Origin of the sequence: Aestuariivirga sp. (genome assembly GCF_020252395.1) — a bacterium.
Lineage (GTDB): Bacteria > Pseudomonadota > Alphaproteobacteria > Rhizobiales > Aestuariivirgaceae > Aestuariivirga.
The window spans coordinates 1-92,873 of record NZ_JADCDB010000019.1; the positions used below are offsets into that span (position 1 = coordinate 1).

Sequence of the window (92,873 nt, forward strand, 5' to 3'; positions counted from 1 at the left end):
CTTAAATCCGCTCAGCCGCAACACCTGTGGAAATGTGGACAAGGCTCCGCCTTGCCCACAGTCCCACAGGAGAACAAAAGACAAGAAGCGGACATTTGATGTGCTACCAAAACCGGACAAGTTAATTAGCTATCGACACCTCGCTTGCCGCGTTTCCGCCGAACATCATAACTCGGCGTGGGACGATTCCCTTACGTAAGAATCTACTTGATTGGAGATTAATGTATGCTAAGGTTGCTTCTTACGTAAAGTAAATTTCTATCGGGAACTCCAACGGATCATTCCGACAAAGGCTACCCATTGCCTCCGAAGCGTGATCTGGAGGTCCCTCACTTTCTCGGCCGGCATGTCCTTGCGGAGTTCTGGGAGTGCAGCAACGTCGACAATCCCGCCACCGTCCAGACTGCGATGGTCGCGGCCGCGAAGGTGGCGGGAGCGACTGTTCTGAACGCCAATCTCCACCACTTCGGCGAGGGAATGGGCGTTACCGGAGTGCTGATCCTGGCAGAGTCGCATATGAGCATCCATTCCTGGCCCGAGTACGGCTACGCCGCGATTGATGTCTTTGTCTGCGGCAAGGCCGACCCGCACAAGGCGATCGATTCGTTGAGGCATGCTTTCAGCCCCAAGCGGGAGGTCATCACCGAACATACGCGCGGCGATCAGTTCCATGGATGAAGTCGCGGGGAAGGCTATGCGCACTGTCTCGGTCCTCCGGGAACGTCGCAGCCGTGAAAGACGGGTCATCCTTCTTCCGGAGCATGTGGCTGAGTTCATTGCGCGCGGTTATCAGGTGCTGGTCGAGACGGACGCAGGAACGCTCGCCGGGTTCGGGGATGCGGCTTACATGGCTGCTGGAGCCAGGATCGTGGATTGTGAAGAGGCCTGGTCGGGTTGCAGCCTGGTCCTCAAATACAAGGCGCCGGGCCCGGAGGAGTACCGGTTCTTCAGGCCCGGACTCCATCTGGCGAGTTTCATGCATGCGGAGGGCAACGCTGCCTTGGTCGAAGCCATGCGGGCCAGCGGCATGAGCGCCTACGCGCTGGAGTTCTTCCGCACCGTTCGAGATGAATTCCCGGTGCCCGTTTCGGACAACGAGATCTCGGGAAAGCTTGGCGTTCTTCTCGGTGCCTATCATCTGCAAGCCCACATGGGTGGAAGCGGCGTATTGCTGTCCGATGTTCCGGGTGCGCCGCGCCCGAAGGTGGTGGTGATCGGATACGGCAATGCGGGCGGTGCAGCGGCCCGGCTCGCCGCGGCGATGGGAGCCGACGTCACCGTGTTCGGCACACGCTGGGAAGGGCTGCGCCGCTTCATGGCCGGCATGCCGGCCAATGTCCGTTTCATGCTCAACGAGCCTGCTGCATTCGAGGCCGCAGTTCTCGAAGCGGACCTGGTCGTGGGCGCCATTCTGATCTCCACCTACGACACGCCGGAAATGCTCAGCGAGCACCTGGTGCGGCGCATGAAGCCCGGCTCCGTGATCGTCGACGTGACCTGTGGGTATGGCCGCGGTTACATGCCAAGCTTCGACCAGCTAACGACCTATGATGCGCCCTTCTATGAGCGGCACGGCGTGCTGCACTGCAAGATCGATGCAATGCCGGCCTCGGTACCGCTGACAGCCGCACGCGCGACCAGCGCCAATGTCTGGCGGTATCTCTTTGGCCTTGCCCGCTCTGTGTGCGAAGGTGTGGACGATCCCGTATCCCGCAATGGATGTGTCGTTTCGGGAGGCGCCGTCTTGCACCCTGAAGTCCTTCGGCATCTTGCCATGGAGCAAGCAGGCCTCGCCCATGCCTTATAGCCTGCGCGCATCAATCTATGAGCTTGAATACACTGAGACGCGAGATATGGTTTTCATCCGTTCTCTGATCGGGACCAGCCGGCCGAGGGTGCTGGAGATCCCGTGTGGTGCCGGCAGGTTGTCGCGCGGGATTGTGGACCTTGCCGGCTGCCTTACCGTCGTGGATCTCGAACCGGCGATGGCAAAAAAAGCTGCCGCTGCCGCGGTTTCCATACCCGGCGCTGGAGAAGTGACAGCAATTGCAGGCGACATGCGCACGCTCAGCCTGCCCGCAAGGTTCGAGTTCGCCATCATTCCCCGCGAAGCACTGCAACTGCTTCCTCCCCCTGAAGGGGCATTGGCCCTCGCCGCGGTTGCGCGGCATGTGGCACCGGGTGGCACGATGCTGGTGGATCTCTCATGCTTTCCCCGTATCCATCAGGAACCGCCCGAGCCTGACTATTACGATCCGTCCCGTGAGGACGGCACATGGCGCCTGGACTGGACGCGGGCAGCCGGGGATTCCGCGCGTCTTCACCGCTGGTCCGCGCAGATGCATGAGCCGGATGGATCCGCCATCTCATTCGAGTTCCGCTATGAACTCGACACCCCCTCTCTCAAGAAGGAGCGCTGGCTTTCGGGCATGACCCTCCACCGCTATTCTCGCAGGTGGATTGATGAACACGTCCCTCCGGGATGGCGGCTCGAGACGGTATTCGGCGACTACCTCGGTGCGCCCTGGTCACCCGCTTCCTCCCGCATGGTCGCCGTGTTCCGGAGAACGGATGTTGGCTTTCACTAGGACGAGAACGTGACAGCACAGAGCGGCCGGAGCGTCGAGGCGGTACTGTTGTTCACCGGTTTCATCGCCTCCACCTATGGGTTCGGGCTCTACCTGTTCCCGGCGATGGTCGAGGCGATCCGCAGCGACATTCCATTCTCATATGGTGTCATGGGCGTGATGTCTGGTGCCGTTCAGGCAGGCTTCATGGTCGCTGCATTGATGGCGGGATTCCTGACGGTCCGCCTCGGGGCGCTGCCGATGATTCTCGGCTCGATCGCAATTTGCGTTACCGGACTTGGCGCCCTTGCGGCCGCGCAGAGCGTGCTGATGATCGCTATCCTGCTCACCCTTCTCGGCGGCTGTGCCGCTGCGATCTGGGTGCCAATGGTCGAAGTGTCGAAGGAAATCGTCCCGAAGCAGCACCAGGGCAAGGCTCTGGGCCTCATGTCTTCCGGCACGAGCTATGGCATTTTCGTCAATAGCTTCCTGCTCACGCTCCTGCTGCCTGCCTTCGGCTGGCGTTCGCTCTGGATTGCGACGTGCCTGATCGTCGGGGCCCTTGCGATTCTCGGCTTCCTGAGGCTGCGTCGCCTTGGGAAGCGTGAAGCCCCCTCTGATCTGCCGGCGGCCCCCGGACCGCGCACCTCCCTGGCGGCGCGCCTTGCAGCGCTGCCGAAGGGACTGACCGCCACCATCATCTTCATGATGTTCCTGAATGGCCTGTCCTGCATGCCTTATCAGACCTATCTCTCGGCCTATCTGCAGGGCGAAGCGGGTTACACAGCCGACACCTCCGCCTATGTCTGGCGGTTCATTGGCATCGTGGGCATGTTCAGCGGATTTGCCATCGGCGCCCTGGCAGACCGCATCACCGTCCGCTGGGGCATGTTTATCACATACCTGGTGCTTGCGGTGTCCTGCTGCCTCGTCGTGATTGCGAAGCAAGGCGCCGGCCAGCTGCCGGTCTATCTCGCCGCGGTGACGTTCGGCATTTCCTTCTACGCGATCTTCGGGCTGGTGCCTGCTTACATCAGCCACATGTTCGGGCTCGGAAGTGCGGCGCTCGTCTTCGCGTTCGGAAACATCGCCCTGGGCTTTGGCGGCATCGTAGGCAACATGCTGGGCGGTGTGATGAAGGAGTCGACCGGCTCGTTCCAGCCGGTTTACCTCATGATGCTCGGTGCCGCCCTGCTTTCAGCCATCATCAGCTGGCTCATGCCGAGCGAAAGGACGGAAAATGGCGCAATGCAGGCCGCCGATGTCTAGACCGGTCACCGATGCCATCGGCGGATGGCTGCGTGAGGCGGATGGCGATTTGCGCCGGGACCACCGCCTGCTGGAGCAGATCGCCCCATCCGAACTCAGTGCCACGCACCTTGCCTATTTCGAGGATTATCGACAGCGCTATTTCAATGATCGCCTCATTCCCGGCCAGGGCGTTGAGGAGATCCAGTCGATGCTGCTCCAGCATGGCGGCAGTCCACGGAACTGGGCCGATCTCGGAGCAGGTGTCACGACGCTTTACTGGTCGATCGGCGTGTCTCCGACGGGTTCGATCTGCGCCTGCGACCTCGTGCCTGAAGCGCTGCATGTGCTGGCCGGCTTCAAGGAAAGCGCCGAGCTTCCGCCGTGCTATGGCGAGACTCTGGGCTTGCTAGGGAAAACGCCGGCCGATATCGAAGCGGTGCGGCGGCTGAGCTGGAGCTATCATGTCATGGACTGCCTCGCCCCTTGGACCATTCCGGGCAGGGAAGCAGGTTTCGATCTTGTCACTGCGGTGGGGTGTTTCGGGCTGGCGGCGGATGCTGGCGCCTATCGCGTTGCATTCCAGGCTGCCTGTGATGCTCTCGCTCCCGCGGGGCGCCTGGCTGGGGCGGACTGGATCAGAAGTGCGCGCTTCATCGACATGGAAGGACATGACAATCGCTACCTGTCTGCCAGCCTTGCGTCCCACTGCGCCCGCGAAGCAGGTCTGACGCCGCTGAGGGTCCAGGAGGTCACCATTTCAGACGATCCCTACTATGATGCTGTCATCGTCTGGGCCTTCGGCTCAAGTGGTTGACAGCTCCGCCGTTCCTGAGAATTGGGCCGGCCTCCCGCCGCCCAACGGGAATGTGGCGGACGATGAGCTGCTGGTGCTCATTGAGCAAGGTGCGGACAGGATTCTTGCCGAAACGGGCGTCCGCTTCGAGGGTGACCCTGAAACACTGGACATGTGGCGGCAGCACGGTGCCCGCGTGGTGGAGGACCGGGTGTACCTAGATGGCGAAGCGCTGCGCGCCATCATCCGCAGCAGCGCTCCTCCCCGCGTAACCCTGCGCGGCCGGAACCCGCAGCGTGACGTGACCATCGGCGATGGCGAGCGGCCCGTGTTCGCCCCGGTCTATGGTCCGCCGAACGTTCTCCTCCGCGACGGCCAGCGCCAGCCCGGCAGCCTGGCGCACTACACCGAGCTCGTCCGTCTGGCGCATGAAGCGTCAGCGCTGACCTGCACCGGGCACATGCTATGCGTGATGAATGACGTGCCCGAGGCGGCGCGGCCCCTGGAAATGGCCTGGGCCCACCTCGCGCATTCGGACAAGCCCTTCATGGGCACCGTCGCCTCGCCAACGGCAGCCCGGGATGTCATCTCGCTGGTGAGCAAGGCGGTAGGGCGGGCGGCACAGGCAGGTTCGTGCAATCTGCTGCATCTCATCAACTCCACGCCACCCCTCACCTTCAAGGAAAACCCGCTGAAGTGCCTGCGGACCATCGCCCGCTGTGGCGAGGGCGCCATGGTGACGTCCTACATGATGATGGGGGCGACCTCGCCGGTGACAGTGTCAGGCGCCCTCATGCAGGGCTACGCGGAGGTGATGGCGGGGCTTGCGCTTGCGCAGCTCTGGTCGCCCGGTGCGCCTGTGGTGATGGGGATATATGCACTGCCGTTCTCGATGCGAAGCATGTTGCCCGTTTTCGGCGATCCGGTTGCGCACATGGTACAGATGTTCTCTGTCAGGCTGGCGAGAAGGCTCGGGGTTCCGGCGCGCGGAGACGGCGGGGTGACGTCCGCAAAGGTCGATGATGGCCAGGCCGGCTATGAAGGCGCCAGCGCGAACGCGGCAGCCATCTTGTCTGGCGCCGATTTCGTCCTGCACAGTGCGGGCTGGCTGGAACTGGGACGATGCACGTCCTTCAGCAAGTTCGAGCGCGACGCAGCGATGATCGGGGCGATGCTCGGCCTGGGAGCCGCCGTCCAGGCCTCTCCACTCATGCTCGATCCCGCATTGCAACGCGAGTTCCAGGCCCTGCTGCCGCCGTAGCGTGTGCCAAGGCTGAGAGGGCGTCTCGGACGGCATTGCCGCCGCCAACTAATATGTTAGCATGCAGGCATGAGCCCCATCAGGGAGGCTCGAGAAACGTCCTGGGAGGACCCCCACATGCTCAAGAAGACACTCGCCTGCACTATCGCCATTGCCGCCCTGATGGCGGCCGGGCCGGCCATGGCCGATACCAAGGACAAGAAGATCGCGCTGTCCAACAACTACGCCGGCAATTCCTGGCGTCAGGCCATGCTGAAGAGCTGGGACAAGGTGACCAAGCAGGCGGTGGCCGACGGCGTCGTCGCCGCCGCCGACCCCTTCACCACCTCCGAGAACCAGGTGACGGAACAGGCTGCCCAGATCCAGAACCTGATCCTGCAGGGCTATAACGCCATCGTCGTCAATGCCGCCTCGCCGGATGCGCTGAACGGCGTCATCAAGCAGGCTTGCGACGCAGGCATTGTGGTCGTCTCCTTCGACGGCATCGTGACCGAGCCCTGCGCCTGGCGGATCGCCGTCGATTTCGAGAAGATGGGCGCTTCGGAAGTCGAATATCTCGCCAAGAAGATGCCGGAAGGCGGCAACCTGCTCGAAATCCGCGGCCTCGCGGGCGTCTTCGTGGATGATGCCATCTCCAAGGGCATCAACGAGGAGGTGAAGAAGAACCCGCAGTTCAAGATCGTCGGCTCCGTCCATGGCGACTGGGCGCAGGAAGTGGCGCAGAAGGCCGTGGCCGGCATCCTGCCCTCGCTGCCCGAGATCAAGGCCGTGGTGACGCAGGGTGGTGACGGCTATGGCGCCGCCCAGGCCTTCGCTGCCGCCGGGCGCCCCACTCCCACCATCATCATGGGCAACCGCCAGGACGAGCTGCAGTGGTGGAAGGAGCAGAAGGACAAGAACGGCTATGAGACCATGTCCGTCTCGATCGCGCCGGGCGTCTCCACCCTCGCCTTCTGGGTGGCCCAGCAAATCCTCGATGGCAAGGATGTGCCGAAGGACCTGACCGTGCCCTTCCTGCGCATCGACCAGGACACGCTGGAACAGAACCTCGCCACCACCGAGAAGGGCGGCGTTGCCAATGTGGAATACAGCCAGGCCGACGCCCAGAAGGTGATCGCGGGCAAGTAAGGACTTGGCCTCCGAAGCCATCAGACTGGACGGCGTCGAAAAATCCTTCGGCGCCGTCCGTGCATTGGCGGGCGTAGACCTGACGGTTGCCGCCGGCGAATGCCTTGGGCTTGTCGGCCATAATGGGGCAGGCAAGTCCACCCTCATGCATGTGCTAAGCGGCAACCTCACACCCTCGGCCGGAACGCTCGCCATCGCCGGCAAGCCCTATGACCGCCAGTGGACGGCCGCTGCCGCGCAGGCGGAAGGCGTACGCTGCGTGTTCCAGGAACTCTCCCTCTGCCCCAACCTGACGGTGGCGGAGAATGTGCGCATCGTGCACCGGCCGCTGAAAGGATTGGGCTGGAAGGGCCGCGCCCGCGCGCTGATCCGCCAGAAGCTCGACGAGATCTTTCCCAACCACGGCATATCGCCTGATGACGAGATTGCCGACCTCGCCATCGGCCAGCGCCAGATGGCGGAGATCGCCCGCGCTTTCACGGTGACGGACGGGAAGCTGCGTCTCGTTATCCTTGACGAGCCCACTTCATCGCTCGATGCGGTCAGCGCGCAGCAGCTCCTCGCCTATGTGAAAAGGGAGACGGCGCGCGGCGCCGCGGTCATCCTGATCTCGCATCTCCTCGGCGAAATCCTGTCGACTGCCGACCGCATCGTGGTGATGAAGGATGGGAAGACCGTGGCGGACCGCAAGGCTTCCGGCTTCACCCGCAACTCGCTGGTTGCCGCCATGGGCTCTGAAGCGCGCGAGCACAAGCGCGGCGCTGCGCGAATGGCGGGCGCGGAGGTGATGGTCAGTGCCCAGCCGCGCAGCGGCGGCACCGCGGCACTGGAGGCGCGCAAAGGCGAGATCGTCGGCCTCACCGGACTCGCGGGCCATGGCCAGACGCGCATGCTGCTGCAGATCTATGAGCACCGCCAGGCGTCGATGAAGGGCGCGCTCGCCTTCATCGCCGGCGACAGGCAGTCGGACGGCGTGTTCAATCTCTGGTCCATCGGCCGCAACATCACCACGCGCTCGCTGGCGGCACTCCGCAAGGGCGGCTTGATCGACCTGGCGGCCGAGGCAAGGCTCGCCGGGGAATGGAAGCAGCGGATGGCCATCCGCACGCCGGACGTCAACAATAACATCCTCACCCTGTCGGGCGGAAACCAGCAGAAGGCGCTATTCGCCCGCGCACTCGCCTCTGACGCCGCGATCATCCTGATGGACGACCCGATGCGTGGCGTCGACATCGGCACCAAGCAGGAGGTCTATGCGATGATCCGGGCGGAGGCCGAAAAGGGACGCACTTTCGTCTGGTACACGACCGAAATCGAGGAGCTGACTCACTGCGACCGCGCCTACGTGTTCCGCGACGGCGCAATCGCCGCCTCGCTGGGGGTCGATGAACTCACCGAAGAAAAGATGCTGCAAGCGAGTTTTGCGGAGCACACGGCATGAACCGCCGCTTCCTGCGCCAGGCCCTGCCCTTCCTCACCCTCGCCGTGGTGCTGGCCGCAACCTTCTACGTGCAGCCGCGGACCATGAGCTATTTCGGGCTCAATCTGATGCTGCAATATGCGGTGCCGATTGCGCTCGCCACCATCGCGCAGATGTTCGTCATCACGGTGAACGACCTCGACCTCTCCATCGGTCCCTTCGTAGGCCTCGTGAGCTGCATCGGCGCCACGCTGCTGTTTGACAATCCAGCCCTCGGCGTCCTCGCCTTGCTGGCAATGATTGCCGCCTATGGCGCAGTGGGTGCGCTGATCCACATCCGCAATCTGCCCTCGATTGTCGTGACGCTGGGCCTATCCTTCGTGTGGCTTGGCATCGCAGTGCTGATCCTGCCGTCACCCGGCGGCAAATCGCCCGAGTGGCTCAAGGCCATCATGAATGTGCACGTGCCTTACGCGCCTTTTCCCATCATCGCCGCCATCGTCATCGGCGTGGTGGTGCACCTGGCCCTCATGCTGTCCTCCTATGGCGTCATCGCGCGCGGGGCGGGCGGCAACCCCAAGGCGCTGAGCCGCGCCGGCTGGTCGATGCTGAAGACCAAGGTCATCATGTACATGCTCGCCGGTTTCTTCGGCGTGCTCGCGGGGCTGGCCCTCCTCGGCCTCACCACCTCGGGCGACGCGCATGTGGCCGACCGCTACACGCTCTATTCCATTGCCGGCGTCATCCTCGGCGGCGGCGAATTCATCGGCGGGCGTGTCTCGCCATTGGGTGCGGTAGTCGGCGCGCTGACGCTGGCGCTGGCGGGCTCCTTCCTCATCTTCCTGAAGATCTCGCCTGACTGGCAAATCGGCGCGCAAGGGGCGATCCTGATCATCGTGCTGGCGCTCAGGGCGCTCGTATCTTATGGGGAGCAGAAACGATGAGGGCCAAGTTGTTGCGCCAGCCCTGGGTCTACTCCTTCGGCGCCGCACTCGCCGTGTGGCTCGCCACCATCGCCTATACACATGGCCAGGGCGCGGGCGCCATCCTGACGGCGGCGCTGTCATTCGCCACATTCACCATCATCGTCGGTCTCGGCCAGATGATGGTCATCACCACGGGGCCCGGCAACGTCGACCTCTCGATCCCCGCCACCATCACCCTCTCCGGCGCCGTCGCCATGAAGGTGATGGACGAGGACACGGGCCGCATGGCGATCGGCATCGTGGCTGCGCTGGGGGCGGCCACCCTTGTCGGCATTTTCAACTATGGCCTCATCCGCATCCTGCGCATTCCGCCCATCATCGCCACGCTGTCATCGAGCTTCCTCGTTCTGTCGGCCGCCATATCCTATGGCCGCGGCATCCGCATCAAGCCGCCGGAGCCGCTGGCGCAATTCGCCGAGGCCCAGGTGCTCGGCATTCCCATCATGGCTATCGCGGTGCTGGCGCTCTCTGTTGCGATGGCGGTGGTGCTGAGCCGCACCGTCTATGGCCGCAGCGTGCTGGCGGTGGGCCAGAACAGCCGTGCGGCGTGGCTTGCCGGGCTGAATGTTGGCCGCACCCGCTTCCTGACCTATGTGCTGAGCGCCTTCCTCGCGGGCGTCTGCGGTATCCTGCTGTCGGGTTTTTCGCGCGGCGCGGCGCTGAATATGGGCGAGGAATTTCTTTTGGCTTCCATCGCCACGGTGGTGATCGGCGGCACGTCGGTTGCGGGTGGCCGGGCGAACGTGCCGGGCATCTGGGGTGCGGCGCTGTTCATGTATCTGCTGGTGACGATGCTCAACACCTTCGGCGCGAGCGCCGGGATCAGGCTGATCCTGACGGGGCTGATGATCATCGGCGTAATCGTGGCGGCAGGCGGCGAGGAGCAGCGGTAGGCTTTCTACACGTTTCTTGGACCCGTCACACCGGCGAAAGCCGGTGTGACGGCAAGACGAAAGGATAACCACAAACGCCTACAGCTTCCCAATCGCATTCACGAAGAAGCCCTGGTCGTTGGCGGAGAGGTCCGCGAGGTCATCCGAATAGCGCCCGAAGTTGTAACCCACGCCCACGTCGAAATTGTCGTTGATCTGCCGATACAATGCGGCCACCGCGCCCCAGTTGGCTGATTGGCTGGCATTTTCCCAGAGGCAGCGGCCCTCAAGCATGACGTCCCACTTTTTCACGACGTGGAGATCGGCGCGGATGACGCCGAGCTGGGCGGTCGAGTTCTCCCAGCCGCTGCCATCCTCCTGCTTCCACTCGCCGATGCGGAGGCCGTACTTGCCGCCGATCGAGACCATCTGCGTCAGGTCATAGGTGGCGTCGACGCTGAAGATGTGACTCTGCTGCGAGGGGCCGCCGGTCTGCCCGTCGATATTCACCTGGTCCGGCCCCGGCACGTCGTAAACATAGACATATTTCGCCAGTGCATTGAGCCGGTCGTTCAACACCGGTCGATAGGCGTAGCCGACGGAGGCCTGCACGTAATTGCCGCCGATAGAGGAGTCTGTCGCATCCGACACCACGGCATCGAGTGCCGCCAGCACCCGCCAGTTTTCGCTCAGCGCGTTCGAATAGCGCGCCGCAAGATAGTAGGCCGTCTGATCGCCGCCATCGGCACTGTTGCCGTCGTCGAAACGCACCTCGCCCTTGACCGAGGCCGTCATCTTGTCGTTCGGATTATAAACGGCGGTGGCGGACACCGCGTTGCGGTTGAAGTTGTTGTTGTCGAAGCCCAGGTCCGCCGTGTTCCCCCACACCTTGCCGGATTCGATGGCGCCGCCCAGCTTCCATTCAGGCGTGGGGGTATAGGTGACGCCATAGACTTGGGTGAGGCTCGGCTGGTCCGACCAGAAATTATACTTGTTCTCGGCATAGACTGAGAGCCGCTCGCTGAAGCCGTGCCTGACGCCCGCGACGATGCCGCCGAGATCGTCATTCTGCTTGCCTGACAGGAGATCGTTGGCGACGTAATTGCCGGGGTCCAGCGCATAACCGATATAGTAGCGGTCCGACGCGACGGGCTGGTAGCTGAGCAGCGCCCTGCCGCCGATGCCGCCATCGCCATAGGAAATTTCGGCCGAACCGTCGATCGTGTCGGTGAATTGCCGCGTGCCGCCCACGCCGCCGCGGTTGTTGAGGTCGACATTGCCCGTGCGCGCCAGGGTGGCCTGGCCGAAGACATAGACGGATGAGGTGTCGCTCAAGATGCGGGTGAGCTTCAGCGCCGTGTCGGTGCGGGTTCCATCAACGTCGTTCTCGGGGTTGTTGACGTCAAGCTGCTGGACGCCCAGCGACACCGACAGGTCTTCTTTCATCATATAGGTGAGGTCCGCGCCACCCTGGTTCTGAGTGACGTCGCCGCCGCTCTCCAGCCGGTCGCCGTAGAAATTGAACGTCAGGCGCTTCGAGAGTTCGAGATCGCCCTTGATGCCATATTCGTAGCGGTCCTCCGTCACCTGCTCGTCCAGCGTCGAGAAGCCGGACTGCTTGTAGGCAAAGCTCGCCTGGAGATCGCCCTTGGCGCCGGGAATGACCTCGCCCGGGTCGAGGCGGCCCAGCACGCGATAGGCCATGGCTGTATCGCCCGCGCTGCCGGCGATGCCTGGTTCGGTGACAGTGAGGCCGCCATTAAGCGACTCCGAGAAGCCGAAGCCGGGGCCTTCCGACACCGCCACTTCGCCTTCGAGGAAGGTCTGCTCGGACTTGTAGAACTGGATGTCGGCGCCGCCCAGCTTCTGGTCCGCGGCGCCCGTGTTCTCCAATGCACCGGTGACGCCCAGCCGGACATGGTCGCCTACCCATTGCTGGGCCCGGCCGCCATAGACATAGCCGTCGACGTCGCCCGCCGTGGGCACATATTCATAGGCCGCGACGAGATATTGCTGGTTGCCTCCGATCGCACCGTCGCGCACCAGATTGCCGTTGTCGGTGCTGGAGGACAGCGGCTCGTTGAGCAGGACGACGCCCTGCACATAGTTGATCGAATAGTCGCGGCCGAAAACCAGCGTCTTGCGGTCGACCACGCGGCCCGTCACCGGATTGCGCACTTCAATATAAAGCGTTTCCGACCCCGTGGTGATATCCTGGTGGGTGAGGAAATAGGCCGAGCCGCCGGTGCCGCGGAACACGTCGCGCTGCGGCAGCGTGCCCGGCTGTGCGGCATAGCCGTGGAGTTCGCCGGAACGCTCGCCCGAGGGCGCCATCCTATCGGTCTTCAGCACGACATTCGCGCCATAGAGCGCGCGGTCGTTGCGCAGGAACTCGGTGCCGCGGATATCGGTCTTGAAGTTGCCCCACACCACCCGGCTGTCGCCGCGCTCGACGCGGACGTAGAACTTGCCGCTCGTCGGCGCATCCTCGATCGCCACCGATTCGTCGCCATAGACCGGATAATAGTCCTCGGGGTTGATGCGCTTGAGGAAGCTCTGGGGGTTCCTCTCGTCCAGGCCCGTCAGCATGTTCTCGACGCTGCCGTCGCCCGTGTCGGCCGCGGCCGTCAGGAGCCATGAGCCCTTGATCTTGCCCTTCAGGTAGAAGGCGGCGCGGCCCTTGTCATAGACGCCGTCATATTCGCCCGGCGCCACGTCTTCGATGTGTTTCGAGCCGGTCTTGGAGCCGAGCGTCAGATCGGCGAGGCCGACATAGAACCACTCGCTCGAGGGGATGTTAATGCTGCGGTCGAAGGTGAGGCTGCCGTCTTTCTCGCCCTTCAGCGCCACGTCGACATCGTGCTCGCCAACCGGCAGGATACGCTGCACCACGAAGCGGCCATCGCCGTCGACCGGGATCTGCTCGCCCAGCACATCCACCGTGGCGCCCGCAGGCACGTTGCGGCCCGCGACAGTGACGGCCCCGCCATCGACGCGGATGTTGCGGAAGGAGGTGTTGTCGCCGCTGAAGCCGGGCGCCGCCGGCCCCTCCTCCGCCGGTGCGGTATCCAGCGAGGAGCGCCGCACCAGGGTCAGCGGGCGCGTCTCGTCGAAACGGCCCTTGGCGTCATAGACGCGCAACACATAGACGAAATCGTCGAAGCCCTGCGTGGCGGGGGCCTCCGGCATGGTCCAGCGCGCGACGTTGTCTTTGCCCACCTTGACGACCGCGATGGGGGCTGCCGGCGCATGCTTGCCGGTGGCGAAAATGCGGATTTCCTGGCGCGCGATATAGGCCGGATAGTTGCTCGACGCGAGAATTTCGACCTCCTCGCCCACCGCGAAAGAGCGGCGCGACGAGGTGGTTGCGGCATTGAGCATGGGCTTGGCGTTGAGACCGTCATATTTCACCTGGATGTCGGCCTGTTCCAGCGCCAAGTCGGTCTTGCGGTTGTTGTCCGGCGTGCCCGGCGTTCCGGCCACGTGCTGGCCGTCGACGCTGATCGAGAACAGCGCGTCCCCCGCCTCGCCGGCGCGCGCCAGCGCCGTGCCGCACAGCAGCAGCGCCGAGACCAGTGCCAGCCGCCCCGCCCTCACGGCGCCCCCCCGGAGACGATGCGCGTGTCGATCGCAAGGTCATAGTGATCGGGAACCACCTGCCAGCGCCGGGCGATCTCGTTCTTCACCGCACGCAGCCGCGCCTTGGCCAGCGCGCCATCGCTGCCGCGATAGGTGATTTCGAGCACCGAGGTCTCCGCCTGCAGCGCCGAGATAAGCTTGTCGAGCCCCCCTTCCCACTTGGGCAGCAGCGCGGCGGAGCCCTGCTCGAAGACCTTGCCGTTGAGCTCGAGCTTTACCAGCCGGGAAATCGAGGCGCCGAAATTGAGCTTCACCACCTTACCGCGGGTGAGGCGCACGCGCCGCGGGTTCTCGGTCGTCACGCGGTAGCCGGTGGGCAGCGTGCGGGTGTCGAGCTTCACGATGAAATTGGAGCCGATGTCGGCATCCGGAATATCGGCGCAGGGGATGTTGAAGCGGCCATTGGAGTCGGTGGTGATCAGCAGCCCGCCCACGGTGGCGACGCGCACCGCAGGCAGCCCCGGCTCGCCCTCGTCCTGGTAGCCGTTGCGGTTCTGGTCATCGAACACCTTGCCGATGATGTCGCCGCAGTCGAACACGGCCTCGGCCAGAATGGTGACGCGCGCCCTGGCGGTGGCAACCACCTGTCCGGAGCGCGGGTCGACCAGCTGCGCCTGGTTCACCGCCACGCCCGGGTTGACGGCGGCGGTGGCGACCAGCGTGAGCTCCAGCTTGATCTTACCCGTATTGTCCGGGACCAGCCCGTCGAAGGTGAGATTCCGGCCTTCGACCGAGGGCTCCACCTTCTTGCCATTGGCAACGCCACTGCCTCCCACATAGTTGAAGGCCGGCGGCATCACGTCCACGATCCGCGCAGGGTTGAACGGCACCTTCTCCGCCACGATCACATAGGGCACCTTCTCGCCGCGCGTGACGGTGCTGACGAGGGCCGTCTTGGTCAGCGTGTTCTTGTCCACCACGGCAACGACGGGCGTGGTGACGGTTGCCGTGATGGGATTGGTTTCGTCGCTGTCGGCCGTCGCGGTGTTGACAACAGCGCCCGCCTGCACGTCGGCGAGGGTGACGGTGTAGGCGCCGGTCAGAACGCAGATCTCGCCCGGCTGCAGCACCGGGCAGGCGTTGCTGTCCGGCGAGATGCGGTTGTCGGAGACCACCACATTGGTCAGCGGCAAGCTGCCGGTGTTGGTGGCGGTGATTTTGAACGACAGAACATCATCCTGCGTGATGGAGCGGCTGCCGTCCTTGTCCTGGTAACCCGTCAGCACCTTGCTGATGGTCATCTGGCTGAGGTCTGGCGACAGCGGCACGAGCTGCGACGCGGAGGAGACAGCTTCACCCGTGCCACCGCCCTGCCCGGCAACGCTCGCCTGGTTAAAATAGCGAGCACCGTTCTGCAGCGGCGGCAGCGGAATGGAGGGCATGACCCTGATGCTGAAGTCCACCGTGCAGCTGGCGCTGGAATCAAGCGTGAAGCCATTGGCCACGGCCTTGTCGCTGCTGCCGTTGAAGGCGGCATTGAGGCCGCCGCAGCTGCCGGAGGGAGCCGCCAGAATGCCATAGGTGCCGGGTTGCGTGGGGCTCGCGGCAAAGCTGCCGAACAGCGGCGGCCCTCCTGCCAACTGGTCCGTCACCACCAGGCTGACGAGCGACTGGATGCTGGGGTTGTTGATCGTGAGCCGGAAGGTCGCATCGAAGCTGCCGTCCGGATTGACCGTCGGCCCGGCAAGCAGCGCCTTGCTGATCGATATGTTGGCGGCAGGCACCAGCGTGAAATCGTAGCCCGTGGCGGTGCCGGCGGAGAGCGAGACCCCGTTGATCGCGACGGCGCTTACGGCACTGCCGCCCGCACTGCCGGGAATGGCGCGCCCGTTGATCAGCAGCGGGTCGTCGACCGTGCCGCGGGTTACCGTATAGGTTCCCGGTGGAACGGCGGGGAAGAAGTAGCTGCCGTCCGCCGTGGTGGCGACGGTGAAGGTGACCGCTGTGCCGCCCCCGGTGCGGGTCAACGTCATCTCGATGCCGCCGATGCCGCTGTCACCGGGGTCTTGGACACCGTTGTTATTGAAGTCGCGGAAGACCAGCCCCGCGAGCGCCGTGCTTTCGACCGTCACCTGACCGGAGTTCGAGTTGTTGGCGGTGTTCTCCTCCAGCGAGATCGTGGCGACGCTTGCCGTGTTGGTGAAAACCTGCTGCGTGCTGGACGCCTCCTCGACCTGAACCGGCGCGGTGACCGTGACTTCGGCGCCGGAACTCATGGTGCCAAACGAGCAGGCGAATGACGCATCTCCTGCTGCACCCGTGCAGCTGTTCGCGGTGGTGGTGCCGGCCGTGACCACCCCCGTGGGGCTGCCCACGAGCTTCATGCCGGCCGGCAGCGCGTCCGACAGCACGACCGAGTCCGCCTCCGACAGGCCAGGCCCGACATTGTTGCGAACCTTGATCTCGAAGCTGAACGGCTCGAACAGCGCCACCGGCGACTGGGACGGCGTCTTGCTGACGACCTCCACGTCGGCACGGGTGCGCACGGTGGTGGATTCGCTGTCGGTGTTGTTCAGCGGATTGGTGTCCCAGCCGGCCGCGATCTCGGGCGATGACAGCGTCGCGACGTTCTCCGCAACGCCGCGCGCCGTGCCGGTCATGGTGAGCTTGATAACGCGGACCGCACCCGAGAGCATCAGCGGGATGTTACAGTTCACATTGCCAGCTGTGGGCCCGCTGCAGATCACACCGGGCGGCGCGCTCACCGACTTGTAGGCAAGGAAGCCCGCAGGCAAGGTATCGGTGACCACGACATCCTGCGCTGCCGAGGGGCCGTTGTTGGTGACGATCAGCCCATAGACCATATCCGACCCGATGCCGATGGGGTCCGGCCCGAACTCCGGCGGCGGCGTGTCCACCTTGCTGATCTGCAGATCGAGCGTGGGGGGCTGTATGTTCGCGTTGACGGAGGCGGAATTGTTGTTGGGGTCATCACCCGGTGTGGTGGGGGAGGTGACGGCCGCGTTGTTGGTGACGGTGGTGTTGGCCAACGCGGTGGTGGCCGCGACGGTGACCGTCACGGTCCGCTGCGCACCGCTGCCAATGGTGCCGAGATTGCACTCCAGCACGCCCGAGGTGGACTGCTCTGCGATAGGACTATCGACGATCTTGCCAACCGTCGGAAGCTTGGAGCAGCTGCCGGAGGACGGTACGGCGCCAAGGAAGATCAGGCCGGACGGCAACGTGTCAGTGACGGTTACATTCTCCGCCGCACTCCTGCCGTCCGGGGTGGTGGTGGCAGCGAGCACATAGGTGAAAGCCTGGCCTGCCCTCGGATTGGACGGATTGACCGTCTTGCCGATGGTCACGTCGGCAAGCGCCGTCACGTTAAAGCTGGCGCTGCCGGTGTTGTTCGCCAGGTTGGGATCGTAGGTGACGCTCGATTTGGCGATTGCGCTATTGGTGCGCGTGCCGGCATTGCCGCCGGGCCGCACGGTGAGCTGAACCACCGGGCAGTTGATCCCGGCGGTACAGACCGGCAGTGTGGCGATGTTGCAGCTGAAACGCACTGCCGTGCCGGTGGGCCCGCCCAGCGCCGTCGGCAAGCAGTTCATCCCCGTTGCTGAATTAGGCGTCCACGAGCCCTGGACGAAACCGTTGCTGGCGCCCGTCTTGTTGTTGATGAGCCCGGTCAGGTCATCGGTGAAGGTGATGGTGGACGAGGCCCCGCTGCCGGCGTTGACGATTTCGATCGCGAACTGCTGGATATCGCCCGAGGCGATCGTGGGGTTGAGCGCCGTCTTGACGACGGAGATATCGGCCTCGTCGCCGGCGCCGGTCGAATTGACGTTGATGGTGACGGTGTTGTTGACGAGATTGGGGTCGGGGAAGTTGGGGTTGACGGTTGTCACCGTCATGGAATTGGCGAAGGTTGTTGCGCCGGAGACCGTCGAGACGGTTGCGAGAACGACGCCTGGCGTGGTGGCGCCGACCGGCAAGGGCGCACCGGCCGTGTAGTCGCGTGTGCAGGTGATGGGTGCGGGGCCGGTTACCGGCACGGCGGGCGAACAGGTCCAGCCGTTCAGCGCCGCATAGGAATCGACTCTCAGTCCGGCAGGTAACGAGTCCGTCATCACGATGGTGCCGGTGAAGGGCTGGTTGCCGAGGTTCGAGGTGCTGATGGTGAAGTTGAAGGGGGTGCCCTCAAGCACCGGGTTGGCCGAGGTTGACTTATTGGCGCGCAGGTCCGCGGAATTTTCGCTGATAATAGCGCCACCGTCGGTCGCTGTATTGTTGGCCAAGTTCGGATCGAACGGGCTCTCCGACGCGATATTCACTGTATTGGTGGCAGTGCCGGAGGCCACCACCGTGGTCGCGATGGTGATGGGGCCGAGCGGCACGTTGTGGCCGGGAGCGCCACCTGATGGCAGCGTGCAGGTGACAGTCTGGCCTGCCACATCGCAGGTCCAGCCGCTGCCCACCGCCGGCGTAACGGAATCGACCCGGTAGACGCCCGGAAGGGTGTCTACAATCGTGAGACCGAACGGGGTTTCGCCTGTGAACCTCGGCGTCAGCGTGAAGGTGACGAGGTTGCCCACCAGCAGCGTGCCCGAGGGCGAGCGGCTTTTTGCAATCTTGACGTCAGACCCCTCTGTGACGTCCGTCGTCACCGTGTCGCGGTTATTGCTGGTGATGCGGTCGGGCGGATTGCTGCCGGTGATTTCGCCCGTCACGGTGATGTCAGAATTGGAAGCGACGGCGATCTGACCCTTAAGCTGCAGCTTTGCCGTTCCGTTGACCGGAACGGACCCTGGAATGGTGCAGAGATAATTGCCAGCGGACAGCACGCAGCCAGCAGGCCAGACCAGATCCTCAAGCCCAGCCGGAATGGGAACCGAGACCACCACATTGGTGGCGGGCATCGGGCCGAGATTTAGGACGGTGAAATCATAGGCGACATTGCTGCCCGAGGCGGAACTTGCCGGACCGGTGACGTCAAGCGTCAGGTCCGTGCCGTCGGTGACCGTGGTGGGCTGGGTGGCCGAGGGGTTGGCTGAGAGCGCCGCCGGCACCGCGGCGCTGACAAAAAAGACCCCCTGCGTGCTGGTCTTGACCAATGCATTGAGGGAGATGGCAGAGCCGCCCGCAATGGGCGGCACGGTGCAGATGACCGTGACGGGCCCCGTGCCCGGCTGCGGCGTACAGCCGGTGATGGGGCTGCCGCCTTCTGTGCCGGTGAAGGTGAAGGTGCCGGGAATGCTCAGTCTGAGCGTCGTCTCCGGAGAAGAGTTGGCGGGTAGGTCCTCGTTTTCTATGGTGACCGAGTAGGTGATTGTGCCGCCAAGCGGGATCGGGTCTTCGTTGTCGACGATGTTGACGACGAGATTGGTTGCCTGTGCCTCCGCCGCGACGACGAAGGAGGCCATCAGCATCGCCAGTATAACCGGCAGGATTCGGAGCAGCAGCCTCAACCGCCCCTCTCTCGCCCTTTTCCGCAACAAGCCAAGCATTCCCCGTCCGCGATCCTCGCCTCGTGTGAGGGAAAGCCAATGCTGTGCCGGTCAACGCACGTTGCCGGCTTTCCTCACTCTGTAACGTTGTGGCCAGGACTTTGCGCCGTTTCTGGCGCTGCGGTCTTAGCCCCCCTGTCGCCGGGGCCAGAATCGGCCCTTCTTGCTCCAAACTTACGTTCGCTTTTTTCGGGGCATGAGTCAACGATAGATTGCCGCTTTCACCACAGGTAGGATGGCGATAGCGAATGAAATTGTCCGGTTTGGGTAGCACGTTAAATGTCCACCTTATTGGAGATGTTTTGCCTGTGGGACTGTGGTCAAGGCGGAGCCTTGTTCAAATTTCCACAGGCATTGCGGCCCAGCGCCAAGACCTACTAAAAGCGAAGCGGCCGACGATCTGATCGTGGGCGACGAGAAGGCGGTCTACGCCGGCAAGGCTTCCGAAAGGCGGGCCCGCCGCCAGTCAAACGCCCCTCAACGCCCCATCGCACCGCAAGATCAGCGTCTCAACGGCCATCAAAACACCAGATCGGCCCTTTTCGCAGAGGTCTCGCAAAGCGGGAGAGGAGGGATAGGGACTTCTCCTGCAATCGGAAGAGGACGAAATCTACCCCTTCACCGCACCCATGGTCAGCCCGCGCGACAAATGGTTCTGGATCAGGATCACCAGCAGCAGGGCGGGGAAGAAGGCGAGGAAGGCGACAAGTGCTATCGCGTTGTAGATAATGCCGTCGGAACCGCCCGAGAAGTTGGCCAGCGCCACGGAGAGCGGATAGGCGTTCTTGGTGGCGATAATGAGGGTGAACAGATATTCGTTCATGGCGAAGATCGCCGCGATCACCGCCGCGGTGATGATGCCGGGCAGGCACATGGGGATGATGATCGACCAAAGGATGCGCAGGTCCGAGGCGCCATCGGTGCGCGCCGCATCCTCGATCTCGTGCGGGATGTCGATCATGTAGGAGCGGATGATCCACACGACGATGGAGAGATTCATCGCTGCATAAACCAGCATCAGCGCCCACACCGTGTCGAGCAGTCCCATGGCGCGGAACAGGAAGAAGATGGGGATCGCCACCGCCGCCGGCGCCATCATTTTGGTCGACAGGATGTAGAAGCCGATGTCTTCGCGGCCCTTGTACTGGTAGCGCGCCAGCGAATAGGCGGCAGGAATGCCGAGGACGAGACAGATCAGCACGCTGCCCGACACGGCGATCACCGAGTTCATGAAATAATGCATGATCGGCCATTCGGCCCAGATCTTGGCCCAGGTCTCGACCGAGATGGTCGGGAAGTAGATCGGTTTCGGCGCGATGATCTCATTCCGCGGCCGGAGCGCGATGGTGGCGAAGAAGATGACCGGCAACAGGCAGAACAGGCCCCAGACGAGGAGCAGGATGGTGCGGCCGATGGAGAAGCGCGAACCCTCCGCCATCACTCCCTCCCCGACCGGAAGAAGCGCCTGACGAAGGACTGCGCGAGGATGACGGTCAGGACCAGCACCACGACGGAGGCGGCGGAGGCATAGCCGAACTCGAAGCTCTTGAAGCCAGTGCGGTAGATGAAATAGCTCACCGTCTCGGTGTCGCCCGCGGGCGCGCCTTGCGTGATGATATGGGGCGAGGCGAACATGGTGAGGATGTCGATGCCGCGCAGCACCAGCGCGATGGCGATGACGGGCCGCATCAAGGGAAGCGAGATCGCGAAGAACACCTGGCTCCAGCGCGCGCCGTCAAGGCGCGCGGCCTCCTCGATCTCCTTGTCCTGGCCCTGCAGCGCCGCGACGAAGATGATGAACAGGAAGGGCGTCCACTGCCACACGTCGGTGACCACCAGCACGCCGCGGGCAAGCCAGGAGGAGCCCATGAAGTCGATGTTGGAACTGGCGAGGCCCACCTGCATCAGGAGGTCGCTGATCACCCGCCCGTCGTTGAACAGCAGCTTCCAGAGATACGCGACGGCCGAGGGCATGAACAGCATCGGCAGCAGAAACACGATCCGCCAGCCGCGCACGAAGGGATCGCGGTAGACCAGTGCCGCCAGCGTCATGGCGATGGCGAATTCGACGGCCAGCGTGATGCCGCCGATCACCAGCGTATTGTAAAGGCTGTGCCAGAAGGCCTCGTCGCCAAACAGGTCGGAATAGTTCTCGAGGCCAATGAATTCGAGCTTGAAGCGCCCCTGATAGAAGCTGCGCCACAGCGCGAAGATGCCGGGATAGAGCGTGATCGCAAGCAGGTAGACGACGGCGGGCGCCACCAGCAGGTAAGGAAAGACCTTGCGCCGGAACGGGCTGCGCCGCCGTGCCATACGCAAGGCCGAGGTGGGGAGTACGGCGTCAGTCATGAAACCTGCTTTGGTAAGTGACCCCTCCCCTGCCCTCGGCAAGCGGAACGGGAGAGGAGCCGGACTCGCGATCAGAACGGCAGCGGCTTACCCTTGCCCATCCACAGGCCGGGCTCGGTCGCTGCGAAGTTCATCGGGTCCTTACCCTGATAGAAGCCGTTCTTGGACATGATGTCCTTGACTTTCACCACGGCCTCGTCGAGCGCGGCTTTGGGCTGCATCTCCCCGACGACGACCTTGTTGATCAGGAAGCCGATCTCCTGGTCGATCTGGAAGCCTGACGGTACGCGCGGCGCACACCAGGCGAAATCCAGGGAGTCGCCCCAGACCTTGGCGGGCTGCGATACGGCCTGCAGCTTTTCGTTCTTCAGCACCGAGCGGTAGCCCGGCGCCACGCCATTGGCATTGGCCTCATTCATCGCCATGATCGAGGCGGTGGTGAGATAGGCGAGCATCAGGAAGGCCGCTTCAGGCTCCGGCGAGGTCGCCGTGACGCAGGACGTGGAGCCCGCGATGTTCGGCGGTGCGAAATTGCCGCCCTCGACGCGGGGCGTGTAGATGGTGAGCACGTCATCGCCGATCTTGGACTGGTCGGGGCGCGTCGCCTGGGTGCCGGAGTCCTGCCAAGAGATGTTGCAGGCGATCTGGCCGCCGAGCCAGGCGGCGCGGTTGGTTGGCCAGTCGGCGGCGGCCACGCCCTCGATTGCGTGCTTCGACAGGGCCACGATGGTCTCGAGACCCTTGACGCCGGCATCGCCGTTGAAGATCGGTTCCCAGTTCTGGTCGAACAGCATCATGCCGTACTGCGCCGAGATATGCTGCCAGGTGTAAGTGGCCCAGAAGCCGCGGCCGCACATCATGCCGATGCCGTTGACGCCGGGTTCGGCCTTGTTGAGCTCGGGCGCGATGCGGATCATCTCTTCATAGGAGGGGATGGTCTTTACGCGGTCGGAATCAAGGCCGATCTTCTTGAACACCGACGGGCGGATGTGAACCTGCTGGATGTCGCAGTCGAAGGGAATGCCGAGGATGCCCTTGTCCGCCCAATGGCCGTAGTTGCGCTGGTAGGTTTCGTAGAAGTCATCGAAGGGAAGGCTCCACTTCGATACATATTCGTCAAGAGGCTTCAGGAAGCCCTGGGCCGCGAAGTCGCCGAGCCAGGGGGAGAAGAACTGAATGGCGTCGAAGCTCGCATTGCCCGACAGGAACTCGGCGACGACCTTGTCGTACATCGAATCGTCCGGAATGGCCACGAGTTCGATCTTGATGCCCGAAAGCTGGGCGAAGGGCTCGATCTGGTCCTGAGCGGATTCACGGTCGGCTGCGCCGATGGCGAAGCGCACGGTCTTGCCGGCATGCTCCTTGCGGATCGCTTCCCAGTCGACGGTGCGGATCCAGTCCTTCTTGGGGTCCCACAGCTCGTCGTTATCGCCGAGCTTGTACTGCTCGCGATATTCTTTCTTCACCATGTTGCCGACATTGATCTTGGCCAGCACGTCGGCGGGGTTCGGCAGGCTCTGGGCAGAGGCGCGGCGGACGTTGACCAGCGGCACCGCGCCCGTGCCAGCGGCAAAGGCGGCGCCGGCAGCGGCGGTGGACTTGAGCAGCGAGCGGCGGGTGATCAGGCCCGGCTTAGTGATCGGCATGAGTGGGTCCTCCTTCAGGTTCGGCCTGTCTGGTTCATCCGCGCCTCGCCGCAGGCCGGCTGCGGGCGGGATCATCGGTCCGGAATGTCAGGGAGCAAGGCCAGCCGCGCTGCGCGGCGGCGGCGAGCGAAACGACGGCGACTGTGGGCTGGGCCAGCATGTCCGTTCCTCCCTCGGCGCCCTCCCGTTCTGCCGCGGGATGGACGGGCGATGCAATTCATGTACTAAACTGCATTCACATGCGCAAATGTTTCGTAATGACGCGCCGCAACAATGTCTCGCACTGCGAAATATCTGGATTACGTTACGGCAGAGGACAGAGCCAGATCGCGATCAGCCGCGGATTGGGGCGGCCGGGAGTCTTCTGCAACATAAGTGTACGCTTGCGGGATTTAGCATCCTCCGCCACAATTAGAGACCGCAACCGGCGCGTGGTCCCAGCATGTTGGAGAAGACCCAGTCCCGCAAAAGCCGCCCGCTCAGCCTTGAGCGCGGCGCCGGCCGCATCGCCCGCAACCGTATGCGCATCGCCTGGATGTATTACGTCGAGGGCCTGACGCAGAACGAGATCGCTGGCCGCCTCGGCATCGGCCGCGTCACCGTGGTGCGCAACATCAACGAGGCCATCAAGCAGCGCGAGGTGAAGATCTGGATCGAGGGCGAGGTCTCGGAATGCTTCGAGCTCGAGGGCGAGCTGAAAAGGGCGTTCGGCTTCAAGGATGCGGTCGTCGTGCCGGAGCCGGCGAGTGCGGAGAACATCCGCAAGTCAATCGGCGTCGCCGCCGGCATGTATCTCTCCGGCACGATCGAGGATGACATGACGGTGGGGGTCGGCTGGGGCGCAACGCTCTATGAAAGCCTCGGCACGCTGGCGCCGCGCGATCTCGAGAACCTGCAGGTCATCTCGCTGCTGGGTGGCATCGTGCAGGCGCGCAAATACAATCCCGCCGAATTCGCCTGGCAGTTCGCCCGCATCATGGGCGCGGACTGCTACCTCTTCCAGGCGCCGGCAGTCGTCGATTCGCCCGAAACGCGCGATGCGCTGATCGAGCGCTGCGGCCTGCGCGACATCTTCCGCAGAGCCGAACGCCTCGACCTCGCCATCCTCAGCGTCGGCACCATGGCGCCCTCCTCCACCGCCTTCCGCTTCAACCTGATCAGCGACGAGGAGCGCGCCGAACTCCTCAAGCGCGGCGCGGTGGGCGACATGCTGTTCAACTTCTATGATCGCGACGGAGCACTGGTCGACCACCCGGTCAACCGCCGCATCATGTCGCTGCCGCTTGAGCAGCTCCGCAGTGTCCCAACACGCGTGCTGGCCTCGGGCGGCAACGATAAGGTGGATGCGCTCTTGGGCGCCATCCGCCTCGCGGATGCCAATGTGCTGATCACCAACGAGGCGACGGCGCGCGAGCTGCTGCTGCGCAAACCCTAAACGCCGCGCGCCTTCAGCAGCTCCTGCGCCGCGGCGCGCAGCTTCCAGCCGAAGGCCAGCAGCACCAGGCCCACCAGCACCGCCGTGCCGGCGATCACCCAGATGACGCTCACCGCCGCTGCCGTGGGGTAGAACATGATGAGCCCGCCCAGCGCCGCTCCGATGACGCCAGCCACCGCGAGATAGCCCGGCTGCTCGATGTCCTTCCACAGCACCAGCGCGCCGATCAGCTGCAACAGGCCCGCCGCAATGTTCCACAAGCCGATGAGCAGCACCACGTAGCGCGTGGCGAAATCCGGCGCGAGAAGGCAGACGAGGCCCGCCACGACGCCGGCAATGGCGGTGAGCAGGCCGGTCATCGAGCTGCCCTCCTCCTTGCCCCGGAACGCGCCCCACAGGCCCAGCAGGCCATCGGCCAGCGCATAGATGCCGAACAGCGTCACCACCACCGCGAGCGTCACCTGCGGATAGACGAAGGCGACGATGCCGAACGCCAGGCTCGCCAACCCGCGCAGCAGGATGGTGCGCCACATCGCCGTGAAGAATTCCCGCATCGCCATGTCCAATCTCCCCCAGTTTGGCTAGACTGGCCTTGGCTTAGCACAGATCTTTTGAGTCCGGAGAGCGGATTGGACACGCAGACCCACGCCAAATACGAGCAACTGATCGCGCGGACCCGGACGATCCCGCCCACCCCCACCATCGTCGTCCACCCCTGCGACGAGACCTCCCTGATGGGGGCGGTGGAGGCGGCGGGGCTCGGTATCATCACGCCCATCCTGGTTGGCCCGCGCCACAAGATCGAGGCGGCCGCCGGGAAGGCCGGGGCGGACATATCGAGGCTGCGTCTGGAGGACGTGCCGCACAGCCACGCGGCCGCTGCCCGCGGCGTCGAGTTGATCCGCGCCGGCGAAGGAGCCCTCCTCATGAAGGGCAGCCTCCACACCGACGAACTCATGCACGAGGTTGCCTCCTCCACCACCGGCCTGCGCACGGCGCGGCGCATCAGCCATGTTTTCGTGATGGACGTCCCGACCTATCCCGAAACCCTGTTCATAACCGATGCGGCGATCAACATCTTCCCCGACCTCGACACCAAGGCCGACATCGTCCAGAACGCCATCGACCTCCATGTCCAGATCGGCCTTGGCATACCGCGCGTCGCCATCCTCTCGGCGGTGGAAACGGTGACCACCAAGATCCCCTCCACCATCGAGGCCGCCGCCCTGTGCAAGATGGCCGAGCGCGGCCAGATCACCGGCGGCCTCGTCGACGGCCCGCTGGCCTTCGACAATGCCATCGACCGGCAAGCGGCGCGCATCAAGAACATCCACGGCGAAGTTGCCGGCCGGGCACAGATCCTGGTGGTGCCCGACCTCGAGGCCGGCAACATGCTGGCCAAGAACCTCACCTTCCTCGCCAATGCCGATGCTGCGGGCATCGTGGTCGGTGCGCGGGTGCCGATCGTGCTCACCTCGCGGGCGGACTCGGTGCGCTCGCGCATGGCGTCCTGCGCCATCGCGGCACTCTATGCCCAGTCGCGCCAGGCGATCCCCGGGTGAACAGGGGGCGTCCAGCGCCCAACCGTGCTTTTTTCTTGACAGATTTGCTTTGTCGGTCCATTTCCAGCCCACAGCCCGGAAACCTGGGCCCGTCTCAAGCAGGAACACGAAACCCGATGCCAAGCGACAGTCATAGTCGATCGACCATGCCGTTACTGGCGCGCGCGGGGTTCTGAGCTTCCTCGGTTCACCCGCCCGCCGCCGGTAACGGCTGGTCGGAAAGAGGTGAACCAAATGACCTTCAAATCTCTCTTCACGTCCCGAAAGGGTGCAGTACAGGGCGGCCAAAACGACGACGCCGGGATGATCGTCATCCTGATGATGGCGCTCGTCTTCGTTCCCATCGTCGTGGCCCATGCGGCGGTCATGCTGCCGGACGCACCCGCCACCCAGCTGGCGGGCGTGTTCAGCGCTTTGCTCAAAACCTTCTGAGACACCAAAGCCCCGCGCCACGGCGCGGGGCTTTCTATTTCACCTGCAGCCCCTCGATATAGCCGATGAGATTGCCGACGCGGCGCTGCACCGAGGCCTCGTCACCCTCCGCCCCGCCCAGTTCCTGCGCCGACTCGGCCTTGAACCACACGCCCCACACCGGCATCTCGCGCTCGCCATGGCCGGGGATCGGGTCGCGCCCGTCAATCATACGGACCAGCTTGTCCTTCGGGAATTCGCCATAGCGTTCGGTGAGCGTCGTTAGGTCGGGCGGCTTGACGGTCAGGCTGAAGGCCTTGGGCCCAGAGCCCTTTGCATCTTCCCCATGGCAGCTCGCGCAATACATATTGAAGTCATGCTCGCCGGAAAGCCCGGCATTGGGGTCTATGTCCTCCTGGGCATGGAGCGGGGCGGCGGACAGGAGCAGAAACACGGCGAGGAGTGGAAGCTTGCGCATGGCAGTCACCTCATGAATCACGCTCGTTTCCGCCGAAAGTCTAACGCAATCCCACGAAGCCGTCACCCCAACCATCCGGGACGCTGCACGAAAGCCCGGAACGGCGAAATGGGTGGCATCCGGCCGGTGCGAACTAACCCCCCGCCGGCTTCAGCTGCACGCTCTCGCCGCAACCGCAGGCCGAGACCTGGTTGGGGTTGTTGAACACGAAGCCCGATTTCAGCGTGGAGACCTGGTAATCCATCTCGGTGCCGAGCAGGAACATCATGGCCTTGGCGTCGATCAGCACCTTGACACCCTTGTCCTCGACGACCTCGTCGAAGGGCTTCTGGTCCTTGGCCCATTCCAAGGTGTATTCCATGCCGGCACAGCCGCCGTTCTTGACGCCGATCCTCAGGCCCACGACGGGCTTCTCCGCCCTGGACATGATCTCGCGCACGCGCTGGGCGGCGGCGTCGGTCAGCTTCATGGCCTGAGGGAGCGGTCTCGATGCGGACGCCATGGCTTCCTCCCTACCACATGTTCATGGCGACGCGGGCCTCATCCGACATGCGGCTGTGGTCCCACGGCGGATCGAAAACGATGGTCGCCTTGCAGCTGGCAACACCCGGCACGGCGGAGACGGCATTCTCCACCCAGCCCGGCATATCGCCCGCCACGGGGCAACCCGGAGCCGTCAGCGTCATTTCGATGGCGACGTTCCGGTTGTCATCGATGTCGACCTTGTAGATCAGGCCCAGCTCATAGATGTCGACCGGGATCTCCGGGTCATAGACGGTCTTGAGCGCGGCGACGATGTCATCCGTCAGGCGCGCCAGCTCGTCCGGCGGAATGGCCGAGGGGTCCGGCGCATTGCCGGGGGCGGGCATGGTCTCGGTCGCGGCATCGGTCATCCGAATATCCTCCGGGCAGAGATAAGCGCTTCCGCCAGAACATCCACCTCTTCGAGGGTGTTGTACATGGCGAATGAGGCGCGGCAAGTGGCGGTGACGCCAAACCGCTGCAGCAACGGCTGCGTGCAATGGGTGCCGGCGCGCACGGCGACACCGGCGCGGTCGATCACGGTGGCAACGTCATGGGCATGGGCCCCTTCCATGTTGAAGGAGACGATGGCGCCCTTGTTCTTCGCCCGGCCGAAGATCCGCAGCGAATTGATCTCCGAGAGGCGCTCCATGGCGCGGTCGCGCAGCAGCGCCTCGTGTGCGGCAATCTTGTCCAGCCCCACCCCGCGCATGTAGTCAAGCGCCGCACCCAGCCCGATCGCCTGCACGATGGCCGGCGTTCCCGCTTCGAAGCGGTGCGGCGGGTCGTTGTAGGTCACGTAATCGGTGCCCACTTCCAGGATCATCTCACCACCGCCCTGGTAGGGCGGCATCTTGGCGAGCAACTCCTTCTTGCCATAGAGCACGCCGATCCCCGTCGGCCCATAGGTCTTGTGCCCGGTGAACACGAAGAAATCCGCATCAAGCGCCTGCACGTCGACCGCCATGTGCACGGAGGACTGCGAGCCATCGACCAGCACGGGGATGCCCCGCGCATGGGCGAGCTTGATCGCCTCCGCCACCGGCACGATGGTGCCCAGCGCGTTGGACATCTGGGTGATGGCCACGATCTTTGTCTTCGGCGACAGCAGTTTCTCGAATTCATCCAGCAGGAAGTTGCCGTCCTCGTCGACGGGCGCCCATTTCAGCACGGCACCATTGCGCTCGCGGTGGAAGTTCCACGGCACGATGTTGGAATGGTGCTCGAGAATCGAGAGGACGATCTCGTCGCCCTCCCCGATCACCATGCCCCCGAAGCTCTGCGCCACGAGGTTGACGGCCTCGGTCGCATTGCGGGTGAAGATGATCTGCTCAGGCTTCGGCGCGTTGAGAAAGCGCCGCACGCTCTCGCGCGCATCCTCGAAGGCCTGGGTGGCGGCATTGGAGAGGTAATGCAGTCCGCGATGCACATTCGAGTACTCTTCGGTGTAAGCCTTCATGATCGCGTCCAGCACCGGCTTCGGCTTCTGCGCCGAGGCGGCATTGTCGAGATAGACCAGCGGCTTGCCATAGACCTCGCGCGACAGGATCGGGAAGTCCTTGCGGATGGCCTGAACGTCGTATGTCATCAGCCCTTCCTCCGGCGCTCGGTCAACCAGCGCGCGGCGAAGTCTTCGAGTGCTGCCCGGATGCCGTCATGGTGCACGGTGTCGAAGGCCTCGCCCACGAATGCGGCGATCAGCAACGCCTTGGCCTCCGCCTCGGGGATGCCGCGGGACTTGAGATAGAACACATGGTCGTGGTTGAGGTCGCCCGAGGTCGCGCCATGGCCGCAGGCCACGTCGTCGGCATAGATCTCGAGTTCGGGCTTGGCATCGAATTCGGCGGTCTCGGAGAGCAGCAATGCATGCGACGACTGCTTGCCATCGGTCTTCTGCGCGCCGGGGCGCACGATCACCTTGCCCTGGAAGATGCCGCGGGCATGGCCGTCCATCACGCACTTGAACAGCTCGCGGCTGGCGCAGTTCGCCACCTCGTGGCCGACCACGAGTCGGGTATCGGCATGCTGCTTGCCCGCCAGCAGATAGGCGCCCGAAACCTTGGCATCGGCGAATTCGCCGATGAACCGGAACGTGCCGTTCTGGCGGTTCAGCTTGGCGCCCGCCGTCAGCGTGAAGTCGCGGAAGGCCGCGTTCCGGTCCACAATCACGTGGGCATGGGCCAGATGCACCGCATCATGCGACTCAAGCTCCACCTTCACCCGGTCGAGCCGCGCATTGTGTCCGATGCGGATTTCCGTCACCGAATTGGCGAGATAGCTCCCCTCGCCCAGATGCGTCTCGATAATCGTGGCCGAGGCATCATCCGCAATCTCGATCACATTGCGCGTCGCCACCGTGCGCGGGGATGCATCCGTTGAAATGAACACGAACTCGATCGGCGTGTCGACATTGCCCTCAATCCGCAACCGCGCGCCGTCGGTGGCGAAGGCCACGTTCATCAGGTTCACCGGATCGTCGAGTGCGGCGGTGGATTCGACGAAAGCGTTCGACTGCTTCGAATGTTTCGCGTCATATTCGCCGTTGACGAACACCATGCGCGTGGCCGCAACGCCTGCGAACGGCGAGGAGGCGAGAAGCCGCTCCACGTCGCCCCCCTTCGCCTCAACCTTCTGGCGCGGCGGATAGGGCTTGTCGATCAGCTGGCGCAGGTCGGTCCAGCGCCACTCTTCCATGCGCCGGTTGGGCAGATGGAAGCCCAGCGCCTCTTCGGCCGCGGTGCGTGCGATGGCCGCGTTCATGCCGCATCCTGCGTGAATTCGGCATAGCCCTTCTCTTCCAACTCGAGGGCCAGGCTCTTGTCACCCGACTTCACGATGCGGCCCTTTGACAGCACATGCACGAAATCCGGCACGATGTAGTCCAGCAGGCGCTGGTAATGGGTGATGACGATCATCGCCCGGTCAGGCGAGCGCAGCGCGTTCACACCTTCCGCCACCACCCGCAGCGCGTCGATGTCGAGGCCGCTATCGGTCTCGTCGAGGATGCAGAGCGAAGGCTCAAGCACCGCCATCTGCAGGATCTCGGCGCGCTTCTTCTCACCGCCCGAGAAGCCCACGTTGACGGGGCGCTTCAGCATGTCCTGACTCACGTTCAGCTTCGCGGCGCGGTCCTTGACGAGGCGCATGAAGTCCGGCGTCGAGAGCTCCTTCTCGCCCCGCGCCTTGCGCTGCGAATTCAGCGCCACCTTGAGGAACTGCATGGTGGCCACGCCGGGGATCTCGATCGGATACTGGAAGGCCAGGAACACGCCCTTGGCGGCGCGCTCCTCCGGCGGCATCTCGAGCAGGTCCTCGCCCTTGTAGGTGACGGAACCTTCCGTCACCTGATAGCCTTCGCGCCCTGAGAGCACGTAGGACAGTGTCGACTTGCCGGAGCCATTGGGGCCCATAATAGCGTGCACCTCGCCGGGGTTGACGGCAAGCGTCAGCCCGCGGATGATCTCCCGGTCCTCGTCTTCGAGCTTCACATGCAGGTTGTCGATGTCGAGCAGGGTCACGGTTCTTCGCCTCATTGAGTGAGATACTTATAGCCAAGCGTGATGACGGCAAGGCCAATGGCGCCCTTGACGCCGTCAGCCGCCGCCCGTGGCAGGGCCGTCTTGGGTTCGGCCGAGCGGTACTGGCTGTAGCGGAACACCGCGAAGACCAGCGCCAGCCCGATGGGCAGTGCGATATCGAGGAATGTGAGGGTCACCCCACACTTCCTTCCAGCGAGATGCCGATCAGTTTCTGCGTCTCGGCCATGAATTCCATCGGCAGCTGCTGCAGCACGTCGCGCACGAAGCCGTTGACGATCAGCGCCACCGCTTCCTCTTGGCTGAGCCCGCGCGACATGCAGTAGAACATCTGGTCGTCCGAGATCTTGGACGTCGTCGCCTCATGCTCGAACTGCGCGGTCGAGGTCTTGGCCTCGATATAGGGCACGGTATGCGCGCCGCACTCGTCGCCGATCAGGAGCGAGTCGCACTGCGTGAAGTTCCGCGCGTTCAGCGCCTTCCTGTGGGCGGAGACGAGGCCGCGGTAGGTGTTGTCGGAGCGGCCCGCCGCGATGCCCTTTGATATGATCCGGCTCGAGGTGTTCTTGCCGAGGTGGATCATCTTGGTGCCGCTGTCCACCTGCTGGCGGCCGTTGGAAATGGCGATCGAGTAGAACTCGCCGCGCGATTCCTCGCCGCGCAGGATGCAGCTCGGATATTTCCAGGTGATGGCGGAGCCCGTCTCCACCTGCGTCCAGCTGATCTTGGATCGTGGGCCACGGCAGTCGCCGCGCTTGGTCACGAAATTGTAGACGCCGCCCTTGCCCTCGGCATCGCCGGGGTACCAGTTCTGCACCGTCGAATACTTGATCTCGGCATCGTCCAGCGCGATCAGCTCGACCACGGCGGCGTGGAGCTGACTATCCTCGCGGGTGGGCGCGGTGCAGCCTTCGAGATAGGAGACGTAGGAGCCCTTGTCGGCGATGATCAGCGTGCGCTCGAACTGGCCGGTGTTCTTGGCGTTCATGCGAAAATAGGTGGAAAGCTCCATCGGGCAGCGCACGCCCGGCGGCACATAGACGAAGGAGCCATCCGAGAACACGGCCGCATTGAGTGCTGCATAGTAATTGTCGCCCTGCGGCACGACGGAGAAGAGATACCTCTTCACCAGTTCCGGGTGCTCGCGCAGCGCTTCCGAGATCGAGCAGAAAATCACGCCCGCCTTGGCGAGTTCCGCCTTGAAGGTGGTGACGACCGAAACCGAGTCGAAGACAGCATCGACCGCCACCTTGCCGGAGGCATATTCGCTGCCCTCCTCGTCAAGCTCGCTCTTCTCGCCCTGCTTGCGGACGCCTGCGAGGATCTCCTGCTCCTTCAGGGGAATGCCGAGCTTGGCATAGGTTTCGAGCAGCTTGGGGTCTACCTCGTCGAGGCTCTTGGGCGCAGCCGAGCCCTTGGGGGCGGCGTAGTAATAGAGGTCCTGAAAGTCGATCTTGGGATAGTCGACCTTGGCCCAGGTGGGCTCGTCCATCTGCAGCCAGCGGCGATAGGCCTCAAGGCGCGCCTCCAGCATCCAGTGGGGCTCGTTCTTCTTGTTCGAGATGAAGCGGACGATCTCCTCGTTCAGGCCCTTCGGCGCATATTCGGACTCGATGTCGGTCGTGAAGCCGTACTTGTACTTGTCGACGTCGATGTCCTTGACGAGCGCAATCGTTTCGATATCAGCCATGTTTCCCTCAGGCAGCAGCCCTGGCCTTGTGGCGGTCGCGGATCTTGCGCCACGCGGCGGTGAAATGTTCGATGTCCTGTTCGGTGGTGTCCCAGCCCAGTGATACGCGGATGGCGGCCTCGGAGATTTCAGGCTTCACCCCCATGGCCGCCAGCACATGCGATTTCGCGACTTTGCCCGACGAGCAGGCTGAGCCCGACGACACCGCGACCCCTTCGAGATCGAAGGCCATCAGCAGCGTCTCGGCCTTCATGCCGGGGAAGGCGAAGCAGGTGGTGTTGGGCAGGCGCTCCACGGCGCTGCCGAAAATCACGGCACCGTCCAGTTCTGCCTCCAGGCGGTCACGGAGCTTCCGGACGTCCTGTTTGAGCCCGGCCACTGCGCCGAAGCCTGCAACCGTCACCAGGTTCTCGGTCCCGGCCCGCCGGCGCAGCTCCTGGCCACCGCCATGGATGAGCGGCTCGACCGGAACACCGTCGCAAACGACAACGGCGCCGACGCCAACCGGACCACCATTCTTGTGCGCGGACAGCGTCAGAAAATGCAACGGCGGCAACGCAAAATTCAACATGCGCTTACCAAGAACCTGCACCCCGTCACTATGCACCAGCGCACCGTGTTGCTGCGCCAGCCGCACCACCTCGTGAAGGGGCTGCACAACGCCCGTCTCGTTGTTGGCCGCCATCACGCTCACCAGCGCCTTGGGGCCCTTCAGCATCGCCTCCAGCGCCGCGAGGTCGATGATGCCATCGGCATCGACCGGGATCGTTTCCACCGGCTTGCCGGATGCCTTGGCGGCCGCCAGCACGGACGGGTGCTCCACGGCGGAAACGATAATCCTTTCAACGGCTACGCCCTTGAGGACCATGTTGTTGGCCTCGCTGCCGCCAGACGTGAACACCACCATCGGTGCGATCACGCCAACCGCCCGGGCCACCTGCTCGCGCGCATCGTCGATCAGCTGGCGCGCGGCGCGGCCCTCGCCATGGACGGAGGAGGCGTTGCCCGTGAGATCCATAGCGCGCAGCATCGCCACCTTCGCCTCCGGGCGCAGCGTCGAGGTGGCGTTATGGTCGAGGTAGCTTCTCACGCAGGCGAGCCCTCCGGGTGGCGGTCCTTGGTCTGCTTGATGGTTGCAGCGAGAGCCAAATTGCGTTTCTCAACAACGTCTTCCAGCGAAATCGACGACAGGAAATACATCATCTGCCGGCCGAGGCTCGACCACAGGTCATGCGCGTTGCAGCGTTCGCCCTTGACGCAGCCCTCGACGGCATCGCCGTCGCAGCGGGTGAACTGCAGCTCCTCGTCGACGGCGGCGATAATGCGGGCGACGGGAATCTCGCTCATCGGGGTGGCCAGGCGATAGCCGCCGCCGGGGCCGCGGGCGCTCTCGACGAGCTTCGCCTTGCGCAGCTTGCCGAAGAGTTGCTCCAAGTATTCCTGTGAAATATCCTGACGTTCGGCGATTTCGGCCAGCGAAACCGGTTCCCCATCGGAATAGCTGGCGATGTCGATCATCGCCATCACGGCATAACGGCCCTTGGTGCTCATCTTCATGGCACGAAATCCTTGATTTTGAACCCCTCACCCGTGCTAAAGGCGAGAGCTTCAAGGCAGCGGCGACACGCGCCGCCAGTTTCGAACAATTCTAAACAGGGATATAGAAAACCCGAGTGCTGGAGTCAATTATTCGGTGGGCCGTCCACTGGGTTTTCCCGCGCCGGATATCTCCGATGAGGATCAGAGCTTTATGCCGGAAGTGATTTTCAGCGGACCTGCGGGCCGCATCGAGGCGCGCTACCATCACTCCAAGGCGGCCGGATCGCCCATCGCCATCCTGCTCCATCCGCACCCGAGTTTTGGCGGCACGATGAACAACCCCATCGTGCACACCATGTACCAGATGTTCCAGAGCCGCGGCTTTTCAGTTTTACGCTTCAATTTCAGGGGTGTAGGCCGCAGCCAGGGCGTCTTCGAGAATGGCGCGGGCGAGCTTTCCGACGCGGCCTCGGCACTTGACTGGCTGCAGTCCTTCAACCGCGAGGCCAAGATCTGCTGGATCGCCGGTGTGTCCTTTGGCGCCTGGATTTCGATGCAGCTTCTGATGCGGCGGCCTGAAATCTCAGGTTTTATTTCGGTGGCGCCGCTGGCCAAGCATTATGACTTCTCTTTCCTCGCCCCCTGCCCGGCCTCTGGCCTGTTCGCCAACGGCGAGAAGGACACGGTGACGCCGCCGGAAGCCGTCCACAGCCTTGTGTCTAAGCTTAAGACTCAAAAGGGTATTTCTGTCGAACACAAGGTCATCTCCGGGGCCAACCACTTCTTCCAGGACAAGATCGACGAGCTTACCAAGACCTGTTCGACCTATCTCGACAAGCGGCTTGCGGCGGAAGGTCAGCTCTAGTCAGCTATCGGGTGGCGCTATGGTGCCCGGGCGGGAGAGAATATCGTCCATGACGCCCAACCAGAACCATATCCCGCTCTCCGTCTGGGGCATGCTGCTGCTCCTCTCCGTTATCTGGGGCGGCTCCTATCTCTTTGTAGGGATTGCGGTAAAAGACCTTTCGCCGCTGGTCATCGTGTGGGCGCGGGTGGCGCTGGCGGCGTCCGCCCTGCTGCCCGTCCACCTGCTGCTGCTCGGGCCGCTGCCGAAGCAGCGCGAGGCTTGGACTGCCATCATCGGCCTCTCCGTCCTCAACAATGTTATCCCCTTCACCCTGATCGTGACAGGGCAGACGATGATCGCCTCCGGGCTCGCCTCGGTGATCAACGCCACATCGCCGCTGTTCGGCGTCGCGGTCATTGCGGCGGCCGGAATCGATCCGCTCATCCCACGGAAAGTACTGGGGATTTTGATTGGCATCGTGGGCGTTGCGGTGCTCAAGGGCGCCTCGCTTTTCGCCGAAAACTCGCAAAGCCTCGGCATCCTGCTCTGCCTGGGGGCGGCGGCGAGTTATGGCGTGGGCAGCCTGTGGGCGCGGATGAAACTGAAGGACACACCGCCCCTGAGCATGGCGACCGGGCAGCTGCTGTGCTCCTCTGCCATCATGACCGTGCTCGCATTCAGCTTTGATAACCCCGCGCAACTCCTTGCTGCATCGAGAGAAAGCTGGGCAGCTCTGCTGGGGCTTTCATTGTTGTCGACGTCCTTTGCCTATATCCTGTTCTTCCGTGTAGTGGCACGCTCCGGCCCCGCCAATGTGCTGCTGGTGACCATGATCATCCCTGTCTCGGCCATCGCGCTCGGTTATATGGTCTTGGGCGAAACCCTTGATCGGATGGAGATTTTAGGCACGCTTATCATCATGCTGGCGCTCGTGGTGATTGACGGGCGGGCCATCAGGTGGCTAAGGCCGGGCGACAAGCCCGCCTGACAGAGGCTCCGGCACGCCGGTCGTTCCAGGGAAGGTCATGGCAAGCCCGCCAAGGCAGCGGACAGCGAGATAGGCCCAAGCCTCCGCCTCCATCGAGTCGCCATTCATCCCGGCTTCTTCAGCAATCATAACAGGAGTTTGCAGGCATTCCCGCAAGTCGCGCATCAAGGTGGGATTAAGCCTGCCGCCACCACAGACGATGAACAAGCGGGGCGGTTCCGGCACCAGCTTCACGCTGGCGGCGATGGCTTCCGCCGTGAAGCGCGCAAGGGTCGCCGCGCCATCGGCCGGGGAGAGGCCCTCGACGAGCTTCACATCGAAGCTGTTGCGGTCGAGCGACTTGGGTGCGGATGTTGCAAAAAAGTTGTTTTTGAGTTGCTGTTCGATGACATTTCGGTTGCTCTTGCCGCTTGCCGAAAGACATCCGTCAACGTCGTAGGGAACGTCCGTCCAGCGCTCGCACCAGTCGTTGAGAAGGGCGTTGCCGGGACCGGTGTCGAAGGCGACGAGGTCACCATTCCGCCCAATCCAGGTCATGTTGGCGACACCGCCGATATTGACGAAGGCCAGCGGGCGTTCGCCCACGGCGGCGGCCAATGCCCGGTGATAGACTGGCACCAGCGGCGCCCCCTGCCCGCCGGCGGCGACGTCCGCGGCGCGCATGTCATGGACCACGGGGATGCCGATGCGGCGCGCAAGCGCGGGGCCGAGCCCGAGCTGAACAGTGAGGCGGCGCTCCGGGCGGTGGATGACGGTCTGGCCATGGAAGCCGATGACATCGATCTCGGCGGGGGTGAGGCCGTAGGTATCGAGGAAACGGCTGACGGCCTCGGCGTGCCATTCCGTCAGGGCGCGCTCGGCTTCGGCCAGGATGCCGGGGCGGGCCTCGCGGGAGGTGAGCGCCTTCGCTTCCTGAAGCGCGTCGCGGAGGACGGCCTGCTGGCCGGGGCGATAAGGATAGGTTGCAGCGGGACCGCGGCTGACCTGCTCCTCGCCATCGGTGCGGAGCAGCGCCACATCGATGCCATCGAGCGAGGTGCCGGACATGAGGCCCAAGGCGGTCGTCAGTTTTGACAGGGCAGGCCTCCATGGTAAGAGCCCGCAGCCGTTTTCGAAAGTCCGAGTGCCATGAGCCCGTTCATATCCAGTGTTCTGAATATACGGTCAGACCGCGGATTCATCCACCAGATCCCGGACCTGGAAGGACTGGACGCCGCCGCCAAGGCCGGCCTGAAATCCTCAAGCCGGCTCCGCCGCACCCAGCGCTCTGAAGATGCGCTTCACCAACGATGCGGCGACCTCTTCAGCGGGCCCGCAGGCTGCCGTCACCGCGCCGGCGCGCAGCGTCGCGAGGCCGTGGATGGCGCTCCAAGCAAACAGCGCGTCGCGCTCGCTGGGTGGCGCGGCGATAACGCCGGTACGGTGCAGATCCTGCAGGGCAAGCGGCAGATAATTGTAGGTGGCGGTGCGGCCGTCCGGCACGGCAGCTGACCGGTAGCCGACGGCATTGACGCCGAACATGAGGCGCCACAAGGCGGGCTCTGCATCCGCAAAATCCAGATAGGCCACGCCCAGGCGCATCAGGCGCGCGCGTGCCTCCACCGCGTCCGCCGCCGGGCGGGCCGGATCGAACGCGTTTGCGAAATAGGTTTCCAGACGGCGGAACCCGATATCCACCAGCGTGATGAGCAAGGCCTCCCTGCTCTCGAAATGCCGGTACACCGCCGGCGCGCTGACCCCGACCGAGGTGGCCAGCTGCCGCAGCGACAAGGACTCGATGTCAGGCGCGGCCAGCGCCGCCTCGATCAGGGCGCGGCGCAGATCGCCATGGTGAAAACGGCGGGGTGCAACGTTACTCATAACGAAGATGTTAACACCATTGACATCTAGCGCAAGAGGCCTCATATTAACATTGTTAACTTCATAGTTTCAGGTGCGGCCCTGCTTCACCCAAGCCGCTCCAGACCATTAGGAGACCGCAACCATGAGTGAACCCCTGACCCTTTCCAACCCCACGTTGATGCACTCCAAGACCGGATCATTAATCATGAGTGACCCCATCCCGCTGCCCGCCCCAAGAATGATCCAAACCAAGATTGGGCAGCTTGCCGTCCGCGATACGGGCGAGACGCCTCGCGGGGGAGATATTCTCGTGTTATGGCCCTCGATCTTGGCGGACTACACCATTTACCGGGCGCAGATCATGGCATGGGCCAAGCGCCACCGGCTGGTCATCGTCGACGGACCCGGCCATGGCGACAGCGGCCCGGCCCCCGGCCCCTTCACGATGGCGCAATGCGGCCAGGCGTTGGCCCAGATCCTCGATAGGCTGGCGATCAGCCAGCCCGTCGTTATCGTCGGAACCTCGCTTGGCGGCCTGGTGGGGGGCGAATTCGCGATCGCCTACCCGGAGCGCACGCGGGCCTTGGTGATGCTCAACACGCCGGTAAACGCGCCGCAACGCGGCTTTGGCGACCGTTTCGTCACTTGGGGTGCGCGGCGGCTGCACCGGACGGGCATGTTCGCCCAAGGCGCCGCAAAATCCTTCTTCCTGCCAGCAACCATTGCACGCGGCGGTCCGGCACTTGAGGATTTTCGCCGCCATCTGCGCGGGGCCAATGGCGCTGCCCTGGCAACCACGGTGCGTTCTGTGCTGCTGGAACGCGAGCCGCTGGCGCCGCGCATGCGGAACATCAGGGCGCCGGTTCTGTTCATCGCCGGGAGGGCTGACAAAATGTACCCGCCCGACTCTCTGCGCCAGGCCGCCGAGACGCTGCCGCAGGGCAGGTTCGAAACCGTCGAGTCGGCACATATTTCGGTGGTGGATGCGCCGCAGGCAACGACCGCGCTGATCGACGGCTTTCTCGCGAGTCTTCCGGCGCCGCGCTGAACATATCCGCAAGCCAGACTTGCCTTTGGCCGGTGCTGGTTTCAGCGGCTCGCACCGGCTGCTTTAGTTCAGGCCCAATGCGGTCAGCGGTTTTGACAGGGGGAAGCTCCGTGGTAAGAGCCCGCAGCCCCTTGCGAAAGCCGCAGCGCCATGAGCCAGTTCAAATCCGATTTCCTCACTGTACTGTCAGAACGCGGATTCATCCACCAGATCTCGGACCCGGAGGGACTCGATGCCGCCGCCAAGGCCGGCTCAATCACCGGCTATATCGGCTTCGACGCGACGGCCACCTCGCTGCACGCGGGATCGCTCGTCCAGATCATGATGCTGCGCTGGATGCAGAAGACCGGCCACAAGCCGATCGCGCTGATGGGCGGCGGCACCACCAAGATCGGCGACCCCTCCTTCAAGGATGAATCGCGCAAGCTGCTCACCGTCGATCAGATCGCCACCAACCTCGCCGGCATCAGACAGGTCTTCACCAAGTTTCTGACATTCGGCGGGGGTCCGGCCGATGCGAAGATGATCAACAATGCCGACTGGCTGGACCATCTCAACTACATCGACTTCCTGCGCGATTATGGCGTGCACTTCACCATCAACCGCATGCTGAGCTTCGACTCGGTGAAGCTCAGGCTCGACCGCGAGCAGCCTCTCACCTTCCTCGAATTCAACTACATGATCCTCCAGGCCTATGACTTCCTGGAGCTGTCGCGGCGGCACAATTGCGTGTTGCAGATGGGCGGCTCGGACCAGTGGGGCAACATCGTCAACGGCATCGAGCTCGGCCGGCGCTGCGACCAGCGCCAGCTCTTCGCGCTGACCACGCCGCTGCTCACCACCTCTTCCGGAGCGAAGATGGGCAAGACGGCGTCTGGCGCCGTGTGGCTCAACGCCGGCCTGCTGTCTCCCTACGACTACTGGCAATACTGGCGGAACGCGGAAGACGCGGATGTGACGCGCTTCCTGAAGCTCTACACCGAAATGCCGTTGCCCGAGATTGCGCGGCTGGGTGCGCTGGGTGGGTCCGAAATCAACGAAGCGAAGAAAATCCTCGCAACGGAAGCGACCGCCATGCTGCATGGCCGGGCCGCGGCGGACGAGGCCGCCGAAACGGCGCGCCGCACCTTCGAGGAGGGCCAAAGTGCCACGGGCCTGCCGTCGATCACGCTCGACCTCGATGCCGGGACAGGTTTGCTGGCGGCCTGTGTGGCGGCGGGCTTTGCCTCGTCCAATGGCGAGGCGCGGCGCTCGGTGCAGGGCGGCGCCATTCGCGTGAACGATCAGGCAGTGGCCGACGAGAAACTGCTGCTCACCCGCGCCCTGCTGGCCGATGGCGCGATCAAACTGTCGATGGGCAAGAAGAAGCACGTGCTGGTGAAGCCGGCATAGGAGCTCTTCTGGAATACATTCTTAGTTCAGACCGTCACCCCAGCGAAAGCTGGGGTCCAGCTTCAGGCTTGGGAGTGGGTGGAAAGCTGGGCCCCAGCTTTCGCTGGGGTGACGGCACTAAGATTGGGTGACGGCACCAGGACTGTGAGGCGGATATAGAGTTGAGAGACCCACTTATTGCGTCCAGTCGATGAACACCATACCGTGGCCGACGAGAAACTGCTGCTCACCCGCGCCCTGCTGGCCGATGGCGCGATCAAACTGTCGATGGGCAAGAAGAAGCACGTGCTGGTGAAGCCGGCCTGAGCAAAGCCAATCCAAGAGGAGTGATCGCTATGCCGGAGAAGGAATTTCCAACGATCGACCGGCGCAGCTTCCTGGTGGCGCCGCTGGCGGCAGCTACCGTGATGGCCGACGCGGGAGACGCGGCAGCGGCCACGGCGGGCAACACCGTGTTCACCGGCGACGTGGTGAACGGCAAGAAGGTGGTGAGCACCCTCGACATCGCCGACCTCGTGCCCGGGCAGAAGCACATGCTCTATTTCCGGGGTGTGGAATCGGCGACGGGGCAACCTTGGCTCGTCTCGGTGATGGTGGCCAAGGGCCGCCTGCCAGGCAAGCGCATCACGCTGACCAGCGGTGTGCACGGGGACGAGATGAGCTCGATCCGCGTGGTGCAGCAGGTGATGGAGCAGCTCGACCCCGCCCAGATGGCAGGCAGCGTCATGGCCGTGTTCGACATCTCGCGCCCGGCGCTGGAAACCATGCAGCGGCGCTGGCCCAACCAGGGACGCGGCATCGATCTCGTGGACATGAATCGCGAATGGCCAGGCAACGAGAATGGCACAACCGCCTCCAGCCGCCACGCCGGACTGCTGTTCAACCGGCTGCTCAAACCCAACTCCGACATCGCGCTCGACTTTCACACCGGCACGACCGGGCTCGATTGCAACGACTGGATTATCGGGAACCGCCAGATACCTGAAGTCAAAGCCATCATTGACCTCTTTCCAGTCCGTCAGGTTCTGGACTCACCAGCCTACCCAGGTGTTCTGCACAACGCTTTCACTGATGCTGGCATACCCAGCATTTGCCCCGAAGTGGGGGCGGCGCGCATCCTCGCCCCCAAACTGATCGCGCCCTTCGTGGAGGGCACGATGAACGTGCTGAAGCATTATGGCGTCGCCGGCGGCGCGATCGGCCGGACGGGTGCGGACGCAGGCATGTTCATCGGCAACAGCGCCGCACCCATCCTGGCCACCGAGGGTGGCTTCATCGAGCATCTGGTTGCTCCGAATGACAAGGTGCAGGCCGGCCAGAAGGTGGTCGTGCAGCGCAATGCCTTTGGCGAGACGGTCGCCGAATATGCAAGCCCAGTGGATGGGGAAGTGGGCGCCATCCGCAGCGATGCCAGCAGCGAGCCGGGCAATGCGCTGGTCTTCATCCTGTTCAACCGCGCACCCGCATCGGGCGATGCGGGCTATCCGGAATAGGCTGGCGCTTTTTCCGGCTGCACTAATCCGTCCAGCGGATGAATTTCAAACTCCGGATGAGGCCGCCGCGGACTTCGTAGATGGCCATGATGTGCAGAGGGCCGGTGGGAAGTCCATAGACCGTTTCCTTGTCGATGGCGTGCGTTGGCCCTTCGAGGCGCTGGTGAACGGTGCAGCTGAGCTTGGGATTATCGGCGAAGCGCTTGGTATAGACCGAGCGGATTTCGGCAAGCCCGTTGCAGATCATCTGGCCGGTGACAAGGTCCGAGATCGTCGCGTCCCCGGCAAAGAGCGCGCAATAGCCGTCAATGTCGTGGGCGTTGTAGACCTCGAGCTGGCGGTTAACGACGTCGCGGGGGGATGGGTGTGTCATCGACGGGACTATAGGACGGGCCATACTGCTGTCCAGTGCGATCTGGTTCCGCCGGCGATCCACCCGGCGGACATGGGGCCATGGCCCTTGATGAGAGCCGCGCCAGGGCAAGTATCCGGAATAGAAGGCTATGCCAGCCGGCCGCCGACAATCCATTCTATTGCCCGGCCCGTCGTCCGCATGTATTTTCCAGAAGCGGGAGGTGCGTCATGAAGTGGAAGATTGCAGGACTGGCGGGCGCGATGCTCCTGTCGCTCGGTATACCGGCGCAGGCGGTCAGCACGCCGCCCAACATCCTGATGATCATGCCGGACGATGTGGGCTACTTCAACATCGGCGCCTACAGCCACGGCATGATGGTGCCGACCCCGAACATCGATAGCATTGCCGCGCAGGGCATGCTGTTCACCGATCACTATGCCCAACCCACATGCACTCCGGGCCGCGCGGCCTTCATCACCGGGCAATTGCCGATCCGCACCGGGCTGACGACCGTGGGCCTTCCTGGCTCGCCCATCGGACTGAGCGGGCTGGACCCGACACTGGCCGAAGTGCTGAAGGGACAGGGCTATACGACCGGGCAGTTCGGCAAGAACCATCTCGGCGACAGGAACGAGCATCTGCCAACCGTGCACGGCTTCGACGTTTTCTACGGCAACCTCTATCATCTGAACTCAGAGGAAGAGCCGGAGGATCCGGACTGGCCGAAGGATCCCGCCTTCACGGCGCGCTATGGACCGCGCGGCGTTCTCGACTGCAAGGCCACGGCAGAGGTCAATCCGGAGCCAGACGATCCGCGCTTCGGGGCATGGGGCAAACAGCAGTGCGCAGACACGGGGCCACTGACCGCGCAGCGGATGGAAACGATCGACGGCGACTTCACCGGCCGCACCATCGCCTTCATGCGCCAGGCCGTGGCGGAGAAGAAGCCGTTCTTCGCGTGGTATGCGCCCTCGCGCATGCACATCTACACGCACCTCAAGCCGGAGAGCCGCTATCTCGCCCAGCCCTATTCCTCGGAATACGATATCTACGGCAGCGGACTTATGGAGCATGACGGATATGTGGGCCAGCTGCTTCGCGCGCTGGACGAGATCAAGGCAGCTGACAACACGATCGTGCTCTACACCACGGACAATGGCGCAATGGCCGCCTGGTGGCCGGATGGCGGCACGACGCCCTTCCGCAGCGAGAAGGCCACGACATGGGAGGGCGGCGTGCGCGTTCCCATGCTCATCCGCTGGCCCGGGCATATCAAGCCAGGTAGCGTATCCAACGGCATCCAGGACCACACGGACTTGTTCACCACGCTTGCCGCGGCGGCGGGCGTCGACGACGTTGCAGCAAAGCTGCTCGCCAGCCACAATGTGAAGATTGACGGCGTGAATAACATCGCCACCTGGACGCAGGGCGCGCCATCGAAGCGCAATATCGAACTGTTCTACAACGAAAGCCAGCTGACAGCGATCCGGCTGGGCCCGTGGAAGACCCACTTCCAGGAGCGCAACGGATTCTTCGACTACTTCCGCGGCAGCGCGCTTGTGTTCAACCTGCGCATGGACCCCTTCGAGCAGCGTGACGGGCATTATTCGGCGCTGCTGGCGATGAAAAAGGCCTTCCTAGGTGGAATGATCGCCGATGTGCTGAACGCGCATTTCGCGTCGCTCAAGGCGTTCCCGCCCCGGCAGAAGGGAGGGTCGCTGAACCCCGGCCAGAGCATGCAGCCTTGAGACGCGCGGCTCTGCGCCGCTCCGCGAGGCGATTGACGGCGGCGTTCGCCGCGGCCGCCGTCATGCTCGGTTGCGCCGGCGCGCGCGCCCAGCAGGCCCCGGCCGACCCGCTGCTGTTCACCGGCGACGGCTGGCGGCTCAAGCTGGGCCTCGACGGCGCGGTTCAGACCTCCGGAGAAATCAACAGCTGGTGGAACCTGACCGACGCCTTTCCGCCCGCCACGCCTTACAATCCCGACATGTCCTGGACGGAAGGCTATCTCAAACCCTCCGCCAAGTTCAACATCGCCGCCGGCCCGCAGGCGGAACTCTATGGCGGTCTTGCCGCCGTCGCGTCCTACACATGGGGCACCGATGTTTTTGACGCCGGAAACACCGGTGCGGTGACGCTGGAAAATGCTTATGGCGGCTTCCGCTACACGGCATCGACCGGCTTGTCTCTCGATCTGTCGGCCGGAAAGCAGGATTACCAGATCGGTTCCGGCATGCTGATCCAGATGGGCGGCGGCAACGGTTACGAGCGCGGCGCGCTGCTTTTGTCGCCGCGGAGCGCCTGGGACATGGCGGCGATCGCGCGCGAGAAAGTTGGCGGGCTTACCCTCGAGCAGTTCTACCTCAACCCCAGCGAACTGGAGTCGGGAGACAGCCTCACCGAGATAGCCGGCGCGCATGCGCGCTACGACTGGTCGGAGAAGGATTACGCCGGACTTGCCTATATCAACGTGATCAAGTCGAACTATCCCTCGCTCGCCGCCCCGCTGACCATCATCCCCGATGGCCGCGAAGGCATGAACGTGCTGCACGGCTATTTCCGGACGCAGCCCTTCGCCAGCCTGCCGACGCTGTGGCTGGCCGGCGACCTCGCGCATGAGTGGAACGAGCGCATCGACCAGTCCGCTTGGGGCGGCCAGGCGGAAATCGGCTATACCGCAGCCGCCTTGCCCTTTACGCCCACCTTCTCATACGCCTTCCGCTATTTTTCGGGCGACGATCCATCGACAGCGCAGAACGAGCGCTTCGACAGCCTATTCTACGAGGGCTCGCCCAGCGGCTGGGCCACGGGCGGAAACGCGTCGCTAGCCTTCTACAATTCCAACATCATGGCGCACAGTTTTGCGCTCGGCCTGGTCATCACCGAGCAGGATTTCGTCTCGGCGCGCTACTGGCACGTGATGGCGGCACAGGAGAACAGTCCCATCCAGTTCGGACAGGGCGCGGAGGTGACGTTCGAGAACGGCGCCCCGATCATCATCGTGGGCGTGCAGAATCCCAACCTCTCGGACGACTTCTATCTCGAATACACGCGCATCCTCACCCCGAACCTGTTCCTGACCGCCGGCGGCGCGCTGTCGCTGCCCGGCCAAGGCCTGCGCGACGCCGCCAAGGGCCTGGCGGAAAACTGGTGGGGCGGCTATGTGAATCTGACCCTCAATTACTAGCGCAACGGGCCCTCAAGTGCATCCGCACTTGAGGGTGGTAAGTTGCGCCAGCTTTTGACTCTGGAGCATTTTTCGCTTCGCAAGCGATTTCACTTGCGCGTACGATTCTCTATAACACCCAAAGACCCCATTCAAGGCTCGGCTGGCTGACGCCATCCGAGTTCGCAAACCGCAGACGCCTAAGCAAGCAGTGGCCATTGCATCAACCGCCCAATACGGCAATCATTCCGCTGAGACTCTACCCACGGATGGATCGTAAATGGGGCTCACACCGCGGACTGCTTCAATGGCCGGCGAAGTCTTTAATGCTGCATCGCACAAACCCCCTCCTCATTGCCAATTTGCCTTTCCACCCAGGCCCTTTACACTTCCGCCATATTCGCCTTTCAAGAGCAGGCCATGACGGACAGGACGCCCGAACAGAAGCCCGGGAAACCGCAGGCCAACGCGCCGCAACCACCCGCCCAGTTTCAGCTGGCGGACCCCGTGCAGTTTGCCCAGAACATGGCGCGCGTGTTCGAGCAGGCGGCGGGGATTGCCCGCATGGTGGCGGAGCAGCCGAAACCGGTCCTGACCGAAGCCGAGACGCAGATCACCCCCATGGAGCAGGTGTCGAAGACGCTGGGCGCCATCACCCAGTCCTACATGAACGATCCGCAGAAGCTGATGGATGCCCAGATGCAGCTGTGGAACTCCTATACCCAGCTCTGGCAGAACGCCTGGGCCAAGGCGCTGGGCGAGCATCCCGCCCCAGTGGCCGAGCCCGCCCGCAACGACAAGCGCTTCAAGGACAAGGACTGGCAGGAAAACACCGTCTTCGATTTCCTCAAGCAGTTCTACCTGATTTCCGCCAACTGGGCGCAGGACATGGTGAAGAACGCCGGGGGCGTGGACGAGCACACCCGCCGCAAGGCGCGTTTTTATGTGGAGCAGATCGCCAACGCCATCTCGCCCTCGAACTTCGGCTTCACCAACCCGGAAGTGCTGCGCACCACACTCGCCACCAATGGCGCCAACCTCATCGAGGGCCTCAAGCACCTGCAGGAAGACATGCAGACGCCCGACGGCCGGCTGCGCATCAAGCAGACCGACATGACGGCCTTCGAGATCGGCCGCAACATCGCGACGACGCCCGGCATGTTGGTGTTCCGCAACGAGACCTTCGAGCTCATCCAGTATTCGCCCACGAAGGCTGAGACCTACGAATACCCCCTCGTCATCTTCCCGCCGTGGATCAACAAGTTCTATATCCTCGACCTCAATGCAAATAAGTCCTTCGTCAAATGGGCGGTGGACCAAGGCCTCACCGTGTTCATCGTCTCGTGGGTGAATGCGGATGAGAAGCAAGCCCGCAAGAGCTTTTCCGATTACATGCGCGAAGGCTTCCTCGAAGCGGTGCAGGCGGCCCTCGACGCCACGGGCGCGCCCAAAGTCAATGTCATCGGCTATTGCATCGGCGGCACGCTCACCGCGGCTTCGCTCGGCTGGATGGCCGCGCAGAACGACCAGCGCGTCAATTCCGCCACCTTCCTCACCACCCAGGTCGATTTCGAGAAGGCGGGCGATCTCCTCGTCTATGTCGACGAGGAACAGGTGAAGTGGATCGAAGACCGCATGAAGGACAAGGGGTATCTCCCCGGCGCCCGCATGGCGGACGCCTTCAACCTGCTGCGCTCCAACGATCTGATCTGGTCCTATGTCGTCAATAACTACATGCTGGGCAAGGACCCGATGCCTTTCGACCTCTTGTACTGGAATGCCGATTCGACCCGCATGCCGGCGGGCGTCCATTCCTTCTATCTGCGTGAATGCTATATGTCGAACAAGCTGTCACAGGGAAAGATGGTGCTCGACAATGTGAGGATCGACCTCAAGAAGGTGAAGATGCCGATCTATAATCTGGCGGCGCGCGAGGACCACATCGCACCCCTGGCCTCGGTGTTCCGCGTTGGCCGCTATTTCGGCGGGCCCACCAGGCTCGTCGTCTCCGGCTCGGGCCACATCGCCGGCGTCGTCAATCCGCCCGACGCCAACAAGTACCAGTACTGGACCAATGACAAGGGCGCAGCGGCCATCGAGGACTGGCTCGCGGGCGCCACCGAGCACCCCGGCTCCTGGTGGCCGGACTGGGCGAAATGGATGGCGGACAAGTCCGGCCCCAAGGTGAAGGCGCCCACGCCCGGCAGCGGCAAGCTTCGCGTGATCGAAGATGCGCCCGGCTCCTATGTGAAGACCCGGGCAGAGTGACGGGGTTGACCCCGGTCAAGGCCCGCCGCAGGAGAGGATGAGACAAGGACACCCATGCGAATCGCCCTTCCCCTCTTGGCCCTCCTCGCCTTCACCCTTCCCGCCGTCGCGGCGGAGGACCCGAAGCTGGTGGCCGAGGGCAACCGCCTCGCCACCATCAACTGCACCAAGTGCCACAATATCGAGGCCACCGGCGAAAGCCCGCTCGCCGACAGCCCGCCATTCCGCGAGATCGCCAAGAACTATGACCGCGAGGAATTGATCGACGGTTTCATGGACGGCCTTGCCGTGCGCCATCCCCTCATGCCCGACTGGGATGTGACGCAGCCCCAGGCCGAGGCGCTGACAGCCTTCGTCATGAGCCTCGGCACCGGCCAGAAGTCGGAGGAAACCCAGGCCGCCCGCGGCTTCGACCTCTTGCGCTCGAACTGCGCGCGCTGCCACGCCATCGACGCCAGCAGCACGTCGCCCAACGGGAAGGCCCCGCCGTTCCGCAACGTGGTCAAGAAGTACGACCCCGATGCGCTGCAGGAGGCGCTGGCCGAGGGCATCGTCACCGGCCACAACAACATGCCGGAATTCGCCTTCGAGCCGGATGACGTGACCGCCATCATCGCTTATCTCGACACGCTCAAGATGCCTTGAACCGGTCGCCGGGATCTAGCTTCTATCCGCCTCGGCATCCAGTTCGGCGCTGCCGCCCGCCTTCCAGCGCTCCAGCCGGTCATTGCCGGAATGGCCGCGGCCGCCGAAATCATCCCGCAGCAGCACCGCGGCCAGCACGGTGACCTGCGAGAAGGAGATGCCGAAGGAAAAAGCGAACACGAAGACCCACAGCAACGGGCTCTCGGCCTTGCCGAGAAGCGTCCGCACGCCGCCGATATCGGCCGCGAGCAGCATCGCGACAAACACCCATCCCGCAGCCATGCCGATGAGCGACCATTTCAGAAGAAAGCGAATGAGCGGAGGCATGGATCCTCAACGTTTCCCGCGGAGCGGAAGCTCCGGGCTGTGTATAGCGTAGACTGTGCGATGCACCATGAAAGTTTGCCAAAGAGGACCATTTCCAATATAGTAAAAATTGTAATTATGATTTCTGTTGAGGTATAGTGATCGCGCCCAGCAGACGTGATTTGACCTCAACGCGGACCCCGCCGCCGCAAAGAGACGCACAATAGAGTACACCACACTCCGCCAGGCAATCCTCGAGGCCGAAAAGCAGCACGGGCTTCATGAGCTCGACTTCATGATGCGCGAACTGCTCCATGCCATCACCACGGCCCAGATCAACAACGAGCCGATGCGGGTCTCCCACCTGATGCGGGACCCCGCCCACGGCACCTTCCCGACCATCAGCGCCAAGCTCAAGAAGCTCGTCGACGGCGGCTGGGTGGAGCGCCGCGGCGACAGTTCCGACAAGCGCTCGGTGCTGCTCGAGGCCACGCCCAAGACTCTCGAGGCCTTCGACAGCATCTCCAACGCGCTGGATTCGCTCTGAATCCCTTGCCCACTTTCCTCTAGGCCCGGTCCTCTGCCGCGACCTGAAAGAGCCACGCGCACAGCGCCGCCGTGCCGGCTGAGCTTGCCGCGGTCTTCGGAGAGATAAGGCCGTAGGCCGTCCCGTCGGGATCGAACCCGTAGGGCGCCGCCAGGCGTGACTGATTGACGTCCTGTCGCACCAGCACGCGTGGGCAAAGTGCCACCCCGAGGCCGGAAAGAGCAGCTTCGATCACCAGGAAATGATGATCGAGCATGCGCATGCTTCGGGGTTTGGGGGCATCGGGATGTTCGCGCAGCCAGTTCTGCCAGGCATCCGGACGTGTTGTGCTGCCGATGGCGACGTAGTCACCCTTCTGGAATGCGTCGCCAAGCTTGGGCTGATGCACGGGCCCCACCCTCTCCGGCATGAGGGACTGCACCGACCAGTCGGGTTGTAGGGGAAAGTCCAGGCGCCGCAAGGCCAGTGCGATCCGGTCGCGGGCGAAGTCCAGCGTTCCCCCGCCGGTAGACAGATGCACCTCGATCTCAGGGTGACGGTCCTGAAAGCTCGAGAGGCGGGGAATCAGCCAGCGCATGGCCAGCGATCTTTCGCAGGACAGCAGGACCGGCGGCGCCGACTGGCGGTGCCTGATCTCCTGCAATGTCCTGGACAGCAAACCGAAAGCTTGCGTTGCCGCCGCCGCGAGCTGTGCGCCATCCTGCGTGAGCCGCAGCCCACGGCCATCGGGTTCAAGCAGCGTGAGGCCCAGGGACCCCGCAAGGTTCGCGGCCCGGCGGCTGACGGCACCATGAGTCAGGGCCAGTTCCTCGGCGGCAGCGCGCACCGACCCCTTTCGGGCAATCGTCTCAAAGGCCCGCAGATCATCGAGGGACGGAATCTCCGACCGGCGCATTGGTGATCAATCCTCACTGATAAACGTCAGATTCTTTGGATATCATTCTCTTATTGTTGCGTCCATATCACTGGTGCCGGGTGCCCTGGAAGCTCTCACACGAAAGGAAGACGCCGTTGAGCCGTGAATCTCCTCCGATCGCCGTGACGATGGGCGATCCAGCCGGGATCGGCCCCGAGACCGTCGTGAAAATGTTCATGCGCCGCCCGGGGCAACACCGCTGGATCGCCGTGGGCGATCCGGGGGTCTTCGGACGCGCTCTGCGCCTCCTCGACTGCCCGGCGCCGCTCAGCTCCATCTCTGCGCCGGAGGACGCGCAGGCTGGACGTCTCAACGTCCTGAAGACGTCTCATGTGGCCGAGGCGCCGCCCTTCGGCCGCGTTAGTGCTGCATGTGGGCAAGCTGCCTACGACGCCATCGCAGCGGCCGTGGAGTTGGCCCAGTCCGGGCGGGTCGCGGGCATTGTCACTGCGCCCATCAACAAGGAAGCACTCGCTGCCGCATCCGTCGCCTATCCGGGGCACACCGAGATGCTCGCCGAGTTGAGCGGTTCTCCGCGTGTCGCGATGATGCTTGCGAATGACGAGATTCGTACGGTGCTCGTCACCGTGCACTGCTCGCTCATGCAGGCCATCCGCAGCGCGGACTTCCCGGCGCAGATGACGGCGATCCGCCTGGCTCACCAGGGCACGCAGGCCCTCGGTGTACCTCGCCCGCGGATCGCGGTGGCGGGGCTCAACCCGCACGCTGGGGAAGGAGGGCTCTTCGGGGATGAGGAAGAACGCATCATCCGGCCGGCCGTGAGGGCGGCATGTGCCGAAGGCATGGATGTTTCAGGGCCGTGGCCCGGCGACACGGTTTTCATGCAGGCCCGCGACGGCCGGTTCGACGTCGTGGTTGCGCAATATCACGACCAGGGCCTGATCCCCCTCAAATACCTCGGACTGGCAAGAGGCGTGAACATCACGCTCGGCCTGCCGTTCATCCGCACCAGCCCCGACCACGGAACGGCCTTCGACATCGCCGGCCGCGGCATCGCCGATTCAAGTAGCCTGGAGACTGCCTTCGACTACGCGGTAAAACTATGGGAGAACCAGGACGTCCATCATGGCTGACCTCGACTTCATCTTCATGCTCACCCGCAACGACCGAACGGTCGCCGATGCCGCCGCGCATCTAGACACCGCGCTCGGCTGCGGGGTCCGGCATATCGGCTTCAAGGACGTGGGGCTGCCGTTCGACGATCTCGCCGCCCTCACGCGGCGCATCCGGAGCGCTGGAGGCAAGGCCTATCTGGAGGTCGTCTCTCTGGATCCTGCTGCCGAGATCGCGTCGATCGCATCGGGGATTCGCCTCGGCGTCGACTGCTTGCTGGGCGGCGTGAACGTCGAAGCGGCACTGCCCCTGGTCGCGGGATCGGGCATAGCCTACCTTCCCTTCGCCGGGACGGTTCATGGCCACCCGAGCATCCTGACGGGAACCCCGGAGGACATCGCAGCAAGCGCAGCCGCGCTGACTCGCCATGACGCAGTCTCGGGCATCGATCTCCTGGCATGGCGGCACGATGGCGATGCACCGAAGCTGATCGCGGCAGCCGTGCGGGCAGCGCGAAAGCCCGTCATCGTCGCGGGCTCCATCGAACGACTGGAGCAGATCGCCGCCCTGGCAGCGGCCGGCGCTGCAGGCTTCACGGTGGGCACGGCGGCTCTCGATGGCAGGTTTCCCGCAAGGAGCAGTGCTCTGGCCGACCAGCTGACTGAAATCCTGAGATCGGCACGCCGCTAAAGGAAAGGGGCCGCCTTCCGGCAGCCCCTTTGGAAAAAGCAGACTGAAATCTGCTGCGTGCTCAGCGCTTCGAGAACTGGAAGCTGCGGCGGGCCTTGGGGTGGCCGTACTTCTTGCGCTCGACCATGCGGGGGTCGCGCGTGAGGAAGCCGGCCTTCTTCAGGGCCTGGCGCAGTTCGGGCTCGAAATAGGTGAGCGCACGGGCAAGCCCGTGGCGGACGGCGCCGGCCTGGCCGGACAGGCCGCCGCCGGCAACCGTGCAGTCAATGTCGAGTTCGGTGGCGCGGTTCACCGTCATCAGCGGCTGCTGGACGAGCATGCGCAGCACGGAGCGGGCGAAATAGGTCTCGATCGGCTTGCCGTTGATGGTGATCTTGCCCTTGCCGCGCTTGATCCAGACGCGCGAGGTGGCGTTCTTGCGGCGGCCGGTCGCATAGGCGCGGCCCTGGGCATCGAGCTTGGGCTTGGCAGGAGCAGCGGCAGCAGCCGAGGCCCCGCCGGAAGCGGGAGCCACGCCCATGGCCTGGCCGAGATCTGCGAGGGATTTGCGTTCAGCCATGTCAGCCTCTCACCGCATTCTTGGGGTTCATGGACTTGATGTCGAGCTTCCTGGGCTTCTGCGCGTCATGGGGGTGCGCGGCGCCGCCATAGATCTTGAGGTGCGTCATTTGCTGGCGCTTCAAGGAACCGCCGGGAAGCATTCGCTTCACGGCAAGTTCCAGCACGCGCTCGGGGTACTTGCCCTCGAGGATCTTGCCGGCATTGCGCTCCTTGATGCCACCCGGGAAGCCGGTGTGGTGGAAGTAGCTCTTCTGCTCTTTCTTCTTGCCGGTGAAGTGGATCTTCCCGGCATTGATGACGACGACGTGGTCGCCGCAATCCATGTGGGGGGTGAAGGTGGCCTTGTGCTTGCCGCGCAGGCGGTTCGCGATGATGGCGGCCAGGCGGCCGACGACGAGGCCTTCCGCGTCGATCAGCACCCAGTCCTTCACGATGTCCTTGGCTTTCGCCGAATAGGTTGTCATCCGCTTGTCTCTGGTGTTACGGGGTCAAAGATGAGAGGGGAAAGACTAAAGCCTCCGTACCCCGCTCGATGCCGTGCTGATTAGGGACCAGACGCCGGCCTGTCAAGGAAAACACCGGAAAACGCCGCAGAAAATTGCTGTGGTAACATGATACCGCAGAGAGCATAGCCACCCCGAAATCGCCCTTCCCCCGCCACCCGCCATGGCCTAGACTTTACGCCAGCAGGAAAGCACAGATGACAGCACGCATTTTCGTGACACTCGCAGCCGTGGCCAGCCTCGCCATGCCGGCCGCCCAGGCCGCCACCGCGCGCACGGGGGACCACACTGTTCTCGCCCAGGCGGCCACACCTCTGCCCGCTCCGGCGGAGCCCTCCGCCGGAGCCCCGGCAACGCCACAGGCCACCGCGCCCGCCCCCGCCACGCCCCCGGCTGCGGCGGCCGAGCCAGCGCCTCAAGAACAGACCACGCCCGATATGTCCGGCGGGCAGGACGGCGCCTTGCCCCAGGACAATGGCGACACACCGGACGGCGAGCTGAGCCTCGGCGAAATCCCGACCATCGAGACCATGGAGCTGACGCCCGAACTCGCCAAGCGCGCGCTCGACAGCTACATCATGGCCAAAACCAAATATGCCGACACCAACCTCGACCAGTACGAGAACCTGCAGGACTTCGTCGATCAGACGCCGGATGGCAAGAAGTTCGAGGCGGATGTGAAGGCCGCCGGCTTTGCCAACGTCTCCGACTGGAACCTCGCCGTCACCACGCTGGGCCTCACCTATTCCTCAGTCACGGACGACCAGACTTCGGACCTTGAGCAGCAGATCAAGGAGGTGGAGGACGACACGGAACTGGCCCAGGACATGAAGGACAAGATGGTGAAGGCGCTGAAGGCGCTCATCCCGTCCGACAACAACAAGAAGGTCATCCAGGAGCTGATGAACGATCCGGTCTATGGCCCGAAGCTGAAGCAGCTCGACATCGAGGAAGAATGACGGCGCTCCTGCTCTCCGCCCTGTCGGGCGGCGTGCTGCGCCTCACGCTGTCGGACGCGGCCAGCCGCAACAGCCTCTCCGAGGCGATGATGGCGGCGCTGCGCGAAGCGCTCGATGCGGCGGCCGGAGACAAGGCGGTGCGCGTCATCGTGCTGGCGGGCGAAGGTCCGGCCTTTTCGTCTGGCCATAATCTCAAGGAAATCACCGCGCGCCGCGCGGATGCCGACAAGGGTGCGGCCTATTTCGCATCGCTGTTCGGCTCCTGCGCAGAGCTGATGCTCGGCATCGTCAATAACCCCAAGCCCGTCATCGCCGAAGTGGCGGGGCTCGCCAGTGCGGCGGGCTGCCAACTCGTCGCCAGCTGCGATCTCGCCATCGCGGGAGAAGGCGCAGGGTTCTGCACGCCCGGCGTCAACATCGGGCTCTTCTGCTCCACCCCCATGGTGGCCCTGTCGCGCAATCTGTCCTCGAAACATGCCATGGAAATGCTGCTGACGGGCGATGTCTTCGGCGCCGGGGATGCGCTGCGCTTCGGCCTCGTCAACCGCGTGGTGCCCGCGGCCCAACTCACCGCCGCGGTGAACGCGCTCGCCGCGAAGATCGCCGCCAAGTCCATGGTCACGGTCAAGACCGGAAAGCAGGCCTTCTACCGCCAGCGCGACCTGCCGCTGGCCGAGGCCTATGCCTATACCGCGCGCGTGATGACCGAGAACCTCTTGCGGCGCGACGCCGAGGAAGGGATCGCCGCCTTCATCGCCAAGCGCCCGCCCGACTGGACGGATGAGCCGTGAACCACGACAGCTATTCGCCGCACTACATCCGCTCCATCCTGCAATCGGTGAAGACCATCGCGCTGGTCGGCGCCTCGGCCAACGAGGTGCGGCCGTCCTACTTCGTCATGAAGTACCTCATGGACAAAGGCTATGAGGTAATCCCGGTCAACCCCGGCCTCGCTGGCCAGCAGATCCTTGGCCAAACCGTCTACGCCGCGCTGAAGGACATTCCCAAGCCCGTGGACATGGTGGACATCTTCCGCAATTCGGAGGCCGCAGGTCCCATCACCGGCGAGGCGCTGGCGCTCGATCCGAAACCGGGCGTCATCTGGATGCAGCTCTCGGTCAGGAACGACGGGGCCGCGGCGCGCGCCGAGGCGGCGGGCCTCAGGGTCGTCATGAACCGCTGCCCCAAGATGGAATACGGAAAGCTGTCGGGCGAATGGGCTTGGGTCGGCGGCGATTCAGGCGTCATTTCCTCCAAGAAGCAGGCGCTGCATGAAAGCGGCAGAATGCAAAGCCTTGGGCTTGGCCCCAAACGTGGCTATTGATCGCGGTCAAGGACGGCGGATCGGCGGCGCTCCAAACGTCTCATCGGCGGAAACAGAAAGACCGGAGTTAACATGAGCCTTGTCCCCAAGAACCGTTATGACGGTGTTGCCATGATCATCCACTGGCTGACCGCCGTGCTGATGATCTACATGGTGTTCTTCGGCGAGGACCTGATGAAGGAGGGCGAGCACCTCGCCAAGGCGGGCGACACCGCCAACGCCACCTTCGAACCCTCGATCCATGTGAGCCTCGGCGTCTCGATCCTGCTGCTCACCGTGCTGCGCATCGTCTGGCGCCTCACCCACACCGCACCCGCCTATCCAGCCAGCATGAAGCGCTATGAGGTGGTGGGCTCCAAATCGCTGCACGGGCTTTTCTACCTCCTGCTCATCGCCGTCCCGCTCACCGGCTGGATCGCCTTCGGCGGCTTCTCGGAGGAAGTGCCGGCGATGGCGCAGGCGCAGGTCTTCGGTCTCTTCGCCATGCCGCAGCCCCCCTTCTCGGGCGAATGGGCCGGTGAACTTCACGGGCTCGGCGCCAATGCCGCCATGGTCTTCATCGGCCTCCACGTGCTCGCCGCCCTGAAGCACCAGTTCATCGACAAGGACGCAATCTTCGGCCGCATGCTGCCATGGTGACCTGACGTCCGGCCGCACCGGCAGAGCTCCCGTCAAAATCCCTCAATTGTCCTCCGCCACAACCCGCGATAGACTCCCTCCCCACAACAAACGGGAGACGACACAATGGCCGAGAGAAAACCCGGTTTCGACACGCTGGCGCTGCATGCCGGACAGGCGCCCGACCCCGCGACGGGGGCGCGCATCACGCCGATCTACCAGACCACCGCTTACGTCTTCAACGACGTGCAGCATGCCTCTGACCTCTTCGCGCTCCGGGCCTTCGGCAACATCTACACGCGTATCATGAACCCCACGCAGGGTGCGCTCGAGGGCAAGGTGACGGCGCTTGAAGGCGGCACGGCCTCGCTCGCCGTGGCCTCGGGCCATGCGGCCCAGCTTCTCGCCTTCCACACCATCATGCAGCCGGGCGACGAGTTCGTGGCCGCGCGCCAGCTCTATGGCGGCTCGATCAACCAGTTCAGCCACTCCTTCAAGTCCTTCGGCTGGCACGTGGTGTGGGCCGATGGCGATGATCTTTCCTCCTTCGAGAAGGCGATCTCGCCCAAGACCAAGGCGATCTTCATCGAATCCCTCGCCAACCCCGGCGGCCGCGTGATGGACATTGAAGCCGTCGCCAAGATCGCGCAGAAGGCGGGCGTGCCGCTCATCGTCGATAACACGATGGCCACCCCCTACCTCTGCCGTCCCTTCGAGCATGGCGCCAACATCGTGCTCCACTCGCTCACCAAGTTCATGGGCGGCCACGGCAACTCGATGGGCGGCGTCATCGTCGATGGCGGCAATTTCGATTGGTCAAAGTCCGGCCGCTATCCGCTGCTGTCGGAGCCCAACGGCTCCTATCACGGCCTCAAACTGCATGAGACGTTCGGCAACATCGCCTTCGCCATCGCGGCGCGCGTGCTGGGCCTGCGCGACTTGGGTCCGTCGATCGCGCCGCTCAACGCCTTCCTCATCCTCACCGGCATGGAAACGCTGGGCCTGCGCATGCAGCGCCATTGCGACAATGCGCTGAAGGTGGCCGAATGGCTGTCGAAGCACCCCAATGTCTCGTGGGTGAACTATGCAGGCCTCCCGGGCGACAAGCACCACGCGCTGCAGCAGAAATACTGCCCGAAGGGTGCGGGCGCCGTCTTCACCTTCGGCCTCAAGGGCGGCTATGACGCGGGCGTGCGCGCGGTTTCCTCGGCCAAGTTGCTCTCGCATCTCGCCAACATCGGCGACACCCGATCGCTGATCATCCACCCGGCCTCGACGACCCACAGCCAGCTGAACCCCGACCAGCTCAAGCTGGCGGGAGCAAGCCCGGACGTCGTTCGCCTGTCTGTCGGGCTGGAAGATGTGGAAGACATCATCGCCGACCTGGATCAGGCGATCTCGTAAGCGCAGCGTTCTTAATTCCTCTCCCCCACTGCGTGGGGGCGAGGAATGAACCCTATTGGACCCTCACCTCCCGCAGCACCGGCACGCGCTCGCCTTTCAGCATGGTGTGCAGGTTCCAGATCGCCGCCGCGAACACCACCATTGCGCCCCCCTGGTGCGCAAGGCCCAGCCACAGCGGCACCGCCCACAGCAGCGTCCAAACGCCAAGCGCGATCTGCGCCAGCACCGCCAGAAGCAGCAGGAGGCTGGCGCGGCTCCTCGCCGCATAGGCCTGCGCGGCCACGAGGAGGAAAATCACATAGGCCAGGTTGCGGTGATTGAACTGCACGGTCAGCGCATTCTCGAACAGGTTGCGCCACCATGGCTCGGCCGCGAACAGGCCTTTGGGCACCACCGCGCCGTCGATCAGCGGCCAGCTGTTGTAGCCGAAGCCGGCGTCCAGTCCCGCCACGAAACCGCCTGCCGCGATCTGCAGCAGAACCAGCGCCGCGATCAGCAGCGCCAGCCACTGCCCCCCGGTCTCCGGCACATGGCGCTTGCGGCCGAGCCCGAACCCCACCCACAGGATCGCGCCATAGATGAAGGTGGCAAGCGACAGATGCGCGGCCAGCCGGTACTGGCTCACGTCCACCCGGCCGACGAGGCCGGAGGCCACCATGTACCAGCCGAGCGCCCCCTGCAGCCCGCCGAGGATGAACAAGATGCCGCAGCGGATCGCCGTGGAGCGGTTGAGCGCCCCCGTCACCGCGAAATAGGCGAAGGGCAGGAAGAAGGCGAGGCCGATCACCCGGCCAAGGAAGCGATGCGACCATTCCCACCAGTAGATGAACTCGAACTCCGCGAGCGACATCCCCTTGTTAACAAGGTGGTACTCCGGGATCTGCTGGTATTTCCGGAAGGCATCGAGCCACTGCGCCTCGGTCATCGGCGGAATAGCGCCCAGCAGCGGCTTCCATTCTGTGATGGACAGCCCGCTGTCGGTGAGCCTGGTGGCGCCACCCACGATTACCATGCAAAAGATCAGGGCCGCCACGCCGAAAAGCCAGGCCCTGACATAGGGCGTGGCGGCGGTCTGGCGGAAATTCAGGGTTTCGGCGGTCATGCGAGCGCAATACGGCGGAGCCGCCCGGCAGTTCAAGTGATGAAGCGCCGCAGTGGGGGGAGCTTGCGTCAGCCCCGGCAATCCCGTATCAGGCTGCCCATGAAGATGCGGACTCGCAAGGCAATCGGCACCTTCGCCTCCGTCCTCTTCATCATCGTCTATGCGCTGGCGATGATGGCCGTGGGCGGCGTTCTGGTGGTCGGCCGCGGCATGGCCTTCGAACTCCCCTTTTACATCGTGGCGGGCGTGGGCTGGCTGCCGGTGATCATGGGCCTGATCCGCTGGATGTCGAAGCCCGACGCCGCCTGAGGCTCAGGCGGGAAACAAACCGCTGCCGGAGCGCCAGCGTCACTTGAGCGCCGGCGTCTCGTCGTTCACGAGGGGCAAGTCGCCATCGTTGTCGTTCTCGGCGAAGGCCTCCACGGCATCGGTCTTGGGCCATTCGAAGCGCAAACCTGCGATGTTGACGCCGTTCCGGCCGCGTTCGTGGACGTCGACCACGTTCACCAGCTGCCGCGCTCCGTCGCGGTCGATCTTGACCGCGATTTCTCCCTCGACCCCGATGTCGCGCAGGGCATCGATGAAGCTGAGCGAAGCCTTGAGGAGGCCGACCAGCCGGGGGTCCAGTTCGCCGGACATGTGCAATCCTTCCGCTGCCGTGTTGAGGAAGAAATTACCGTCAACGCCCGATGAAAACATCCTGAAACTTTTCTATGTAGTCGATTTCATCTGTCTATGGTGATCATAAGTGGTTAATCTGCAAAGGTTTTCTGAGGCGCTTTAGGGTAAATTACTTGCCTGACGGACGGCAAAAAATCGGCTTAACCCGTCACCGGCCGAACCCAGCCCGGCGACAATAAAAGGACCGGGCATTTCTGCCAAGTCCCTGTTCTAACACGTTCTTGTTATTGATGGTCGGAGCGACTGGATTCGAACCAGCGACCCCTATCCCCCCAGAATAGTGCGCTACCGGGCTGCGCTACGCTCCGACACGGTGCGGCTCTAGCATTCTTCCGGCTGGAGCGAAAGCCTTATTCGCGTCCTCAGCGACTCTGCGACGGATCGAGAATCCGCCGCGCATCGCCAAGGTCGCGCAGAGCCGCGCGCAACATATCGGCATGGCTTTCGGACAGGCGGTTCACCACCACCCGCACCTCGCCCAGCGGAAGCAGCGGCTGAGCTGGCGGCTCCGCCGGCGCCGTAACAGGCTTGCCGTCTTTCACCCGTGGCGCCGGCTTCGACATGCCAGGCGGCGGGGCGGAAGCCATCTCGCCCTCGCGCTTCCTCGGTTCGACTTCGCCGCGGCCGACGCCCGCCACATAGACTGCGCCATCCTCCTTAAGGATCTTCTGCACGCCGCGGATGGTGTAGCCCTCCTTGTAGAGAAGGCTGCGGATGCCCTGCAGGAGCTCCACGTCAGCCGGCCGGTAATAGCGCCGCCCGCCGGCCCGTTTCATCGGCTTGATCTGGGTAAACCGGGTTTCCCAGAAGCGCAGCACATGCTGCGGCACGTCCAGTTCCTCGGCCGCCTCGCTGATGGTGCGGAAAGCGTCGGGAGATTTTTCTACCATGCGGCATCCCTCCTTAAGATGCGGCGTGCCGCGAAAGCCTACTCTTCCTCGGAGCCGCCTTCGAGGCCATTGATGACGTTCTTCATCACCTGGCTGGGACGGAACACGAGCACACGGCGGGGGGTGATCGGAACTTCCTCCCCCGTCTTCGGGTTGCGGCCGACACGGCCGTTCTTCGAGCGCACCATGAAGGTGCCGAAGGACGAGAGCTTCACCGTCTCGCCGGTGACCAGATGCTCGGACATCATGTCGAGCATGCTCTTCACCAGGTCCGCCGACTCGCTGCGCGACAGCCCGATCTGACGGTGGACAGCTTCACTGAGATCGGCACGGGTGAGAGTCTTGCCAGCCATTCTGAATCCCCTGCAAGAATTTAGAAATTACGGTGCGCCCAGCCGCCGGTCAACAGGAAAAATCGGGTAACTCAAGGGGTTACGGCTGAAATTTCAATATCGGGCCAGAACCGCCCCCCAGGTGAAGCCGCCGCCCATGGCCTCGAACAGCACAAGTTCGCCCTTCTTGATCCGGCCATCCTTCACCGCCACGTCGAAGGCCAGCGGGATCGAGGCGGCGGAGGTGTTGCCGTGCTTGTCCAGCGTCATGACGATGCGGTCCTCGCGGATGCCGAGTTTCCTGGCGGTGCCCTCGAGGATGCGGCGGTTGGCCTGGTGCGGCACGAACCAGTCGACCTCGCCGGGCGTCACATGCGCCAGCTTCATCGTCTCGTCCATGACCGATGCAATATTGGTGACGGCATGCTTGAACACCTCGCGGCCTTCCATGCGCAGGTGGCCCACCGTCCCGGTGGTCGACGGTCCGCCATCGACATAGAGCTTGTCGCTGTGCCGCCCGTCGGAGCGGATGCGGGTGACGAGGATGCCGGGGCTCTCCGGCACATCCGGATGCTGCTCCGCCTTCAGCACCACCGCGCCGGCGCCATCGCCGAACAGCACGCAGGTGCCGCGGTCGGTCCAGTCGAGGATGCGCGAAAAGGTTTCGGAGCCGATCACCAGCGCGCAAGTCCCCTGCCCCGCCTTCAGCATCGCGTCCGCCACGCTCAGCGCATAGACGAAGCCGGAGCACACCGCCTGCACGTCAAAGGCCGCACCCTGGGTGATGCCGAGGTCGGCCTGCACCAGCGTCGCCGTGGCGGGGAACGTATTGTCCGGCGTCGCGGTGGCAAGGATGATAAGATCGACCATCTCCGCGGCGATGCCAGCGTGCTCCAGCGCGCGCTTTGCGGCAAGCGTTGCCAGCGTGCGCGTCGTCTCGCCCTCGCCCGCGATGTGGCGGGACTTTATTCCGGTGCGTTCGACGATCCAGCCGTCGCTGGTGTCGACGATCTTCGACATGTCGGCATTGGTCATCACGCGCTGCGGCAGCGCCGACCCGCACCCGGCGATGACGGATCTGATCGCGGTCTTCGCGTGATCGTTCATGGGTTGGCTTCCGCTGGAACTTCTGGTTGTTTCAGCAGCCCCGTCATCAGTTCCACGTCAGTCTTGATCTTGTTCACGAGGTCGTTGCGCACGATCTCCAGCGCCACGTCGATCGCCGTGGCGAAGCCCAGCGCATCGGTGCCGCCGTGGCTTTTCACCACCACGCCATTGAGGCCCAAAAACACGCCGCCATTGTGCTTTCTTGGGTCCATGCGGTCCTTCAGCGCCTTGAAGGCGCCCTGCGCCAGGACGGCGCCGATCCTGGACAGCAGCGTGCGCTGCAGGCACCGGCGCAGATAGGCCGAGAGCTGCTTGGCCGTGCCTTCCGCCGCCTTGAGCGCAATATTGCCGGTGAAGCCCTCGGTGACGACAACGTCCACCGTGCCCTTGCCGATGTCGTCGCCCTCGACGAAACCCATGTATTCGATGGGAAGCTTGGAGTCGCGCAGGATGCGGCCCGCCTCCTTCACCTGCTCCTGACCCTTGATCTCCTCGACGCCGACGTTAAGCAGGCCCACCGTGGGCTTGTCGAGCCCGAGGAGGCAGCGCGCCATGGCTTCGCCCATCACCGCGAATTCGACGAGCTGGCGCGCGTCAGCGCCGATGGTGGCGCCCACGTCGAGCACCACGCTCTCGCTCCTGAGCGTCGGCCACATGGCGGCGATCGCCGGGCGGGAAATGCCGGGAAGGGTTTTCAGCACAAAGCGGGCCATGGCCATCAGCGCGCCGGTGTTGCCGGCGGAGACGGCCGCATCGGCTTCGCCCGCGCGCACGGCATCGATGGCCAGCCACATGCTGCTCTTGCCGCGGCCCTGGCGCAGCGCCTGGCTGGGCTTGGCGTCCATGGTCACGAACACGTCCGTGTGGCGGATCTCGGCGCGCTGCTTGAGCTTGGGATAGCGCTCGACCAGCGGAGCCACCCGGGCGCGGTCGCCCACCAGCAGGAAGCGCACCCCGGGGTGGCGCTCGGCGCAGAGCGCGGCCCCGGGAATCACCACCTCGGGGCCGCTATCGCCGCCCATCGCATCCAGCGCAATGGTCAAATGTTTCTTAGTTGTCAAAGCCTTGCCGATACTCGCCCGTCGCACCCGAAAGGCGGGACAAAGCCCGCCGCACCGTGGTTAAACGCTTAAGAGATTGGCTTGTGAAAGTCATTCCAAAAAAGGGCGGCCCCCCGGCATCCTCACGTCAACTGCCCTTTTTCGCGGCGAGAACGGCGAAGGGCGAAGCGGCCTTTTCGGCAGTCCCATTGTCTTCCACATGGCCGGGGAAGGCCTCCCCCGGCCGCCGCGGATAGGGGTCGAGGTCAAGGGCCAGCGTCTCGGCCACCACCTCGCCGAGGTCGATCCAGCCATTGTCGATGGGGTCGGCATCGTCCTCCCGGTCATTGTCCACCACCGCGCCAGGCGGCAGAAAATAGCGCGCCAGCGGCAGCGAGACGGTCTCCCGGAAGGGCTCGAGGCTGATTACCGACACCTGTTCCAGATCCGCCGTGATGTGGCCTTCGAGCTTCATGCCGCCGCCGCGCCAGGGTGTCGCGCGGATCTCGGCGGAAAGCGCATGGAGGGCCGGGATCTTGAAGCGCCTGGCCAGCGCCTGCAGCTCCCCCGGCTCGGCCGAAAGCTTTTCGGTGGAGCCGGGCTTGGGCACGCGGTCGACCTGCAGCGGGCGCGAAAACTCGATGTTCGGCGAGCGATTCTTCATGGCGTGGGCTCCCTGAAACTGACCTGCCCCCCGGCAATGGCCTTGACATCCTGCGCGGCCAAATGGCTGCGCTGGTCCCTCGCATAGTCCGCCAGCCGGGCCGCGCCATCCGATTCGGCAGCTGCCGGATCGTCCGGAAAAACGTTGCGGGCCAGCGCGGCCACGAGAGCATTGCCTTCCGCGGCAAGGGCCGTGTCATAGGCCGCGACCCGTCCGTAGAAAACCTCGGCCATTTTCCGAACTTTCTTGCCCACCGACAGGTCCCCCACCCCTAATTCGCGCAGCGAATAGTCCATGTCGCGGAAGAATTCGTCCACCAGATCCTGGCGGAAGCGTGGCTCCGCCCCCTTGAGCCGGTCAAGGACCAGGTAGCTGTGCAGCACAATCATATCGAAGCGCCCGTCCAGCGTGTCCGCCACCCCCCAGCGCGCATAGAAAGCGGGGTGCCGCGCGGCAGCCACAATTGCCTCGTAACAGCGGCGTGCGGGGTGGGGGGATCGGTCGAAAAGTCGTTTCAGGATCATGTCATTGCGGCTAACGGAAGGTATGGTTCACTGGTGTCTTATACGATTCCGCCGTTCAGGGGATTAGGAACAAGCTTGCAGCCGATGCAGATACCCAAGATGCGTTTCGCCACCAGCCTTCTCGCCGCGGCGGGGCTCGCTCTTTTCCTGGCCGGCTGCACGCCGGACGTCGAGCACCGCGGATACATGCCGAAGCCCGGCGCCTTCGAACAGATCGCCACGGGCATGTCGAAGATGGAAGTCGAAGGCATCATGGGCACGCCCTCGACCACGGCCTCGGTGCAGTACAAGGGCGACAGTTTTTATTACATCACCCAGATCACCACCAGCAAAGCCTTCCTGACCTCGGAAACCGACCGCACCGTCATCGCCATCCGCTTCAACGAGGATGGCAAAGTGAAAAGCTATGCCCAGTATGGGCTGCAGGACGGCCGGGTGATCGACATCAACACCAATGCCACCCCCGTCTACGGCGAGGACACCTCGATCATCAGTGCCCTGCTGCGCACCTCGAAGGGCACGCGCACCGCCCCCATGCTGCAGGGCAGGATATAACGGATCGGGCGGGCAAGCGGAATCGCTTGCGAAGCGTAAGATGGTCCAGATTCAACAGCTGGCGCAACTTTCTGCCTATACGTGAGGGCCCGTTGCGCCCGCCCGCGAAGAGCTCGCCGCAGCGACGCCGGAATTGCAAGCGAAACAAAACCCCGCCCGGATTTCTCCGGACGGGGCCATGTCAAACGACGGCGAAACTTAGTGCCCGGCCAGAACGGCCAGCAGCAGCAGCGCCACGATGTTGGTGATCTTGATCATCGGGTTCACGGCGGGGCCCGCCGTGTCCTTGTAGGGGTCGCCGACGGTGTCGCCCGTCACCGAGGCCTTGTGGGCATCGGAACCCTTGAAGTGCTTGACGCCGTGGGAGTCGACGAAGCCGTCCTCGAAGGATTTCTTCGCGTTGTCCCAGGCGCCGCCGCCCGCCGTCATCGAGATGGCGACGAACAGGCCTGTCACGATCACGCCCATCAGCATGGCGCCCACAGCCGCGAAGGCCGCGGCCTGGCCGGCAATGGCGTTGATGACGAAGTAGACGACGATCGGCGACAGCACGGGGAGAAGCGACGGGACGATCATTTCCTTGATCGCCGCCTTGGTCAGCATGTCCACGGCGCGGCCGTAGTCAGGCTTGTCCTTGCCGGTCATGATGCCCGGCTTCTCCTTGAACTGGCGGCGCACCTCGACGACGACGGACTGGGCCGCACGGCCCACCGCGGTCATCGACATGCCGCCGAACAGGTAGGGCAGCAGGCCGCCGAAGAGCAGGCCCACGACCACCCACGGGCTCGACAGCGAGAAATCGACCGGCACGTCCGCGAAGAAGGTCTTCAGATCCTGCGTATAGGCCGCGAACAGCACCAGCGCGCCAAGGCCGGCCGAACCGATGGCATAGCCCTTGGTCACGGCCTTGGTGGTGTTGCCGACCGCGTCGAGCGCGTCGGTGTTATGACGCACCTCCTTCGGCAGGCCCGCCATTTCGGCGATGCCGCCGGCATTGTCCGTCACCGGACCGAAGGCATCGAGCGCCACGATCATGCCGGCCAGCGCGAGCATGGTGGTGACGGCTACGGCGGTGCCGAACAGGCCGGCCAGGCCGTAGGTCACGACGATGCCGGCGATGATCACGAGGGCCGGAAGAGCGGTGGCTTCCATCGAGACCGCGAGGCCCTGGATCACGTTGGTGCCGTGACCGGTGATCGAGGCTTCGGCGATCGAGTTCACCGGGCGCTTGCCGGTGCCGGTGTAATATTCGGTGATCCAGATGATCGCCGCGGTGATGACGAGGCCCACCACGCCGCACCAGAACAGGCTCATCGGGGTGAAGCCGCCGAGGTCGAGGGACATGCCGCCGAAGACGAGGCTGATCACCGGATAGAGCGCGATGAGCGACAGGACGCCCGTCGCGATCACGCCCTTGTAGAGCGCGCCCATGATGTTGTTGGAGGCGCCGAGCTTGACGAAGTAGGTGCCGATGATCGAGGTCACCACGCAGGCGCCGCCGATGGCCAGCGGCAACACCATGCCGGCGAGCTTGAACTCCGCGGGGAGCGCGATGGCCGCGAGAACCATGGTGGCCACCGTGGTCACCACATAGGTTTCGAACAGGTCGGCCGCCATGCCGGCGCAGTCGCCGACGTTGTCACCGACATTGTCGGCGATGGTGGCGGGGTTGCGCGGATCATCTTCCGGAATGCCGGCTTCGACCTTGCCCACCATGTCGCCGCCGACGTCCGCGCCCTTGGTGAAGATGCCGCCGCCGAGACGGGCGAAGATCGAGATGAGCGAGGCGCCGAAGGACAGCGACACCAGTGCGTCGATGACGGTGCGGCTGGTGGGATCAAAGCCCAGCGTGTCCTTGAGGAAGCCGAAGTAGAGAGTGACGCCAAGCAGGCCCAAGCCCGCCACGAGGAGGCCGGTCACCGCACCCGCCTTGAAGGCGAGGTCGAGGCCGCCGGCGAGCGACTTGGTCGCAGCCTGCGCCACGCGCACGTTGGCGCGCACCGAGACGTTCATGCCGATGAAGCCCGCAAGCCCCGACAGGACGGCGCCGATGGCGAAGCCGATGGCCGACCATTGGCCGAGCAGGAAGAAGGCAAGGATGAAGATCGCCACGCCGACGATGGCGATGGTGGTGTACTGACGGTTGAGATAGGCCTTGGCGCCTTCGCGCACGGCCGCGGAAATCTCCTGCATACGGGCCGAGCCGGCGTCAGCGGCCATCAGGCCGCGCGTCGTCACGATGCCGTACACGATGGAGAGCGCGCCTGCGAGCACGATCAGCCAGAGTGCAGTGGTCATGATAAACCCTTGTGTTTGTTCGCGTTTCTTCAGAGCCCCGTGCGCGGAATCATCCGCGTTTTCCCTGCCCCGGAAGGTGGGCTTGGGTATGCCTTATCAAAGCCTTGGAGGCAACCACCAGAAAATCCCCGGAGAAGGGCCAGATCCGGCCCTAAAACGGACGCATTCTAGGGTTATATTCTTAAACTGTCGTTTGGGAGGGGTGGCATGAAAGTCTGGGTGGCAGGGTTCATTTTTGCAACTGTTCTGGTGGTGCTGGGCTCGGTCGCCCTGCCCCGCGGCATTGCCGCCGTCCGCTTTCTGGCAGGTCCGCGTGACGAGGTCTCGGCCGCCGCCTATTTCCTGACCCGCAAGACGGCTGACGATTACACCGCCGCCGCCGAGCGGGCGCTGGCGGAGAAGGACGAGGACCTGGCCTCTTCCATCGCCCAGCTGGCGGCGGAGCGTGGCGTGACGCTCCCCGCCACCCTCGCCGGCCGCATTGCGGCGGCGCAGGACGAGGCCTCCGCCCGCATCGGCGCGGATGCCTGGAACGGCTTCCTCTCCGGCGATGCGCCCAATGAGGCGGCGCTGGCGGGCGCGGTGGCCGCCGACCTCACCGGCATTGGCGACATCCGCGACCTCTATAACCAGGCGGCCCGCTATGTGTCCGGCGAGGAGATCGACCCTCTCGTGATCGGACTCGCCACGGTGGGCCTTGGCCTCACCGCGGCCACGGTGGCGACACTGGGGGCCGCGGGCCCCGAGAAGGCGGGCGTCTCAACGCTCAAGGCGGTGACGCGCGCCGGGCGCCTGTCGCCCCTGCTCGCCCGCGACGTGGGCATGGTGGCCGCCAATGCCTTGGACGGGGAGGCGCTGCGCCTGGTTGGAATGTCGGTGGCGCGGCTCGACCTCGCGGCCGCGCGCACCGCCTCGGGCCGCGTGCTGAAGGCGGAAGCCGTGACGGCGCTCAAGGGCCTCGGCAGCGATGTCGCGACGATCGGCAGCAACGCCGGATACCGCACAACGGTGGCGGCTCTGGGTACGGCAAAATCGGCGGAAGAGATGGGAACGCTCGCGAAGCTCTCCGCCCGCTTCGGTACCGCCACCCGCGCCGTGATGGTGCTGGGCGGCGCGGCGCTGACCTTCGCCAGCATGATGACCACCGCGGCGGTCTGGTCGCTGTGGCTGCTGCTGTGGATCGCCGGCGTGATGTTCGGCGCAGCGAAGCTGGGGCGGCGGATCGGACGGTGGATTTGGCCGAGACCTTACGCGTCCCTTCGCCGCGCATGAACAGCCGATTTTGTGTTCTTCCGCTTCAGCTGGAGAAGACGCGCCGGTCATGCCACCTTCATTGCCTTCCCATAAGGATGCCTTACCAGCCACACGATCATCGCCAGCGCCAGCACCACCATGGGGAAGACGGCATAGTTCACGCCCTGCCAGCCGAACCAGGCGAGGAGCTTGCCGGCCAAGAGCGAGGTGACGGCGGTGGTGGTGAAGACCAGCAGGTCGTTGAGGCCCTGGGCCTTGTTCTTTTCTTCCGGCGCATAGGTTTCAGTGAGCATGGTGGTGCCGCCGATGTAGCCGAAGTTCCAGCCCAGCCCTAAGAGCACCAGGCCGATGGCGAAGTTCTCGAAATGAAGCCCCAAGAGGCCGGAGACCGCAGCACCCACCAGCAGCAGCATGCCGATGGCGGAAACCCTCTCCGCGCCGAAGCGCTGGATAAAGGAGCCGGTGAAGAAGCTGGGCACGAACATCGCGAGCGCGTGCCACTGGATGACCCAGCTCGAATCCTTCACCGTGAAGCCGCAGCCCAGCATGGCGACGGGGGTCGCCGTCATCACCAGCACCATGATGCCGTAGGCCAGCATGCCCGTCATGGCCGCCACGATGTAGCGTGGCTGGCCGGCGATCTCCCGCAGCGGGCGGCCCGGGGGCGCGCCGTGCTTCTGGATGAGGGGGATATCGACGGCGGTCAGGATGGCCGCACCGATGAGAGCCAAGGCGGCCATGACCGTCCATGTGCCGGCGAAAGTGACAGGCGCGAAGAGATCGACAGTCTCCATGACCATGAGCGTGCCGATGAGAGCCGCAAGAATGCCGCCGGTCATCACCCAGGAAATCGCCCTGGGGCGGAAGGCGGGGCTTGCCGTGTCGGCTGCCGCGAAGCGGTAATAAGAAGCGGAGGCCTGGTAAATGCCGATCATGAGGCAGCCCAGCAGGAACAGGCCGAAGCTGCGCTGGAAGATGGCATAGGCGCCAACGAGGGCGCCAACGCCCCCCGCCAGCGCACACGACACAAAACCTGCGCGCCGCCCGATGCGGCGCATCATCAACGAGATCGGAAAGGTCGATAGCGCCGTGCCAACGATCATCATCGACATGGGCAAGGTGGCCCACACGGGGCTGGGGGAGAGCTGGGAACCCACAAGTCCCGCCGTTACCACCACGGCCGTGGTTACCGCCCCGTAAAGCGCCTGGGCGGCGGCGAGGATCATCGCGTTGCGGCGAGCCTTCGCATCGTCGAAGGCGGGGGCCTTATCCGTCACGCGCCGAATTCCCCGGGCCGCGACTGGCGGGCGAGCTCGTTGAGCACGCCGTTCACGAAGCGCGGCTCCTCCGCGCCGAAGAAGGCATCCGCCACGTCCACATATTCGCTGATCGCCACCTTGGCGGGGACACGCTCCATGAACATCAGCTCATAGGCGCCGGCGCGCAGGATGGCGCGCACGGTGGAGTCCAGCCGGTGCAGCGGCCAGTTCTTGTCGAGGATCTTGTCCACCGTGGGGTCGATGGCCTTCTGCTCACGGACGACACCATCGACCACGTCCTTCAGGTGGCGATAGTCGGCCTCGCCGCACTGGCCGTCCTCGAAGTTCTCGCCGGACGCACGCGAGGAGAACTGCGCCAGAGTCTCGCCCACGTCCGAGCCCGAGAGGTCCATCTGGTAAAGCGCCTGAACGGCGCCCAGCCTGGCGGCAGAGCGGCGTTCGCGGGGATATTTCTTCCCGGCGCCGCTCACGGCGCGGCCTTCGTGCCGTGGCCCGCGGCCTTGCGGCCCATCAGGCGGGAGAAGCGGATCACGGAGAGTGCTGCTTCCGCCGCACCGCCGCCCTTGTCCATGTCATCGACCTTGGCGCGGGCCCAGGCCTGCGCCTCGTTCTCGCAGGTGAGGATGCCGTTGCCGATGCACAGGCCCTCCAAGGTGAGGTCCATGATGCCGCGGGCGCTTTCGTTGGAGACGATGTCGTAATGCGTGGTCTCGCCGCGCAGCACGCAGCCCAACGCCACATAACCGTGGTAGAGGCCCGTCTCATGCGCCAGCGCGATGGCGCCGGGGATTTCGAGGGCTCCGGGAACGGCCATGCGTTCCCACGTTGCCCCTGCCCGCTCGATGGCCGCGATGGCGCCGCGGCACATCTCGTCGCAGAGATCGCCATAGAAGCGGGCCTCGAGGATCAGGAGGTGCGCCCGGACCTGCTCGACGGGGGCTGAAGACTTTTCGACTTTCATGCCGGTTTGTACTCGGTGAGGCGGGCGACATAGCGCGCCAGCATGTCGATTTCAATGTTGACCCGCTGGCCCGGCTTCATGGCGCCCCAGGTGGTGACGGTCTGGGTGTGCGGGATGATGTTGACCCCGAAGACATTGCCTTCGACCTCGTTGACGGTGAGCGAGGTGCCGTCGATGGCGACCGAGCCCTTGGGCGCGATGAAGCGGGCGAGCTCATGCGGCACGCGGAAGCGGAAGCGCATGGAGTCCCCTTCCGGGGTGATCGAGACGATCTCGCCCAGGCCGTCGATATGGCCCGACACGATGTGACCGCCCAGCTCGTCGCCGATCTTGAGGGCGCGCTCAAGGTTGATGCGGGTGCCGGTGGTCCAGCCGCCGAGCGTGGTTTTGGAGAGCGTCTCAGCCGAGGCCTGGATGGCGAACCAGTCCGGCCCCTTCTCGATCACGGTCAGGCAGCAGCCGTTGCAGGCGATTGAGGCGCCCATGCCGACGGTTGCGAGATCATAGGCGGTGGCGATTTCGAAGCGTGTGTCGCCCGCACGGGTGACGGCGCGCACGGCGCCGATGTCGGTGATGATGCCGGTAAACATGAAGCCCTCTTATGGGCGGGCTTCATAGACGCTCAGCAGGTCGCTCCCAAGCTTTTCCTGCTCGACCGGCTGGAATGGCTGCAATGCCTGCTCGAGCGGCAGGCCGGCGAGCCCGTCGACCCCATCGGGACCCAGAGTCACGGGAGAGCGGATGAGGTGGAACTCGTCGACCAGTCCGGCCTCGAGAAAGCTGCGCGCCACCCGTGCGCCGCCTTCGACCATCAGTCGGTTGATGCCGCGCAGGCCGAGCTCGGCCACCACCTGGGCAGCGGTGCCGCGCAACACCTCAGCGCCACGTTTGGCGAGGTGGGAGCTGGGCGGCAGCTGGCCATGGCGGCTCATCACGAAGGGCTGGGGCGAGCGGTTGCGGAGGCCAGGCAGACGGCAGGTGAGTTCCGGGTCATCCGCCCGCACCGTGCCCATGCCGACCAGAATGGCGTTCGACTGGGCGCGCAGGAGGTGGACCCGCGCCTTGGCCTCCTGCCCGGAGATGGCGGTGCGCCTGCCGACGCCGGCGGCGATCTTGCCATCGGCGGAAAAGGCCATCTTCAGAACCACTTGGGGGCGCTTCTTCGTCATTCGAGTCAGGAAGCCGGCCATGTCGCGGCGGGCCTCATCAGCCTTCAGACCGGACTCGAAGAGAATGCCCGACCGCTGCAGGATCGCATGGCCGCCGCCCGAGACGCGGGGGTCCGGGTCCTCAATCGCGGTCACGACGCGGGCGATGCCGGCCGTCGCCAGCGCCTCGGCGCAAGGCCCGGTTTTGCCATGATGCGCGCAGGGTTCCAGCGTCACATAAGCCGTGGCGCCGCGGGCCTTGTCACCCGCGATTTTCAGGGCTTCGGTCTCGGCGTGGGGGCGGCCTCCGGGCTGGGTCCAGCCCACGCCCAAGAGGCGGCCGTCGCGGACGATGACGCAGCCGACATTGGGGTTCTCCGCCGTGGCGCCCAGCGCGCGGCGGCCAAGCCGCAGCGCCACGTCCATCCAGCGATGGTCGTCAGTTGTCACCGGTCTCGCCGTTGTCCTCGTCGCCCGAGAGTTCGCCCAGAAGTTCTTCGAAGTCCTTGGCTTCGCGGAAGTTCTTGTAGACGGAGGCGAAGCGGACATAGGCGACGTCGTCGAGCATCTTCAAGGCTTCCATCACGAGCTTGCCCACTGTCTCGGACTTGATTTCGCTTTCGCCCAAGCTTTCCAGCCTTCTGACGATGCCGGAGACCATGCGCTCCACCCGCTCCGGGTCCACCGGGCGCTTTCTGAGCGCCACCTGGATCGAGCGCATCAGCTTGTCGCGGTCGAAGGGCACACGGCGGCCGGTCTTCTTGAGCACCATCAGCTCGCGCAGCTGCACCCGCTCGAAGGTGGTGAAGCGGCCGGAGCAATCCGGACAATAGCGGCGGCGGCGGATGGCCGTGCCATCCTCGGTTGGACGGCTGTCCTTTACCTGGGTTTCTTCATTGGAGCAGAAGGGACAGCGCAAGGGATGATGACTCGGGTGGTGAGGTTGCACCATGTGTGGGGGAGAGGTGGGGGTGGGTCAAGGGGCGCAATGAACGGTAATCCCCGTGCAGCCCCCAACCCCCAACCCCTTCCCACTGTACACCTCCAAGGGGTAGGGGTGGAGGTGATGCCGGATCGTTCACGAATGGAAAGGGCCGGGATGAGCCCGGCCATCATGACTTTGTGGTGCGGAAAACAGATCAGTAGATCGGGAACTTCGCCGTCAGCTTCTTGACCTTGGCGGCCACGGCCTTCTCGACCTTGCCGTTCTTCCCTTCGCCGTTCCTGGCGAGGCCATCGAGCACCTCGTTGATCAGCGCGCCCACTTCCGTGAACTCCGCCGCGCCGAAGCCGCGGGTGGTGCCGGCCGGGGTGCCCAGCCGGATGCCGGAGGTGATGGTGAAGGGCGCGGGGTCGAACGGGATGCCGTTCTTGTTGCAGGTGATGTAGGCGCGGCCCAACGACTGCTCGGCGGCCTTGCCGGTGACACCCTTCTTGCGCAGGTCGACCAGCATCAGGTGCGTGTCGGTGCCCCCGGAGACGAGGTCGGAGCCGCCGTCCATCATGGCCTTGGCGAGGACCTTGGCATTGCCGGCCACCGCCTTCGCATATTTCTTGAAGGCGGGCTTCAGCGCCTCGCCGAAGGCCACGGCCTTGGCGGCGATGACGTGCTCGAGCGGGCCGCCCTGGAGGCCCGGGAAGACCGCCGAGTTGAACTTCTTGCCGAGGTCTTCGTCGTTCGAAAGGATCAGGCCGCCGCGGGGCCCACGCAGCGTCTTGTGGGTCGTGGTGGTGACGACGTCGGCATATTCGAGCGGGTTCGGATGCACGCCGCCCGCCACGAGGCCCGCGAAATGGGCCATGTCGACCATCAGCCTGGCGCCCACCGAGTCGGCGATCTGGCGGAAGCGCCTGAAATCGATGATGCGCGGATAGGCCGAGCCGCCGGCGATGATAAGCCTGGGCTTCACGGACAGCGCCTGCTCGGCCAGCTTGTCATAATCGATGAGGTGGTTGTCCTCGCGCACCTTGTAGGGGGCGACCTTGAACCACTTGCCGGACTGGTTGACGGGGGAGCCATGCGTCAGGTGACCGCCGCAGGCGAGGTCGAGGCCCATGTAGGTGTCGCCGGGCTGCAGGAGCGCGAAGAACACCGCCTGGTTTGCGGTGGCGCCCGAGTGCGGCTGGACATTGGCATAGGCGCAGTTGAAGAGCGCCTTGGCGCGGTCGATCGCCAGCTGCTCGGAAACGTCGACATACTGGCAGCCGCCATAATAGCGGCGGCCCGGATAGCCCTCCGCATATTTGTTTGTCATCACGGAGCCCTGCGCCTCGAGCACGGCCTTCGAGACGATATTCTCGGACGCGATCAGCTCGATCTCGTGCTGCTGGCGGCCAAGCTCCTGGGCAATGGCCTTGGCGATCTTCGGGTCCGACTTGGAAAGTGCTTCCCTAAAGAAGCCGGGGAACAGCGGCGCGCGCGCGGCCACCTTCTTCCCAGCAGCGGATTTTTTCGCGGTCTTCTTCGCAGCTTTCTTCACCGGCTTCTTTGCAGCCTTCTTCGCCGCAGCCTTCTTCGCCATGTCAATCTCCTCCAGAGCAGACGCGATACGTTGGGGCGCAAATGACAGATTGCGCGGGGGAGGTCCAGATACATCTTTGGCTAGCGGGCGGCGCTCACGCCGGGCGTCAGGATGGTGACATTTGCGCCGCGCCAACGAACACGGGCGGGAGAGGCTCCCGTCCGCCATCAGGTCCGTGCTGTGCGCGTTCAGTTCGTGGCGGTCTTGGCCGCAGCGGCGGGCTTGGCAGGCATCGTAGCGGCAGCGGGCTTCGGCGCAGGGCAGCCGGCGGGCAGCTTGCCGCCGCTGCCGGGCTTGCAACTGGCGGCGGGCTTGGCCGCTTTATCAGGCTTCGCTGCCGCGGTGGCGGCGGGCTTGGCCGCTTTATCAGGCTTCGCTGCCGCGGTGGCGGCGGGCTTGGCCGCAGGTGTTGCCGCGGCGGTGGTGCTCACCGGCTTCTTGCCAGGCGTTGCGGGCTTGGCCGCAGCCTTGGTTTTGGAGGTGGCGGCCGCAGTCTTGGCGGCGGGCTTTGCGGGCGACTTGGCGGTGGTGGCCGTGGGCTTGGCGCCCTTCTTCTGCACCGTCTTTTTCTTGGGACCCTTGGAGGCGGTGGCGCCCGGGTCGGCAGCGAGGCTGTTCTTGGACGAGCCGAAGAGGAACCTCTTGCCAGTGGCCGGGCCGTTGGCCTTGGACGTCTTGCTGGCCGTGTTGACGGAGGCCTGCTTGGCCGGGTTGCCGCCGAGGTTGATCAGGCTGTCGCCGGCCCGCTTGTTCTGCCCCGGCTTCACCTCCTGGTCCCTGGCGCTCTTGCCGCCGAACAGCGCTGCGAGGAAGCCGCCGCCGTCATTGGTGTCGATGTCCTGCTGGAGATAGGGGATGGGCTTCAGCACGAAGCGCTGGCCGGCCTGCTTCTCGCCCACGGGCAGCGGCTGGCCGACCACGAAGCCGGTCCCGTCCATCTCATAAACGTCTTCGCGGAAAGCGGCGACGCCCCCCTTTGCGGGCCAGGCGGTGAGATAGGCGACACGCAGCTGCGGCGCATTGAGAATGTTGACGTCAAGCCGCTCCTGGGACTGAGCAAGCTCGGCGATCTTGGCCGCATTCAGCCCGTCCTGGCCCTGCAGGATCCACTCCAGCATGATCGCCACCTTGTCGACGCGCACGCAGCCCGAGGAATAGAAGCGGTTGGCGGTCCGGAACAGCTGCGGCTCCGGCGTGTCGTGGAGATAGATGCCGAAGGGGCTGGTGAACTCGATCTTGGCGGTGGCCATGGCGTTGTCGCCGCCCGGCTCCTGGCGGAAGTGATAATCCGCGATCTTGGCGGTGCGCCAGTTGATCTTGTCAGGGTCGACCTCGGGGCCGCCCACACCCTGGAAAACCTTGACGTTCATGTCGGCCAGCACCTTGGAGGCGCCGCGCGACTGCATGCGCGGAATAATGTCGCGCTCGACGATCGAGGGCGGCGCGTTCCAGTAGGGATTGAATCGCACGATGGTGAGCGGCGTCATCACCACGGGGGTGGGCCGCGACGGGCGGCCGACGATGGCGTTGTGCAGGGAATAGACCTTGCCCCCCTCCACTGTCTCGATCTGCTGGGCAGGGACGTTGACCACCACATAGCGGGGGCCCAGGTCCTTGGAGTATTCGGCAAGCCGCGGAATATTCGCCTTGATGGTGGCAAGCCGCTGCTGGGCCGGCACGTTGAGGGCGGCGAGCGTGACCGCGTCGATCACGCCGCTGGGGGCGAGACCGTGGTTCACCTGAAAGCGCTTCAGCGCATCCTCGGTGGCGGAGGTGAAGACCTTCTGGAACTCGCCCTGCGTGGCCTCCACCTGGAGATAGCCCTCGACGTAAAGGCGCTGATTCAGGCTCGCCACCTGGTTGCCCGTGGAGCCCTTCTTGATGCGGCCCCGCGGCACTTCCGGCCAGCCGCCGGCGGCGGCGATCTTGGCATATTTGTCGGCCATGGCCTGAATCTGCGCCGGGCTGTCCGGCGTGATAAAGGCCGCCACGCTGCCGTCGTTGACGATGCGGGACTCGGTGGTGGCGGGGATGCCCGAACCCATGCCGTGGCCGGTGGTGGCGGGCTGTGTGACGCCCCGCTTCTTTAAGCGAAGCTGCGAAAACAGCGAATTGTCCTCCTCCGCCCGGACGCTGACCGGAAGCAAGACGGTCGCAGTCAGGCAAAGCAGCACCGCCAGGGACACACACTGCAGGACGCGCTTTGACCGCGCTACAGACCACACCTTCATTACACCCTCATTCTCCGGGACCGCCCGCGTCGCCGCGACTGACCGGCGCGCTCTTGATACCAGTTGCTGCCCGCCTCGTCAAAAGAGCGACATATTCCAGCCGCGAGAAGCCCGCCAAATGCGGCAATATTGAGATAGGCCGCAGCGACTGCTTCCATGGGGAAGGAGTTGGGGCCGCGCTGATGCTTTTCGGCAACAGCACAGCCTCGCCGGCCGTTTGCAGGGCCGGCAAATTCTCAGAGGCGGTAGAGGATCTGGTCGGTCCAGTAGCGCTCGAGCCGGGCAAGCGACTTGTTGATGCGTTCGAGCTCCTCAGCGCCGAGGCCTGCCACCTGTTCGACGGCGCGGAGCTGGCGGTCATAGAGCGCGTCGACGCGGTTGCGGACGGCTTGGCCCTTGGGCGTCAGCCGAACCTTGACGGTGCGGCGGTCATTGGCGGAGCGCTCATGGTGGACATAACCCGCCTCAACCAGTTTCTTGAGATTATACGAGACGTTGGAACCCTGATAATGGCCGCGGCTCTTCAATTCCCCAGCGGTCAGCTCGGCATCCGCCATGTTATATATGAGCAGCGCCTGCACGGGGTTGATGCCGGGCTCGCCATGGCGCTCGAAATCATCCTTGATAACCTCGAGAAGGCGGCGGTGCAGCCGCTCGATCAGGTTGAGCGAGTCGAGGTACTTGAGCTTGACATGAGCCGATCCCGGCTCTGCGGGGAGGCTTGCGGCTGCCTTCGGTTCAGCTGGCACGATTCGATCACCCTCAATACGGGACCGGCTTCTCTGGTCGGCCAGTTCCCCTTCCACGCGAATGAGACTAGGGGGCGTCTCCTTAAGGTGCGCTCAATTCTTTGAGTAAACATCTCCTTATGTTTTAGTGGTTTTTGGCAAAGTGGCGGGAGGCTTTACAGAGCCCTGCCGAACAGTCTTAAGCCATGGTTGCCGCCATCGGCAAAGGCTTGCCGATGGCCGTCGCGGCGCTGAAATGCACGATTTACCATCATGAGCCACCAGCGCGGCGGCGATTAACCTATATCGTCGATCTTGCCATAGTCGCAGTCGCTGTCTTTGCGGCAATACCTACCGCGTGCTGGGCCATAATGCGGCGGGCCTCGGCTGCTGGCGGAGGCTGAACGGCTCATTCGCAGCCCCTTGCATTCCCCTCCCGGCAGGACTATAGCCCGCCCGGTAATTCTTAACTCACACGCGGAGTCAGGCTCCGGCACACGAGGTTCGCCTCCACATAGTGCCAGATCCATCCGGTGCCGGGGCAACCCGGTCACTCTCTCCGCGGCGGATCAACCGGAAAAGGACCGTACCCGCATGGCACTGCCTGAATTCACCATGCGCCAGCTTCTGGAAGCTGGCGTTCACTTCGGCCACCAGACCCACCGCTGGAACCCGAAGATGCGCAACTATATCTATGGAAGCCGCAACGGCATCCATATCATCGACCTGTCGCAGACCGTTCCGCTGCTGCACCGGGCGCTGGTCGCCGTGGCGGACACGGTGGCAAAGGGCGGCCGCGTGCTGTTCGTCGGCACCAAACGTTCAGCGTCCGAACTCGTCGCTGACTCTGCGAAGCGCTCGGCGCAGTATTATGTGAACTCCCGCTGGCTCGGCGGCACGCTTACCAACTGGAAGACCATTTCGCACTCGATCAAGACGCTGCGAACCACCGACGACGTTCTCGGCAAGGAGAACTCGGGCCTCACGAAACGCGAAATGCTCGAGCTCACCCGCACCAAGGAAAAGCTCGACAAGTCGCTGGGCGGCATCAAGGACATGGGCGGCGTTCCCGACATCCTGTTCGTGATCGACACCAACAAGGAGCAGATCGCTATCAAGGAGGCCAACCGTCTCGGCATCCCGGTAATCGCGGTGATCGACACCAACTCGGATCCTGCCGGCGTCACCTACCCGATCCCGGGCAATGACGACGCGGGCCGTGCCGTCGCCCTCTACTGCGACCTCGTCAGCCGCGCCTGCATCGAAGGCATCTCGCTCGCCCAATCGGGCTCGGGTGTTGACATTGGCGCCGCCGAGGAGCCGCTGGCGGAAGAACTCCCGGCCGCCGAGTAATCGGCCCCGGCCGTCGCGCATTCGTCCCGGGGCCTGCCGCATGAACGCGGCAGGCCTCACGCTCTTTCAAACCACAAGAGGTAGAACATGGCCGATATCACGGCTGGAATGGTCAAGGACCTGCGCGAGAAGACCGGCGTGGGCATGATGGATTGCAAAGCCGCGCTGGCAGCGACAAACGGCGACATGGAAGCCGCCGTCGACTGGCTGCGCGCCAAGGGTCTCGCCAAGGCCGCCAAGAAGTCGACCCGCGTCGCCGCCGAAGGTCTCGTCGCGGTAGCCGCCGATGGCGCCACCGGCGCCGTCGTCGAGGTGAATTCCGAAACTGACTTCGTGGCGCGCAACGAGAAGTTCCAAGCCATGGTCGCCGAGATCGCGAAGCTGGCGCTCAAGGCCAATGGCGACAGCGAAGCGCTGAAGACCATGCACATGCCCGGCTCGCCGCACGCGGTGGCTGAATATGTGGCCGAAATGGTCGCCGCCATCGGCGAGAACATGACGGTGCGCCGCACCGCCGCGCTTACGGTGAAGGACGGCGTCATCGGTTCTTACATCCATAACCAGATTGCCCCCGGCATGGGCAAGATTGGCGTCATCGTGGCGCTCGAGTCGACCGGCAACAAGCAGCCGCTCGCCGAATTCGGCCGCATGCTCGCCATGCATGTCGCCGCGACGAACCCGGTCGCCCTCACGCTGGAACAGGTTCCCGCCGACGTGCTGGCGCGTGAATCCGCGATCCTCGAGGAAAAGAACGCCGGCAAGCCTGCCAACGTGCTGGAGAAGATCGTGGCCTCCGGTCTCAAGACCTTCGCCAAGGAAAACTGTCTGCTCGAGCAGGCCTATGTGCATGACGGCGCCAAGACCGTGACCCAGGCCATCGCGGACGCCGCCAAGGCCGCCGGTGCGGATGTGAAGCTCACCGGCTTCGTCCGCATGCAGCTGGGCGAGGGCATCGAGAAGAAGGAAGACGACTTCGCCGCCGAAGTCGCCAAGATGTCCGGCAACTGAGCCGGGTCAGATCCGGAATGATACATCCGCGCTGTTCGATCCGTCACGTCAGCGGAACCGGGTGCAGCTTGGCTCAACACGTGCGGCGAGAGAGCGGCCCCCCGCCTTCGCCGCGGTAACGCCATTAAGGTATAGCGGCGGGGGCGCGGCTTCCCCTCACCTACCCTAGCGCATGTTCCGATCAGGTGGCATCACCTGATCGATAAGAACACGCGCCAGATCAATAGCTTGAGCATGATCTATTCGCAAAGGTGGTTCCACTTTCGCGGATCATGCTCTCGCTACGCTGCATCCCCTTGCGCTTCCGCTTTGCAGGAGAGGAAGTTTTTCACACCGTTGGCCACACCTCGAAGCCGCGCCAGTCACCGGGCGGGTGCGGCTGGCTTGTCACGTTGCGCACGAGCGAAAGTCGGGGTCCGCGGTGGCAGGCGGCGATCATCGACTGCACGTCCTCCTCCCCGCCCATGAACACGGCTTCGACGCGGCCGTCGCTGCGGTTCCTTACCCAGCCCCGGAGGGCGCGCTCATCCGCCTCGCGTTCCACGAAGGCACGGAAGCCCACGCCCTGCACCCTGCCCTCCACGAACACATGAAGGGTGGTGAGGCTCATGCGAATTCCATGATGACGGCATCGACTTGCAGGCTGTCGCCTTGTTTGGCGTTGACGGCCTTGATGGTGACGTCGCGCTCGGCGCGGAGAATATTCTCCATCTTCATCGCCTCGACGATGGCCAGGGGCTCGCCCGCCTTCACCTCCTGGCCGGGGACGGCCAGAATGGCGATGACCAAGCCCGGCATGGGGCAGAGGAGCTTCTTGGAGGTGTCGGCCGCCGCCTTCTCCGGCATCAGCTTGGCGAGTTCCGCCTCGCGTTCGGTATAGACATGGGCCTCGAGAACAACGCCGCGATAGGACAGCCTGTAGCCGTTGAGGATGCGCTTCACCTGCACGGTGACATTGCCATCGCCGAGGTCGGCGGAGAACACCGGCTGACCCGGCGCCCAGCCGCAGCCTTCGGCGAGCGTGTCCGTTTCCTTCGACACGGTGACGGGTATGAATTCCTTGCCGAGCTTCACGATGCGCGATGTTGCGAGATTGACGCCGTGGTTCAGCATCTGGCCATTGATGAGCCGCTTCCGCTGGTTCTCCACATGGTCGAGCACGGTCGCCACCTTGGCCAGCGCCGACGTGATCTCCGGCGTGATCGCATGACCGGTGAAACCGCCGGGGAACTCCTCGGCGATGAAACCCGTGGACAGCGCGCCCGACTGCCAGCGCGGGTTCTCCATGATGGCCGAGAGGAAGGGGATGTTGTGCTGGATGCCGTCGATGTGGAAGGCATCGAGTGCCTCCGCCATCCTGGAAATCGCGGCTAAGCGCGTCGGCGCATGGGTGCAGAGCTTGGCGATCATCGGATCGTAATAGATCGAGATTTCGCCCCCCTCGAACACGCCGGTGTCGTTGCGCACGGTGATTCCATCCGCCACTTGTTCCGCAGGCGGACGATATTTCACCAGCCGGCCGGTGGAGGGCAGGAAGTTGCGATAGGGGTCCTCGGCATAGATGCGGCTTTCGACGGCCCAACCCTTGAGCTTGACGTCCGGCTGCCTGATCTTGAGTTCCTCGCCCGCCGCGACCCGGATCATCTGCTCCACGAGGTCTATCCCCGTGATGAGCTCGGTGACGGGGTGCTCGACCTGCAGGCGCGTGTTCATCTCAAGGAAGAAGAATGAGCGGTCCTGGCCCGCCACGAACTCGACCGTGCCGGCGGAGTCGTAGTTCACGGCCCTGGCGAGCGCCACAGCCTGTTCGCCCATGGCATGCCGGGTCTTCCCGTCCAGGAGCGGAGACGGCGCTTCCTCAATCACTTTCTGATTGCGGCGCTGGATCGAGCATTCGCGCTCGCCCAGATAGATCACATTGCCGTGCTTGTCGCCCAGCACCTGGATCTCGATGTGGCGTGGGTTGACGATGAACTTCTCGATGAACACGCGGTCATCGCCGAAGGAGGACTTGGCCTCGGACTTCGCACGGATGAAGCCTTCCTTCACCTCCGACTCCGAATAGGCGATGCGCATGCCCTTGCCGCCGCCGCCGGCGGAGGCCTTGATCATCACGGGGTAGCCGATCTCGCCGGCGATCTTCACGGCCTCATCCGCATCCTCGATGATGCCCATGTAACCGGGAACTGTCGACACCTTGGCGGCAGCGGCCGCCTTCTTGGATTCGATCTTGTCGCCCATCGCATCGATGGCGCCCGGGTTGGGGCCGATAAAGGTGATGCCCGCGGCGGCGAGCGCCTTGGGGAAGGCGGAGCGTTCGGAGAGGAAGCCATAGCCCGGATGCACCGCTTCTGCCCCGGTCTTCTGGCAGGCCTCGACGATCTTCTCAACCAGCAGATAGGACTGCGCGGCGGCGGGCGGGCCGATGTGGACCTTCTCGTCCGCCATGTCCACATGCAGCGCGCGGGCATCGGCATCCGAATAGACGGCCACGGTCTTTAGCCCCATGCGGCGGGCGGTCTTGATGACGCGGCAGGCGATTTCGCCGCGGTTGGCGATCAAAATCTTCTTGAACATGGCACCCTGGAAATGGCTCTTCGGAACAAGGTTTAGACCGCCCCGGAGCCCCCGGCAATCACACCAAAGGCGAGCCCTCCCCCGGATTTTCCCCCACTTGGTCCGGCACCTTTGCTAGAAGCGCCGCATGAGCGATCCGAATGACCTGATTTACGGCACCCACCCCGTGGCCGAGGCGCTGAAGAACCCCAAGCGCAAGATCTATTCCCTCAAGGCCTCGAAGAACGCCGCCGACAAGCTGGCCGCCGAGATTGCCGCCCGCGGCTTAACACCCGAGATCGTGCACCCCAACGTGCTGGACCGGCGGCTGGGGGAAGACGCCGTGCACCAGGGCTTGCTGATGGAGGCAAAGCCGCTGGACCAGCCGCGCCTCGACCAGATCGCGAAATCCGGCATCGTGGTGCTGCTCGACCAGGTGACGGACCCGCATAATGTGGGCGCGATCCTCCGCACCTGTGCGGCTTTCAACGTGACGGCGCTGGTGGCCACCGCCCGCCACAGCCCGGAGGCCTCCGCCGTGCTCTTCAAGTCGGCCTCGGGAGCTTATGAGCACGTGCCCTTCGTGAAGGTGACGAACCTCTCGCGCGCCATGGCGGAACTCAAGAACTATGGCTTCCGCATCCTGGGGCTCGACAGCGATGCGCCGGAGGATATCGCCGCCGTGGACCGCACCCCGCCCGTCGCCATCGTGCTGGGGGCGGAGGGCAAGGGCCTGCGCCAGCTGACGCGCGAAAGCTGCGACCATCTCGTGCGCCTGGACATGAACGGCCCGGTCCGCAGCCTCAACGTCTCCAACGCCTGCGCGGTGACGCTCTACGCACTGACACGCTGAGCCGCGCCCCGCCCCGCACACTCATCCGCCCCGGCATCGCGCATCGCGTTGCGCGTCTCCTCAACTGTTCCGCGGACCGTCTCGCCGGGGTGATCGCTGCGCCAGACTTCATACGGCCTTCGGGCGCCTTCTTGCATTGATCCGTAAGGGGGAAGGACGTGCGGGGAGATCGCGCAACGTGTCCTTCTCCCGTTGCGCGGCAATGGGAAGGCGCCCGGCAGTCCGGATGAGGGCCCAGTCAGCGCGGCAAGCCTACTCCAGCTTCTGCCCCAGCCTCCCCGCCAGGTCCTGAATATATTGCCACGCCACGCGGCCTGAGCGGCTGCCGCGAGTGGCCTGCCATTCGATGGCGCCTGACCGCAGCGTCCCGGCATCGGCCTTCAGGCCATAATGCGCCGCATAGCCCGCGATCATCTCCAGGAACTCGTCCTGCGAGCAATTGTGGAAGCCCAGCCACAGTCCGAAGCGGTCTGACAGCGAGACCTTCTCCTGCACCGCCTCTGAGGGGTTGATCGCGGTCGAGCGCTCGTTCTCGATCATGTCGCGCGGCAGCAGGTGGCGGCGGTTCGACGTCGCATAGAAGATCATGTTGGAGGGCCTCCCCTCGATGCCGCCGTCAAGCGCCGCCTTCAGCGACTTGTAGGAGGTGTCGTCGGCATCGAAGGACAGGTCATCGCAGAACACGATGAAGCGATAATCGGGGTTCTTGCGGATGATGTTCATCAGCACAGGCAGGCTCTCGATGTCCTCGCGGTGGATCTCCACGAGCTTCAGAATGCCGTCCGTCTGCTCGTTGATGGCGTGGTGCGCGGCCTTGACGAGGGAGGACTTGCCCATGCCCCGCGCGCCCCAGAGCAGCGCATTGTTGGCGGGAAGGCCCCGGGCGAAGCGCCCGGTGTTTTCGATCAGGATGTCGCGTGTCAAGTCGATGCCGCGCAGCAGCGACAGCTCCACGCGGTTGACGTTGGGAACGGGCTCCAGCTCCGGCGGCGCAGCATGCCAGACGAAGGCGGATGTGCCCTCAAGGCCCGGTTCCCGCGGCTTGGGCGGCGCCAGCCGCTCCAGCGCCTCGGCGATGCGGGTGAGCAGCGAATGATCGATTTCCTGTGCCATTCTGCACTCTTAGCCGACGGGGCAGGGGCCGTAAAGAAGCCCCAATCGATTGGTTGCAATAGAGGCAACCATCGCTATATTCCGCCCAAACTTTGGTTCGGGAGACTCCCCTTGTTCATCACTCCGGCCTATGCCCAGGCCGCCGGCACACCCGGTGCGGGCGATTTCATCGGCATGGTGCTGCCGCTCGTCCTCATCATGGGCGTGTTCTACTTCCTGCTGATCCGCCCGCAGCAGAGGAAGATGAGAGAGCATCAGGAGATGCTCAAGAAGGTAGGCAAGGGCGATACCATCATCACCAATGGCGGCCTGATCGGCCGCGTCGTCAAGGTGATCGACGACAGTGAGCTCCAGGTGGAGATCGGCGAAAACATCAAGGTGCGCGTGCTGCGCACCGGCATCGCCGACGTGCGCGCCAAGGGCGAGCCCGTGAAGACCGAGGCCAAGTAAGCGCCGATGCTGCATTTCAGCAAATGGAAGCAGCTCGGCATTCTGGTCGCGGTGCTGGTCTCTGTCATCGTGGCGCTGCCCAACGTGCTGCCCGCGGCCTATCAGAACAAGCTGCGCCCCTATGGCCTTCGGCCTATGACGCTGGGCCTCGACCTGCAGGGCGGCGTCAACATCCTCCTTGAGATCGATCGCGAAGACCTGAAGAAGCGGCTGACCGAGCAGCTCGTGGGCGATATCCGCTCGACGCTGCGCGAGGCCAAGATCGGCTACAACGGCATCAACCGCGGGCCGGACGGCGTGCGCGTGCGCATCACCAAGCCGGAGGACATGGACAAGGCCGTGCCCGACCTGCGCAAGCTCGCGCAGCCCGTGGAGGCCGGCGGCCTGTTCGGCGCGGGTGCGGCCACCGCGCTGTTCGACGTCTCCGTCGACGGTCAGCAGGTGAACTTCATTTTCGCCGAGAAGGGCATCGACAACAAGATCCAGCAGGCCGTGAGCCAGTCGATCAAGATCGTCGAAAAGCGCGTCAACCCCGATGGCGTGGTGGAAGCGACGATCCAGCAGCAGGGCAAGGACCGCATCGTGGTGCAGCTCCCCGGCGTGCAGGACAGTCAGGAAGTGAAAAGCCGGCTGGACCGCACCGCCAAGCTCACCTTCCAGCTCGTTTGCGAGGCCCAGCCCACGGCAGCGGGCCAGAACCCGCCGCCGGAATGCAAGGCGCTGCCGATGAAAGACGATCCGAAGAACATCCTGTGGATCCAGACATCGAGCCGCGCCACCGTGGATGGCGCCGACCTCACCGATGCCCGCGGCGCCTTCGACCAGAACAACCAGCCCGTCGTCTCCTTCCGCTTCAACCAGAAGGGGGCGGAGCGCTTCGGCAAGATGACGCGCGACAATGTCGGCAAGCCTTTCGCCATCGTGCTTGACGACATGGTGATGAGCGCGCCGCGCATCAACGAGCCCATCCTGGGCGGCTCCGGCCAGATTTCCGGCAGTTTCACGGTGGAGGAGACCAACAATCTCGCCGTGGTGCTGCGCTCTGGCGCCCTGCCCGCCAAGTTGTCGATCGTCGAGGAGCGCACCGTGGGTCCGAGCCTCGGCTCGGACTCGATCAAGGCCGGCTTCAATGCCTCGATCATCGGCCTCGTGCTGGTGGTCGGATTCATGATCTTTTCCTATGGCCTGTTTGGCGTCTTCGCGAACATCGCGCTGCTGGTGAACCTGATCATGCTGATCGCCATCATGAGCTTCTTCGGCTTCACCATGACGCTGCCCGGCATCGCCGCCATCGTGCTCACCATGGGCATGGCGGTCGACTCCAACGTCATCATCTTCGAGCGCATGCGCGAGGAGTGGCGCAACGGCCGCTCGGCGATGAGCGCCATCGAAACGGGCTTCAAGTCGGCTTTCGGCACGATTTTCGACTCCAACTTCACCGCCCTGATCGCCGCGGTGGTGCTGTTCGGTGTCGGCTCCGGCCCCGTCAGGGGCTTCGCCATCACCCATGCCATCGGCATCCTCACCACGGTGTTCACCGCCTATACGGTGACGCGCTACATCGTGTCGCTGTGGGTCGCCCGGACGAAGCCCAGGGAGGTTCCGCTCTGAGGGCGGAGGTCACACCATGAAATTCAGGCCCATCCGCTTCATTCCGGACGACACCCGCTTCCCGATCATGCGGCTGAGCCGCTTTGGCTTCTTCGTCTCGGGTCTCTTGTCGCTTGGCTCCGTGCTGCTCTTCATCTTCGCCGGCCTCAATGTCGGCGTCGACTTCAAGGGCGGCACGGTGATGACCATCCGCACCCCCCAGCCCGCCAACATCGAGCAGCTGCGTGCCCAGGTGAATTCGCTCGGCCTCGGCAATGCCGAAATCCAGGAATTCGGCTCGCCCAATGACGTGTTGATCCGCCTTCCCGCCGCGGAGGGCGGAGATGACGCGCAGCAGACGGCGATTGCCAAGGTCAAGCAGGCGCTGGGCGCCGGGGTCGAGTTCCGCTCCGTCGAAGTGGTGGGTCCAAAGGTCTCGGCCGAACTTGCCGAGCAAGGCATCATCGCGGTGGTCTCGGCCATCCTTGGCATCCTGCTTTATGTGTGGTTCCGCTTCGAATGGCAGTTCGCGGCGGGTGCGGTGCTCTCGCTGCTCCATGACGTGCTGATTACCATCGGCGTGTTCTGTCTCTTGAGGATCGAGTTCAATCTGCAGATCATCGCGGCCATCCTCACGATCGTCGGCTATTCGCTGAACGACACCGTCGTTGTCTTCGACCGCATCCGCGAATACATGCGCAAGTACAAGTCTATGAACCTCGCGGACCTTATCGACTTTTCGATCAACTCGGTCTTCCCGCGCACCATCCTCACCTCGGTGACCACGATGCTGGCGCTGATCGCGCTCTACATCTTCGGCGGCGAAGTGCTCCGCGGCTTCACCTTCACCATGATCCTCGGCGTGCTGATCGGCACTTATTCCTCGATCTTCATCGCTTCGCCGGTGCTGATCCTCCTGGGCACGGTGATGAGCGAGAAGAAGGCGCCGGACGCGAAGGCGAGGGCCGCCGCCGCACGGCCGTGACGGCGCATTATCCCGGCCGGGCGGCCATCGACACCTATGGCGCCGGTGGCTTTGGCTTCGCGGGGATGTCGCACTGCGGTTCGATCCTGGCTCTGCCCTCAGGGATCTATGCTTGGACCGTCAATCCGCCGGCGTTGACGCCGGCTGATTTCTCCATGGCGATCGCCGAAAAGGCCGGGATCGATCTTTTCCTTATAGGCATGGGCCCGGAGATGGCGCGGCCGCCCAAGCCCGTCCGTGCCGCGCTCGAGGCTGCAGGCCTCATGTATGACCCGATGGCCACCGGCCATGCGGTCTCCACCTACAACCTGCTGCTGGAAGAGAAGCGCCGCGTCGCCGCCGCCTTCATCGCCGTGGACTTCGGCCCATGAGCGAGGCCGCGGACATCGTCCGCGCCCATGACCGCGACCGCTGGCTCTCCACATTCTTCGCACCCGATGCGAAGCGCCTGCACCTGCTGGCGCTCTATGCCTTCAATGCCGAGGTGGTGAAGATCCGCGACACGGTGAGCGAGCCGCACCTCGGCATGATCCGCCTGCAGTGGTGGCGGAACGCGCTCGACAGCATTTATGCCGGCGACGCCGCACCACGCCACCCGGTGGCGGAGGCGCTGGCGCTGGCGATCAAGGAGGGCGGGTTGCCGCAGCAGGCGCTGGCCGATCTTGTCACCGCGCATGAGTTCGACCTGTTCCATGACCGCATGCCGGGCCTCACCGAGCTTGAGGCCTATCTGGGTGAAGCCTGGTCGCGCCTCATCATGATGGCGGCGATGATCCTCGACCGCGACGCCGCAAAGGCCAGCGAATGCGCCGGGCTTGCCGGTGTCGCGCAGGGGCTAGCCCTCATCTTGGGCGACCCTCGGCGCCGCGATCCCTTCCTGCCGGAGGGGATGGACGTGCAGTCCGCGATCGGCCACGCCGGGAACAGGCTGGCGCAGGCCATGACACTGCTGCCTGCTCTGCCGAAATCCGTTCTCCCGGCCTTCCTGCCGGTGAGCCTGACGGGGCTCTACCTGAAGAAGATCGCAGCCGCCCCGGATGTTCCGCTCGCCGTTTCGCCGCTGCGGCGGCAGGCTGCCATGTGGTGGACGGCGAGGAGGTGGGGTTGACGCTCACCCTCCTCAACCGTTATCCAGCGTTCGCCCGGCCCCCGCTTCGGGCATCGGCCTCCCGGAAAGCTGCATACGGGCTTTCCCCAGGATGAGGGCCTTCAAGGGGAGCGGACCTCCCAGGGAGATAGACCTTCCCGCAAGCTTGAACTCCCCCTCCAAACGGCGCACATGAGGCATCATGCAGGTGCCTCCGTCATTTCTTGAAGACATCAGGAACCGGGTTTCCATTTCCTCGGTGGTCGGCCGCAAGGTCACGTGGGACCGGAAGAAGTCCAACCCGGGTAAAGGGGACTTCTGGGCCTGCTGCCCGTTTCATGGCGAGAAATCGCCCTCCTTCCATGTCGATGACCGGAAAGGGTTTTACCATTGCTTCGGCTGCAAGGCCTCGGGCGACGTGTTCCGCTTCCTCGTCGAAAAGGAGGGCCTGAGCTTCCCCGAGGCCGTCGAAAGGCTGGCCCAGGAGGCGGGCCTCCCCATGCCTGTCATGTCGGTGGCCGACCAGCAACGGGAGGAGCAGCGGGCGAGCCTCTACGACGTCATGGAAATGGCGGCCAAGTTCTTCGAGGCCGAACTCCATGCCGCACGCGGCTCCCGTGCCCGGGGCTATCTGGCCGACCGCCAGCTGTCCCCCGCCATTCAGAAGGAATTCCGCTTGGGCTATGCGCCGGACGACCGCTCGGCGCTGCGCACGCACCTTGCCGACAAGGGGGTCTCGGTCGGGCAGATGGCGGAGGCTGGGCTGGTGATCGCGGGCGACGACATTCCCGTCGCTTATGACCGCTTCCGCGACCGGGTGATATTCCCGATCCGCGACCCCAGAGGCCGGGTGATCGCATTTGGCGGCCGGGCCATGGCGAAGGACGTGCCGGCCAAATATCTGAACTCGCCGGAAACCCCGCTGTTCCACAAGGGCCAAGTCCTCTACAACCTCGACAAGGCCCGCAGGCCCGCCCACGATAAGGGTCAGATCATTGCGGTCGAGGGCTATGTCGATGTCATCGCCATGCACCGCGCCGGATTGCCGCATGCGGTCGCCCCCCTGGGCACAGCCCTGACCGAGGACCAGCTCCGGATCTTGTGGAAACAGGCGGCCGAGCCCATCCTGTGCTTCGACGGCGACGCGGCGGGAATCAAGGCTGCCTACCGCGCCCTCGACCTCGCCCTTCCGATGCTCGAACCCGGCCATTCGCTGCGCTTCGCGCTGCTACCCGAAGGACAGGACCCGGACGACCTCCTGAAAGCCCAGGGTTCCGAAGCCCTACGTGAGGTGGTGGAAGGAGCACAGCCGCTGACCGAGATGCTGTGGCAGCGCGCGCTGGCCCAGAATGACCGGTCTACGCCCGAGCGCCGCGCCCAGTTCGAGAAGGATTTGCAGCGTTTTCTCAATGCGATCAGCGACGGTGTTGTGAAAAAGCATTATCTCGCGGAGTTCAGCGGTCGAGTGCGCGGGCTGTTCCAGACCATAAGCGGCAACCGGGGCTCCAACTTCCGCCGCCAAGCCTATGGAAATACTGGTGGAAATAGCAGTTTCAAGCCCAATCAGCGGCCTTGGAACGTCCAGCAGCCGCCCACCGCCGGTCTGCGCCGCCTGGCGGCCCAGCCCAGCCTCCAGTCAGGGGCGGAGCGGCGGGAGCGGATGATCGTCCTCACCCTGATCAACCACCCCGGCCTGGTGCATGAGTTCCTCGATGCCTTCGCCAGCCTTGAGATGGCGGTGCCTGAGCTTGACTCGCTCCGTACACAAATCATAGATAGGGCAGCATTGGAGTCCGGACTTGACGGAACGGACCTCAAGGACCACTTAATCAAGGTTGGCTTTGGTCCTCTGCTGGACCGCTTGGAAGCCCAGGCGAAACGGCTGAACGAATGGTTCCTTGGGAGCGGTGCTGCGCAAGATGACGCCCGCACAGGCCTTCGTCAGATGATCGCCCTGCACCGGAAAACCATCACCCTCGAGCGGGAGCTCCGGGCGGCGGAAGCCGCCTTTGCTGACGACCCGACGGAGGAGAAGCTGAACGCGCTGAAGGCCGTGCGCGAGCAATTGTCGTCCCATGCGGGGTCGGAAGCCCAGATCGAGGGTTTCGGCGCCGCCTCTGGCCGTCAGATTGACGCGATGTCCTGAGGCATCGGAAACGGGTTCGAAGTCAATTTCTGGGTGAAGCAGCGCTTGAAGCGCGGTTCCCAGCTTTTGACCCCGAATCACAAAGTTGCTATGGCGGGGTCTCCTCGCCTGAATTCCAAGGACTTTTTCATGGCCCGAGCCCAAGTGCGCGCACCCGCCCCGGACGACCAGGACCAGCAGGCAACTGGCGACGACAACGAGGCCCCGGAAGCCCAGGTCGAAGGTTCGGATTCGCCGATTCTCGATCTGTCGGATGCCGCCGTCAAGCGGATGATCAAGCTCGCCAAGGCGCGCGGCTTCGTGACGCTCGATGAGCTCAACGCCGTTCTGCCCTCGGACGAGACGAGCCCCGAGCAGATCGAAGACATCATGGCGATGCTCAACGAGATGGGCATCAACGTGGTGGAGTCCGAGGAAGAATCCGAGAATCTCGCCGCAAAGGTCGAAGCCGAGGCCGAGGGCGAGTCGACCGAGACGGCGCTGATCAAGGTCGAGGCCGCCAAGACGCCGGCCGACCGCACGGATGATCCCGTCCGCATGTACCTCCGCGAGATGGGCCAGGTGGAGCTCCTCTCGCGCGAGGGCGAGATCGCGATCGCCAAGCGCATCGAGGCCGGCCGAGAGGCGATGATCGCAGGGCTTTGCGAAAGCCCGCTCACCTTCCAGGCCATCATCATCTGGCGCGATGAGCTCAACGAAGCCAAGATCCTCCTGCGCGATATCATCGACCTCGAGGCGACTTATGCCGGCCCCGACGCCAAGAAGCAGGGTCCGGTGCAGACGCCAGCCCCCTACGTCCCGCCCAAGGAAGAGGTGAAGAAGAAGGCTGAGGCCAAGCGCGCGGAGGCCAAGCGCGCCGCAGCCTCCTTCCGCCGCCCGCTGGATGACGAATTCAGCGATGTGCTGAGCCCGGAGGATTTCGACAAGCCGCAGGTTGAGGAGGAGGAAGACGATGAGGGCGATGACCTCGGCGTCTCGCTCTCCGCCATGGAAGCGGAGCTGAAGCCCAAGGTTCTCGAAATTTTCGATAACATTGCCCGCAATTACAAGAGCCTCCGCAAGCTGCAGGACCAGGAAGTGGCCGAAGGCACCGAGCTCTCCCCCTCCCAGGAGCGCCGCTACAAGAAGCTGCGCGAGGAGATCGTGGCGGAAGTGAAGTCGCTCTCCCTCAACAACGCCCGCATCGAGGCGCTGGTGGAGCAGCTTTATGACATCAACAAGCGCCTGAACGCGCTGGAAGGCCGCCTGATGCGGCTGGCCGAAACCTATAAGGTTCCGCGGCCCGAGTTCCTGAAGGAATATCAGGGCAACGAGCTCGACCCCGACTGGCTGAAGCGCGTCGGCCGCTTGACGAAGTTCGGCTGGAAGAAGTTCGTCAATGACGAGAAGGACTCTATCAGAGTGATCCGCGACGAGATCTTCGATCTCGCGACCGCCACGGGCCTGCAGATCCCTGAGTACCGCCGCATCGTCGCCATGGTGCAGAAGGGCGAGCGCGAGGCGCGGATCGCCAAGAAGGAGATGGTGGAAGCCAACCTCCGCCTGGTCATCTCGATCGCCAAGAAATACACCAACCGCGGCCTGCAGTTCCTCGATCTGATCCAGGAGGGCAACATCGGGCTCATGAAGGCGGTCGACAAGTTCGAATACCGCCGCGGCTATAAGTTCTCGACCTATGCCACCTGGTGGATCCGCCAGGCCATCACCCGCTCGATCGCCGACCAGGCGCGCACCATCCGCATCCCCGTGCATATGATCGAGACGATCAACAAGATCGTGCGCACCTCGCGCCAGATGATGCATGAGATCGGCCGTGAGCCGACGCCGGAGGAACTGGCCGACAAGCTCTCCATGCCGCTCGAAAAGGTCCGCAAGGTGATGAAGATCGCCAAGGAACCGATCTCCCTCGAAACGCCCGTCGGCGACGAGGAGGATTCGCACCTCGGCGACTTCATCGAGGACAAGAACGCCATCCTCCCCATCGACGCGGCGATCCAGGCCAACCTGCGCGAGACGACGACCCGCGTGCTGGCCTCCCTCACGCCCCGCGAAGAACGTGTGCTGCGCATGCGCTTCGGCATCGGCATGAACACCGACCACACGCTCGAGGAAGTCGGCCAGCAATTCTCGGTGACGCGCGAACGCATCCGCCAGATCGAAGCCAAGGCGCTGCGCAAGCTCAAGCACCCGAGCAGGAGCAGGAAGCTGCGGAGCTTCCTGGATAATTGATGGTAAGGCAGTCCGCTTTGAACTGATGGAATTTTTGAGCTTTTTTGCCAGGCTGCGGTGACCAATTCAGGAATGGAGAGTCCCAGAAGGGCGCAAATCGGCTCCGAGGATGATTAGTGGAGATCAGCCATCAATCGTGACGAGCTTCGCGACGATCCGTGGGGCTTAAGGCCGTGTCCCCGGGCGTGGTGTAGGTTCTGACGGGGAAGCCGTTCGCGAAGCGCGCCCGCAGGGGGCGCTGTAGCGAGCGAACGGCTTTGGGTAGTCACCGGGGTTTCCGGTAGGGTCTGGTTGCTGAACCTCACCCCCAAGACCGGAGAACCACCGATGACCGGCGACAGAATGACCCTTATGGAGCTTGTTGAAAAGCAGGCGCATGGCGGCTTGGTGCGCGAGATGATCGGCTTTGCCGCCGAGCGGCTGATGGAGCTGGAGGTGGGTGCGCTCACTGGGGCGGCCCACGGCGAGAAGAGCCCGCTACGGCTGGCCCAGCGCAACGGCTACCGCGACAGGGACTGGGAGACCCGCGCCGGGACGGTCGAACTGCGCATCCCGAAGTTCAGGAAGGGCAGCTGCTTCCCGGGCTTTCTCGACCCCCGGCGCATGGCCGAGAAGGCGCTCACCGCCGTCATCCAGGAAGCCTATGTGCAGGGGATATCGACCCGCTCGGTCGACGATCTGGTGAAAGCCATGGGGATGAGCGGC

At 64.2% G+C, this 92,873-nt stretch carries 87 protein-coding genes, 1 tRNA gene and 1 pseudogene; 44 read left to right on the top strand and 45 right to left on the bottom strand.

All coding sequences use genetic code 11. From position 1 onward, the window contains the following. The first annotated feature begins 300 nt into the window (after nt 1-300). From speD to IOC82_RS09520, 10 genes are all read left to right on the top strand, one after another. Nucleotides 301-678, top strand: coding sequence for an adenosylmethionine decarboxylase (gene speD / locus IOC82_RS09475; RefSeq protein WP_290545939.1), 378 nt, complete (start codon nt 301-303; stop codon nt 676-678). Next, on the top strand, nt 671-1,807 hold the full coding sequence (locus tag IOC82_RS09480; RefSeq protein WP_290545940.1) for an NAD(P)-dependent oxidoreductase: 1,137 nt from the start codon (nt 671-673) through the stop codon (nt 1,805-1,807). Before speD ends, IOC82_RS09480 begins: the two co-directional genes overlap by 8 nt. Beyond that, nucleotides 1,797-2,588, top strand: coding sequence for a class I SAM-dependent methyltransferase (locus IOC82_RS09485; RefSeq protein WP_290545941.1), 792 nt, complete (start codon nt 1,797-1,799; stop codon nt 2,586-2,588). The genes IOC82_RS09480 and IOC82_RS09485 overlap by 11 nt, the downstream gene beginning before the upstream one ends. A gap of 9 nt (nt 2,589-2,597) precedes the next feature. Next, nucleotides 2,598-3,836 carry a nitrate/nitrite transporter gene (locus tag IOC82_RS09490; RefSeq protein WP_290545942.1) on the top strand — a complete coding sequence of 413 codons (1,239 nt, stop codon included), beginning with the start codon at nt 2,598-2,600 and terminating at the stop codon, nt 3,834-3,836. Further along, nucleotides 3,829-4,632, top strand: coding sequence for a hypothetical protein (locus IOC82_RS09495; protein WP_290545943.1), 804 nt, complete (start codon nt 3,829-3,831; stop codon nt 4,630-4,632). Before IOC82_RS09490 ends, IOC82_RS09495 begins: the two co-directional genes overlap by 8 nt. A 52-nt stretch (nt 4,633-4,684) precedes the next feature. Further along, complete coding sequence (locus IOC82_RS09500) at nt 4,685-5,872, top strand: trimethylamine methyltransferase family protein (RefSeq protein WP_290545944.1); 1,188 nt, start codon at nt 4,685-4,687, stop codon at nt 5,870-5,872. Nucleotides 5,873-5,989: 117 nt separating this feature from the next. Beyond that, nucleotides 5,990-7,000 carry an ABC transporter substrate-binding protein gene (locus tag IOC82_RS09505; RefSeq protein WP_290545945.1) on the top strand — a complete coding sequence of 337 codons (1,011 nt, stop codon included), beginning with the start codon at nt 5,990-5,992 and terminating at the stop codon, nt 6,998-7,000. A 4-nt stretch (nt 7,001-7,004) separates the two neighbouring features. Then, nucleotides 7,005-8,441 (top strand): sugar ABC transporter ATP-binding protein, encoded by a 1,437-nt coding sequence (locus IOC82_RS09510; protein WP_290545946.1) that lies wholly within the window; start codon nt 7,005-7,007, stop codon nt 8,439-8,441. After that, nucleotides 8,438-9,364 carry an ABC transporter permease gene (locus tag IOC82_RS09515; protein WP_290545947.1) on the top strand — a complete coding sequence of 309 codons (927 nt, stop codon included), beginning with the start codon at nt 8,438-8,440 and terminating at the stop codon, nt 9,362-9,364. The genes IOC82_RS09510 and IOC82_RS09515 overlap by 4 nt, the downstream gene beginning before the upstream one ends. Further along, a complete protein-coding gene (locus tag IOC82_RS09520) occupies nt 9,361-10,299 on the top strand; it encodes an ABC transporter permease (RefSeq protein WP_290545948.1) in 939 nt (312 codons plus the stop codon). The genes IOC82_RS09515 and IOC82_RS09520 overlap by 4 nt, the downstream gene beginning before the upstream one ends. 78 nt (nt 10,300-10,377) lie before the next feature. On the opposite strand, the gene IOC82_RS09525 is transcribed toward IOC82_RS09520, so the two are convergent. The 5 genes from IOC82_RS09525 to IOC82_RS09545 form a co-directional block, all read right to left on the bottom strand. Continuing rightward, on the bottom strand, nt 10,378-13,875 hold the full coding sequence (locus IOC82_RS09525; protein ID WP_290545949.1) for a TonB-dependent receptor: 3,498 nt from the start codon (nt 13,873-13,875) through the stop codon (nt 10,378-10,380). Then, nucleotides 13,872-19,328, bottom strand: coding sequence for an SdrD B-like domain-containing protein (locus IOC82_RS09530; RefSeq protein ID WP_290545950.1), 5,457 nt, complete (start codon nt 19,326-19,328; stop codon nt 13,872-13,874). Before IOC82_RS09530 ends, IOC82_RS09525 begins: the two co-directional genes overlap by 4 nt. Before the next feature lie 649 nt (nt 19,329-19,977). Continuing rightward, nucleotides 19,978-20,805, bottom strand: a complete 828-nt coding sequence (locus IOC82_RS09535; protein WP_290545951.1) for a carbohydrate ABC transporter permease — start codon at nt 20,803-20,805, stop codon at nt 19,978-19,980. After that, a complete protein-coding gene (locus tag IOC82_RS09540; RefSeq protein WP_290545952.1) occupies nt 20,805-21,716 on the bottom strand; it encodes a carbohydrate ABC transporter permease in 912 nt (303 codons plus the stop codon). The genes IOC82_RS09535 and IOC82_RS09540 overlap by 1 nt, the downstream gene beginning before the upstream one ends. Before the next feature lie 71 nt (nt 21,717-21,787). Beyond that, nucleotides 21,788-23,362 (bottom strand): extracellular solute-binding protein, encoded by a 1,575-nt coding sequence (locus IOC82_RS09545; protein WP_290545953.1) that lies wholly within the window; start codon nt 23,360-23,362, stop codon nt 21,788-21,790. 442 nt (nt 23,363-23,804) lie between these two features. On the opposite strand from IOC82_RS09545, the gene IOC82_RS09550 reads away from it, so the two are divergent. Further along, a complete protein-coding gene (locus IOC82_RS09550) occupies nt 23,805-24,797 on the top strand; it encodes a sugar-binding transcriptional regulator (RefSeq protein ID WP_290545954.1) in 993 nt (330 codons plus the stop codon). Here IOC82_RS09550 and IOC82_RS09555 read toward each other — a convergent pair. Beyond that, complete coding sequence (locus IOC82_RS09555; RefSeq protein ID WP_290545955.1) at nt 24,794-25,357, bottom strand: HdeD family acid-resistance protein; 564 nt, start codon at nt 25,355-25,357, stop codon at nt 24,794-24,796. The genes IOC82_RS09550 and IOC82_RS09555 overlap by 4 nt on opposite strands. A 69-nt stretch (nt 25,358-25,426) precedes the next feature. On the opposite strand from IOC82_RS09555, the gene IOC82_RS09560 reads away from it, so the two are divergent. Beyond that, the gene (locus IOC82_RS09560; protein ID WP_290545956.1) at nt 25,427-26,359 is read left to right on the top strand and encodes a phosphate acetyltransferase; all 933 of its coding nucleotides are present in this window, start codon (nt 25,427-25,429) and stop codon (nt 26,357-26,359) included. Nucleotides 26,360-26,593: 234 nt separating this feature from the next. Then, nucleotides 26,594-26,791, top strand: coding sequence for a hypothetical protein (locus IOC82_RS09565; RefSeq protein WP_290545957.1), 198 nt, complete (start codon nt 26,594-26,596; stop codon nt 26,789-26,791). A 34-nt stretch (nt 26,792-26,825) separates the two neighbouring features. Here IOC82_RS09565 and IOC82_RS09570 read toward each other — a convergent pair whose 3' ends face one another. The 10 genes from IOC82_RS09570 to IOC82_RS09615 all read right to left on the bottom strand — a co-directional run bounded on the left by IOC82_RS09570 (nt 26,826) and on the right by IOC82_RS09615 (nt 34,553). Beyond that, entirely contained in the window at nt 26,826-27,248 is a 423-nt protein-coding gene (locus IOC82_RS09570) for a cytochrome c (protein ID WP_290545958.1), read from the bottom strand. A gap of 133 nt (nt 27,249-27,381) precedes the next feature. Then, nucleotides 27,382-27,750 carry a Fe-S cluster assembly scaffold SufA gene (gene sufA, locus IOC82_RS09575; RefSeq protein ID WP_290545959.1) on the bottom strand — a complete coding sequence of 123 codons (369 nt, stop codon included), beginning with the start codon at nt 27,748-27,750 and terminating at the stop codon, nt 27,382-27,384. Between the two features lie 10 nt (nt 27,751-27,760). Continuing rightward, nucleotides 27,761-28,141, bottom strand: a complete 381-nt coding sequence (locus tag IOC82_RS09580) for an SUF system Fe-S cluster assembly protein (RefSeq protein WP_290545960.1) — start codon at nt 28,139-28,141, stop codon at nt 27,761-27,763. Next, on the bottom strand, nt 28,138-29,358 hold the full coding sequence (locus IOC82_RS09585) for a cysteine desulfurase (RefSeq protein ID WP_290545961.1): 1,221 nt from the start codon (nt 29,356-29,358) through the stop codon (nt 28,138-28,140). Before IOC82_RS09585 ends, IOC82_RS09580 begins: the two co-directional genes overlap by 4 nt. Continuing rightward, nucleotides 29,358-30,530, bottom strand: a complete 1,173-nt coding sequence (gene sufD, locus IOC82_RS09590; protein WP_290545962.1) for a Fe-S cluster assembly protein SufD — start codon at nt 30,528-30,530, stop codon at nt 29,358-29,360. Before sufD ends, IOC82_RS09585 begins: the two co-directional genes overlap by 1 nt. Further along, entirely contained in the window at nt 30,527-31,282 is a 756-nt protein-coding gene (sufC, locus tag IOC82_RS09595) for a Fe-S cluster assembly ATPase SufC (protein WP_290546023.1), read from the bottom strand. Before sufC ends, sufD begins: the two co-directional genes overlap by 4 nt. A gap of 17 nt (nt 31,283-31,299) precedes the next feature. After that, nucleotides 31,300-31,485 (bottom strand): hypothetical protein, encoded by a 186-nt coding sequence (locus tag IOC82_RS09600; protein ID WP_290545963.1) that lies wholly within the window; start codon nt 31,483-31,485, stop codon nt 31,300-31,302. Continuing rightward, on the bottom strand, nt 31,482-32,996 hold the full coding sequence (sufB, locus tag IOC82_RS09605) for a Fe-S cluster assembly protein SufB (protein ID WP_290545964.1): 1,515 nt from the start codon (nt 32,994-32,996) through the stop codon (nt 31,482-31,484). Before sufB ends, IOC82_RS09600 begins: the two co-directional genes overlap by 4 nt. A gap of 7 nt (nt 32,997-33,003) precedes the next feature. Beyond that, complete coding sequence (locus tag IOC82_RS09610; RefSeq protein ID WP_366935665.1) at nt 33,004-34,086, bottom strand: cysteine desulfurase family protein; 1,083 nt, start codon at nt 34,084-34,086, stop codon at nt 33,004-33,006. Beyond that, the gene (locus IOC82_RS09615) at nt 34,083-34,553 is read right to left on the bottom strand and encodes an Rrf2 family transcriptional regulator (protein ID WP_290545965.1); all 471 of its coding nucleotides are present in this window, start codon (nt 34,551-34,553) and stop codon (nt 34,083-34,085) included. Before IOC82_RS09615 ends, IOC82_RS09610 begins: the two co-directional genes overlap by 4 nt. 193 nt (nt 34,554-34,746) lie before the next feature. Here IOC82_RS09615 and IOC82_RS09620 point away from each other — a divergent pair, with 193 nt between their 5' ends. Both IOC82_RS09620 and IOC82_RS09625 read left to right on the top strand, forming a co-directional pair. Next, nucleotides 34,747-35,400 carry an alpha/beta hydrolase gene (locus tag IOC82_RS09620; RefSeq protein ID WP_290545966.1) on the top strand — a complete coding sequence of 218 codons (654 nt, stop codon included), beginning with the start codon at nt 34,747-34,749 and terminating at the stop codon, nt 35,398-35,400. Nucleotides 35,401-35,449: 49 nt separating this feature from the next. After that, entirely contained in the window at nt 35,450-36,370 is a 921-nt protein-coding gene (locus tag IOC82_RS09625; RefSeq protein ID WP_290545967.1) for a DMT family transporter, read from the top strand. Here IOC82_RS09625 and IOC82_RS09630 read toward each other — a convergent pair. Further along, nucleotides 36,344-37,417 (bottom strand): anhydro-N-acetylmuramic acid kinase, encoded by a 1,074-nt coding sequence (locus IOC82_RS09630; protein WP_290546025.1) that lies wholly within the window; start codon nt 37,415-37,417, stop codon nt 36,344-36,346. The two genes, IOC82_RS09625 and IOC82_RS09630, sit on opposite strands and share 27 nt — an antisense overlap. Nucleotides 37,418-37,609: 192 nt before the next feature. Further along, on the bottom strand, nt 37,610-38,230 hold the full coding sequence (locus IOC82_RS09635) for a TetR/AcrR family transcriptional regulator (RefSeq protein WP_290545968.1): 621 nt from the start codon (nt 38,228-38,230) through the stop codon (nt 37,610-37,612). A 124-nt stretch (nt 38,231-38,354) separates the two neighbouring features. Between IOC82_RS09635 and IOC82_RS09640 the strand changes: the two genes are divergently transcribed. The 3 genes from IOC82_RS09640 to IOC82_RS09650 all read left to right on the top strand — a co-directional run bounded on the left by IOC82_RS09640 (nt 38,355) and on the right by IOC82_RS09650 (nt 42,145). Next, nucleotides 38,355-39,260 (top strand): alpha/beta hydrolase, encoded by a 906-nt coding sequence (locus IOC82_RS09640; RefSeq protein ID WP_290545969.1) that lies wholly within the window; start codon nt 38,355-38,357, stop codon nt 39,258-39,260. 150 nt (nt 39,261-39,410) lie between these two features. Then, nucleotides 39,411-40,652, top strand: a complete 1,242-nt coding sequence (tyrS, locus tag IOC82_RS09645; protein ID WP_290545970.1) for a tyrosine--tRNA ligase — start codon at nt 39,411-39,413, stop codon at nt 40,650-40,652. A 335-nt stretch (nt 40,653-40,987) separates the two neighbouring features. Beyond that, on the top strand, nt 40,988-42,145 hold the full coding sequence (locus IOC82_RS09650) for a succinylglutamate desuccinylase/aspartoacylase family protein (RefSeq protein ID WP_290545971.1): 1,158 nt from the start codon (nt 40,988-40,990) through the stop codon (nt 42,143-42,145). Nucleotides 42,146-42,167: 22 nt separating this feature from the next. On the opposite strand, the gene IOC82_RS09655 is transcribed toward IOC82_RS09650, so the two are convergent. Then, on the bottom strand, nt 42,168-42,518 hold the full coding sequence (locus IOC82_RS09655; protein WP_290545972.1) for a nuclear transport factor 2 family protein: 351 nt from the start codon (nt 42,516-42,518) through the stop codon (nt 42,168-42,170). A 209-nt stretch (nt 42,519-42,727) separates the two neighbouring features. On the opposite strand from IOC82_RS09655, the gene IOC82_RS09660 reads away from it, so the two are divergent. The 4 genes from IOC82_RS09660 (at nt 42,728) to IOC82_RS09675 (ending at nt 48,579) form a co-directional block, all read left to right on the top strand. After that, a complete protein-coding gene (locus IOC82_RS09660; RefSeq protein ID WP_290545973.1) occupies nt 42,728-44,248 on the top strand; it encodes an arylsulfatase in 1,521 nt (506 codons plus the stop codon). After that, entirely contained in the window at nt 44,245-45,687 is a 1,443-nt protein-coding gene (locus tag IOC82_RS09665) for a hypothetical protein (protein WP_290545974.1), read from the top strand. Before IOC82_RS09660 ends, IOC82_RS09665 begins: the two co-directional genes overlap by 4 nt. Before the next feature lie 399 nt (nt 45,688-46,086). Beyond that, nucleotides 46,087-47,934, top strand: coding sequence for a class I poly(R)-hydroxyalkanoic acid synthase (phaC, locus tag IOC82_RS09670; RefSeq protein WP_290545975.1), 1,848 nt, complete (start codon nt 46,087-46,089; stop codon nt 47,932-47,934). A 54-nt stretch (nt 47,935-47,988) separates the two neighbouring features. After that, a complete protein-coding gene (locus tag IOC82_RS09675) occupies nt 47,989-48,579 on the top strand; it encodes a c-type cytochrome (RefSeq protein WP_290545976.1) in 591 nt (196 codons plus the stop codon). 15 nt (nt 48,580-48,594) lie between these two features. On the opposite strand, the gene IOC82_RS09680 is transcribed toward IOC82_RS09675, so the two are convergent. Next, nucleotides 48,595-48,906: a hypothetical protein gene (locus tag IOC82_RS09680; RefSeq protein WP_290545977.1), complete on the bottom strand. Its 312-nt coding sequence runs from the start codon at nt 48,904-48,906 to the stop codon at nt 48,595-48,597. A gap of 274 nt (nt 48,907-49,180) precedes the next feature. Here IOC82_RS09680 and IOC82_RS09685 point away from each other — a divergent pair, with 274 nt between their 5' ends. Continuing rightward, the gene (locus tag IOC82_RS09685; protein WP_290545978.1) at nt 49,181-49,432 is read left to right on the top strand and encodes a winged helix DNA-binding protein; all 252 of its coding nucleotides are present in this window, start codon (nt 49,181-49,183) and stop codon (nt 49,430-49,432) included. 19 nt (nt 49,433-49,451) lie between these two features. Here the strand turns inward: IOC82_RS09685 and IOC82_RS09690 are convergent, their stop codons facing one another. After that, entirely contained in the window at nt 49,452-50,327 is an 876-nt protein-coding gene (locus IOC82_RS09690; protein ID WP_290545979.1) for a LysR substrate-binding domain-containing protein, read from the bottom strand. Nucleotides 50,328-50,443: 116 nt separating this feature from the next. Here IOC82_RS09690 and pdxA point away from each other — a divergent pair, with 116 nt between their 5' ends. Next, on the top strand, nt 50,444-51,442 hold the full coding sequence (gene pdxA, locus IOC82_RS09695; RefSeq protein ID WP_290545980.1) for a 4-hydroxythreonine-4-phosphate dehydrogenase PdxA: 999 nt from the start codon (nt 50,444-50,446) through the stop codon (nt 51,440-51,442). Beyond that, a complete protein-coding gene (locus tag IOC82_RS09700; protein WP_290545981.1) occupies nt 51,435-52,112 on the top strand; it encodes a 4-hydroxythreonine-4-phosphate dehydrogenase in 678 nt (225 codons plus the stop codon). The genes pdxA and IOC82_RS09700 overlap by 8 nt, the downstream gene beginning before the upstream one ends. 61 nt (nt 52,113-52,173) lie before the next feature. Here IOC82_RS09700 and rpsI read toward each other — a convergent pair whose 3' ends face one another. Together rpsI and rplM are read right to left on the bottom strand one after the other, a co-directional pair. Next, complete coding sequence (gene rpsI / locus IOC82_RS09705; protein ID WP_290545982.1) at nt 52,174-52,671, bottom strand: 30S ribosomal protein S9; 498 nt, start codon at nt 52,669-52,671, stop codon at nt 52,174-52,176. A 1-nt stretch (nt 52,672) separates the two neighbouring features. Further along, the gene (gene rplM / locus IOC82_RS09710) at nt 52,673-53,137 is read right to left on the bottom strand and encodes a 50S ribosomal protein L13 (RefSeq protein ID WP_290545983.1); all 465 of its coding nucleotides are present in this window, start codon (nt 53,135-53,137) and stop codon (nt 52,673-52,675) included. Nucleotides 53,138-53,373: 236 nt separating this feature from the next. Between rplM and IOC82_RS09715 the strand changes: the two genes are divergently transcribed. From IOC82_RS09715 to IOC82_RS09735, 5 genes are all read left to right on the top strand, one after another. Continuing rightward, on the top strand, nt 53,374-54,135 hold the full coding sequence (locus IOC82_RS09715; protein ID WP_290545984.1) for a hypothetical protein: 762 nt from the start codon (nt 53,374-53,376) through the stop codon (nt 54,133-54,135). After that, the gene (locus tag IOC82_RS09720; protein ID WP_290545985.1) at nt 54,132-54,926 is read left to right on the top strand and encodes an enoyl-CoA hydratase; all 795 of its coding nucleotides are present in this window, start codon (nt 54,132-54,134) and stop codon (nt 54,924-54,926) included. The genes IOC82_RS09715 and IOC82_RS09720 overlap by 4 nt, the downstream gene beginning before the upstream one ends. After that, on the top strand, nt 54,923-55,459 hold the full coding sequence (locus tag IOC82_RS09725; protein WP_290545986.1) for a CoA-binding protein: 537 nt from the start codon (nt 54,923-54,925) through the stop codon (nt 55,457-55,459). The genes IOC82_RS09720 and IOC82_RS09725 overlap by 4 nt, the downstream gene beginning before the upstream one ends. Before the next feature lie 72 nt (nt 55,460-55,531). After that, on the top strand, nt 55,532-56,098 hold the full coding sequence (locus IOC82_RS09730) for a cytochrome b (protein WP_290545987.1): 567 nt from the start codon (nt 55,532-55,534) through the stop codon (nt 56,096-56,098). A gap of 105 nt (nt 56,099-56,203) precedes the next feature. Beyond that, nucleotides 56,204-57,481, top strand: coding sequence for an O-acetylhomoserine aminocarboxypropyltransferase (locus IOC82_RS09735; protein WP_290545988.1), 1,278 nt, complete (start codon nt 56,204-56,206; stop codon nt 57,479-57,481). Between the two features lie 52 nt (nt 57,482-57,533). Here the strand turns inward: IOC82_RS09735 and IOC82_RS09740 are convergent, their stop codons facing one another. Continuing rightward, nucleotides 57,534-58,583 carry a COX15/CtaA family protein gene (locus IOC82_RS09740; protein ID WP_290545989.1) on the bottom strand — a complete coding sequence of 350 codons (1,050 nt, stop codon included), beginning with the start codon at nt 58,581-58,583 and terminating at the stop codon, nt 57,534-57,536. Between the two features lie 99 nt (nt 58,584-58,682). Here IOC82_RS09740 and IOC82_RS09745 point away from each other — a divergent pair, with 99 nt between their 5' ends. Then, nucleotides 58,683-58,892 (top strand): DUF2842 domain-containing protein, encoded by a 210-nt coding sequence (locus tag IOC82_RS09745; protein WP_290545990.1) that lies wholly within the window; start codon nt 58,683-58,685, stop codon nt 58,890-58,892. Nucleotides 58,893-58,931: 39 nt separating this feature from the next. Here the strand turns inward: IOC82_RS09745 and IOC82_RS09750 are convergent, their stop codons facing one another. The 8 genes from IOC82_RS09750 to IOC82_RS09785 all read right to left on the bottom strand — a co-directional run bounded on the left by IOC82_RS09750 (nt 58,932) and on the right by IOC82_RS09785 (nt 63,716). Beyond that, on the bottom strand, nt 58,932-59,222 hold the full coding sequence (locus IOC82_RS09750; protein ID WP_290545991.1) for a hypothetical protein: 291 nt from the start codon (nt 59,220-59,222) through the stop codon (nt 58,932-58,934). A 273-nt stretch (nt 59,223-59,495) separates the two neighbouring features. After that, nucleotides 59,496-59,572 (bottom strand) — tRNA-Pro (locus IOC82_RS09755). A 54-nt stretch (nt 59,573-59,626) separates the two neighbouring features. After that, the gene (locus tag IOC82_RS09760) at nt 59,627-60,154 is read right to left on the bottom strand and encodes a MerR family transcriptional regulator (protein ID WP_290545992.1); all 528 of its coding nucleotides are present in this window, start codon (nt 60,152-60,154) and stop codon (nt 59,627-59,629) included. Between the two features lie 38 nt (nt 60,155-60,192). Beyond that, a complete protein-coding gene (locus IOC82_RS09765) occupies nt 60,193-60,507 on the bottom strand; it encodes an integration host factor subunit alpha (protein WP_290545993.1) in 315 nt (104 codons plus the stop codon). Between the two features lie 93 nt (nt 60,508-60,600). Further along, on the bottom strand, nt 60,601-61,593 hold the full coding sequence (locus IOC82_RS09770; RefSeq protein ID WP_290545994.1) for a beta-ketoacyl-ACP synthase III: 993 nt from the start codon (nt 61,591-61,593) through the stop codon (nt 60,601-60,603). Then, nucleotides 61,590-62,636 carry a phosphate acyltransferase PlsX gene (plsX, locus tag IOC82_RS09775; RefSeq protein WP_290545995.1) on the bottom strand — a complete coding sequence of 349 codons (1,047 nt, stop codon included), beginning with the start codon at nt 62,634-62,636 and terminating at the stop codon, nt 61,590-61,592. The genes IOC82_RS09770 and plsX overlap by 4 nt, the downstream gene beginning before the upstream one ends. A 145-nt stretch (nt 62,637-62,781) precedes the next feature. After that, nucleotides 62,782-63,297 carry a DUF177 domain-containing protein gene (locus IOC82_RS09780; RefSeq protein WP_290545996.1) on the bottom strand — a complete coding sequence of 172 codons (516 nt, stop codon included), beginning with the start codon at nt 63,295-63,297 and terminating at the stop codon, nt 62,782-62,784. Beyond that, entirely contained in the window at nt 63,294-63,716 is a 423-nt protein-coding gene (locus tag IOC82_RS09785; RefSeq protein ID WP_290545997.1) for a ubiquinol-cytochrome C chaperone family protein, read from the bottom strand. Before IOC82_RS09785 ends, IOC82_RS09780 begins: the two co-directional genes overlap by 4 nt. Before the next feature lie 204 nt (nt 63,717-63,920). Between IOC82_RS09785 and bamE the strand changes: the two genes are divergently transcribed. Further along, nucleotides 63,921-64,376, top strand: a complete 456-nt coding sequence (gene bamE / locus IOC82_RS09790; protein ID WP_290545998.1) for an outer membrane protein assembly factor BamE — start codon at nt 63,921-63,923, stop codon at nt 64,374-64,376. 198 nt (nt 64,377-64,574) lie between these two features. Here bamE and IOC82_RS09795 read toward each other — a convergent pair whose 3' ends face one another. Continuing rightward, nucleotides 64,575-66,674, bottom strand: coding sequence for a sodium-translocating pyrophosphatase (locus IOC82_RS09795; RefSeq protein WP_290545999.1), 2,100 nt, complete (start codon nt 66,672-66,674; stop codon nt 64,575-64,577). A 207-nt stretch (nt 66,675-66,881) separates the two neighbouring features. Here IOC82_RS09795 and IOC82_RS09800 point away from each other — a divergent pair, with 207 nt between their 5' ends. Next, nucleotides 66,882-67,946: a hypothetical protein gene (locus IOC82_RS09800; protein ID WP_290546000.1), complete on the top strand. Its 1,065-nt coding sequence runs from the start codon at nt 66,882-66,884 to the stop codon at nt 67,944-67,946. A gap of 47 nt (nt 67,947-67,993) precedes the next feature. On the opposite strand, the gene IOC82_RS09805 is transcribed toward IOC82_RS09800, so the two are convergent. The 9 genes from IOC82_RS09805 to IOC82_RS09845 form a co-directional block, all read right to left on the bottom strand. Then, on the bottom strand, nt 67,994-69,205 hold the full coding sequence (locus tag IOC82_RS09805; RefSeq protein ID WP_290546001.1) for an MFS transporter: 1,212 nt from the start codon (nt 69,203-69,205) through the stop codon (nt 67,994-67,996). After that, the gene (gene nusB, locus IOC82_RS09810) at nt 69,202-69,678 is read right to left on the bottom strand and encodes a transcription antitermination factor NusB (RefSeq protein ID WP_290546002.1); all 477 of its coding nucleotides are present in this window, start codon (nt 69,676-69,678) and stop codon (nt 69,202-69,204) included. The genes IOC82_RS09805 and nusB overlap by 4 nt, the downstream gene beginning before the upstream one ends. Beyond that, nucleotides 69,675-70,169 carry a 6,7-dimethyl-8-ribityllumazine synthase gene (gene ribH / locus IOC82_RS09815; protein WP_290546003.1) on the bottom strand — a complete coding sequence of 165 codons (495 nt, stop codon included), beginning with the start codon at nt 70,167-70,169 and terminating at the stop codon, nt 69,675-69,677. Before ribH ends, nusB begins: the two co-directional genes overlap by 4 nt. Then, nucleotides 70,166-70,759, bottom strand: coding sequence for a riboflavin synthase (locus tag IOC82_RS09820; RefSeq protein ID WP_290546004.1), 594 nt, complete (start codon nt 70,757-70,759; stop codon nt 70,166-70,168). The genes ribH and IOC82_RS09820 overlap by 4 nt, the downstream gene beginning before the upstream one ends. Before the next feature lie 9 nt (nt 70,760-70,768). Continuing rightward, entirely contained in the window at nt 70,769-71,767 is a 999-nt protein-coding gene (gene ribD, locus IOC82_RS09825) for a bifunctional diaminohydroxyphosphoribosylaminopyrimidine deaminase/5-amino-6-(5-phosphoribosylamino)uracil reductase RibD (protein WP_290546005.1), read from the bottom strand. Further along, a complete protein-coding gene (gene nrdR / locus IOC82_RS09830) occupies nt 71,757-72,236 on the bottom strand; it encodes a transcriptional regulator NrdR (RefSeq protein WP_290546006.1) in 480 nt (159 codons plus the stop codon). The genes ribD and nrdR overlap by 11 nt, the downstream gene beginning before the upstream one ends. A 220-nt stretch (nt 72,237-72,456) precedes the next feature. Next, complete coding sequence (gene glyA, locus IOC82_RS09835) at nt 72,457-73,839, bottom strand: serine hydroxymethyltransferase (protein ID WP_290546007.1); 1,383 nt, start codon at nt 73,837-73,839, stop codon at nt 72,457-72,459. Nucleotides 73,840-74,027: 188 nt separating this feature from the next. Next, complete coding sequence (locus IOC82_RS09840; protein WP_290546008.1) at nt 74,028-75,986, bottom strand: L,D-transpeptidase family protein; 1,959 nt, start codon at nt 75,984-75,986, stop codon at nt 74,028-74,030. 320 nt (nt 75,987-76,306) lie between these two features. Next, entirely contained in the window at nt 76,307-76,819 is a 513-nt protein-coding gene (locus IOC82_RS09845; protein ID WP_290546009.1) for a MarR family transcriptional regulator, read from the bottom strand. Between the two features lie 573 nt (nt 76,820-77,392). Here IOC82_RS09845 and rpsB point away from each other — a divergent pair. Beyond that, nucleotides 77,393-78,148 (top strand): annotated as a pseudogene (gene rpsB / locus IOC82_RS09850) (30S ribosomal protein S2); the annotation flags it as partial. A gap of 90 nt (nt 78,149-78,238) precedes the next feature. After that, a complete protein-coding gene (tsf, locus tag IOC82_RS09855) occupies nt 78,239-79,159 on the top strand; it encodes a translation elongation factor Ts (RefSeq protein ID WP_290546010.1) in 921 nt (306 codons plus the stop codon). Between the two features lie 328 nt (nt 79,160-79,487). On the opposite strand, the gene IOC82_RS09860 is transcribed toward tsf, so the two are convergent. Further along, a complete protein-coding gene (locus tag IOC82_RS09860; RefSeq protein WP_290546011.1) occupies nt 79,488-79,769 on the bottom strand; it encodes an acylphosphatase in 282 nt (93 codons plus the stop codon). Continuing rightward, complete coding sequence (locus IOC82_RS09865) at nt 79,766-81,736, bottom strand: acetyl/propionyl/methylcrotonyl-CoA carboxylase subunit alpha (protein WP_290546012.1); 1,971 nt, start codon at nt 81,734-81,736, stop codon at nt 79,766-79,768. Before IOC82_RS09865 ends, IOC82_RS09860 begins: the two co-directional genes overlap by 4 nt. 127 nt (nt 81,737-81,863) lie before the next feature. Here IOC82_RS09865 and rlmB point away from each other — a divergent pair, with 127 nt between their 5' ends. Beyond that, a complete protein-coding gene (gene rlmB, locus IOC82_RS09870; RefSeq protein WP_290546013.1) occupies nt 81,864-82,568 on the top strand; it encodes a 23S rRNA (guanosine(2251)-2'-O)-methyltransferase RlmB in 705 nt (234 codons plus the stop codon). Between the two features lie 252 nt (nt 82,569-82,820). On the opposite strand, the gene IOC82_RS09875 is transcribed toward rlmB, so the two are convergent. After that, on the bottom strand, nt 82,821-83,681 hold the full coding sequence (locus tag IOC82_RS09875; protein WP_290546014.1) for an ATP-binding protein: 861 nt from the start codon (nt 83,679-83,681) through the stop codon (nt 82,821-82,823). Nucleotides 83,682-83,792: 111 nt separating this feature from the next. Between IOC82_RS09875 and yajC the strand changes: the two genes are divergently transcribed. From yajC to IOC82_RS09915, 8 genes are all read left to right on the top strand, one after another. Continuing rightward, nucleotides 83,793-84,131: a preprotein translocase subunit YajC gene (yajC, locus tag IOC82_RS09880; protein WP_290546015.1), complete on the top strand. Its 339-nt coding sequence runs from the start codon at nt 83,793-83,795 to the stop codon at nt 84,129-84,131. A 6-nt stretch (nt 84,132-84,137) separates the two neighbouring features. Further along, nucleotides 84,138-85,742 (top strand): protein translocase subunit SecD, encoded by a 1,605-nt coding sequence (gene secD / locus IOC82_RS09885; protein WP_290546016.1) that lies wholly within the window; start codon nt 84,138-84,140, stop codon nt 85,740-85,742. 16 nt (nt 85,743-85,758) lie between these two features. Further along, entirely contained in the window at nt 85,759-86,706 is a 948-nt protein-coding gene (gene secF / locus IOC82_RS09890; protein WP_290546017.1) for a protein translocase subunit SecF, read from the top strand. Then, a complete protein-coding gene (locus tag IOC82_RS09895; protein WP_290546018.1) occupies nt 86,703-87,077 on the top strand; it encodes an MTH938/NDUFAF3 family protein in 375 nt (124 codons plus the stop codon). The genes secF and IOC82_RS09895 overlap by 4 nt, the downstream gene beginning before the upstream one ends. Beyond that, nucleotides 87,074-87,814 (top strand): squalene/phytoene synthase family protein, encoded by a 741-nt coding sequence (locus tag IOC82_RS09900; protein WP_290546019.1) that lies wholly within the window; start codon nt 87,074-87,076, stop codon nt 87,812-87,814. Before IOC82_RS09895 ends, IOC82_RS09900 begins: the two co-directional genes overlap by 4 nt. Nucleotides 87,815-87,995: 181 nt before the next feature. After that, nucleotides 87,996-89,939 (top strand): DNA primase, encoded by a 1,944-nt coding sequence (dnaG, locus tag IOC82_RS09905; protein ID WP_290546020.1) that lies wholly within the window; start codon nt 87,996-87,998, stop codon nt 89,937-89,939. A gap of 129 nt (nt 89,940-90,068) precedes the next feature. After that, nucleotides 90,069-92,168 carry an RNA polymerase sigma factor RpoD gene (rpoD, locus tag IOC82_RS09910; protein WP_290546021.1) on the top strand — a complete coding sequence of 700 codons (2,100 nt, stop codon included), beginning with the start codon at nt 90,069-90,071 and terminating at the stop codon, nt 92,166-92,168. Nucleotides 92,169-92,495: 327 nt separating this feature from the next. Beyond that, the coding region (locus IOC82_RS09915) for a transposase (RefSeq protein WP_290546022.1) at nt 92,496-92,873 on the top strand (378 nt) is incomplete at its 3' end.

What these genes read in the sequence shown, in the direction of transcription:
- IOC82_RS09860 (WP_290546011.1), bottom strand. Translation starts at nt 79,769, where the DNA reads ATGAGCCTCACCACCCTTCATGTGTTCGTGGAGGGCAGGGTGCAGGGC.
- dnaG (WP_290546020.1), top strand. Translation starts at nt 87,996, where the DNA reads ATGCAGGTGCCTCCGTCATTTCTTGAAGACATCAGGAACCGGGTTTCC.
- secD (WP_290546016.1), top strand. Translation starts at nt 84,138, where the DNA reads ATGCTGCATTTCAGCAAATGGAAGCAGCTCGGCATTCTGGTCGCGGTG.
- sufA (WP_290545959.1), bottom strand. Translation starts at nt 27,750, where the DNA reads ATGGCGTCCGCATCGAGACCGCTCCCTCAGGCCATGAAGCTGACCGAC.
- IOC82_RS09750 (WP_290545991.1), bottom strand. Translation starts at nt 59,222, where the DNA reads ATGTCCGGCGAACTGGACCCCCGGCTGGTCGGCCTCCTCAAGGCTTCG.
- IOC82_RS09555 (WP_290545955.1), bottom strand. Translation starts at nt 25,357, where the DNA reads ATGGCGATGCGGGAATTCTTCACGGCGATGTGGCGCACCATCCTGCTG.
- IOC82_RS09505 (WP_290545945.1), top strand. Translation starts at nt 5,990, where the DNA reads ATGCTCAAGAAGACACTCGCCTGCACTATCGCCATTGCCGCCCTGATG.
- IOC82_RS09545 (WP_290545953.1), bottom strand. Translation starts at nt 23,362, where the DNA reads ATGCCGATCACTAAGCCGGGCCTGATCACCCGCCGCTCGCTGCTCAAG.
- IOC82_RS09485 (WP_290545941.1), top strand. Translation starts at nt 1,797, where the DNA reads ATGCCTTATAGCCTGCGCGCATCAATCTATGAGCTTGAATACACTGAG.
- glyA (WP_290546007.1), bottom strand. Translation starts at nt 73,839, where the DNA reads ATGGCGAAGAAGGCTGCGGCGAAGAAGGCTGCAAAGAAGCCGGTGAAG.
- bamE (WP_290545998.1), top strand. Translation starts at nt 63,921, where the DNA reads ATGCGTTTCGCCACCAGCCTTCTCGCCGCGGCGGGGCTCGCTCTTTTC.
- IOC82_RS09630 (WP_290546025.1), bottom strand. Translation starts at nt 37,417, where the DNA reads ATGTCCGGCACCTCGCTCGATGGCATCGATGTGGCGCTGCTCCGCACC.
- tsf (WP_290546010.1), top strand. Translation starts at nt 78,239, where the DNA reads ATGGCCGATATCACGGCTGGAATGGTCAAGGACCTGCGCGAGAAGACC.
- sufD (WP_290545962.1), bottom strand. Translation starts at nt 30,530, where the DNA reads ATGAACGCGGCCATCGCACGCACCGCGGCCGAAGAGGCGCTGGGCTTC.
- IOC82_RS09685 (WP_290545978.1), top strand. Translation starts at nt 49,181, where the DNA reads ATGATGCGCGAACTGCTCCATGCCATCACCACGGCCCAGATCAACAAC.
- IOC82_RS09765 (WP_290545993.1), bottom strand. Translation starts at nt 60,507, where the DNA reads ATGGCTGGCAAGACTCTCACCCGTGCCGATCTCAGTGAAGCTGTCCAC.
- IOC82_RS09740 (WP_290545989.1), bottom strand. Translation starts at nt 58,583, where the DNA reads ATGACCGCCGAAACCCTGAATTTCCGCCAGACCGCCGCCACGCCCTAT.
- rplM (WP_290545983.1), bottom strand. Translation starts at nt 53,137, where the DNA reads ATGACAACCTATTCGGCGAAAGCCAAGGACATCGTGAAGGACTGGGTG.
- IOC82_RS09650 (WP_290545971.1), top strand. Translation starts at nt 40,988, where the DNA reads ATGCCGGAGAAGGAATTTCCAACGATCGACCGGCGCAGCTTCCTGGTG.
- IOC82_RS09585 (WP_290545961.1), bottom strand. Translation starts at nt 29,358, where the DNA reads ATGACATACGACGTTCAGGCCATCCGCAAGGACTTCCCGATCCTGTCG.
- IOC82_RS09540 (WP_290545952.1), bottom strand. Translation starts at nt 21,716, where the DNA reads ATGACTGACGCCGTACTCCCCACCTCGGCCTTGCGTATGGCACGGCGG.
- IOC82_RS09570 (WP_290545958.1), bottom strand. Translation starts at nt 27,248, where the DNA reads ATGCGCAAGCTTCCACTCCTCGCCGTGTTTCTGCTCCTGTCCGCCGCC.
- rlmB (WP_290546013.1), top strand. Translation starts at nt 81,864, where the DNA reads ATGAGCGATCCGAATGACCTGATTTACGGCACCCACCCCGTGGCCGAG.
- IOC82_RS09615 (WP_290545965.1), bottom strand. Translation starts at nt 34,553, where the DNA reads ATGAAGATGAGCACCAAGGGCCGTTATGCCGTGATGGCGATGATCGAC.
- IOC82_RS09675 (WP_290545976.1), top strand. Translation starts at nt 47,989, where the DNA reads ATGCGAATCGCCCTTCCCCTCTTGGCCCTCCTCGCCTTCACCCTTCCC.
- rpsI (WP_290545982.1), bottom strand. Translation starts at nt 52,671, where the DNA reads ATGGCTGAACGCAAATCCCTCGCAGATCTCGGCCAGGCCATGGGCGTG.
- IOC82_RS09715 (WP_290545984.1), top strand. Translation starts at nt 53,374, where the DNA reads ATGACAGCACGCATTTTCGTGACACTCGCAGCCGTGGCCAGCCTCGCC.
- IOC82_RS09550 (WP_290545954.1), top strand. Translation starts at nt 23,805, where the DNA reads ATGTTGGAGAAGACCCAGTCCCGCAAAAGCCGCCCGCTCAGCCTTGAG.
- IOC82_RS09680 (WP_290545977.1), bottom strand. Translation starts at nt 48,906, where the DNA reads ATGCCTCCGCTCATTCGCTTTCTTCTGAAATGGTCGCTCATCGGCATG.
- IOC82_RS09760 (WP_290545992.1), bottom strand. Translation starts at nt 60,154, where the DNA reads ATGGTAGAAAAATCTCCCGACGCTTTCCGCACCATCAGCGAGGCGGCC.
- sufB (WP_290545964.1), bottom strand. Translation starts at nt 32,996, where the DNA reads ATGGCTGATATCGAAACGATTGCGCTCGTCAAGGACATCGACGTCGAC.
- IOC82_RS09620 (WP_290545966.1), top strand. Translation starts at nt 34,747, where the DNA reads ATGCCGGAAGTGATTTTCAGCGGACCTGCGGGCCGCATCGAGGCGCGC.
- IOC82_RS09720 (WP_290545985.1), top strand. Translation starts at nt 54,132, where the DNA reads ATGACGGCGCTCCTGCTCTCCGCCCTGTCGGGCGGCGTGCTGCGCCTC.
- IOC82_RS09780 (WP_290545996.1), bottom strand. Translation starts at nt 63,297, where the DNA reads ATGAAGAATCGCTCGCCGAACATCGAGTTTTCGCGCCCGCTGCAGGTC.
- IOC82_RS09900 (WP_290546019.1), top strand. Translation starts at nt 87,074, where the DNA reads ATGAGCGAGGCCGCGGACATCGTCCGCGCCCATGACCGCGACCGCTGG.
- IOC82_RS09515 (WP_290545947.1), top strand. Translation starts at nt 8,438, where the DNA reads ATGAACCGCCGCTTCCTGCGCCAGGCCCTGCCCTTCCTCACCCTCGCC.
- IOC82_RS09625 (WP_290545967.1), top strand. Translation starts at nt 35,450, where the DNA reads ATGACGCCCAACCAGAACCATATCCCGCTCTCCGTCTGGGGCATGCTG.
- IOC82_RS09875 (WP_290546014.1), bottom strand. Translation starts at nt 83,681, where the DNA reads ATGGCACAGGAAATCGATCATTCGCTGCTCACCCGCATCGCCGAGGCG.
- IOC82_RS09730 (WP_290545987.1), top strand. Translation starts at nt 55,532, where the DNA reads ATGAGCCTTGTCCCCAAGAACCGTTATGACGGTGTTGCCATGATCATC.
- phaC (WP_290545975.1), top strand. Translation starts at nt 46,087, where the DNA reads ATGACGGACAGGACGCCCGAACAGAAGCCCGGGAAACCGCAGGCCAAC.
- IOC82_RS09535 (WP_290545951.1), bottom strand. Translation starts at nt 20,805, where the DNA reads ATGGCGGAGGGTTCGCGCTTCTCCATCGGCCGCACCATCCTGCTCCTC.
- IOC82_RS09690 (WP_290545979.1), bottom strand. Translation starts at nt 50,327, where the DNA reads ATGCGCCGGTCGGAGATTCCGTCCCTCGATGATCTGCGGGCCTTTGAG.
- IOC82_RS09770 (WP_290545994.1), bottom strand. Translation starts at nt 61,593, where the DNA reads ATGAACGATCACGCGAAGACCGCGATCAGATCCGTCATCGCCGGGTGC.
- IOC82_RS09635 (WP_290545968.1), bottom strand. Translation starts at nt 38,230, where the DNA reads ATGAGTAACGTTGCACCCCGCCGTTTTCACCATGGCGATCTGCGCCGC.
- IOC82_RS09640 (WP_290545969.1), top strand. Translation starts at nt 38,355, where the DNA reads ATGAGTGAACCCCTGACCCTTTCCAACCCCACGTTGATGCACTCCAAG.
- IOC82_RS09580 (WP_290545960.1), bottom strand. Translation starts at nt 28,141, where the DNA reads ATGACCGATGCCGCGACCGAGACCATGCCCGCCCCCGGCAATGCGCCG.
- IOC82_RS09565 (WP_290545957.1), top strand. Translation starts at nt 26,594, where the DNA reads ATGACCTTCAAATCTCTCTTCACGTCCCGAAAGGGTGCAGTACAGGGC.
- secF (WP_290546017.1), top strand. Translation starts at nt 85,759, where the DNA reads ATGAAATTCAGGCCCATCCGCTTCATTCCGGACGACACCCGCTTCCCG.
- rpoD (WP_290546021.1), top strand. Translation starts at nt 90,069, where the DNA reads ATGGCCCGAGCCCAAGTGCGCGCACCCGCCCCGGACGACCAGGACCAG.
- IOC82_RS09520 (WP_290545948.1), top strand. Translation starts at nt 9,361, where the DNA reads ATGAGGGCCAAGTTGTTGCGCCAGCCCTGGGTCTACTCCTTCGGCGCC.
- IOC82_RS09660 (WP_290545973.1), top strand. Translation starts at nt 42,728, where the DNA reads ATGAAGTGGAAGATTGCAGGACTGGCGGGCGCGATGCTCCTGTCGCTC.
- IOC82_RS09700 (WP_290545981.1), top strand. Translation starts at nt 51,435, where the DNA reads ATGGCTGACCTCGACTTCATCTTCATGCTCACCCGCAACGACCGAACG.
- IOC82_RS09820 (WP_290546004.1), bottom strand. Translation starts at nt 70,759, where the DNA reads ATGTTTACCGGCATCATCACCGACATCGGCGCCGTGCGCGCCGTCACC.
- tyrS (WP_290545970.1), top strand. Translation starts at nt 39,411, where the DNA reads ATGAGCCAGTTCAAATCCGATTTCCTCACTGTACTGTCAGAACGCGGA.
- IOC82_RS09800 (WP_290546000.1), top strand. Translation starts at nt 66,882, where the DNA reads ATGAAAGTCTGGGTGGCAGGGTTCATTTTTGCAACTGTTCTGGTGGTG.
- IOC82_RS09655 (WP_290545972.1), bottom strand. Translation starts at nt 42,518, where the DNA reads ATGACACACCCATCCCCCCGCGACGTCGTTAACCGCCAGCTCGAGGTC.
- IOC82_RS09745 (WP_290545990.1), top strand. Translation starts at nt 58,683, where the DNA reads ATGAAGATGCGGACTCGCAAGGCAATCGGCACCTTCGCCTCCGTCCTC.
- ribH (WP_290546003.1), bottom strand. Translation starts at nt 70,169, where the DNA reads ATGAAAGTCGAAAAGTCTTCAGCCCCCGTCGAGCAGGTCCGGGCGCAC.
- IOC82_RS09480 (WP_290545940.1), top strand. Translation starts at nt 671, where the DNA reads ATGGATGAAGTCGCGGGGAAGGCTATGCGCACTGTCTCGGTCCTCCGG.
- IOC82_RS09795 (WP_290545999.1), bottom strand. Translation starts at nt 66,674, where the DNA reads ATGACCACTGCACTCTGGCTGATCGTGCTCGCAGGCGCGCTCTCCATC.
- IOC82_RS09735 (WP_290545988.1), top strand. Translation starts at nt 56,204, where the DNA reads ATGGCCGAGAGAAAACCCGGTTTCGACACGCTGGCGCTGCATGCCGGA.
- IOC82_RS09865 (WP_290546012.1), bottom strand. Translation starts at nt 81,736, where the DNA reads ATGTTCAAGAAGATTTTGATCGCCAACCGCGGCGAAATCGCCTGCCGC.
- IOC82_RS09495 (WP_290545943.1), top strand. Translation starts at nt 3,829, where the DNA reads ATGTCTAGACCGGTCACCGATGCCATCGGCGGATGGCTGCGTGAGGCG.